The sequence below is a fragment of the Serratia sp. 14-2641 genome, from assembly GCF_001692375.1.
Taxonomy (GTDB): domain Bacteria; phylum Pseudomonadota; class Gammaproteobacteria; order Enterobacterales; family Enterobacteriaceae; genus Chania; species Chania fonticola_C.
The window spans coordinates 172,522-258,428 of record NZ_LXKR01000101.1 but is presented as its reverse complement, the minus strand read 5'-3'; the positions used below and the strand labels follow the sequence as shown (position 1 = coordinate 258,428).

The 85,907-nt window shown below is 54.7% G+C and carries 76 protein-coding genes (1 of these 76 running past the window's edge); 60 read left to right on the top strand and 16 right to left on the bottom strand.

From position 1 onward, the window contains the following. Window positions 1-53: 53 nt before the first annotated feature. Window positions 54-548, bottom strand: a complete 495-nt coding sequence (locus tag A6U95_RS29440; RefSeq protein ID WP_083196495.1) for an L-alanine exporter AlaE — start codon at window positions 546-548, stop codon at window positions 54-56. 896 nt (window positions 549-1,444) lie between these two features. On the opposite strand from A6U95_RS29440, the gene mraZ reads away from it, so the two are divergent. From mraZ to lpxC, 16 genes are all read left to right on the top strand, one after another. Continuing rightward, entirely contained in the window at window positions 1,445-1,903 is a 459-nt protein-coding gene (gene mraZ, locus A6U95_RS29435; RefSeq protein WP_024483534.1) for a division/cell wall cluster transcriptional repressor MraZ, read from the top strand. A gap of 2 nt (window positions 1,904-1,905) precedes the next feature. Next, window positions 1,906-2,847, top strand: a complete 942-nt coding sequence (gene rsmH, locus A6U95_RS29430; protein WP_024527176.1) for a 16S rRNA (cytosine(1402)-N(4))-methyltransferase RsmH — start codon at window positions 1,906-1,908, stop codon at window positions 2,845-2,847. Continuing rightward, window positions 2,844-3,164, top strand: a complete 321-nt coding sequence (ftsL, locus tag A6U95_RS29425; protein WP_021179318.1) for a cell division protein FtsL — start codon at window positions 2,844-2,846, stop codon at window positions 3,162-3,164. Before rsmH ends, ftsL begins: the two co-directional genes overlap by 4 nt. A 42-nt stretch (window positions 3,165-3,206) precedes the next feature. After that, window positions 3,207-4,973, top strand: a complete 1,767-nt coding sequence (locus A6U95_RS29420; RefSeq protein ID WP_065687094.1) for a peptidoglycan glycosyltransferase FtsI — start codon at window positions 3,207-3,209, stop codon at window positions 4,971-4,973. Beyond that, window positions 4,960-6,447 (top strand): UDP-N-acetylmuramoyl-L-alanyl-D-glutamate--2,6-diaminopimelate ligase, encoded by a 1,488-nt coding sequence (murE, locus tag A6U95_RS29415; RefSeq protein ID WP_065687093.1) that lies wholly within the window; start codon window positions 4,960-4,962, stop codon window positions 6,445-6,447. Before A6U95_RS29420 ends, murE begins: the two co-directional genes overlap by 14 nt. After that, window positions 6,444-7,805: a UDP-N-acetylmuramoyl-tripeptide--D-alanyl-D-alanine ligase gene (gene murF, locus A6U95_RS29410; RefSeq protein WP_065687092.1), complete on the top strand. Its 1,362-nt coding sequence runs from the start codon at window positions 6,444-6,446 to the stop codon at window positions 7,803-7,805. Before murE ends, murF begins: the two co-directional genes overlap by 4 nt. Then, a complete protein-coding gene (gene mraY / locus A6U95_RS29405; RefSeq protein ID WP_021179322.1) occupies window positions 7,799-8,881 on the top strand; it encodes a phospho-N-acetylmuramoyl-pentapeptide-transferase in 1,083 nt (360 codons plus the stop codon). Before murF ends, mraY begins: the two co-directional genes overlap by 7 nt. A 2-nt stretch (window positions 8,882-8,883) precedes the next feature. After that, window positions 8,884-10,203 carry a UDP-N-acetylmuramoyl-L-alanine--D-glutamate ligase gene (murD, locus tag A6U95_RS29400; RefSeq protein WP_065687091.1) on the top strand — a complete coding sequence of 440 codons (1,320 nt, stop codon included), beginning with the start codon at window positions 8,884-8,886 and terminating at the stop codon, window positions 10,201-10,203. Beyond that, on the top strand, window positions 10,200-11,402 hold the full coding sequence (gene ftsW, locus A6U95_RS29395) for a cell division protein FtsW (protein ID WP_021179324.1): 1,203 nt from the start codon (window positions 10,200-10,202) through the stop codon (window positions 11,400-11,402). The genes murD and ftsW overlap by 4 nt, the downstream gene beginning before the upstream one ends. A gap of 3 nt (window positions 11,403-11,405) precedes the next feature. Then, complete coding sequence (murG, locus tag A6U95_RS29390; protein ID WP_065687090.1) at window positions 11,406-12,470, top strand: undecaprenyldiphospho-muramoylpentapeptide beta-N-acetylglucosaminyltransferase; 1,065 nt, start codon at window positions 11,406-11,408, stop codon at window positions 12,468-12,470. A 54-nt stretch (window positions 12,471-12,524) separates the two neighbouring features. Beyond that, a complete protein-coding gene (gene murC, locus A6U95_RS29385; RefSeq protein ID WP_024527168.1) occupies window positions 12,525-14,000 on the top strand; it encodes a UDP-N-acetylmuramate--L-alanine ligase in 1,476 nt (491 codons plus the stop codon). Then, complete coding sequence (locus A6U95_RS29380) at window positions 13,993-14,913, top strand: D-alanine--D-alanine ligase (protein WP_065687089.1); 921 nt, start codon at window positions 13,993-13,995, stop codon at window positions 14,911-14,913. The genes murC and A6U95_RS29380 overlap by 8 nt, the downstream gene beginning before the upstream one ends. A 1-nt stretch (window position 14,914) precedes the next feature. Continuing rightward, a complete protein-coding gene (ftsQ, locus tag A6U95_RS29375) occupies window positions 14,915-15,769 on the top strand; it encodes a cell division protein FtsQ (protein ID WP_065687088.1) in 855 nt (284 codons plus the stop codon). Further along, window positions 15,766-17,022, top strand: coding sequence for a cell division protein FtsA (ftsA, locus tag A6U95_RS29370; RefSeq protein WP_004950148.1), 1,257 nt, complete (start codon window positions 15,766-15,768; stop codon window positions 17,020-17,022). Before ftsQ ends, ftsA begins: the two co-directional genes overlap by 4 nt. Window positions 17,023-17,096: 74 nt before the next feature. Then, the gene (gene ftsZ, locus A6U95_RS29365) at window positions 17,097-18,251 is read left to right on the top strand and encodes a cell division protein FtsZ (protein ID WP_024483522.1); all 1,155 of its coding nucleotides are present in this window, start codon (window positions 17,097-17,099) and stop codon (window positions 18,249-18,251) included. 103 nt (window positions 18,252-18,354) lie between these two features. After that, window positions 18,355-19,272: a UDP-3-O-acyl-N-acetylglucosamine deacetylase gene (gene lpxC / locus A6U95_RS29360; protein WP_021179330.1), complete on the top strand. Its 918-nt coding sequence runs from the start codon at window positions 18,355-18,357 to the stop codon at window positions 19,270-19,272. Window positions 19,273-19,288: 16 nt separating this feature from the next. Here the strand turns inward: lpxC and A6U95_RS29355 are convergent, their stop codons facing one another. Next, window positions 19,289-19,816 carry a DUF721 domain-containing protein gene (locus A6U95_RS29355; RefSeq protein ID WP_065687087.1) on the bottom strand — a complete coding sequence of 176 codons (528 nt, stop codon included), beginning with the start codon at window positions 19,814-19,816 and terminating at the stop codon, window positions 19,289-19,291. A gap of 26 nt (window positions 19,817-19,842) precedes the next feature. Between A6U95_RS29355 and secM the strand changes: the two genes are divergently transcribed. From secM to mutT, 3 genes are all read left to right on the top strand, one after another. Continuing rightward, on the top strand, window positions 19,843-20,376 hold the full coding sequence (secM, locus tag A6U95_RS29350) for a secA translation cis-regulator SecM (RefSeq protein WP_065687086.1): 534 nt from the start codon (window positions 19,843-19,845) through the stop codon (window positions 20,374-20,376). Between the two features lie 88 nt (window positions 20,377-20,464). After that, the gene (gene secA, locus A6U95_RS29345) at window positions 20,465-23,176 is read left to right on the top strand and encodes a preprotein translocase subunit SecA (RefSeq protein WP_065687085.1); all 2,712 of its coding nucleotides are present in this window, start codon (window positions 20,465-20,467) and stop codon (window positions 23,174-23,176) included. A gap of 79 nt (window positions 23,177-23,255) precedes the next feature. Beyond that, the gene (mutT, locus tag A6U95_RS29340) at window positions 23,256-23,657 is read left to right on the top strand and encodes an 8-oxo-dGTP diphosphatase MutT (protein ID WP_065687084.1); all 402 of its coding nucleotides are present in this window, start codon (window positions 23,256-23,258) and stop codon (window positions 23,655-23,657) included. Between the two features lie 40 nt (window positions 23,658-23,697). Here the strand turns inward: mutT and yacG are convergent, their stop codons facing one another. The 3 genes from yacG to coaE form a co-directional block, all read right to left on the bottom strand. After that, window positions 23,698-23,895 (bottom strand): DNA gyrase inhibitor YacG, encoded by a 198-nt coding sequence (gene yacG, locus A6U95_RS29335; protein ID WP_226906633.1) that lies wholly within the window; start codon window positions 23,893-23,895, stop codon window positions 23,698-23,700. 157 nt (window positions 23,896-24,052) lie between these two features. Further along, a complete protein-coding gene (zapD, locus tag A6U95_RS29330) occupies window positions 24,053-24,805 on the bottom strand; it encodes a cell division protein ZapD (protein WP_065687082.1) in 753 nt (250 codons plus the stop codon). Beyond that, a complete protein-coding gene (gene coaE / locus A6U95_RS29325) occupies window positions 24,802-25,425 on the bottom strand; it encodes a dephospho-CoA kinase (protein WP_024527160.1) in 624 nt (207 codons plus the stop codon). Before coaE ends, zapD begins: the two co-directional genes overlap by 4 nt. Window positions 25,426-25,788: 363 nt before the next feature. On the opposite strand from coaE, the gene A6U95_RS29320 reads away from it, so the two are divergent. Further along, complete coding sequence (locus tag A6U95_RS29320; protein WP_065687081.1) at window positions 25,789-26,832, top strand: GMP reductase; 1,044 nt, start codon at window positions 25,789-25,791, stop codon at window positions 26,830-26,832. A 61-nt stretch (window positions 26,833-26,893) separates the two neighbouring features. Here the strand turns inward: A6U95_RS29320 and hofC are convergent, their stop codons facing one another. The 3 genes from hofC to ppdD are packed head-to-tail and all read right to left on the bottom strand — an operon-like array spanning window position 26,894 to window position 29,976. After that, complete coding sequence (gene hofC, locus A6U95_RS29315) at window positions 26,894-28,093, bottom strand: protein transport protein HofC (RefSeq protein WP_065687080.1); 1,200 nt, start codon at window positions 28,091-28,093, stop codon at window positions 26,894-26,896. Beyond that, window positions 28,090-29,526: a type II secretion system protein GspE gene (gspE, locus tag A6U95_RS29310; protein ID WP_065687079.1), complete on the bottom strand. Its 1,437-nt coding sequence runs from the start codon at window positions 29,524-29,526 to the stop codon at window positions 28,090-28,092. The genes hofC and gspE overlap by 4 nt, the downstream gene beginning before the upstream one ends. A gap of 12 nt (window positions 29,527-29,538) precedes the next feature. Then, a complete protein-coding gene (ppdD, locus tag A6U95_RS29305; protein WP_065687078.1) occupies window positions 29,539-29,976 on the bottom strand; it encodes a prepilin peptidase-dependent pilin in 438 nt (145 codons plus the stop codon). A 609-nt stretch (window positions 29,977-30,585) separates the two neighbouring features. On the opposite strand from ppdD, the gene A6U95_RS30270 reads away from it, so the two are divergent. The 21 genes from A6U95_RS30270 to A6U95_RS29205 all read left to right on the top strand — a co-directional run bounded on the left by A6U95_RS30270 (window position 30,586) and on the right by A6U95_RS29205 (window position 52,662). Then, window positions 30,586-30,774, top strand: coding sequence for a DUF4762 family protein (locus A6U95_RS30270; protein ID WP_071784393.1), 189 nt, complete (start codon window positions 30,586-30,588; stop codon window positions 30,772-30,774). A 265-nt stretch (window positions 30,775-31,039) separates the two neighbouring features. Beyond that, window positions 31,040-31,714, top strand: a complete 675-nt coding sequence (locus A6U95_RS29300) for a DsbA family protein (RefSeq protein ID WP_065687077.1) — start codon at window positions 31,040-31,042, stop codon at window positions 31,712-31,714. Then, window positions 31,714-32,661, top strand: coding sequence for an ABC transporter (locus A6U95_RS29295; RefSeq protein ID WP_065687076.1), 948 nt, complete (start codon window positions 31,714-31,716; stop codon window positions 32,659-32,661). Before A6U95_RS29300 ends, A6U95_RS29295 begins: the two co-directional genes overlap by 1 nt. 24 nt (window positions 32,662-32,685) lie before the next feature. Then, window positions 32,686-34,821 (top strand): ATP-binding cassette domain-containing protein, encoded by a 2,136-nt coding sequence (locus tag A6U95_RS29290; protein ID WP_065687075.1) that lies wholly within the window; start codon window positions 32,686-32,688, stop codon window positions 34,819-34,821. After that, window positions 34,821-35,981 carry an efflux RND transporter periplasmic adaptor subunit gene (locus tag A6U95_RS29285; RefSeq protein WP_065687074.1) on the top strand — a complete coding sequence of 387 codons (1,161 nt, stop codon included), beginning with the start codon at window positions 34,821-34,823 and terminating at the stop codon, window positions 35,979-35,981. Before A6U95_RS29290 ends, A6U95_RS29285 begins: the two co-directional genes overlap by 1 nt. Then, entirely contained in the window at window positions 35,974-37,929 is a 1,956-nt protein-coding gene (locus A6U95_RS29280) for an ABC transporter permease (protein ID WP_065687073.1), read from the top strand. Before A6U95_RS29285 ends, A6U95_RS29280 begins: the two co-directional genes overlap by 8 nt. Beyond that, window positions 37,929-39,320, top strand: coding sequence for an efflux transporter outer membrane subunit (locus tag A6U95_RS29275; protein WP_065687106.1), 1,392 nt, complete (start codon window positions 37,929-37,931; stop codon window positions 39,318-39,320). Before A6U95_RS29280 ends, A6U95_RS29275 begins: the two co-directional genes overlap by 1 nt. A 4-nt stretch (window positions 39,321-39,324) precedes the next feature. Continuing rightward, entirely contained in the window at window positions 39,325-40,575 is a 1,251-nt protein-coding gene (locus A6U95_RS29270; RefSeq protein WP_065687072.1) for a beta-ketoacyl-[acyl-carrier-protein] synthase family protein, read from the top strand. Then, window positions 40,572-41,381, top strand: a complete 810-nt coding sequence (locus tag A6U95_RS29265) for a MaoC/PaaZ C-terminal domain-containing protein (protein WP_065687071.1) — start codon at window positions 40,572-40,574, stop codon at window positions 41,379-41,381. The genes A6U95_RS29270 and A6U95_RS29265 overlap by 4 nt, the downstream gene beginning before the upstream one ends. Window positions 41,382-41,397: 16 nt before the next feature. After that, window positions 41,398-41,646, top strand: coding sequence for an acyl carrier protein (locus A6U95_RS29260; RefSeq protein ID WP_065687070.1), 249 nt, complete (start codon window positions 41,398-41,400; stop codon window positions 41,644-41,646). A gap of 4 nt (window positions 41,647-41,650) precedes the next feature. Then, entirely contained in the window at window positions 41,651-42,385 is a 735-nt protein-coding gene (locus A6U95_RS29255) for an SDR family NAD(P)-dependent oxidoreductase (RefSeq protein WP_065687069.1), read from the top strand. A 352-nt stretch (window positions 42,386-42,737) separates the two neighbouring features. Continuing rightward, window positions 42,738-43,298 carry a tyrosine-type DNA invertase gene (locus A6U95_RS29250; RefSeq protein WP_024529774.1) on the top strand — a complete coding sequence of 187 codons (561 nt, stop codon included), beginning with the start codon at window positions 42,738-42,740 and terminating at the stop codon, window positions 43,296-43,298. 466 nt (window positions 43,299-43,764) lie between these two features. Continuing rightward, window positions 43,765-44,313: a tyrosine-type DNA invertase gene (locus A6U95_RS29245; protein WP_065687068.1), complete on the top strand. Its 549-nt coding sequence runs from the start codon at window positions 43,765-43,767 to the stop codon at window positions 44,311-44,313. A 500-nt stretch (window positions 44,314-44,813) separates the two neighbouring features. Further along, window positions 44,814-45,347 (top strand): fimbrial protein, encoded by a 534-nt coding sequence (locus A6U95_RS29240; RefSeq protein WP_065687067.1) that lies wholly within the window; start codon window positions 44,814-44,816, stop codon window positions 45,345-45,347. 93 nt (window positions 45,348-45,440) lie between these two features. Continuing rightward, window positions 45,441-46,118, top strand: a complete 678-nt coding sequence (locus A6U95_RS29235; RefSeq protein ID WP_065687066.1) for a molecular chaperone — start codon at window positions 45,441-45,443, stop codon at window positions 46,116-46,118. A gap of 164 nt (window positions 46,119-46,282) precedes the next feature. Beyond that, window positions 46,283-48,769: a fimbria/pilus outer membrane usher protein gene (locus A6U95_RS29230; protein ID WP_065687105.1), complete on the top strand. Its 2,487-nt coding sequence runs from the start codon at window positions 46,283-46,285 to the stop codon at window positions 48,767-48,769. Window positions 48,770-48,775: 6 nt separating this feature from the next. Further along, window positions 48,776-49,804, top strand: a complete 1,029-nt coding sequence (locus A6U95_RS29225; protein WP_083196492.1) for a fimbrial protein — start codon at window positions 48,776-48,778, stop codon at window positions 49,802-49,804. A 71-nt stretch (window positions 49,805-49,875) separates the two neighbouring features. Further along, window positions 49,876-50,403 carry a fimbrial protein gene (locus A6U95_RS29220; RefSeq protein ID WP_065687064.1) on the top strand — a complete coding sequence of 176 codons (528 nt, stop codon included), beginning with the start codon at window positions 49,876-49,878 and terminating at the stop codon, window positions 50,401-50,403. A gap of 175 nt (window positions 50,404-50,578) precedes the next feature. Continuing rightward, window positions 50,579-51,271 (top strand): response regulator transcription factor, encoded by a 693-nt coding sequence (locus A6U95_RS29215; RefSeq protein WP_080660661.1) that lies wholly within the window; start codon window positions 50,579-50,581, stop codon window positions 51,269-51,271. A gap of 9 nt (window positions 51,272-51,280) precedes the next feature. Next, window positions 51,281-51,982: a response regulator transcription factor gene (locus A6U95_RS29210; RefSeq protein ID WP_024529781.1), complete on the top strand. Its 702-nt coding sequence runs from the start codon at window positions 51,281-51,283 to the stop codon at window positions 51,980-51,982. Then, on the top strand, window positions 51,979-52,662 hold the full coding sequence (locus tag A6U95_RS29205) for a LuxR C-terminal-related transcriptional regulator (RefSeq protein WP_065687063.1): 684 nt from the start codon (window positions 51,979-51,981) through the stop codon (window positions 52,660-52,662). The genes A6U95_RS29210 and A6U95_RS29205 overlap by 4 nt, the downstream gene beginning before the upstream one ends. Window positions 52,663-52,771: 109 nt before the next feature. Here the strand turns inward: A6U95_RS29205 and nadC are convergent, their stop codons facing one another. Further along, complete coding sequence (nadC, locus tag A6U95_RS29200; RefSeq protein WP_065687062.1) at window positions 52,772-53,662, bottom strand: carboxylating nicotinate-nucleotide diphosphorylase; 891 nt, start codon at window positions 53,660-53,662, stop codon at window positions 52,772-52,774. A gap of 399 nt (window positions 53,663-54,061) precedes the next feature. On the opposite strand from nadC, the gene A6U95_RS29195 reads away from it, so the two are divergent. Continuing rightward, window positions 54,062-54,430, top strand: a complete 369-nt coding sequence (locus A6U95_RS29195; protein WP_065687061.1) for a hypothetical protein — start codon at window positions 54,062-54,064, stop codon at window positions 54,428-54,430. A 355-nt stretch (window positions 54,431-54,785) separates the two neighbouring features. Continuing rightward, window positions 54,786-55,640 (top strand): beta-lactamase regulator AmpE, encoded by an 855-nt coding sequence (ampE, locus tag A6U95_RS29190; RefSeq protein WP_065687060.1) that lies wholly within the window; start codon window positions 54,786-54,788, stop codon window positions 55,638-55,640. A 37-nt stretch (window positions 55,641-55,677) separates the two neighbouring features. Here ampE and hemL read toward each other — a convergent pair whose 3' ends face one another. Next, window positions 55,678-56,967, bottom strand: a complete 1,290-nt coding sequence (hemL, locus tag A6U95_RS29185) for a glutamate-1-semialdehyde 2,1-aminomutase (protein ID WP_024483481.1) — start codon at window positions 56,965-56,967, stop codon at window positions 55,678-55,680. Between the two features lie 177 nt (window positions 56,968-57,144). Between hemL and clcA the strand changes: the two genes are divergently transcribed. Further along, window positions 57,145-58,572, top strand: a complete 1,428-nt coding sequence (gene clcA / locus A6U95_RS29180) for a H(+)/Cl(-) exchange transporter ClcA (protein ID WP_065687059.1) — start codon at window positions 57,145-57,147, stop codon at window positions 58,570-58,572. A gap of 89 nt (window positions 58,573-58,661) precedes the next feature. Further along, on the top strand, window positions 58,662-59,006 hold the full coding sequence (gene erpA / locus A6U95_RS29175; RefSeq protein WP_021179368.1) for an iron-sulfur cluster insertion protein ErpA: 345 nt from the start codon (window positions 58,662-58,664) through the stop codon (window positions 59,004-59,006). 54 nt (window positions 59,007-59,060) lie between these two features. Here the strand turns inward: erpA and A6U95_RS29170 are convergent, their stop codons facing one another. The 4 genes from A6U95_RS29170 to mtnN all read right to left on the bottom strand — a co-directional run bounded on the left by A6U95_RS29170 (window position 59,061) and on the right by mtnN (window position 61,642). After that, window positions 59,061-59,297, bottom strand: coding sequence for a hypothetical protein (locus A6U95_RS29170; RefSeq protein WP_059199768.1), 237 nt, complete (start codon window positions 59,295-59,297; stop codon window positions 59,061-59,063). Between the two features lie 224 nt (window positions 59,298-59,521). Beyond that, window positions 59,522-60,136 (bottom strand): TRIC cation channel family protein, encoded by a 615-nt coding sequence (locus A6U95_RS29165; protein WP_024483478.1) that lies wholly within the window; start codon window positions 60,134-60,136, stop codon window positions 59,522-59,524. Beyond that, window positions 60,133-60,939 (bottom strand): vitamin B12 ABC transporter substrate-binding protein BtuF, encoded by an 807-nt coding sequence (gene btuF, locus A6U95_RS29160; RefSeq protein ID WP_065687058.1) that lies wholly within the window; start codon window positions 60,937-60,939, stop codon window positions 60,133-60,135. The genes A6U95_RS29165 and btuF overlap by 4 nt, the downstream gene beginning before the upstream one ends. Before the next feature lies 1 nt (window position 60,940). Beyond that, window positions 60,941-61,642 carry a 5'-methylthioadenosine/S-adenosylhomocysteine nucleosidase gene (mtnN, locus tag A6U95_RS29155; protein ID WP_065687057.1) on the bottom strand — a complete coding sequence of 234 codons (702 nt, stop codon included), beginning with the start codon at window positions 61,640-61,642 and terminating at the stop codon, window positions 60,941-60,943. 140 nt (window positions 61,643-61,782) lie between these two features. Here mtnN and dgt point away from each other — a divergent pair, with 140 nt between their 5' ends. The 3 genes from dgt to A6U95_RS29140 all read left to right on the top strand — a co-directional run bounded on the left by dgt (window position 61,783) and on the right by A6U95_RS29140 (window position 66,240). Next, entirely contained in the window at window positions 61,783-63,300 is a 1,518-nt protein-coding gene (dgt, locus tag A6U95_RS29150) for a dGTPase (RefSeq protein WP_065687056.1), read from the top strand. A 198-nt stretch (window positions 63,301-63,498) separates the two neighbouring features. After that, a complete protein-coding gene (gene degP, locus A6U95_RS29145) occupies window positions 63,499-64,905 on the top strand; it encodes a serine endoprotease DegP (protein WP_065687104.1) in 1,407 nt (468 codons plus the stop codon). 180 nt (window positions 64,906-65,085) lie between these two features. After that, the gene (locus A6U95_RS29140) at window positions 65,086-66,240 is read left to right on the top strand and encodes a CdaR family transcriptional regulator (RefSeq protein WP_065687055.1); all 1,155 of its coding nucleotides are present in this window, start codon (window positions 65,086-65,088) and stop codon (window positions 66,238-66,240) included. A 236-nt stretch (window positions 66,241-66,476) separates the two neighbouring features. Here the strand turns inward: A6U95_RS29140 and garD are convergent, their stop codons facing one another. Next, window positions 66,477-68,048 (bottom strand): galactarate dehydratase, encoded by a 1,572-nt coding sequence (gene garD, locus A6U95_RS29135; RefSeq protein ID WP_065687054.1) that lies wholly within the window; start codon window positions 68,046-68,048, stop codon window positions 66,477-66,479. A gap of 443 nt (window positions 68,049-68,491) precedes the next feature. Between garD and A6U95_RS29130 the strand changes: the two genes are divergently transcribed. Genes A6U95_RS29130 through garR form a run of 4 tightly spaced genes read left to right on the top strand, consistent with a single transcriptional unit; the run spans window position 68,492 to window position 72,920 of the window. Continuing rightward, window positions 68,492-69,850, top strand: a complete 1,359-nt coding sequence (locus tag A6U95_RS29130; RefSeq protein ID WP_024483471.1) for an MFS transporter — start codon at window positions 68,492-68,494, stop codon at window positions 69,848-69,850. Window positions 69,851-69,898: 48 nt separating this feature from the next. Beyond that, on the top strand, window positions 69,899-71,230 hold the full coding sequence (gene gudD, locus A6U95_RS29125; protein ID WP_065687053.1) for a glucarate dehydratase: 1,332 nt from the start codon (window positions 69,899-69,901) through the stop codon (window positions 71,228-71,230). 21 nt (window positions 71,231-71,251) lie between these two features. Continuing rightward, window positions 71,252-72,025, top strand: coding sequence for a 2-dehydro-3-deoxyglucarate aldolase (gene garL / locus A6U95_RS29120; protein WP_065687052.1), 774 nt, complete (start codon window positions 71,252-71,254; stop codon window positions 72,023-72,025). 10 nt (window positions 72,026-72,035) lie between these two features. Then, window positions 72,036-72,920, top strand: coding sequence for a 2-hydroxy-3-oxopropionate reductase (gene garR, locus A6U95_RS29115; protein WP_065687051.1), 885 nt, complete (start codon window positions 72,036-72,038; stop codon window positions 72,918-72,920). 82 nt (window positions 72,921-73,002) lie between these two features. Here garR and barA read toward each other — a convergent pair whose 3' ends face one another. Then, a complete protein-coding gene (gene barA / locus A6U95_RS29110) occupies window positions 73,003-75,735 on the bottom strand; it encodes a two-component sensor histidine kinase BarA (RefSeq protein ID WP_065687050.1) in 2,733 nt (910 codons plus the stop codon). A 67-nt stretch (window positions 75,736-75,802) separates the two neighbouring features. Here barA and rlmD point away from each other — a divergent pair, with 67 nt between their 5' ends. The 8 genes from rlmD to A6U95_RS29070 form a co-directional block, all read left to right on the top strand. Beyond that, complete coding sequence (rlmD, locus tag A6U95_RS29105; protein ID WP_065687049.1) at window positions 75,803-77,140, top strand: 23S rRNA (uracil(1939)-C(5))-methyltransferase RlmD; 1,338 nt, start codon at window positions 75,803-75,805, stop codon at window positions 77,138-77,140. A 9-nt stretch (window positions 77,141-77,149) separates the two neighbouring features. Further along, window positions 77,150-79,384, top strand: a complete 2,235-nt coding sequence (gene relA / locus A6U95_RS29100; RefSeq protein ID WP_065687048.1) for a GTP diphosphokinase — start codon at window positions 77,150-77,152, stop codon at window positions 79,382-79,384. Window positions 79,385-79,443: 59 nt separating this feature from the next. After that, window positions 79,444-80,238: a nucleoside triphosphate pyrophosphohydrolase gene (gene mazG / locus A6U95_RS29095; RefSeq protein WP_065687047.1), complete on the top strand. Its 795-nt coding sequence runs from the start codon at window positions 79,444-79,446 to the stop codon at window positions 80,236-80,238. 366 nt (window positions 80,239-80,604) lie between these two features. After that, window positions 80,605-82,242 (top strand): CTP synthase (glutamine hydrolyzing), encoded by a 1,638-nt coding sequence (pyrG, locus tag A6U95_RS29090; protein WP_024483442.1) that lies wholly within the window; start codon window positions 80,605-80,607, stop codon window positions 82,240-82,242. Window positions 82,243-82,322: 80 nt separating this feature from the next. Beyond that, the gene (gene eno / locus A6U95_RS29085; RefSeq protein WP_024483441.1) at window positions 82,323-83,618 is read left to right on the top strand and encodes a phosphopyruvate hydratase; all 1,296 of its coding nucleotides are present in this window, start codon (window positions 82,323-82,325) and stop codon (window positions 83,616-83,618) included. A 629-nt stretch (window positions 83,619-84,247) separates the two neighbouring features. After that, complete coding sequence (locus tag A6U95_RS29080; protein WP_065687046.1) at window positions 84,248-84,781, top strand: fimbrial protein; 534 nt, start codon at window positions 84,248-84,250, stop codon at window positions 84,779-84,781. 138 nt (window positions 84,782-84,919) lie between these two features. After that, window positions 84,920-85,648 (top strand): molecular chaperone, encoded by a 729-nt coding sequence (locus tag A6U95_RS29075; protein WP_065687045.1) that lies wholly within the window; start codon window positions 84,920-84,922, stop codon window positions 85,646-85,648. Between the two features lie 20 nt (window positions 85,649-85,668). After that, window positions 85,669-85,907, top strand: the beginning of a protein-coding gene (locus A6U95_RS29070; RefSeq protein WP_083196491.1) for a fimbria/pilus outer membrane usher protein. 2,326 nt of this gene lie beyond the right edge of the window; the window shows 239 of its 2,565 coding nt (coding positions 1-239); its start codon is at window positions 85,669-85,671; its stop codon lies off the right edge, out of view.

Genomic DNA, 85,907 nt, shown 5'->3' with positions numbered 1-85,907 from the left:
GATCGACCTGAGAAATAGGTCGATCATCATGGGTAAAGGATGTTAAAAAGTGTTCACCATGTCCTTGAACACCTGTCTACCATGTCCCCGGTCTGTACAGGAGAGGGGTGGGGTGAGGGGACCACGCGAAACAGCCTGCGGCAATATTCCAGAAAATAGCCGTACACCACGCCCATCGCCATTGAGATCACCGCATTGCTGGTCACCGCGGCCAGGATCTGCTGGCCGTCTGCACCCACGCTCCACAGAATGGCAGCGTAAACCGGCGATTGAAAACTGACGTAAGCCAACAGATCGGCCAGGTTCCGCAACAAAAATTGCCCGCGGGGGCTGCGGCGTGCGGTGGCGATAAAGAAATCGCGGTAGCGGCCATAGGGCCAGGCGATCAGGATATTGACGGGGATCGACACCACCCGGGAGGAGAGCGATTGGCTAAAGCTCATGCCCGAAATCAATATTTCAATCGCCATCCCGACGATAAAACAGTACACCACCAGCGCAAAAGTATCGGCGGCAGCGCTGCGCCATGGTGAAACGGCTCTAGACATGACACGATCCCTGAATTTATCGGTTAATATGTTGGTTATTAATGTTAATTAGGTGTTATTAACTGACCTTGCTGCTATTTAGTAGTCTACTTGACTAGATTGATTGTTATAAGTGGCTTAAAATTTTTATTTTTAACATTTGAGTGATTTTTATCCTGACAACAGGGGGGAAAGTGCGTAAAGCAGGAATTTAAAATTGCAGCTGTAGAAATTGTCATTATAAACAGTGCGTTATGATTATGTGGCGACGGTGAGATGACGGTTTTGCGGCTGATTTAGCGATAGGCTCACTAAATTTACGTATATTCCTAAAGTCGCAAAAAAAATCCAGATGAATTGTAAATAGGTGTTTTGAGAATAATCTTACCATTTTGATTTGAATCATAATTAGCGGCTTGAGCCAGTGCTTCGCCATTTATTTTATCTTTGGGTTGTTCTTTGACGGAATAATTGAAGTAAAATAGCGCGCCGTTGGCAGCGAAATACTCGCTGAGTGTTATTAACTCAAGGGCTTATCGCATTTCCCTGCTGGCAGGCGGCTTGCGGCCAAGCCTTGACCGATGCGGGATGCGGTGGGGTTGTCCCCGCCGAGAGCGATGTTGAAAAGTGAGACCTGGATTGCAGAAGGACATAATGAGTTATTTAATCGTCAATTTGTGTTTATTTTAATCACACTCTTTCCGCTTAGAAAATTCTCCTCTTTAATCATGATGTTAATTTATATTCATGCAATAAATAGAGTTCCTTTCGTGAGCCAGCCTCCAGAATATGCCTATAAATATTGCCAAACCGCTCTTGCTCTGGCTTGACAAGGTTTTCATACCCTCCGTAAACTCCCTTATGTGGGAATTTGTGGTGTAAAGTGGTGAAAAGGGTCACGAGGGGGTAGCTCAGGTATGTTTCGTGGGGCAACGATGGTCAACCTCGACAGTAAAGGACGGCTCGCCGTACCAACCCGTTATCGGGATTTACTGAATGAGGAATCGCAAGGCCAAATGGTTTGCACCATTGACCTCCATCAGCCCTGCCTGCTGCTTTATCCATTACCTCAATGGGAAATCATCGAGCAAAAGTTGTCCCGTCTGTCGAGCATGAATCCCGCCGAGCGCCGAGTCCAGCGCTTGCTGTTGGGCCATGCCAGCGAGTGTCAGATGGATAATGCCGGTCGGTTGCTGTTAGCCAATACGCTACGCCAACATGCCGGGCTTACTAAAGAAGTGATGCTGGTCGGGCAGTTTAACAAGTTTGAACTGTGGGATGAACAGACCTGGTATCAACAAGTCAAGGATGATATTGACGCGGAACAATCCACTCAGGAACCGTTGTCTGAGCGGCTACAGGACTTGTCACTATAAGCATGCTGGAAAATTATAAACATACGACCGTATTGCTGGATGAGGCCGTGAAGGGTCTCAATATTCGCAGTAACGGCATCTACATCGACGGTACTTTTGGTCGCGGTGGTCATTCTCGTCTGATCTTGTCCCAACTGGGGCCGGAAGGGCGCTTGTTGGCTATCGATCGCGATCCGCAGGCAATTGCCGCAGCTCAATCTATTGCAGACCCACGTTTTACTATCATCCACGGTCCGTTTTCCGATTTGGCTGACTATGTGCAGCAACGGGAACTGGTGGGCAAGATCGACGGCGTGTTGCTCGACTTAGGTGTTTCCTCCCCGCAACTGGATGACGCAGAACGCGGATTTTCCTTTATGCGTGACGGCCCGCTGGATATGCGTATGGATCCTTCAAGCGGCCAATCCGCCGCCGAATGGTTGATGAAAGCGGAAGCCGACGATATTGCCTGGGTGCTGAAAACCTTCGGTGAAGAACGCTTCGCCAAACGCATTGCCCGCGCCATCGTGGAAAGAAACCAAGTAGAGCCGATGACCCGTACCAAGGAACTGGCCGAGTTGATAGCCCATGCCAGCCCGTTCCGTGATAAGCATAAACACCCGGCAACCCGCAGCTTCCAGGCGATCCGTATCTACATCAACAGCGAGCTGGAAGAGATCGAACGCGCGCTGGACGGTGCATTAGCCGTGTTGGCACCAGAAGGCCGCCTGTCGATCATCAGCTTCCATTCGTTGGAAGACCGTATCGTCAAAAGCTTTATGCGTCACCACAGCCGTGGTGCCCAGGTTCCGGCAGGAATTCCGCTCACTGAAGCGCAGTTGCGTGAAATGGGCGGCCGCACGCTGAAAGCCTTGGGCAAAATGAAGCCAGGCGATGTTGAAGTGGCTGAAAACCCACGGGCGCGTAGTTCGGTACTGCGTATTGCCGAGAGGATGCCTGCGTGATTGGTAATGAGCGCCACGGTTTAGTTGGCGTCATTGGTGGCGATCTGCTGCGTAACGCCAAGATCCCGCTGATTTTGATGATTGCCGCGTTGGTTTCCGCCGTGTTTGTGGTGACCACCGCGCACCGTACCCGCCTGCTGACCGCCGAGCGCGAACAGCTGGTGCTGGAGAGAGATGCGCTGGATATCGAATGGCGCAACCTGATCCTGGAAGAGAATGCCCTTGGCGATCACAGCCGCGTAGAGCGTATCGCCACCGAAAAACTGCAGATGCAACACGTTGATCCATCGCAGGAAATTATCATTGTCAAGCCATGAGTGGTTTAGCCGAAGTCACGATACGGAGCAAATAGCTAACGCATGAAAGCAGTACGTCCCGGTAAGAAGTTGAAACGCCAGGAAGATCAGGCCAGCTTTGTCAGCTGGCGTTTTGCGTTGCTGTGCGGCTGTATTCTGTTGGCGCTGGTTGGGCTGATGCTGCGTGTGGCTTATTTGCAGGTGATCAATCCGGATCGGTTGGTGAAAGAAGGCGATATGCGTTCGCTACGTGTGCAGTCGGTTCCCACTGCTCGCGGCATGATCAGTGACCGCTCTGGCCGCCCGCTGGCGGTGAGCGTGCCGGTCAACGCCGTGTGGGCCGATCCGAAAGAGTTGAACGAACGCGGGGGTATTACGCTGGATTCGCGCTGGAAAGCGCTGTCCGACGCGTTGCAAATTCCGCTCGATCAGCTCTCCAATCGTATTAATGCCAATCCGAAGGGGCGCTTTGTCTATCTGGCCCGGCAGGTTAACCCGGCGATTGGTGATTACATCCACAAGCTGAGATTGCCTGGCATCTACCTGCGCCAGGAATCGCGCCGCTACTACCCGTCTGGCCAGGTTACTTCTCATATCATCGGCGTGACCAACATTGACGGCGAAGGGATCGAAGGGGTCGAAAAGAGCTTTGATCGCTGGCTGACCGGCCAACCGGGCGAAAGAACCGTACGTAAAGACCGCTATGGCCGAGTGATCGAGGACATCTCCTCGGTAGACAGCCAGGCGGCGCACAATCTGGCGTTGAGCATCGATGAACGCCTGCAGGCACTGGTTTATCGTGAGTTGAATAACGCCGTCGCCTTCAACAAGGCGGAGTCTGGTACCGCAGTGCTGGTGGACGTGAACACCGGCGAAGTGCTGGCGATGGCCAACAGCCCATCGTACAACCCGAACAATATGGCCGATACGCCGAAAGACACCATGCGTAACCGTGCCATCACCGATATTTTTGAACCTGGTTCTACCGTGAAACCGATGGTGGTAATGACGGCGTTGCAGCGCGGCGTAGTGAAAGAAAATAGCGTGCTCAATACCATTCCTTACCGCGTTAGCGGCCATGAAATCAAAGACGTGGCGCGCTATTCGGAACTGACTGTGACCGGGATCTTGCAGAAGTCGAGTAACGTCGGTGTTTCAAAGCTGGCGTTAGCGATGCCGTCCTCAGCGTTAGTAGATACTTACTCACGTTTTGGGCTGGGAAAAGCGACCAATTTGGGGCTGGTCGGAGAAAGCAGTGGCTTATACCCAAAAAAACAACGGTGGTCTGACATAGAGAGGGCCACCTTCTCTTTCGGCTATGGGCTAATGGTAACCCCGTTACAGTTAGCGCGAGTCTATGCCACGATCGGCAGCCTGGGCGTTTATCGCCCGCTGTCGATCACCAAGGTTGACCCTCCGGTTGCCGGCGAACGCGTCTTCCCTGAGGCTACCGTGCGTACGGTAGTGCACATGATGGAAAGCGTCGCCTTGCCGGGCGGTGGTGGGGTGAAAGCCGCCATCAAGGGTTATCGTATCGCCATTAAAACCGGTACCGCCAAAAAGGTCGGGCCTGATGGTAAATACGTCAACCGATATATCGCTTATACCGCGGGGGTGGCGCCAGCTAGCCAGCCTCGTTTTGCTCTGGTGGTGGTCATCAACGATCCACAGGGTGGGAAATACTACGGTGGTGCGATTTCCGCGCCGGTGTTTGGTGCCATCATGGGGGGCGCGCTGCGGATCATGAACGTTCAGCCAGATGCGTTGCCCACCGGTGACAAAAGCGAATTAGTGATTAATAACAAAGAGGGTTCAGGTGGCCGATCGTAATTTGCGCGATTTACTCGCTCCGTGGGTGCCAACGGCACCCGAGCGCGCGCTGCGGGAAATGATATTAGACAGCCGTATTGCGGCTGCCGGGGATCTGTTTGTCGCCGTAGTTGGCCATCAAACGGATGGACGCCGCTATATTCCGCAAGCCATCGCCCAAGGGGTTGCCGCCGTTATCGCTGAAGCGGAAGGCGAAGCTGAAGACGGTAAAATTTGCGAAATGCACGGCGTGCCGGTGATTTACCTGAGCCAACTTGGCCAGCGCCTGTCGGCGTTAGCCGGGCGTTTCTATCATCAGCCTGCCGAACGTCTGCGTCTGATTGGCGTGACGGGGACTAACGGTAAAACCACCACCACCCAACTGTTAGCCCAGTGGAGCCAACTGTTGGGCGAAACGGCCGCCGTGATGGGCACCGTGGGCAACGGGTTGTTAGGCCAGGTTTGCCCAACGGAAAATACCACCGGTTCTGCCGTCGACGTGCAGCACGTGCTTAACGATCTGGCGCAGCAAGGGGCCACCTTTGCCGCGATGGAAGTCTCCTCTCACGGTCTGGTGCAACACCGTGTGGCGGCTTTACCCTTTGCCGCAGCCGTTTTCACCAACCTGAGCCGCGATCACCTGGATTACCACGGTGACATGGCCAGCTACGAAGCGGCCAAATGGTCACTGTTTGCCAGCCACGACGTTGGGCAGGCGATCATTAATGCCGACGATGAAGTCGGGCAGCGTTGGCTGGCCAAATTGCCAGACGCGGTCGCCGTCACCATGCAGGACAATTTGCAGCCTGGCTGCCATGGCCGCTGGCTGAAAACCACGGCGGTGGACTATCACGACAACGGTGCCACCATCCACTTCAGCTCAAGCTGGGGCAACGGCGAGATCGAAAGCCGCCTGATGGGAGCATTTAACGTCAGTAACCTGATCCTGGCATTGGCGACGCTGCTGTCACTCGGTTACCCGTTTGAGAAATTGGTTAACACGGCCAATCAACTGCAGCCGGTCTGTGGCCGGATGGAAGTCTTCAATGCGCCAGGCAAGCCGACGGTGGTGGTGGATTATGCCCACACTCCGGATGCGCTGGAAAAAGCGCTGGAAGCCGCACGCCTGCATTGCCAAGGGCAACTGTGGTGCGTATTTGGCTGCGGTGGCGATCGTGATAGAGGTAAGCGCCCACTTATGGGTGGTATTGCCGAGCAGTTTGCCGACCGGGTGGTGGTAACGGATGACAATCCGCGCACCGAAGAACCGCAGGCGATCATCAAGGATATTCTGGCCGGGTTATTGGATGCCGGGCATGTACAGGTCATCCACGGGCGCGCCGAAGCCGTGACCAGCGCCATCATGCAGGCTAAAGAGCAGGATGTGGTACTGGTGGCGGGTAAAGGCCACGAGGATTACCAACTGGTGGGTAACCGTCGTCTGGATTACTCCGATCGCACCACCGTCGCACGTTTGTTGGGGGTGTTGGCATGATCCCGGTCTCCCTCCAGACGCTGGCGGCGGTATTGGATGCCGAGCTGATCGGCACCGACTGCATTATTACTGAAGTGACTAGAGATACTCGTCAGGTCACTGCGGGTTGTCTGTTTGTGGCCCTGAAAGGCGAGCGTTTCGATGCTCACGACTTTGCCGCCGATGCTGTCGCCGCTGGCGCAGGCGCTTTGCTGGTAAGTAAGCGCTTATTGGTGGAGGCTCCGCAACTGGTGGTGAAAGATACCAGTCTGGCACTGGGGCAGTTTGCTGCCTGGGTACGTCAGCAAGTACCAGCCAAAGTGGTAGCGCTGACCGGTTCATCGGGCAAAACCTCGGTGAAAGAGATGACCGCGGCCATTTTACGTGAATGTGGCGAAGTGCTGCATACCGCCGGGAATTACAATAACGAGATCGGCGTGCCGCTAACGCTGCTGCGTTTAGAGCCGCAGCATGATTTTGCGGTGATCGAACTGGGTGCCAACCATATCGGTGAGATTGCCTATACCACCGCCTTGGCGCAACCGCAGAGCGCGCTGGTGAATAATCTGGCCGCAGCCCATCTGGAAGGTTTTGGCTCACTGGCTGGCGTTGCGCAGGCCAAGGGTGAAATCTTTGCCGGTTTGCCGGCGGATGGCGTGGCGATCCTCAACGCCGATAGCAACGACTGGCCGCACTGGCAGGCGCAGTTACAGGGCAAGACGGTCTGGCGTTTCTCCCCCCAGGCTGCGGAATCTGTGGATTTCTTTGCCAGCGATATCCAGGTGAAAGGGAGCGTCACTCATTTCACCCTGCACAGCCCGTTCGGCACGGTAGCGATCGAGTTGCCATTACCAGGCCGCCATAACGTGGCCAATGCGTTAGCGGCAGCAGCACTGGCGATGTCGGTTGGCGCGTCGCTGGCCGCCGTGAGTGCAGGCTTGCAACAGCTTCAGGCAGTGCCGGGGCGTTTGTTCCCGATCGCCTTGGCGCAAGGCAAGCTGTTGCTCGATGACAGCTATAACGCCAACGTCGGTTCCATGACGGCAGCAGCGCAGGTGCTGGCAGAAATGCCGGGTTATCGCGTAATGGTCGTTGGTGATATGGCCGAGTTGGGCGCAGAGGCCGAAGAGTGTCATCGTCAGGTGGGTGAAGCTGCCCGTCTGGCCGGTATTGATAAAGTCATCAGCGTGGGTGGGCTGAGCCAGGTCTTGAGCTCCGCCGCCGGTAACGGTGAACATTATCAGGATAAAACAGCAGTGACCGCGCGCGTAGCGGAACTACTCTCAGCACATGCGGTAATTACCGTGTTAATCAAAGGTTCACGTAGTGCCGCAATGGAGCAGGTAGTACGCGCGTTACAGGAGAAAGCACCATGTTAGTTTGGCTGGCCGAACATTTGGTCAAGTATTACTCAGGCTTCAACGTCTTTTCTTATCTGACGTTCCGGGCCATTGTCAGCCTGCTGACCGCGCTGTTCCTTTCCCTGTGGATGGGGCCGAAGGTGATCAAACGCCTGCAGGAAATGTCCTTTGGTCAGGTAGTGCGTAACGACGGGCCAGAATCGCACTTTAGCAAGCGCGGCACGCCGACCATGGGCGGCATCATGATCCTGACCTCCATCACCATTTCGGTGCTGATGTGGGCCTATCCGTCCAACCCTTACGTGTGGTGCGTACTGTTCGTACTGGTGGGTTACGGCATCGTCGGCTTTGTCGATGACTATCGCAAAGTGGTGCGCAAAGATACTCGGGGATTGATCGCCCGTTGGAAATATTTCTGGCAATCGGTGATTGCCTTGGTCGTGGCTTTTGCCATGTATGCCGTAGGAAAAGACACGCCAGCCACCGAGCTGGTTGTGCCGTTCTTTAAGGACATCATGCCGCAGCTGGGCTTGCTGTACGTGGCGTTGGCCTACTTTGTGATTGTCGGCACCAGCAACGCGGTCAACCTGACCGATGGGTTGGATGGCCTGGCGATCATGCCAACCGTGTTTGTAGCGGCGGGCTTTGCGCTGGTGGCTTGGGCGACCGGTAACATGAACTTCGCCAACTACCTGCATATTCCGTATCTGCGTCATGCCGGTGAGTTGGTCATCGTCTGCACGGCGATCGTCGGAGCCGGTTTAGGTTTCTTATGGTTTAACACCTATCCGGCTCAGGTGTTTATGGGTGACGTTGGTTCACTGGCACTGGGCGGCGCGTTGGGTACCATCGCCGTGCTGCTGCGCCAGGAGTTCTTGTTGCTGATTATGGGCGGGGTGTTCGTGGTTGAAACGCTGTCGGTGATCCTGCAGGTGGGATCGTTCAAGCTGCGCGGGCAACGTATTTTCCGCATGGCGCCGATCCACCATCACTATGAATTGAAAGGCTGGCCAGAACCACGGGTGATCGTGCGCTTCTGGATTATTTCGCTGATGCTGGTGCTGATTGGCCTGGCGACGCTGAAGGTGCGCTGATTATGGTGGATTATCAGGGTAAAAAAGTGGTCATCATCGGGTTGGGCCTCACCGGCCTGTCCTGCGTTGATTTCTTTATGACCCGTGGCGTGACGCCGCGGGTTATGGATACCCGTATTTCGCCGCCGGGCCAGGATCAACTTCCCGAGAGCGTCGAACGTCATCTGGGCTCCCTGAATCAGGAATGGTTGCTGTCTGCGGATTTGATTGTGGCTAGCCCAGGCATGGCATTAGCGACTCCGGCTTTGAGTGCTGCCGCCGATGCCGGGGTTGAGATCGTCGGTGACGTTGAGCTGTTCTGCCGTGAAGCCCAGGCGCCAATTGTGGCGATCACCGGTTCCAACGGCAAGAGCACCGTCACCACGCTGGTGGGCGAAATGGCCAAGGCCGCCGGTTGGGCCGTGGGCGTCGGGGGCAATATCGGCCTGCCAGCGCTGAGCCTGCTGCGCCAGGAGTGCCAACTGTACGTGCTGGAGCTGTCGAGCTTCCAATTGGAAACCACTCACAGCCTGCATGCCGCAGCGGCCACCATTTTGAACGTGACCGAAGATCATATGGATCGTTATCCATTTGGCCTGCAGCAATACCGTGCCGCCAAATTGCGCGTCTATGAAAATGCCGAAGTCTGCGTAGTGAATGCGGACGACGCGCTGACCATGCCGGTGCGCGGTGCCGATGAGCGCTGTGTCAGCTTTGGTGCCGACGTGGGGGACTACCATCTCAACCGCCAGCAGGGTGAAATCTGGCTGCGGGTGAATGGTGAGAAAGTCCTCAATACCAACGAGATGAAACTCACCGGTCGCCATAACTTTACCAATGCGTTGGCTGCTCTGGCCCTGGCCGATGCCGTCAAGTTGCCGCGTGCGTCCAGCCTGAAAGCGCTGACGACCTTTACCGGCCTGGAGCACCGCTTCCAACTGGTGTGGGAACACAACGGCGTGCGCTGGATTAATGATTCCAAAGCCACCAACGTCGGCAGCACCGAGGCAGCGCTGAACGGCCTGCAGGTTAAGGGTACGCTGCATCTGCTGTTGGGCGGTGATGGCAAGTCTGCGGACTTCTCGCCGCTGGCGCGCTATCTGCAAGGTGACAACGTGCGTTTGTACTGCTTTGGCCGCGATGGCGCACAGCTGGCACAGCTGCGTCCGGAAGTCGCGACCCAGACAGAAACGATGGAGCAGGCGATGCAGGCCATTGCCCGCCAGGTGACATCAGGCGATATGGTGCTGTTGTCACCGGCCTGCGCCAGCCTGGATCAGTTCCGTAATTTTGAAGTGCGTGGCAACGAGTTTGCCCGTCTGGCACAGGAGCTGGGCGGATGAGACTACGGGTGCCGACGTTCGGCCTGACCAACAAGCTGAAAGACTGGGTGATGGGATCGCGTGAAAGCGATACGAGCAGCATGGTGCTGTATGACCGTACCTTGCTGTGGCTGACCTTTGGTCTGGCGATTGTTGGTTTTGTGATGGTGACGTCGGCCTCAATGCCTATCGGCCAGCGCCTGGCTGAGGATCCGTTCCTGTTTGCCAAGCGTGATGCACTTTACCTTGGCCTGGCGTTCGGCCTGTCGCTGGTGACACTGCGTATCCCGATGGCCGTTTGGCAGCGCTATAGCAACGTCATGCTGCTGTTATCGATAGTCTTGTTGCTGGTGGTGTTGGTGGTTGGCAGCTCGGTAAACGGGGCTTCACGCTGGATCTCACTGGGCCCGTTGCGTATTCAGCCCGCTGAGTTATCCAAGCTGTCGCTGTTTTGCTACCTGGCGAGCTATCTGGTGCGCAAGGTGGAGGAAGTCCGCAGCAACTTCTGGGGCTTCTGTAAGCCAATGGGCGTGATGGTGGTGCTGGCGGTGCTGCTGCTGGCCCAGCCGGATTTGGGGACGGTGGTGGTGCTGTTTATCACCACGCTGGCGATGTTGTTCCTGGCCGGGGCAAAGATGTGGCAGTTTCTGGCGATCATCGGTTCGGGCGTGTTTGCCGTGGGGCTGCTGATTATCGCGGAACCTTATCGTATGCGCCGTGTGACTTCGTTCTGGAACCCATGGGCCGACCCTTTTGGCAGTGGTTACCAGCTAACCCAGTCGCTGATGGCGTTTGGCCGTGGCGAGTTCTGGGGGCAAGGGCTGGGCAACTCGGTACAGAAACTCGAGTATTTACCCGAGGCACACACTGACTTTATCTTCTCCATTTTGGGCGAAGAACTGGGCTATATCGGTGTGGTTTTGGCCCTGTTAATGGTATTCTTCGTCGCTTTTCGCGCCATGTCTATCGGCCGCAGGGCGTTGGAGATAGACCAGCGATTTTCCGGTTTTCTGGCGTGTTCGATCGGTGTCTGGTTCAGTTTCCAGGCGTTGGTGAACGTCGGAGCGGCAGCGGGGATGTTGCCAACCAAAGGCTTGACCTTGCCACTGATAAGCTATGGTGGCTCGAGCCTGATCATTATGTCGACGGCGATCGTGCTATTGCTGCGAATTGATTATGAAACGCGCCTGACCAAAGCGCAGGCGTTTGTGAAGAGGTAGCGGATGAGCGGTAAAGCTAAGCGTTTAATGGTGATGGCAGGCGGTACCGGTGGACACGTGTTTCCGGGGCTGGCGGTCGCACATCATCTGATGGCGCAGGGCTGGCAGGTTCGCTGGCTCGGTACCGCAGACCGTATGGAAGCCGATCTGGTGCCAAAGCACGGGATCGAGATTGATTTTATCCGCATCTCCGGGTTGCGTGGCAAAGGGCTGAAGGCGCAGTTGACCGCCCCGCTGCGTATCTGGCAGGCGGTGCGTCAGGCGAAAGCGATTATGCGCAGCTATCAGCCGGACGTGGTGCTGGGGATGGGCGGTTACGTTTCTGGCCCTGGCGGTTTGGCTGCCTGGCAGTGTGGTATCCCGGTGGTGCTGCATGAGCAGAACGGCATTGCGGGCCTGACCAACCGCTGGCTCTCAAGGATCGCCAAGAAAGTGTTACAGGCGTTCCCAGGTGCGTTTCCGAATGCGGACGTCGTGGGTAACCCGGTGCGTACCGATGTGTTGGCGCTGCCACTGCCCGCCGAGCGACTGAACGGGCGTGAAGGGCCAATCCGCGTGCTGATTATCGGCGGTAGCCAAGGTGCGCGCGTGCTGAATCAGACAGTTCCTGAAGTCGCCGCGCTGCTGGGCGATAGAATAGTCCTCTGGCATCAGGTTGGTAAGGGCGCATTGCCAACGGTACTGCAAGACTACGAGAGGGTAGGGCAGACCGGGCACAAGGTGACCGAGTTTATTGATGACATGGCAGAGGCTTACGCCTGGGCGGATGTGGTGGTGTGCCGTTCTGGCGCGCTGACCGTCAGCGAAGTGGCGGCGGCGGGATTACCGGCCATTTTTGTGCCGTTCCAGCACAAAGATCGTCAGCAATACTGGAACGCGCGTCCTCTGGAAGAGGCCGGTGCGGCCAAAATTATCGAACAGCCGCAGTTTACCGCCGATGTCGTGGCGGAACTGCTGGCAAGCTGGGATCGCCCAACGCTGTTGAAGATGGCCGAAAAGGCCCGCGCGGTAGCGATCCCGGATGCAACAGAACGCGTGGCGGCAGAAATTATTCGTGCAGCCCTGTAAGGCCGTAGGGGTTACCCCTGTTGAGCTAAATCGAACCTGATAGATAGAGAAGTGATGAATACACAACAATTGGCGAAACTACGTACTTTCGTGCCCGAGATGCGACGCGTCCGGCACATTCACTTTGTTGGCATCGGTGGTGCCGGCATGGGTGGTATCGCCGAGGTGTTGGCCAACGAGGGTTATCAGATCAGCGGTTCCGACCTGGCGCCGAACCCGGTCACCCAGCAGTTGAGCGAGCTTGGGGCAACGATTTACTTCCATCACCGCCCGGAAAACGTGCTGGATGCCAGCGTGGTAGTGGTTTCGACCGCTATCCCGGCAGACAACCCGGAGATCGTCGCAGCCCGCGAGGCGCGCATTCCGGTGATCCAGCGGGCAGAAATGCTGGCCGAGCTGATGCGCTATCGCCATGGCATTGCCATCGCCGGTACGCACGGCAAAACTACCACCACGGCGATGGTGTCCAGCATTTACGCCGAAGCCGGTCTTGACCCAACGTTTGTTAACGGTGGGCTGGTGAAAGCGGCGGGTACCCACGCACGTTTGGGTTCTAGCCGTTACCTGATTGCGGAAGCGGATGAGAGCGACGCGTCGTTCCTGCATTTGCAACCGATGGTGGCGATTGTCACCAACATCGAAGCCGACCATATGGATACCTACCATGGCGACTTCGAGAATTTGAAGCAGACGTTTATCACCTTCCTGCATAACCTGCCGTTCTATGGCCGTGCGGTAATGTGCATTGACGATCCGGTCGTGCGTGAGTTGTTGCCGCGCGTGGGTCGCCATATCACCACCTACGGCTTTAGCGAGGATGCGGATGTGCGTATCGAGAGCTACAGCCAGATCGGGCCGCAGGGGCACTTTACCCTGAGCCGTCAGGATAAGCCGTTGATGACGGTGACCCTGAATGCACCGGGCCGCCATAACGCCTTGAACGCGGCGGCGGCGGTTGCCGTGGCGACGGAAGAAGGCATTGCCGACGAAGCCATTCTGCGTGCGCTGGCCGGTTTCCAGGGGACGGGGCGTCGCTTCGATTTCCTGGGCGAGTTCCCATTGGCGGCGGTGAACGAAAAACAGGGTAGTGCCATGTTGGTGGACGATTATGGCCACCACCCAACGGAAGTGGATGCGACCATCAAGGCCGCGCGTGCCGGTTGGCCAACCAAGCGGGTGGTGATGATCTTCCAGCCGCACCGCTATACCCGTACTCGCGATCTGTATGACGATTTCGCCAATGTGTTGTCGCAGGTTGACGTGTTGCTGATGCTGGATGTCTATCCGGCGGGTGAAGCTCCGATCCCTGGTGCTGATAGCCGTAGCCTGTGCCGTACCATTCGCAATCGCGGCAAATTGGATCCGATCCTGGTGTCCGATGCGGATACCGTGCCAACGCTGTTGGCGCAGTTGTTGCAGGGGGACGACCTGGTGCTGGTTCAAGGGGCTGGCAATGTCGGTAAAATCGCGCGCCGGCTGGCTGAACTAAAACTGCAACCGCAGATCAAAGAGGAGGATCATCATGGCTGATAAAGTCGCCGTATTGCTGGGTGGTACCTCCGCAGAACGTGAAGTTTCACTGCAATCTGGCGCGGCCGTGCTGGCCGGGTTGCGAGAGGCGGGCATTGATGCACATGGCATCGACACCCGTGACTTCCCTGTCACCGAGCTGAAAGCGCAGGGGTTCACCAAAGTGTTCATCGCGCTACACGGGCGGGGCGGTGAAGATGGTACATTGCAAGGTCTGCTGGAGTTTTTGCAGTTGCCTTATACCGGCAGCGGCGTGATGGCCTCGGCGCTGACCATGGATAAATGGCGCAGCAAAATGGTGTGGCAGTCGATGGGGCTGCCGGTGGCACCTTACGTGGCGCTGAGCCGCCGCCAGTATCTGGGCGACGATCGGCAAAGCCAACTGGCTGCCATTGACGCTCTGGGATTGCCGCTGATTGTGAAGCCAAGCCGCGAAGGTTCCAGCGTTGGCATGAGCAAAGTGACCGAACGCGCAGCCCTGGAAGGGGCGTTGGAAGAAGCTTTCCGTCATGATGAGGATGTACTGGTAGAGAAATGGCTCAGCGGTCCGGAATACACCGTGGCGATCCTGGGCGATAAGGTGCTGCCTTCCATCCGTATTCAGCCCGCTGGCGTGTTTTACGATTACCAGGCCAAATATATTTCCGACGATACGCAGTATTTTTGCCCGAGCGGCCTGGATACACAGCAGGAAGCCGCTATGGCTGCGCTGGCACTGCGGGCTTACCGTGGGCTGGATTGCAGCGGCTGGGGACGTGTTGATGTCATGCAAGACAGTGATGGCAGCTTCTACCTACTGGAAGCGAACACTTCACCAGGCATGACCAGCCACAGCCTGGTCCCGATGGCGGCCCGGCAGTCCGGATTAACTTTCTCGCAGTTGGTTGCGGGAATTCTGGCATTGGCTGACTGAGATGTCGCAAGCGGCTCTGAATGCACGCGAGCGCGAGGCGGATAACGGCCCACGCCGCAGCAATGGCACCCAACTGGCAGGGATGATTTTCCTGCTGATGGTGTTAGGCACCATCCTGTGGTGCGGCTGGGTAGTGGTGGGTTGGATGCAAGATGCCAGCCGTCTGCCGCTCTCAAGGCTGGTATTGACCGGTGAACGCCATTTCACCACTAACGACGATGTTCGCCAGGCGATCTTGGCTTTGGGAGCACCGGGCACCTTTATGACGCAGGATGTGGACATCATCCAGCAGCAGATCGAGCGTCTGCCGTGGGTCAAGCAGGCCAGCGTACGTAAACAGTGGCCGGATGAGCTGAAAATCCACCTGGTGGAGTATGTCCCGGTGGCGCATTGGAATGATTTGCACATGGTTGATGCCGAGGGCAAGTCGTTCAGCATTCCGGCGCAGCGTTTGGGCAATCAGAAATTACCGTTGCTCTATGGTCCGGAAGGCAGCGAACAGGATGTTCTGGAAGGTTACCGCGCGATGAACGGCGTGCTGGCAGCCAGCAAGTATCAGCTTAAGATGGCGTCCATGACGGCCCGCCATTCGTGGCAGTTGGCTTTGGATAACGATGTTCGGCTGGAACTGGGACGTGACGATCGCATGGGTCGCTTGCAACGCTTCATCGGGCTTTATCCGGTGCTGTTGCAGCAGGCGCAGGCGGAAAACAAGCGCGTCAGCTATGTCGATTTACGCTATGACTCCGGTGCCTCAGTCGGCTGGGCTCCGGCGTTTATCGACCCGCAGGCAGCCGTAGGCGATCGGCCAAACAGTAATCAGCAACAGAATCAGGCACAGGCAAAACAACAATGATCAAGTCGACGGACAGAAAACTGGTAGTTGGACTGGAGATCGGTACCGCAAAAGTCTCCGCATTGGTGGGGGAAGTTTTGCCCGATGGCATGGTCAACATTATCGGGGTGGGCAGTTGCCCGTCTCGCGGTATGGATAAGGGTGGCGTTAACGATCTGGAATCGGTAGTCAAGTGCGTACAGCGCGCTATCGATCAGGCCGAACTGATGGCGGATTGTCAGATTTCCTCGGTTTACCTGGCCTTGTCGGGTAAGCATATCAGCTGTCAGAACGAGATCGGGATGGTGCCGATCTCCGAAGAGGAAGTGACACAGGAAGACGTGGAGAACGTGGTACATACCGCCAAGTCGGTGCGTGTGCGCGACGAACACCGCATCCTGCACGTTATCCCTCAGGAATACGCCATCGACTATCAGGAAGGCATCAAAAACCCGGTTGGGTTATCCGGCGTGCGTATGCAGGCCAAGGTGCACCTGATCACCTGCCATAACGACATGGCCAAGAACATTGTCAAAGCAGTGGAACGTTGTGGTCTGAAAGTGGACCAACTGATTTTCGCCGGTCTGGCCGCCAGTTATGCGGTGCTGACCGAAGATGAGCGCGAGCTCGGCGTCTGTGTGGTAGATATCGGCGGGGGCACCATGGATATGGCGGTGTATACCGGCGGTGCTCTGCGCCACACCAAAGTGATCCCTTACGCCGGGAACGTGGTCACCAGCGATATCGCCTACGCCTTCGGCACGCCGCCGACCGACGCGGAAGCGATTAAAGTTCGACACGGTTGTGCACTTGGGTCGATTGTTAGCAAGGATGAAAGTGTTGAGGTTCCTAGCGTGGGGGGAAGGCCTCCTCGGAGTCTGCAAAGACAGACATTGGCTGAAGTGATTGAGCCGCGCTACACCGAACTGTTGAATCTGGTTAACGATGAAATATTGCAATTGCAGGAGCAACTGCGTCAGCAAGGGGTGAAGCATCATCTGGCAGCGGGTATTGTGCTGACCGGCGGTGCCGCCCAGATTGATGGCCTGGCAGCCTGTGCGCAACGGGTATTCCATACCCAGGTACGCATCGGCCAACCCTTGAACATCACGGGTCTGACGGATTACGCGCAAGAGCCTTACTATTCTACAGCGGTCGGGCTACTGCACTATGGAAAAGAGTCTCACCTGAGCGGTGAGGCAGAAGTAGAAAAACGCGCCTCGGTGGGCAATTGGTTTAAACGCATCAATAGCTGGCTGAGAAAAGAGTTTTAATGTTTAGACAAAGAGATCATGCTGAGTAATCTTTTTATGATCTCGCAGCGACAGGCACAAAACGGAGAGAAACTATGTTTGAACCAATGGAACTAACCAATGACGCGGTGATTAAAGTCATCGGCGTCGGCGGTGGCGGTGGCAATGCCGTTGAACACATGGTGCGCGAGCGCATCGAAGGTGTTGAATTCTTCGCCGTTAATACAGACGCTCAGGCGCTGCGTAAAACGGCAGTTGGCCAAACCATCCAGATTGGTAGCGGTATTACCAAAGGTCTGGGTGCAGGCGCGAACCCGGAAGTGGGTCGTAATTCAGCGGAAGAAGACCGTGAAGCCCTGCGCGCCGCTCTGGAAGGTGCAGACATGGTCTTCATCGCGGCCGGCATGGGTGGCGGTACCGGTACCGGTGCTGCGCCAGTGGTGGCAGAAGTCGCAAAAGATCTGGGTATTCTGACCGTGGCCGTAGTGACCAAGCCTTTCAACTTTGAAGGCAAGAAGCGCATGGCATTCGCGGAGCAGGGTATCGCCGAGCTGTCCAAGCACGTGGACTCGCTGATCACCATCCCGAACGACAAGTTGCTGAAAGTTCTGGGCCGCGGCATTTCTCTGCTGGACGCATTCGGCGCGGCTAACGACGTGCTGAAAGGCGCGGTGCAGGGTATTGCCGAACTGATCACCCGTCCAGGCCTGATGAACGTCGACTTTGCTGACGTTCGCACCGTGATGTCCGAAATGGGCTACGCGATGATGGGTTCTGGCGTTGCCTGTGGCGAAGACCGTGCCGAAGAAGCGGCGGAAATGGCGATCTCCAGCCCACTGCTGGAAGATATCGACCTGTCCGGCGCCCGTGGCGTGCTGGTCAACATCACCGCTGGCTTCGACCTGCGTCTGGATGAGTTCGAAACCGTGGGTAACACCATTCGTGCTTTCGCTTCCGACAATGCGACCGTGGTAATCGGTACCTCGCTGGATCCGGAAATGAACGACGAACTGCGCGTGACCGTAGTTGCGACCGGTATCGGTATGGACAAACGTCCTGAAATCACCCTGGTAACCAATAAACAGGCCAGCCAGCCAGTGATGGATCACCGTTACCAGCAGCATGGTATGTCACCGCTGCAGCAGGAAGTGAAACCTGCTGCCAAGGTGGTGAACGATCAGAGCGCGCAACCAAACAAAGAGCCTGATTATCTGGATATCCCGGCCTTCCTGCGTAAGCAGGCAGATTAGGAATAAGCTGATAATTTGGAATCTCCGCTCTTTGTGCTAAACTGTCCCACCGGCCTTGCTGTATGCTGGGCTGGTTGGATTGATAACATTGCGAGATAAAACGATGATCAAACAAAGGACATTAAAACGTATTGTTCAGGCGACTGGTGTCGGTTTACATACCGGCAAGAAAGTCACGCTGACAATGCGCCCAGCGTCGGCTAATACCGGGGTCATCTATCGTCGCACTGACTTGAATCCACCGGTTGATTTCCCGGCTGATGCAAAATCCGTGCGTGATACCATGCTCTGTACTTGCCTGGTGAATGAGTCAGACGTGCGTATTTCCACCGTTGAGCATCTTAATGCTGCGTTGGCGGGCTTGGGTATCGACAACATCATTATTGAAGTTGACGCTGCCGAAATCCCGATCATGGACGGTAGTGCCAGCCCGTTTGTCTATCTGTTGCTGGATGCCGGCATTGAAGAGCTGAACTCGGCGAAGAAATTCCTGCGTCTGAAAGACACTGTACGCGTTGAAGATGGCGACAAGTGGGCAGAGCTGTCCCCGCATAACGGGTTCCGCCTGGACTTCACCATCGACTTCAACCACCCGGCGATTGATGCCAGTACCCAACGCTATCGTCTGGATTTCTCAGCCGATTCGTTCGTACGCCAAATCAGCCGTGCGCGTACCTTCGGTTTCATGCGTGATATCGAGTATCTGCAGTCCCGTGGCCTGGCCCTGGGCGGCAGTTTCGATTGCGCGATTGTGGTGGATGACTATCGTGTCCTCAACGAAGACGGCCTGCGCTTCGAAGACGAATTCGTACGCCACAAAATGCTGGATGCCATCGGCGATCTGTTCATGTGCGGCCATAACATCATTGGCGCGTTCACCGCGTACAAATCAGGCCATGCGCTGAACAACAAGTTGCTGCAAGCCGTGCTGGCGAAACAGGAAGCTTGGGAATTCGTGACATTCCAGGATGAAGCCGAAATGCCGTTGGCATTCAAGGCTCCATCAACCGTACTGGCCTAAACTGCCAAGACGTCAATTACTTATCACGACCGGTCGCGTTGGCTCTCTCTCCTGCCAACGAGGCCAGTCGTTCTAATATCTTGCGCAATTTTTCTGGGCTCTGCGCCGCCAATCCCCGTAATGCATCCGCACTTTCCAGGCTCAAATGACGCATAGGTACCTCTGCTTGCTGGCCATTTTCCGTGCTTTTGCCGTGGTTTTGTACCTGGCTGCTGCCTTTTGCCATCAACGAAGGATTAATCCTGATGTCGATTGACGACAAAGATGGTAGAATTTGCGCTCGTAGTGCGGAGAGCAGGCTGGGTTGTTCATAGCGTAAGCGCATCATCCAACTGGCATTGGCGGTTTCCAGCACTAAAATACCCTGTCTGAAGTTGGCGACACGGCACCAAGGGTGCAACTGAGCGGGCAATAACCCCTTCACGGCACGATTGAGTTTCAGTAGCGCGGTAGCGCGTTGCTGAACGTTATGCAGCGGTCCTTTCTCTGTTGCAGACGCGTCGTCAAACAGGATATCTAATAATTGTGGACGGCTATCGCGCATAATGGGCTCCGGCGGATAATAAACACGTGATCGGTATTCTAAATCGTTGGCGACAATTTGGCAGACGTTATTTCTGGCCTCATCTCCTGTTGGGGATGGTAGCGGCTACGCTTGGCGTACCGCAAAATCTGTCCGGCACCGTCGATCAAAGCGCATTACCGAGCACCTCGTCCAGTCTTAACCGACAAAATTCCGCCAGTCACGCCTTCAACAGCCTGGCGTTACTGCAAGAAGTGCATCGTCGCCCAACGTTTAACGTTGATTACTGGCACCAGCATGCGCTTCGAACCGTCATCCGTCACCTCTCTTTTGCTTTGGCGCCTCAGGCCGTCTATGCCCGGGTGCAAGAAGCGGAGACCGTTGCGGTTGAACCTCCATTACAGGTGGCTCAGCTTGCTCTGCTCTCCACGCTCAATGCGCTACTGACGCACGAGCCAAAACCACCGACTATCATTCGTGATACCCATCACCCCATCGTTCCTTCTTTGGCGCAGCATCAGGCCGGCCTGTGGCTCGCTCAGGTGCAAGGTATTCGCGCCGGACCTGCAGCCCTCGGCTAATCTTTGCCCTCAGGGCAGTAAAAAACAAACAACACAACAGCTTGTTGACGGCCACTATGGTGTCGTCGCGTAAGAGATATAAAGAATCATGTTAATCAAACTATTGACCAAAGTTTTTGGTAGCAGCAACGATCGTACCCTGCGCCGCATGCGCAAAGCGGTTGAGATGATCAACCGTATGGAACCAGACATGGAAAAACTGTCTGATAGCGAACTGCAGGCCAAGACCGATGAATTCCGCGCGCGTCTGAAAAAGGGCGAAGTGCTGGAAAGCCTGATCCCGGAAGCCTTCGCCGTAGTGCGTGAGGCCAGTAAGCGAGTCTTCGGCATGCGTCACTTCGACGTACAGCTGCTGGGCGGGATGGTGCTCAACGACCGCTGTATCGCCGAGATGCGTACCGGTGAAGGTAAAACCCTGACCGCAACCCTGCCTGCCTATCTGAACGCCCTGAGCGGCCGTGGCGTGCACGTGGTTACCGTCAACGACTACCTGGCCCAGCGTGACGCCGAAAACAACCGTCCGCTGTTCGAGTTCCTGGGGTTGAGCGTGGGTATCAACCTGCCTGGCATGCCTGCTCCGGCCAAGCGTGAAGCCTATGCCGCTGATATTACTTACGGTACCAACAACGAATACGGCTTTGACTACCTGCGTGACAACATGGCGTTCAGCCCGGAAGAGCGCGTACAGCGTAAGCTGCACTATGCGCTGGTGGATGAGGTTGACTCCATCCTGATCGACGAAGCGCGTACGCCGCTGATCATCTCCGGCCCGGCCGAAGACAGCTCAGAGATGTATAAGCGTGTTAACAAGCTGATCCCACAGCTGATCCGCCAGGAAAAAGAAGACTCCGACACCTTCCAGGGGGAAGGGCACTTCTCAGTCGATGAAAAAGCGCGCCAGGTTCACCTGACCGAACGCGGCCTGATCATGATCGAAGAGATGCTGATGGAAGCGGGCATCATGGATGAAGGCGAATCGCTGTATTCACCAACCAACATCATGCTGATGCATCACGTCACCGCCGCGCTGCGTGCCCACGTGCTGTTCACCCGCGACGTTGACTATATCGTTAAAGACGGTGAAGTCATTATCGTTGACGAACACACCGGCCGTACCATGCAGGGCCGCCGCTGGTCCGATGGTCTGCACCAGGCGGTAGAAGCTAAAGAAGGCGTAGAGATCCAGAACGAAAACCAGACGCTGGCTTCGATCACCTTCCAAAACTACTTCCGTCTCTATGAGAAGCTGGCCGGTATGACCGGTACGGCGGACACCGAAGCTTTCGAATTCAGCTCCATCTACAAGCTCGATACCATCGTGGTGCCGACCAACCGCCCAATGATCCGTAAAGATATGCCGGATCTGGTCTACATGACCGAAAAAGAGAAGATCGCGGCGATCATCGAAGATATCCGTGAGCGTACCGCCAACGGCCAGCCGGTGCTGGTGGGGACCATCTCGATTGAGAAATCGGAAGTGGTTTCCCGTGAGCTGACCAAGGCAGGGATCGAACACAAGGTTCTGAACGCCAAATTCCACGCCATGGAAGCGGATATTGTGGCCAATGCGGGTCAGACTGCCGCAGTAACCATCGCCACCAACATGGCCGGTCGTGGTACCGATATCGTATTGGGCGGCAGTTGGCAGAGTGAAATCTCCCATCTGGAAGATCCGACTGAAGAGCAGATTGCCGAAATTAAAGCAGCCTGGAAAATTCGTCACGACGCCGTACTGGCCGCCGGTGGCTTGCACATTATCGGTACCGAACGTCACGAATCACGCCGTATCGACAACCAGCTGCGTGGCCGTTCCGGCCGTCAGGGTGATGCCGGTTCTTCCCGCTTCTACCTGTCAATGGAAGATGCGCTGATGCGTATTTTCGCCTCGGATCGTGTTTCTGGCATGATGCGTAAACTGGGTATGAAGGATGGCGAAGCTATCGAGCACCCGTGGGTCACCAAAGCCATTGCTAATGCGCAACGCAAGGTTGAAAGCCGTAACTTCGATATTCGTAAGCAACTGCTGGAATACGATGATGTGGCCAACGACCAGCGCCGTGCGATCTATAGCCAGCGTAACGAATTGCTCGATGTGTCTGACGTGAGCGAAACCATCAACAGCATCCGTGAAGACGTGTTCAAAACCACCATCGACAGCTACATTCCGCCGCAGTCGCTGGAAGAAATGTGGGACGTGAAAGGGCTGGAAGAACGCCTGAAAAACGACTTCGATCTGGATATGCCGATCGCCGAGTGGCTGGATAAAGAGCCTGAGCTGCACGAAGAAACGCTGCGTGAACGTATCATGGCGAAGGCGAAGGAAGATTACTTGCGCAAAGAAGAGGTTGTTGGCGCCGAAATGATGCGCAACTTCGAAAAAGGCGTGATGCTGCAGACGCTGGATTCCCTGTGGAAAGAGCACCTGGCGGCGATGGATTACCTGCGTCAGGGTATCCACCTGCGTGGCTATGCGCAAAAAGATCCGAAGCAGGAATACAAGCGTGAGTCCTTCAACATGTTTGCCACCATGCTGGAATCGCTGAAATATGAAGTGATCAGCGTGTTGAGCAAGGTTCAGGTACGCATGCCGGAAGAGGTTGAAGCCCTGGAGCTGCAACGTCGTGAAGAAGCCGAGCGTCTGGCACGCCAGCAACAGCTGAGCCACCAGGAAGAAAACGCCCTGGCGGTCACCGATCCGAACGCTCCGGCAGTCGCCGAACGTAAAGTAGGGCGTAACGATCCTTGCCCATGCGGTTCCGGTAAGAAATATAAGCAGTGCCACGGCCGCCTGCAAAAATAAGCCGAGTGCAGTGAACGGTTAATGGTAAGGGCTCAGCATGCTGAGCCCTTTTTTTAAGTGGTAACATCTGGAGGATGCGATGAAGCACCTGAACATCGCCGTAGGGATTATCCGTAACCCACAGCAGGAGATCTTCATCACACGCCGCGCTGCGGATTCGCACATGGCTGGTTTTTGGGAATTCCCTGGTGGCAAGATTGAGCAGGGCGAAACGCCAGAGCAGGCATTAGGCCGCGAATTGCTGGAAGAAACCGGGATCCACGCCAATCAGGCACGGCTGCTGGAGGTGCTGGAGCACCGCTTTACTGACCGGATCGTAACGCTGAATTTCTATCTGGTGGAAGATTGGGCGGGTGAACCCTATGGCCGTGAAGGCCAGCCGATGCGTTGGGTGAAACAGGCCGACCTGCGCGAGGAAGAGTTCCCCGAAGCCAACGTCAGTATCATCAAACTGTTGGTGGCGCAGGCCAGTGCCGCGTAGTGTATTTTAGGCCTGGGCTACCAGGCCTAATAACACCACTTTAAAGATCCTTATCCTCTTCACTCCAATCTTCGCTTTCATTCAGCTCATTATTGCTGGGAATGCGTTTCTCTTCATCGGCCCATTCACCGAGATCGATCAACTGGCAGCGTTTGCAGCAGAACGGGCGATACGGGCTGACTTCACCCCAAACCACGCCTTTGCCACAGGTTGGGCATTTTACTACGGTCATATTCATTCCTTTCTCCCTCATACCCGTCGCCTTTCAAGCTGCAGCGTTGTTACCTGCACTCACTCACCCCAGTCACTTACAAAAGTAAGCTCCTGGGGATCAGTGAGCTTGGTGCCTAGCTGCAACTTGAAATTCTTAGGGTATAAAAGGTTAATTTCATATGCTAGCAACAGGCCAGCTCAAAGGTAAGACGCTCTGGCACTGTGCCGTTTTCGCTGTCTAGCGGCAGGAAACGGATGGCATAGCGCGTCTTGTGGCCGGAAATCTGCGGGTAAAGCTGATAAGCCAGATTAATACGCAAGCGTAACAGATCTGCCCCTTCGGCGTTATCCTGGAAGAAGCCGTTGAGGCTGATCTGATTGCGAAACGGCCCGGCCTGGCGCACCAGATCCAACACGATGGTCAGCGCCTGATTCAAGGGTTCGAGGGTTTGCAACCAGTCTGCCACGTCGGCATCACGTTCATGCTGCGCTACGTGCATCCACATATGCAGCGTAGGTAAATCAAAGCTGCAACAGCCGCCAGGAATGCTCAGACGTTGGCGAACCAGGCTAATCAGCCGGTCTTCACGCAGCGCCTGGCCCATACGCGGGGCAGACATCAGCGCAGAGGCACAGCCCTTCAACTGGCTGCGTAGCTGATTGACCACTGAGATATCGACACCGGGCAATTCTGCCCACTGCAGTAATTTCTGCTGCTGGCGTTCCAGCTCTTTGAGCAGTTCGGTGCGTACTTCGCCACGTTCCAATACGTCCAGCAGGTCCGCAACGGTACGGAAAAAGGTCAGGGCGATAGCGGTTTCGCTCAGCGCTCTTTGGCCATGCAGTTGCTGTAATAAAAACTCGATCCGCAGCCAGGTGCGCATTTTTTCATTTAACGGGTGTTCAAAGAGAACGGTCGGGGAAGCGTCACTCATTCGGTGTGATCCTGTCGGGTCGCTGAGGTTGCCAGCTCAAGATAGTGTTGATGCAATGCGGCGACATGGGATTCAATTCCTTGTGCGCTACCGCTATTGTCAATTACGTCATCCGCCACGGCCAGACGTTGTTCGCGCGTGGCCTGTGCAGACAGAATATTCAGCGCCTGCTGACGGCTGATGCCATCGCGGGCCATGGTTCTGGCTAATTGTGTTTCGCTGTCGACATCCACCACTAAAACGCGGTCGGCACGATCCTGCAGGCCGTTTTCTACCAGCAAGGGGACTACCCATAGTACGTAACAACTCTGGGCGTTGGCTAGCTGACGCTGCGTTTCCCGCTGGATCTGCGGGTGCAGCAACTGGTTTAGCCAGCGCTTTTCGTCGGGATCGCTGAAGATCCTCTGACGCAAAGCCGCACGGTTGAGGGATCCATCCGCCAGCAACATTTCATTACCAAAATGTGCCGCAATGGCGTCCAATGCCGGGGTTCCAGGCTCAACAACCTGGCGAGCAATGATATCCGCATCCACAATGGCCACGCCAAAACGTGCAAAGGCGTTGGCAACAGTGGACTTGCCGCTGCCGATACCGCCGGTTAATGCCACTAGGTAGGCCATGGTCAAAGGGGATCCTGATATTCTCTAAAAATTATAAACGAATCATAAAGCGATCGCGCAGAAGTGCAAGCGGGTGCGTTTGACTTGCCCTGCGGTTGGCGTTTTGAGAAGGATAATTTGAACGGCAGGATCGAGAAAATGAGGCGGCAATCACATTGGGATGTCACAGGTAAATTTGTGGGATTGTACCGTAAATAAAGGCGAAATCGCAGTCTTGCCGAGCGATTATTAGTGCGTATGATAACACCACTGGAACTGGCAATAACAATACCCGCCGCCTTTCAAGGTAAAACTTGAAATTCATAGGGTAGTGGTTCGAAATCCCCTTGCGATCCGTCGCCAAAAACCAGGAAATCATAAGTCATGCGTATTGAAGAAGATTTGAAGTTAGGCTTTAAAGATGTGTTGATCCGCCCAAAGCGTTCCACGCTGAAAAGCCGCTCGGAAGTTGAACTGGAGCGCCAGTTTACCTTCAAACATTCAGGTTACAACTGGTCCGGTGTGCCGATTATTGCCGCCAATATGGATACGGTTGGCACCTTCCGCATGGCCGAGGCCCTGGCAACCTTCGACGTTCTTACCGCCGTTCATAAACACTACACCGTTGAGCAATGGGCCGAGTTTGTTCAGCGCTCGTCCGAATCTGTATTGCGTCATGTGATGGTGTCTACCGGCACTTCTGAAGCCGACTTCGTCAAGATGAAGCAGATCCTGGCACTTTCCCCGGCGCTGAAATTTATCTGCATCGACGTGGCCAACGGCTACTCCGAACACTTTGTTGCCTTCCTGAAAAAAGCCCGTGAAGCTTGTCCTAGCCATGTGATCTGCGCGGGTAACGTGGTTACCGGTGAAATGGTGGAAGAGCTGGTGCTGTCCGGTGCCGACATCGTCAAGGTTGGTATTGGTCCTGGTTCGGTCTGTACCACCCGTGTGAAAACCGGCGTGGGCTATCCGCAGCTTTCCGCGGTCATCGAATGTGCCGATGCCGCACACGGCCTGGGTGGGCAGATTGTCAGCGATGGCGGTTGTTCTGTTCCGGGTGATGTGGCGAAAGCCTTCGGCGGCGGCGCAGACTTTGTCATGCTGGGCGGGATGTTGGCCGGGCACGACGAATGTGAAGGCACCGTGGTGGAAGAAAACGGTGAGAAGTTCATGCTGTTCTACGGTATGAGCTCAGAGTCTGCCATGAAACGCCATGTGGGCGGTGTAGCCGGCTACCGTGCTGCGGAAGGTAAAACCGTCAAGCTGCCGCTGCGTGGTGAAGTCGAGTTTACCGTGCGCGATATCCTCGGTGGCCTGCGTTCTGCCTGTACTTATGTGGGTGCAGAACGTCTGAAAGAGCTGACCAAACGCACCACCTTTATCCGCGTGGCGGAGCAGGAAAACCGCGTTTTCGGCAGCAAGTAATTGCCTGACCTTGTACGGGCACAGTATGTGCCCGTATCACACAGCGCGAAAATAGAGAGCATTACCCCAGCACGTTTCCCAACTGGAATATCGGCAAATACATCGCGATCACCAACGTCCCCACAATTCCGCCAACCACTATCATCAGCAACGGCTCCAGCGTTTGCGCCAGCATATCGGCGAGTTCATAGGTCTGTTGTTCGTGCCAGACTGCCAGCTTGTCCAACAGAATATCCAACGTGCCGGACTCTTCTCCTACCCGCACTAATTGCTGGCACAAAGAAGGAAACAGCGGCTGTTGAGCTAGCGCGCTGTGGAAGGGATACCCTTGAGAGAGCTGCTGTTCGATCGCCGTCAGCGCCTGGCAATAAAACACAATATTCACCGATAACTTTGCCGCGCCTAGCCCTGCCACCAGCGTCAATCCGGCCTGCTGTGTCATGGCCAGAATACGGAACACCTGGCTCAGGCAATTACCCTTGACCAACGAGGCAATCAACGGGATACGTAGCAGCATTGCTTGCTCACGTTGCTGCCAATTTGCTAACGGATGCAACCTGCGCCAATAAAATCCTGCCAGCCCAGCCACTGTGAGCAATAGATAAGGCCCGGTAGCGATCAATGCGCCGGACAGTGCCAGTAGCCCTTGAGTAAACCAGGGCAACGGGGCGTCGAATGATTGATAAATCTTGGCAAACTCTGGCAGCACCATCACCAACATCAAAATGGTGACTGAAATGGCCACCAGGCAGATAAACAACGGGTAGCGCAGCGCCTTCAGCACTTTTTTCTGTAGCCTTTGCTGGGCTTCCTGTTGTTGTGCCAACTGCAGGCAGCAGCGATCCAGATTGCCCGTTAATTCGCCGATGGCGATCAGTTGGTGGTAAATTAGGGGGAATATGCGATGTTGTTCTGCAATCACTTCGGAAAAGGGCTGCCCCATCGCCACGCTATTGCTGATTTCCAGCAACAGACAGCGCCAGGCTGCCGACTGATGCTCCTGAGCCAGCAACTGTAGGCTGTTGACCAGCGGTAACCCTGCTTGCAACAAGGTAGCCAACTGGCGGGTGAATTGGATCATTGGTTCGCCACGCCATTGACGTGCAGAGACCCGTTTCCCCGCCCCCAGTTGGTAAGGCTGCAATCCTTGCTCCAGCAAATGCTGATAGACCTGATTTTTCTCCTCTGCCAGCAACTCGCCATGGCGAATTCCACCTTGGCTGTCGATGGCTTGCCAAACAAACAGACGGCGAGTTTTCATGGCGTGCTCTCACCCAGTGCTGTCACCCCGACCACGCGGTACAGTTCCTCCAGCGAGGTTATCCCCTGGGCGACCAACTCCAGGCCCGCTTGCAGCAGTGTTGTTTGACCCTGCTGCTGTGCGATATCGGCCAATTGGATCACCGAGGCATTTTGCATCAGGGCATGTTGGATTTCGGGCGTGATCTTCAGCAGTTCGTAAACGCCGATCCGGCCGTAATAACCGCCAAAGCAGTGCTCACAGCCGGCCGCACGCCACGGGATCAGAGGTTCCGGCCAAATGGTGGCCGGGAAGTGCAGGATCTCAACTTGTGGATAGCGGCAATGAGGGCACAAACGCCGCACCAGGCGTTGGGCGATCACCAGTTTCAGGCAGGCCGCCAGCAGGTAACCGGGAATGCCCATTTGGGTCAGGCGGGTCAGCGTTTCGCAGGTGGAATTGGTGTGCAGGGTCGACAGCACCAAATGCCCGGTTTGTGCCGCCTTGACGGCAATTTCTGCCGTTTCTTTATCGCGGATCTCGCCGATCATGATGACATCTGGATCCTGGCGCAGCAGAGCCCGTAACACGCGAGCGAAGTCCAGATCGGTTTTGCTGTTGATCTGCGTCTGGTTAATACCGAACACTGGGATCTCGATAGGATCTTCAACGCTGCACAGGTTGCTCTGTGCATCGTTCAACTGACGTAACCCGCTGTACAGCGTCACGGTTTTACCGCTGCCGGTCGGACCGGTCACCAGGATCATGCCTTGCGGATTGCAGAGGGCATTGGCATACCACCCAAGTGCTTCCAGGCTCATACCAAGCTGCTCGAGCGGCAATTCCTGGCGATCGGTTTGCAGGATCCTCAGTACCACCTTTTCCCCATGCAGCGTGGGTAAGGTGGATATCCGCATTGAGAAACTGGCATTATCCAGCTGCACGCTGAGTTGGCCGTCCTGTGGCAGGCGGCGCTCGGCGATATCCAGTTGCCCCATGATCTTCAACCTGGCAGTGATCCTGGCCGCCAGCGAAAAGGGGGGAGAGGCAATTGCCTGCAGCACTCCGTCAATCCTGAGTCTGACGCGGAATCGTTGCTGATAAGGTTCAAAATGCACGTCAGAGGCACGCCGTTGAATGGCGCTACGCAGCGTTTGGTTAATAAATTGCACCACCGGCGTGTCGCTGTCGTCGTTAAGCGAAGGGGGCCGCTCCTCGGTATTTTCCGGCGGTGGAACCAGAACGAGGGATTGCCGCTGGTTCTGTGCCTGTTCCAACCGGGCAACGGGCCATTGCTCAATCCCCACGCTTTTGCCGGTGGCGAAACGCAGAGCGTTCACCAGTGCCGCAGGGATTTCACCATGTAGAGCGATAGTCAGCCGCTGCTCGTCTTCGCTGATTGCCAGTGCCTGATAGCGTTGGCACAGCGCGTGGATTTCATCACTGATTTCCATACCGCCCCTCCTTTACTGCGCTGCATCATCAAAACGGAAAACTTCCTGGCAGGTTTCCTGCAGGCTGGTGTAACTACTGCTGCATTGGCGTGTCCAGCGCATGGGGCCGGTGGAGTCCATTGTGGGAGCCAGCGTCACCGTCAGGCCTTGCAGGCTCTGTGTGCCGACCAGGTTGATGGTTCCCCCGGTGACCTTGATATTGCTGACGTAACGTGTTGTCGCCCCAGCAGGGATCCCTTTGCTGCCCGCATCGCAGCCTGACGGGCCACCGCCTTCCAATGCGCACAATTCAACCGCCATTTTGTACGGCACCATGGCTTGCAACATATCGGTCATGGCGGCCTTCTGGATATAGCGCTGATAGGTAGGAATGCCAATGGCGCTGAGGATGGCGACGATGGCAATCACCACCATTAATTCGATCAGGGTAAAACCGCGTTGTGTTTCCATCTGTTGTTTCCTCCGTGTCATCAGGAGGCAACGTTAAAATGACCAACAGCGGGTGGCGAGGGCGGAATGTGGATTATGCGTGGCTGTTCCACCGCAATACGTCCGTGTTACGCGGCGTTGAAAAACAATGCGTAGTGCTTCACAACCGTGAGGAGATGATGCCTTTTTGATTATACCCCATCGGCTAGGGCCGTTGACTGAGTTGGGGTACGTCCATTTTTTCTCTAAAATTTTCCACCCATGGAATGTGATTATTCTTATCTAATAAGAATGATCCTGTATTTGGCTTTTTTTAACTAATGCGATAACTCTAGGGGTTGGTTCTGATTTTATGGGTAATCACCCTTGTTTTCATAAGAATAATCCTCCATCAATAATTCCGTAATATAATTCTTATATAATATTTATCAATAAAAATACCATTGATCTGTTTTAGAGATCACGGTATCTTTGCCCTCGCCGTAACAAAGAAGTTAATAAATATCATATATTCTGCGCTTTAATAAAGGCATGGGTTATCGTGCCTTTATATTGAGCGTAGATTTGTTCTATCGTTGATGATAGACATAACTAGGGCTATTTATTTCACTTTTATATAAGGATGATGTTGTGAAAAAATTAAACGTTTCTGAAGCTAGCACAATCGTTGGCGGCACTTGCAAAACCTGTAGCGTTGAGTATGTAAACCTGACTCCAACCACTTGTAATGCTGTTACCACTTGTGTAGACAAAGATGGCAAAGTTGTTAGCGTTGACAGCAAGCCAGTTGCGCTGAGCAGCTGCCCTGCGCAGCCATAATGTAAACGTTGGTTTCCTGTCTGACAGGAACTAATGCCAGTGCTGGTGCGGTAGGGTTTATCGCATCAGCCTGTTTGATTCTCGTGCATTTTTAATGGACAGGGATGTGACTGCTGCAAGGATTATTGCAGCCTGCCTGACTAAAACAATCAATATCCCTCCGTTATTAAGTGCTAATCGATTTACCCTTATACATAAAGGTTTGTGATTATTCACACGCAACCTTGAAAGATTTTGGGTATATGTAATTTAGGACGTAGCGCTCATGTTCAAGAAGCCCTTTTATCTTTTCGCCTATACCCTTTTGGTTATTATTATATCTTCGCTGATCACCACGGCTTATTTTCACTATTTTGTGCTGAATCAGAATGCCGGTCCTGAACAACAGGCTCTGACTATGGTCAGCGAGAGCGACGTTAAAACCAGCCCGATAAACACGGATAATACGATTGTCGAGATCTTCTCTTACGGCTGCCACTATTGCGCCTTGAACGAAGAGAATGTAGCCAAGATGGAAGCGCGGATGCCAGCCGGGACTCAACTGGTCCGTGTGCATATCGCCAACCTGAACAATGATGGTCTGGCGAGCTTTGCCCCGTTGTTTGCCACCCTGACGGTGATGGGCATTGAACCACAGCACCGTGAGAGCGCTTATGACGCCATTATCAAAGGTAAAATCGATCTGAGTAATCCAGTCAATCGCGATAAATGGTTAACGAAAAACGGTATCGATCTTGCTGCCTATAACAAGGCCAGCCAGACACCGCAGGTGGCAGAGCTACTGGACTATATGACCAAAGTATCCGGGCATTACAAAATCAAGGCGACCCCAACGTTTATCGTCAACAAAAAGTGGATGGCCGTGCAGGATCGCGATTTCCCTGAGTTTGCCGATCATCTGCTGTCACTGTTACAGCACGACAAACCGCTGGAGCAATAATGCGCTTATTTGCCGTGTGGGTGTATCTGGCGTGGAGAGAGGCGCTCACAACCCTGGCACGCGGTTCGTTGCCCTTGCGCAGAGCATACGGCAAGACGGTTTGTTGGCTGCTGCGCCACGGCAACTACCGTTGGTTCCTTGGGCTGGCGGCGCTGAGCCGCTGGCTGCGATTAAATGACCGGGGCGATCGTCGGCGTGCCTTTGTGGCCGAGGCGAATAAGCAATCCCTGCTCGGGGCCGACTACCAAGGGAATTTTGCCCGCACCAGTCAGCGCCGCCGTTTACTGGAGCTGGCCGCAACCTATGGTCAGAGCCCTCAGGTCGCAGCCCAACTGGCTCGCTGCCAGGCAGAGCTTAATGCGGTCGTCGAGCCTTTGCATCAGGCTGGGCACCCAGTGGTGCTGGCACCGCTGCATATGCTCTCTGACGTGCTGGCCGGTATGGTCGGTGCCGGGGTATTTCCGGGACAGGCAACGGCGATTGTCTCCGTGAGCGTGGAGGTGTATCACGCCAGGGCGCGGGAATTAGGGGGCGTTAACCTGTCCTATTGCTCGATCCATGATGATAACCGGGAAATTGCTGGCAATCTGATGGGCGCGATTATGGAAGCGGCCGATCATCAACGCAATATCATGATTTTCCCGGATATCTCGCCGGATTACACCGTCAATACCAATACGGCGCAAACGGCAAAGCTCGGTTGTCGTCTGTTTGATCGCCCGGCTAATCTGCACAGCGGCGTGATCCGCATTGCCCGAGCGCTGTCGGCGCAGGTGGTGTTTTATTACCTGTATTACGACAAAGAGATAAAAATCCACATTGAGCCGCCGATGCCAGCGCGCAGTGTGAAAGCCAGGCTACCGGAAATTGTTGAGAGTTCGATCGTCCGGCACCCCGAGGACTGGCTGTTATGGCACGCACATTCGTTATTTTTTATCAATGAATAAACCGGAAATTGAAGAAGTCAGATCATGGAAAAGATAATCCCGACGCTGGTCTTTCAAGGCGAAACTAACGAATGTGGGCTGGCCTGCATCGCCATGATGGCGGAAACCCAGGGGATTGATGTCTCGCTGGAAAGCCTGCGTGAACGCTATCCGGCCTCGCAGCATGGCACCTCGCTGGCCAGACTGTGCGATATCATGGGTGAAATGGCGATGCCCGCTTATCCCGTGGCTTTTGAGCATGACGAACTGGCAGAACTGCCGCTGCCCGCCATTTTGCATTATGGTGCCAGCCATTACGTGGTGCTGGCCTACCGTAAAGGCAACCATGTCTGCGTGATGAATCCGGGCATTGGTCAGCAACTGTTGCCGATTGATGCGCTGAAACTGGATATCAGCGGCTATGCGCTGGTGCTGGACAATGAAACCCAGCCCGATCCGCAGGCGCTGGCCAACGTGCAGCGTAGTAAACGCTTTCGCATGTTCGACACCATGAGTCTGAAAGAAACGGCACGTATCCCCGGCATTTACCGATTGATGATACTGGCGTTTCTGATCTCGTTAACCCTGTTTATCATGCCGACGATGGTCAGTAGCGCCATCAACCAGGTCTTTTCTTCTGCGGGAAAAACAGATTTCCCCTATTTTTACTTCCTGCTGGCGTTTGTCGTTTCGACCACGCTGGCCTTCGGCGTGCGTTGGATCACCGAGCGATTTATTAAACGTTTCGTGGTGGTCAACAGCGTGGCCGGTTTCTCGCGCTTGCTCAGTAATTCACTGAATTTCTTTGATAAACGTGCACCAGGTGACGTCTTTAGCCGTTTTGCCAGTTGGCAGATGGCCTCGGGCATTAAAATCGAGCTGGATAACGGCCTGCGTACCGACTGGATCATCGGTGCCATCGCGCTAGCGGTGATGTGCTACATGAGTCCGCTGCTGGCCATGGTGTCTGGCATCAGTGTCACCCTGATGGGGCTGGTTAGCGTCTGGGCCATTTATCGTGACCGCTATTTTACCCAGCAAATGCAGGTCAAAACGGCCGATCAGAGCGACTTTATCCTTGAGAGCATTCAAGGGTTCGCCACCATCAAGTCCGCCGGGCTCGATAGCCAACGCAAGGGCCTGTTTGCCAAATATGCCCTGGCGCTGTTTACCTGCCGCCAGCAGCAGAGAATGTACGAGCAGGTCAAAAGCAGCCTGTATCAGCTGATCGGCAGCCTGGAGATGGTGCTGTTTATGTTCCTGGCGCTGCCGTTGTTGAAAAACGAAACTATCACGCTGGGTGAGTTCTTTGCCTATAGCTTTGTGCGTGAAATCTTCACCTCTTACATCACCAAAATTTTCTATTCCATCCTGCAAAAGAATCAGCTGAATGTGATTGATACCCGCGCCCGGGATCTGTTTCCGTCACGTTCTGCACCGGCGCCAGGCAATGATGCGGTCCCTGCGCCCATCCCGTCGTTCACCTCGCAACTGCGTTATAACCATATCGCCTTTGCCTATGACGCCCAGCAACCGGTGCTGCACGATCTTTCGCTGTCGCTCAGGCCGGGGCAAAGCATTGCCATTGTCGGTGAGTCTGGCGCGGGTAAAAGTACCTTGCTGAAGGTGATGACCGGCCTGATGCCACCACAGCAAGGGGATGTAATGGTCGATGGCCAGCCGCTCGATTATCAGCAGGTGCACGCGCTGTTCTTCCTGCAAAGCCAGGAGGACATCTTGTTCAATGCCACGGTGCTGGAAAACATCACGCTGTTTGATGAGAACTTTAATGAACAAAAGCATCGGCAGATTGAGCGTTCGCTGGAGGGGCTGAATCTTGCTCCGGTGATCGAGAAATTGCCGGGCGGACTGAATGCCCTGATCCGTGAAAGCCATGCTGGGCTGTCTCTGGGGCAACGTCAACGCCTGTTGCTGGCACGTGCCATGTACAGCGATCGCCCGGTGCTGGTGTTGGATGAACCCACGGCCAACCTGGATGAGGAAACGGCGCATCAGGTGATGACCACCTTGCTGGCACATTGTCGCGAACGGCATAAAACGTTGATCACCGTAACGCACAGCGAGAGCGTATTACCGATGTTTGATCGGGTGTTCCGCGTGAGCAATGGCCATGTGGCCAGCGTCGAAACACCACCGACACTGACTACGGCGGTGTGCTGATGAAGCTGAAGATGTTTGGCGAGGCTCGCCGTCTGGTAATGCTCGCCTTGCTGTGCCTGGCGGCCTTGATCGGCGCGATCGTCTGGTACGTCTCGACACCAGCGCAGGATCATACCTATGACACCGAAGAGATCACCCGTGGCGATATCGAAAAAACCGTGCTGGCCACCGGCATTCTTAAACCGGCACTGCAGGTCAGCGTTGGTGCCCAGGTTAACGGGCAATTGCAAAAGCTGTATGTGAAGCAGGGCGATCGTGTCACTCGCGGGCAACTGCTGGCGGAAATCGACCCGACCTTGCAACAAAACGCACTGCGTAAATCTGAAGCTGCCCTGCAAAGTGCTGAAGCGCAAAAGCAAGTCACCCTGGCAACACTCAAGCAGTATCAACAGGAGCTGAAGCGTCAGCAAAAGCTGGATCGTGATGGTTCAGGGGTGAAAAGCGAATTGGAAAAGGCGCAGGCGCAGTTCCAAACCCAGGTTGCCCAGTTGAAGGTCAACGACGCGCAGATCGTCCAGGCGCAGATGGAGCTGGAAACGGCCAAGGCCAATCTGGGCTTTACCCGCATCGTTGCGCCGATCGACGGTGAAGTGCTGGGGATCGTCACCAAAGAAGGGCAGACCATCGTGTCGTCACAAACCGTCCCGACCATTCTGGTGCTGGCGGATGTGGATACCATGACGGTACACACCCGTATTTCGGAGACCGATATCCTGAAGGTGCGCGTGGGGCAACCGCTGTGGTTTTACGTGGTGGCCGATCCAAAACAGCGCTACGAAAGCGTGATGGGCTCGATCCAGGAAGCCCCCAATGAGGCTTTGCAGGAAGACAACGTATCAAGTTCCTCCAATCAGCAGGCTTCGGCGGTGTATTACAGCGGCGTATTTGCTATCGCCAACAGTAAGCGCTTGCTGCGAACTTCGATGACCGCCCAGGTCTTTATCATTACCGAGCAGGTGAAGAACGCCCTGCGTGTCCCGGTAGCCGCCTTTGGTGAACAACAGGGTAAAGATCGTTATCAGGTACAGGTGATGAACGGTAAACAGCTTGAGTCACGCTGGGTGCGCATCGGCCTGAACGACCGCCAGTTTGCCGAAGTAAAAGAAGGGCTGAAAGAGGGCGACCGCGTGGTATTGGCGGGGAGCGCTAGCAATGGTTAAGCCATCTTCTGCGTTGATCTCTCTGAGCGGTATCTCCCGGCATTTTGTTTCTGGGTTGCAGACCGTAGCGGTACTGAAAAATGTCTCCCTCTCCATCCAACCGGGCGAGATGGTGGCGATCGTTGGCGCATCCGGCTCGGGGAAATCCACGTTGATGAATATCATCGGCTGCCTGGATAAACCCACCGAAGGTGAGATGCAGATCAAAGGCATCTCCACCCAACTCGCCAGCAGTGAGCAGTTGGCCGAGTTACGCAGCCAGTACATCGGGTTTATCTTCCAGCGTTATCATCTGATGCCTTATCTGAGCGCCAGCGAAAACGTCGCCATTCCTGCCCTGTATACCGCGATGCCTGCGGCGGAACGCCAGACTCGGGCCGAATACCTGCTGACCCGGCTTGGGTTGCAACAGCGGATGAACTACAAACCGGCGCAGCTCTCCGGCGGGCAACAGCAGCGCGTCAGTATTGCCCGCGCGTTGATGAATGGGGCCGAAATCATTCTGGCCGATGAACCGACGGGGGCGCTCGATCGCGCCAGTGGGCAGGAGTTGATGGAAATTCTGCACTCTCTGCACCGCTCGGGGCACACCATCATTATCGTCACTCACGATCGGGATGTCGCCAATCAGGCGCAGCGCATTATCGAAATCAGCGACGGTGAAATTATTGACGATCGGCGCAATGAAGCGGTTGCGCCACTGGACACCCGTCCCGTATTGCCGGTGGTTGCTGCTACTGGGCGTAACCCGTTCTGGCAGAGTGTGCAAGAGGCGATCAAGATGGCCTGGCGTGCGCTGATGGGGCACCGTGCCAGAGCCTTCCTGTCGATGTTGGGCATCATTATCGGCGTCTCCTCCGTGGTGTCGTCGATGGCGGTGGGTGAGGGGGCAAGGCAAAATATTCTCAGGGAGATCGGCCAACTGGGCAACAGTACTCTGGAAATCCGCCCTGGTGAAGGGAGAGGGAAAGTGCGGCCTGACTTTGCGCGCGCATTGAAGGTTTCCGATGTAGAGCTGTTGGCTCGCCAACCTTATGTCGACAGTGTATCGCCAGTGGTCAGCACTGCGGTGACCGCGGTGCGCGGTGGCAAAGAGGTTACGGTGGCGATTTCCGGCATCAGCAATGCCTATTTCCGCGTGCAGGGCCTGCATTTTATCTCTGGTAACGGTTTTACCCAGCGCGATCTGGACGAGCGGGAACCGGTGGTGATTATTGATCCGGAATTACGCGATACGCTGTTTGAAACGGATGAAACACCAGAAGGGGAAATCATCCAGCTTGGCGGTACGCCTTACCGGGTGATCGGCGTTGCCGAGCGTAAAGGCGGCAAATTCAGCGGCATGATGCTGGGCGCCTGGATGCCCTATACCGCGCTGCTGGAGCGCATGTCTGGCGATATGCCGATCGAGTCTATGACCTTGCGTGTACGTGACGGGCTTTCACCGCATGAAGTACAGGGGCTCGTGGAAAAACTATTAGAACAGGCTCATGGCCAGCGTGACTTTTACACCCAGACCAACGATCAGATGACGCAGGCCATCCGCAAGGCATCGGACTCCATGAATCTGCTGATCACCGCCATTGCCGGGATTTCGCTGCTGGTGGGCGGGGTTGGCGTGATGAATATCATGCTGGTGTCGGTCACCGAACGCACCCACGAGATCGGCATCCGTCTTTCGGTCGGCGCACGGCCAGCGGACATCATGCGCCAGTTCCTGATTGAAGCGATGGTGATCTGCTCGCTGGGCGGGCTGATCGGCATTATTGGCTCCGGTTTGGCCGGGGTGATCTTCTCGTGGGTAACCAAAGAGTTCACCATGATCTTTACCTGGCCACCGTTGGTACTTGCCTGCGGGTTCTCTGCACTGATCGGCCTGGGTTTTGGCTTTTTCCCGGCGCGCAATGCGGCACGTCTTCATCCCACGGAGGCGCTGGCGCGCGAATGATGATGAACAAATTCTCTCTAGCCATCTTGTTGCCCCTGCTGCTGGGCGGTTGTGGTTCCTTGACGAAAAGCGATTATCAGCGGCCAATGCTGTCGGTGCCCGCCGAGTGGCGAGTGCAGGATACCGGTTCTGGCTATCTGCAACACACTGACCACTGGTGGGATAACTTTGAGGACCCACAGCTCTCGATGCTGATCGGACGAGCGCTGACCAGCAACAACGATCTGGCCATCGCGGGCATACAGCTCCAGCAGGCCCGATTGGCGGCCGGGTTAATCGATACCAATTTAACGCCTGATGTTTCAGTGACGGGTAGCGCCAACAACAGCAAAAACCTGCGGAATAATACTACTCCGACGGAGTCTTACAGCACGACGGTGTCGCTGAGCTATGAGCTGGATCTCTGGGGGAAATTGGCCCGAGCCAGAGAACAGGCGCAGTGGCAGGCTGAAGCCACGGAGCAGGATCGGCAAAACACCGCGCTGACGCTGATCGGCAATACGGCGCAATATTATTGGCAGATTGCCAACCTCAACCAGAAGATAAAACAGCAGCAAGCGGGGCTGGCAATTGGTCAGCAGACGCTGGCTCTGGTGCAGTCACGCTATGCTTCTGGTGCCGCCGGGCAGCTCGATCTGTTACAGGCGCAGCAATCGCTGATCAATCGTGAAAACACCTATCGCACGCTGCAACAGCAGCGGGAAGAGAACCGTAATGCGCTGGCGATCCTGTTTAACCGTTCGCCCACCGATCGTCAGGCTGAGCGCAGCTCGCTGGACATCAATCAGGATGTGCCGATCGCCAAGTTGTTGCCGGTTGAAGTCATTGCCCGTCGCCCAGACGTGAAGGCGGCGGAAGGGCGCCTGCGCGCAGCTCTGGCAGGTTCGGACGTGCAGCGTTTGAGCTTCTATCCATCGCTGTCACTGGCGGCCTCACTCGGTTCTGCCAGCAGCATTTTCTCTCAATGGTTCAGCGATCCGGTCAGGACGCTGGGAGCCAACGCTGCGTTGCCGTTTGTGCAATGGAACACGGTGCAATTGACCATTGAGAAGTCGGATTTGGACGTCAAACAGGCGGCGATCGTCTTTCGCAGCCAGGTCTACAACGCGCTTGCCGATGTGGATAACGCCATGTCGCAACGCCTTAGCTACCAGCAGCAAAAAATCAATCAGCAACAGAATCTGCAGCTTAGCCAGCAGCGCCTGGTATTGGCCAGAAGCCAGTACCAGGCGGGGGCCGTCTCATTCCAGAGCTTACTGGATGCTGAGGACGATCTGCTGACCATAGAAACCAATTTGTCAGATCTGCAGTACAACTACCTCAATGCCACTATGAAACTGTGGTTGGCGTTGGGCGGCGGTGTGGAAAAAGACAGTGATATAACAGGATGAGATCATGAATAAAGATACTTTGTCACGTCGCGTGGTGGTTACAGGCTTTGGTGCGGTCACGCCATTGGGGATGAATGCCGAGCAAAGCTGGGCGGCGATTATGGATTATCAGTTGGGCTACCGGTATTTCGATCGGTCCGCCGTGGGGATCCAGTCGCGTTTCTTCGGGGTGATCGACGATGAACCCAGCCTGAAAGGCGTTCCTGCAGCGATCCGTCGCCGCCTGCCACGTTTTGCCCGCCTGGCGTTGGGGGCGGCCCGCGAAGCGATGGAGATGGCCTTCCAAGGGGAGAGCCCGGCGGCCTATTACGATCTGCTTGAGTGCGGCACCATCATCGGCAGCGGCTGGGCGGGTCAGGATGAAACCCATATTAATTACGAAGGCTATCTGCGCACCGGGTTGGGTTCGCCGTTTGGCTGTTTCCTGTCCATGCCGAATGCCGCAACGGCGGCCTGTAGCCTGTTTTGGGGACTGCGCGGCTATCAGAATAGCCCGATTGCTGCTTGTGCTACCGGGACGATCGCTATCGGCGATGCGTTTGAGGTGATCCGCAGTGGCCGTGCTTCGATGATGCTGGCCGGGGCAGGTGAGTCGTTGTGTACCGATGCTGCCGTGTGGAACATCGATATCCTGCGCGCCTTGGCGAGTGAGCAGGATGATGCCAGCAAGGCCTGCTGCCCATTCAGCCTGGATCGCAACGGCTTTGTCCTTTCCGAAGGTGCTGCCGTGTTGTGCCTGGAAGAGCGAGAAGCCGCTCTGGCGCGTGGGGCAACCATCCTGGGGGAAATCAAGGGCTACGGCAATTACTCCGATGCCTTCGACTTTACCGCACCGGCGGAAGACAAGATTGCCCGGGTGAAAACCATCCAGCATGCCTTGCGCCAGGCCGGGGTAACGGCGGAGGAGATTGACTATATCAATGCGCATGGCACCTCTACGCCCCTCAACGATCTGAATGAAACCCAGGCGATCAAGCTGGCCTTCGGCGAGGCGGCCTACAGCACGCCGCTTTCCAGCACCAAGTCTTACTCCGGGCATCTGATTGCGGCGGCAGGTAGCTTTGAATCCATCATCTGTCTGCAAGCGTTGCAGCATCAACTGATGCCCGCTACCTGTCACCTGAAAAATGCCGATCCGGAGTGCGATCTGGACTATATCAGCGAAGGGCATCGCCCGGCCCGGTTACAGAACATCTTGAATCTGAGCTTTGGTTTCGGTGGCGCTAACGCGGCCTTGGTTATCGGGCAGGCATGAGCATGATCCTCAACTACACCCTGCGTGATGCTGAAGAGTGGGCCGCCTTTTCCGGCGACTACAACCCGATCCATTTTGATCTGCAGCACGTGCGCAAAATGGGGGCCGAACAGCTAAGTGTCCACGGGATGCGTGCGATGCTGGACATGAAACGTCATCTGAGTGAGGTGTTGCTTGCAACTCCGCTGGAGCATGACTTTTATGTTTTCAGCACCCGCATGCGCCGACCGGTGCTGTGCCAGACGCCGTATCACTTGCAGATTGTGGGCAATGGCAAGCAGATCACCGGCAAGATGCTGGACAGTGTCACGCAGGAAAGCTGTTTCAACAGCAAACTGGTCCCGGTTCAGCCGTTAACGCTGGCAGCTTCTGAACAGGAGCATGCACTGAGCATTAACGAGGTGATGGCACTCAGCCAGACATTCCCGGGGCAGGCATCGGATGCCACTCAAGCGTGGAGTTTCTTTGACGCCCTGCTGTTCCAACTGCTGGTGAAATCCCCGGAAACCTTGGCGGCGCTGACGACGGCGCTGCCGGAACTGCAGGTCGCTACGCTGATTGAGGTGTTTGCTCAGATCCCGGTGGTACAGACGCACCATGAGACCCACTTCAGCGCCCGATTATTCAACCCCGAAACGCTATTTGAACCCGAAGATCGGCTGTACTACCGCATTCAGCCGATGCTGGTTATCGGGGACCGAAGCAGCGGATTTGTGTTACGCGCGGTGATCGAGGCCAGAACGCAGCGGCAGCCTCTGCTCGTCACCTCGGTGACCTTAAAAACATGGCCATTGGCCGACAATTAACCACAGGGATATAACCATGGAAAACTACCAACAGGTTTACGACACCGTTACGGAAATGATTTGTGATGCCAAAGATCTCGAGATGGCCGATCTGGCGCCAGAGATGCCCCTGCAGCAGTTGAAGCTGGACAGCCTGGACTATGTGGAGCTGATGGTATTGGCCAAACGTGAGTTCGGAGTCACGCTCAACGCCGAAATGTTCATCAATCAGCCGAATATGACGCTGGGTGAACTCTGTCAAAACCTGGCCGACGCGCAAAAATAACCCTATGACTAAACAATGGGTATTAGTGACTGGCGGTAGCCGGGGGATTGGCCGCGCATTGGTGGAAGAACTGGCCAAGCAATGGAACGTGGTGTTCACCTGCCGTAGCGGCCAGTCGGCCAGCGCGGCGGTGATTGAAGCCTGCGCGGGTTTGCCGGGTTGGGTGGAAAGCTGCGTGTGTGACGGCAGTGACGAGCAGGCGGTGAACCTTGTGGCTCCGCAGTTGCTGGCCCGCCTCGGAGCGCCTTTTGCAGTGATCCACAACGCCGGGATCACGCTGGATGATTTGCATATCCAGCAAACCGGTGAGCGCTGGCGGCAGGTGATCGACACCAACCTTAACGCCATCTTCTACTGGAACCGCCACCTGCTGCCCGCCATGATGGCGCAGGGGGAAGGGGCGATGGTGCTGATGTCTTCGGTGACGGGTATCAAGGGCAACACCGGGCAAACGGCCTATGGGGCCAGTAAGGCGGCGATGATCGGCATGGGGAAATCTCTGGCGCTGGAAGTGGCCCGTTTTGGTATCCGTGTGAACTGCCTGTTGCCCGGGATTATCGAAAGCGAGATGACGCAGGCCATTCCGTCGGAGGCGCTGAAGGCGCTGCGCAAACAAATTCCTCTGCGCCGCCTGGGCAAAGCCAGCGAAGTGGCGCGTACCACCGCGTTTCTTATCGGTGATGACAGCCGTTATATGACGGGCCAAAGCCTGATCCTTGACGGGGGTTTGACCGTCTAAAGCAAGCCTGATTTATTCTTCTATTGGGGTATCTCTGCATACCCCAAGTACTTTCGATAACCCTCTATTGCCTCACCTCAGAGCATCCACGATCTCCCCCTCCTTCTATCAAATGGTGAGTTTAGCTTACGATCTGCGCGGTTAAATAAAGCACCGTTGTTAAAATTGACTGTTCAAAAAATAGACTATTCCACACGTTATTACCACGGGGTGAAATGAATAAATGGCACTAAATCCGCTGAAATTCGATTTATTCCACAAAGTTATGCTGAGCATCAGGTTGTAGCTTGACCAGAATTTTCTTATGTCGTTAAATCCAATATCTGGAAAAACGTGTATAGGGAAATACCGCATGTCGGCTAACACCAATCGTAAGTTTTTGAGCATGGATGAAGTACAGCGTTTACTTGATGCAATTCCTGATCATAAGAATACCGTCCGCGATAAATGTATGTTGCTGGTTTGCTTCATTCATGGATTGCGCGTCTCCGAACTCTGTAATCTGCGCTTGCAGGATCTGGATTTACTCAGCAAAAAATTGTATGTCAATCGCCTGAAAAATGGTTTTTCCGTCCAACATCCGATCCAGCCGCGTGAGCACTCTGCACTGGTCAGTTGGCTGGCCCTGCGCCCGCAATATCTTGAAGCAGACAGTGATTTTCTGTTTCTGTCACGCCAGGGGGGACGACTTTCTCGCCAGCAGATGCATCGCCTGTTCCGCGAGTATGGTGAACTTGCTGGACTGAATGTCCCCGTGCATCCGCATATGTTACGCCACGCCTGTGGTTATGCGCTGGCTGATGGCGGCATTGATACTCGCTTAATCCAAGATTATCTGGGCCATAAAAATATTCAGAATACGGTAATTTACACGGCCAGTAACGCGGGGCGTTTTCGCTCGATTAGAATATAATTAAAATCTGCTTGAAAAACAGTTTATTTAATTCATCTATAATGGTTAGACTCATCCAATCTTGGTTGAGTTTAACATTAGATATATAACTTCCCCTAATTTATTATGCACTCATGGATAAGGAACTCATGAAGGTATAATATATAAATACAATATTGGCTACTGCGCTCATTATTGATAAGGTATTTCATTGCATTGTGATTGAATTGTTTTTTCGGATTTGTCTCTCACTTAAGAAAGAATAATCCTTTAATTTATAGGGTATTGGATTTTCTATGGCATTTCTTTTTTTTTGTCGGATATCCTTAGCAATTCCATGGCTGTTGTCTTTTTTCCTCTCCGCTATACTGATCTGGGATAGGTTGAAGCTGTAGCAACCCTTGCATCAGCGATCCTATGAATCTTGTAGGTATGTAAAAGGATGAATAGCCCTGCACATTTTTTAGTAAAGTCACAGTGAGGCACTATGAATAATCGCAAGCATCTGACTCCTTCCGAAGTTGCGCGTCTGCTAGGAGCTACTCAGCATGGTAAACACGCTGAACGCGATTACTGTTTGATTTGGATGTGTTTTATCCACGGATGTCGCGTCAGTGAGATCAACCGCTGGCGCCTTTCCGATATCGATTTGGAGGGCAAAAGCATTTATATCCACCGCCTGAAAAACGGCTTTTCCACCATTCATCCTTTATATGCCAAAGAACATAAAGCGTTACGCGCCTGGTTAAAGGTCAGACGCACTTATCGAGGTGCCGACAGCGACTGGTTATTTCTTTCCGAGAAGGGAAACCATCTATCCCGCCAGCGTATCTACTGGTTAATGCGTAATTATAGCGAGTTGGCTGGTCTGGAGGTTAACGCTCATCCTCACATGCTGCGACATGGTTGTGGATTCGCGCTGGCAGACCGCGGGATAGATACTCGGTTGATTCAGGATTTTCTTGGGCATAAGAATATTCAGCACACCGTACTTTATACGGCCAGCAATGCGCGGAGATTTAAAGAAGTCTGGTAAACAAAATGTAATAATTTAATTCACCCGGTACACTTTGAACTAAACTGTCACGCACTCTAAGGATTATCTTTTTGCGAGTCAACAAATTTGTTATGGCAACATTCCTAATTTTTAAATAATGTTTAATATCAATGTGTTAAATTGATTTCTGGACAACTATTCATCATTGCGCTCTCCCCCATTAGTGGCTGTTCAAGCCCACTACTGATAGGTCTAAAAAATCCCCCTCGGCACTGTAGATAGTCTTAACGTTTCATGTTTGTTCGTTAATTGTTCACCGGTTGAAGTTTAATGCTGGTGGCTAGGAAATTTCAGCATAAATAATTGGACGGTACACTTTAGTTCAAAATGACTCGTCGGTTAGATAAGGCTTAACGGCTTGATGGGTTATTTAACGGGAGAGGTTCTCGCTTGGAGCTAAATAAACAGGGAACGACATAAGGCTATGTCAAATAATTTTGCTATGCACATGGGTGCATTACATTAAAGGAAAGTGTTGTATGAAAAAGAATCTGATTGCTGTTGCCGTATTGGCCTCCTCTGTGTTTGCCGTTACCGCTGCTGCCGCTGCTGATGGTCAAGTGGATTTCGTAGGTAAAATCACCGATGACGCTTGTGTTGTGACTAACAACCCAGGCAGCCCACTGCAAGTGAATCTGGGTGAAGTCGCTACCACTTCTTTCAACGTGGGTGGCGTTCCGACTGCGGGTGTTAAATCTTCTGCAACCAATTTCACCATCAAATTGACAGGTTGCCCGGCTGCGGCAACTCAAGCTTCAGTCAAATTTGACGGTATCGCTGTGTCTGGTGACAACACCGTTCTGGCACTGACTGCTGGTGGCGCAACAGGTGTTGGTATTCAGCTGAGCGATGACGCTAACGCTGTAGTTCCATTGTTTACCGCATCTAAATCATATCCACTGGTTGTGGGTAATAACGATCTGAACTTCGTTGCACGTTATATCTCTACCTCCTCCACCATCACTTCTGGTGTTGCGAACTCCACCGCTAGCTTCACCCTTAACTACAACTAAGACTTTACCAATTCGACGTAGAGATTAGTTGTTCTGATTTCAGGCCAGCGGCAGTTGAGCTGGCCTTTATGTCTCATTTCACGGGGTGTTTGTATGAAATTTATTCCTGCCACAGTGCTGACGAGCTTGCTGATGATGAGCTGTGTTGCTCAGGCCGGTGTGATTGTGGGCGGTACGCGTCTGATTTATGAAGGCGGTAAAAAGGAGTCTTCACTGAGCGTCAGTAACCCGGACAAGGGGCCGTACCTCATCCAGACCTGGGTAGAGACCACCGCAGGTGGCGCTGAGAAAGCCCCCTTTGTGGTGACCCCGCCGCTGTTCCGCCTGGATGGCGACCAGAAAAACGTCCTGCGCGTGGTGCGTGCAGGGGGCAATCTGTCCTCCGATAAAGAATCGTTGTATTGGATGAACATCAAGTCCATCCCCGCAGCCAGCAAAGCTGAAGTCCGCAATACGCTGCAAATTGCAGTGAAAACGCGCATCAAGCTGATTTACCGCCCGCAGGGCATCAAAGGTACGCCGGAGCAAGTCACAGAGAAACTGACCTGGCAACGCAGTGGTAATAACCTGCAGGTGACCAACCCGACGCCGTTTTATATGAATTTCTATGAAGTGAAGGTTGCAGGCAAGAAATTGAGCGATGTGACCTATGTGGCTCCGATGAGTACGGCAAGCTTTGCACTGCCAACCGGAGTGAGCGGCGGCCCGCTCAGTTGGAAAATTATCAATGATTACGGGGCGGTAAGCAAAGAGCAACTCGCGTCGTTATAGCGTTTAGAGAGCAGGGATCCCCACAGGCTGTGGGGCACAGGACACAGGGGTAGTTTCACCCTGTAGGCAATGGAGTCAAACGGATGAATAATTATAAAAGCCAGGCCGGGCACTCGCCGCGCGTCAGCAGGCTGGCGTATTTGATCGCTGCCCAGCTGGCATTGATGGGAACCCTATCCTTTAGCGTACAGGCGCGTGACTATTTTAACCCTGCACTGCTGCAAATGGATAACCCAAACCAGGGGGCGACAGATTTAACGGTTTTTGAGGAAGGCATAGGTCAGGCACCAGGCACCTATCGGGTCGATATCTATCTCAATAACGAACAGCAGGACACACGGGATGTGACGTTCAGTATGCAAAAAGGGGCTGATGGCAAAGAGCATCTGCAACCTTGTCTGAGCGTAGAGCAACTTAATGCCTTGGGGGTGAAAACTGATTTATTCCCAGGGCTCGGTGATGCCAAGTCACAATGCGCCAACATCAGTGCCATTCCCCAAGCCAGCGCCAAGTTCCGTTTCAGCGAACAGCAATTGCTGATCAGTATTCCTCAGGCAGCCCTCTCACAGAAAGCACGTGGTTACGTTCCTGAAAGCCAGTGGGATCAAGGTATCCCGGCATTGCTGCTCAACTATAGCATGAGCGGTGCCAACACTTATGCACGTAATGGTAATAGCCAAGACAGCAACAGCCAGTACGTCAACCTGCGGCCAGGTGTCAACCTCGGGGCGTGGCGGTTGCGTAATTACACGACCTGGAGCCGAAGCAGTGACGGCCAGGATAAATGGGACACCATCTATACCTATGCCCAGCGTGACATTATCGCGCTGAAAAGTCAGATGACGCTGGGGGATAGCAGTTCGCCTTCGGACGTGTTCGACAGCGTACCGTTCCGTGGTGGGCAGTTGGCCTCGGACGACGAAATGATACCGGACAGCCTGAAAGGCTATGCGCCAATGGTACGGGGTATTGCACGAACCAATGCGCAGGTGATTATCCGCCAGAACGGCTACGTGATTTACCAGACCTACGTGGCGCCAGGTGCGTTTGAAATCAACGATATGTTCCCTACCGGGGGCAGCGGTGACCTGCTGGTGACCATTAAGGAAGCCGACGGTAGCCAACAGCAGATAGTGGTGCCGTTTGCCTCGCTGCCCGTGCTGCAGCGTCAAGGTCGTTTGAAGTACTCGGTCACCAGTGGGCAGTACCGTTCTTATGACAACAGCATAGACAAGACCCTGTTTAGCCAGGGTACAGCGATTTATGGTCTGTCCAATGGCTTTACTGCCTACGGCGGTGGCCAGTTTGCCAGTAAGTACCAGTCTGTGGCCTTGGGGCTAGGCAAGAACATGGGTGACATCGGTGCCATATCGGCAGACGTGACCCAGGCATGGTCTACGATGCAAGACCAACCTAAAACCGATGGCCAATCATGGCGAGTTCGTTACAGCAAGAACCTCGTACAGACGGGTACCAACTTCTCGATTGCCGGATACCGTTACTCAACCGCGGGCTACTACAGTTTGCAGGAAGTATTGGACACCTACCGTGACGGTAGTAGTTACCGGCTCACCGACCGCAAGCGCAACCGCAGCGAGTTGACCATCAGCCAGAACCTGGGAGATGCGGCGGGAACCCTGTCATTAAACTGGGTCAGCGAAGATTACTGGAACAGCGATCGTACCTTACGCTCGATTGGTGCCGGCTATAACAACAGCTGGAACGGTATCAGCTACGGGTTGAGCTATAGCTATAACGAAAACTCGACGGCCAGTGGCAACAGCAGTGGCGCCGTTTATGACCGCGATCAGATCTTTGCGCTTAACGTCAGCATACCGCTGGATCGTTGGTTGAGCAGGACTTATGCCAGTTACAACCTGAACACCAGCCAGAAGGGGTCCACCAACAACTCCGTCGGCCTGAACGGCACGGCGTTAGCGGACAACAACCTGAGTTGGGGCGTACAACAAAGCTATGGCAACAAGGGCATCGGCAACGGAGGCAACCTGAATGCTGACTATCGCGGTACCTATGGGGAAGTGTTGGCGGGCTATGCCTACGATCGCAACAGTCAACGACTCAACTACGGCCTGCAGGGCGGCATTATAGCGCATCAGGACGGGGTGACCTTCGGCCAGCCGTTGGGGGAAACCATTGCGCTGGTGAAAGCACCAGGAGCCGGTGGCACGGGGGTTAACAACCAGACCGGGGTTAAAACCGACTGGCGTGGTTATGCCATCGTGCCGTACGTCAGCCCTTATCGCAAGAATCAGGTGCAGTTGAATACCGAGACTTTGGCGGATGACGTTGAGGTGGAGTTGACCTCTCAGAACGTGGTGCCAACCCGTGGTGCTGTAGTTCGAGCCAACTTCCAGGCCAACGTGGGCCAGCGAATACTGATGACGCTGTTACGCCAGGGCGGCGCACCGGTACCGTTCGGTGCCACGGTGAGCGATCCGGCACAGCAAACTGCACAGGGCTTTATCGTCGGGGACGGTGGCCAGGTTTATCTGACCGGGATGGCAGACAGCGGCATCCTGAATGTGAAGTGGGGCAGCGGTTCAGACCAACAGTGTCAGGTGAGTTACTCACTGACAAAACAGACAACGGAAAGTGCTGGCATTCAGATGCTGAATGCGCAGTGCCGGTAAGGAACGATGATGAAGTTAATCAGGTTAGTTAAATTAACATTGGGCGGCCTGCTGTGCCTGTTTTCCGTATCAAGCTTTGCTGCAACCGGGTGGTGTACCACGGTAGGCGGCACGAAGATATATAACTTCCCCTTTGTCAAACAGTACGACAATCCAGATGATAACAAGGCTGGCACATATTTTAAACAAACCTACCAGTGGAATTTAGCTGCGAATTACGCTGCCAACTGTGATTGTACCACCCCGGCCATGACCTACTATAGGGCAGTGGTACCTGGCAATCTGACAGCTACGCGGGACTATGATGGATTACATTTTTATTCACTAAATCAATATCTGGAAGTGGCTACTGAATTATGGGTTGGAGGGAACGTTGGCAAACACTTTGCCACCCCATTCAAGAACCAGGACAATAATTTTGTCAGCGCCTGTTCGGGTGTAACGAACTGGATATCCGGTGCTAATGGCTATGTGTCTTTATACTTTACCCGGCCATTTGTGGGGCAAGTCGTCATCCCAAGCACTAAGATCCTGGACCTTTATGGCACAAAAGTCAGTGATTCATATGGCGGGGTGCCGATGTCGTCTGTCTATATGAGCGGATCGGTAACGGTACCACAATCTTGTGAAATTAATGCCGGGCAGGTCATTAATGTCAAGTTTGGCAATATCATGTCAAATGACATCAAGAATCCCGGCGAAATTGCCAATGGGTTTACCCCCAAAGTCGTTGATATGACGCTGGCCTGTAACAATATTTCTAACGGTGTTGTCGTCAGCTTATCCTTTAGTGGTGAGCCATCGGGGGGGGACCCAACCGCATTGAAGACGGACAATAATGATATCGGGGTTCGGGTACGTGACGCGAACGGTAATATCGTGCCGCCGGTCAATGGAAATCTGCCTGTCACCTTCGACTATTCTTCACAAACTGGCACCAGCTCTATGAGTCTGGCACCGATGAACGTGACTGGCAATCCCCCGGCGATAGGGCAGTTTAATGCCGTGGCCACCATTAATGCCGAAATTAATTAAGTTTTTTTAACTCAAGGAAATCAGGCAGGAATTCCCTGCCTGAATACAGACGGGAACAGTAAGGAAACATCATGAAAAAACAAACTCAACGTACGCTGCTGGCCTTATTGGTTTTGGGGGCTGGTGTTCATCAGGTTGTGGCAGCTCCAACTCAAGTCAATATTACCGGCGTTGTGGTCGCTTCGCCCTGCACGGTAGATACCACCAACTCAGATTTGAACGTCAATCTGGGGACCAGTATTCAGGCGAAGGACCTGGCGACGGCAGGAAACACCTCCACGGCGGTGCCATTCAAGCTGGTAGTGAAGGACTGTCCGACGACAACCAGCAAAGTTACCGCCTCGTTTAGCGGTACGGCGGATACCGCGGCTGGCGGGCGTTACGCGACGACTAGCGGTACGGGGATGGCAGATAACGTGGCGGTAGAAGTGGCGCAAGATGTGTCCCCGTATACCTTGCAAAACCCGGGGTCTACCATGGAAACGACAGTGGTAGGAACCACGGCCACATTCGCATTGAGAGCCAGTGCTTATGCCAAAGGGGTGGTTACGCCGGGTAATATTGCTTCGGTAATGTCAGTCGACTTTACCTATAACTGATGAGCCAAGTCAGTTTTCGCGGCGGGTAAAACACGGTCAAGTTTAGACGGCCGGCGTTGGTTTCCCTGGCCGCTGTGTGTATTGGCGTAGCAAGCTTTAACATCGGCACCCAAGTCTATTTTGGGTGCCAGCACCTATCAGGACAAGCTGAGTCATTAATAACGGAACTATTATCATGATGACATCAACCGTATGGAACAACACACCCCTACCGAAAATGCAGACGGCATGCCGCATCGACCGGGTATTGCTCATGGACGCTTGCCCGATAACGCGTGCCGGGATCTGCTCTGCATTCCAGCCACCACAGTTTCAGGTCATGGATTGTGTGCACGTAGAAAAGGTGTGCGATCTGCCAGTGGCGATGCAGCAGGGCAAGGTGGATGTGGTGATCACCGAACTGTGTGGCGAAGGTGAGTCGGTATTGGAGGGGCTGCGAATGATTAGCCATTTACGCCAGTACTGGGCACGGGTGCCGCTTATCGTTGCCACCTCTTTGCAGGAACCGCACCTGCTTGCACAGTTGAGAACGTTGAGGGTCAGCGGTATCTACCTTAAACAGGATCCCCTGTCATCACTGACACAAGGCGTTCTCTGTGCGATGGCGGGGTTGTCCAGTCTTAGCCCGTCAGCGGTGAATCTGATTGGCAATGGCGCGCCGTCATTATCGCTAACCGGACGTGAGATGGACGTACTGGAGTGCCTGTTTGCTGGCAGAACCGTGACCGACACGGCGCGGGTGCTAGCTCGGGATGTACGCACCATCAGCACCCATAAACGCCGTGCCATGATTAAGCTCGGCTTCCATAGTGATAGCGATCTCTATACCCGTGGAGATTATCTGGCGCGTAATGGATTACTGATCTAGGAGTCGCTCATGAATACGCCTTTATCGGTTGTCAAACTGGCCGTTGTTGCCCCTATCCCCTTGCTTCAGGCAGGGATGGCACATTTTATTCAGAACCTTGATCCCCCTATGCATCTGGTGGTGATGGTCTCTTCGCTTGAGCAATTGCTGGCGCAATGGGCACCGCCACAAATTGACCTGTTGGCGGTGGTGCTCAGTGGCTCGCCGCAGGAGATTGCCCGCGACACGCAACAGTTGCTGATGCTCTCTGAACGTGCGCCCGCGCTGCGTATCGTGGTGTGCACCTATTGCCGGGACATTGCGTTGTTGACGCGTTTGAATCTCCGGCCGCACATCAGCCTGCTTGCCCGCCAGGAGTCGCAGGAGCAGACTCGCCGTGATATGGCACAGGCGTTGACCGGTGCCAAGGTTTGTAGCCCCAGTATGGCAATGTACCTGCTGCACAGTGCCACTCCTGCGCAAGTGCAGGACAGCTTGGTGGTGTTGACGCAGGCGGAACATAAGGTACTGGAGTACTTGCAGCAAGGAATGAGCGTTTCTGACGTGGCTGATTTACTGCATCGCAGTGTCAAAACCATCAGCGCACATAAGTGCAATAGCATGCGCAAGTTGGGGGTTCGCAATGATGCGGAACTGTTCCAGCATTTACGCAGTCAGGTCACCGACACGCCCTACAACACGCCGAATTCCCCCTGGTATGTAACGACATGATTAACCAGAAGCGGTACCGGGTGGCAGTAGTTTCACCGTGCCGTTTCTTTCAGGCTGGGATCTGGGCGTTGCTCAACACCCATTCGCTATTGCGGGTCTGGCACTGCCAGAAAGCCGCTGAAGCACAATGGTATCTGGATGCACAGCCGGTGGATGTGCTGGTTATGTCATTGCACGTTGGGCAACAGGCAGACTTATTGCTAGCCTTGCGCTTTATTCAGCAGGTGCGTATCTCTTTTCCCGGCGTCGCGCTGATGGTTATTCTGGATGACCCCATTCCTTATCTGGTGACTCGGTTGCGCCGTCTGGGGGTGAGACATATCGTGGATCTGGGGCAACCGTTAGTCATGTGGCATGCGCAATTGCGTCAGATTCTGTTGGGAGAGGATAGCCGGGCTGGCTGCACTTTACCGGGGTGTGATGAGGAAACGTTGTCTATGGGTGAGCGGCAGGTGGTCGAGTACCTGATACAGGGGATGACTCCCGCCGAAATTGCCGCGCTGACGAGGCGCAGTATCAAAACCATCTCCACACAGAAGGGCATAGCCATGCACAAGCTGGGGATCCGCCACTATGCCCAACTGATCGCGATACAAAGCGTCTTTACCGACAGTTGGCTGCCCCATGATGGAGTCCAGATGGTCGGGGAGCTGACCCCAAGCCTTTGGTATTATTGCTGAATTTATCAACGTGTTCGCTTAAATCCGCATTGGTAGATAGGGAGATGCTGTGTGAGTGGCTCTCACATAAGGAACAACGCCCCAGGAAGAGGCGTTGCCAATAACCGGATCAGTGAAAACGCATTGACAGATCGAGCGCCGTAACGTGTTTGGTCAGCGCCCCGACAGAGATATAATCCACCCCGGTTTCGGCAAACTCGCGCAGGGTTTGATCGGTGACGTTACCGGAAACTTCCAACTGCGTGCGTCCCTGGGCCAGGGCAACGGCATCACGCATCATCTCGACGCTGAAATTATCCAGCATCACAATATCGGCACCGGCATCCAGCGCCTGTTGCAGTTCATCCAACGATTCGACCTCCACTTCTACCGGCACGTCGGCGTGCAGCCAGAAGGCTTTCTCTACCGCGTTTTTGATCGAGCCAGAAGCAATGATGTGGTTTTCCTTGATCAGGAAAGCATCCGAGAGACCTAGACGGTGATTGCTGCCACCGCCGCACAGCACGGCATATTTCAGTGCGGTGCGCAAGCCGGGCAGTGTCTTGCGGGTGTCCAGCAGCCGGGTTTGTGTACCTTGCAGCAACGCTACATAGCGGCTTACCGCCGTGGCTACGCCGGAGAGCGTTTGCACAAAGTTCAGCGCGGTACGTTCGCCCGTCAGCAGTATACGCGCCGAGCCACTCAGGTGGCATAGCGGCTGGTTGGGTACCAGCTTATCGCCATCTTCCACCAACCACTCGATCTTCACTTGCCCACCCAGTTGGATAAACACCTCTTCCAGCCAGCGGCGGCCACAGAAAACGCCGGGTTCACGGGTGATCACCGTGGCATTGGCCTGTTTATCGGCGGGTAGTAGTTGTGCGGTGATATCGCGCTCGGCATCCACGGTTCCCCCTAGATCTTCGCTCAGCGCCTGGGCGACGGTGGCAGGGACATCATTGGCAATACGTTCGAGAAGCGCGGTACGGCGGCTGTCGGCACTGTAGCGACGGGTCGGCATGGCAAACTCCGGAAATGGACGATAGGTCGGTGGATCCACATGCTACTCTGTTTTATAGCCCCGTGCCAGCCGCTAGTTTTACATAATATCAATAGGTTAGTGATGCTGTAATCCCCCTCACCCTAACCCTCTCCCACAGGGAGAGGGGACTGAATGTGCCACAATTTTACTCCCACATCTGACCTTAACACGGGCGCGACAATGCAACGCCCCTTCGGCGTGCCACCTTAGCCATGCTGCAAGTTGTGCTACCGCCAACACAACCGCATTGAATATCTCAACCTTTCATTATTTGGCATACTGTTTATCCAGACAATATTATGCTGGGTAAATAAAACCATCAATAGAATTTTGCAATAACTTATAACTTACACCACAGGTGTATTACGAGGATTTAATATGAAAAAATTACCATTAAATGTTCTCTATCGACTGTATAAAGCCGAAGTTGGCGATACCATTGATAATACTTATGTTCGTCTAACAGGCGGTTGGATGACCAATGATGATCGTAGTGTCGATAATAATGGGTTGCTCCAGATAGGTCCTATCTACCAGTTCGCATTTAAGGATTTATCTGATGGGCAATACTATCAGACAAGTCAAGCTGCCAAAGACGTTATCGTTCCCGATTCCTTCGGTTATTCTGTGGTAAGGTATAAAGAGCCATTCAGTGATCCCTCGAATTACCCTCTTTCCGTGAATACTTGCCAATACTCAACAATTGCAGTGAGCGTGGCTGAATATACGGAAGCACTGGAGCCTTAATATTATTGAGGGCCAATGGTGACGAACGTATTTTTTAACCTATAACGTTTTCATCATGGGGTAATCAGGCCTATACTCAGTATTAATAAGATGCTGGATATAGGTCATTCACCGCGTTATTTTAGGACTACGTTTGGGCAACTGAAAATAGTGTCCGTCAAGATGATTTTTTGTACTGACTGACATCAACAGGCCACGACTGCCGGGTACCGTGCTTGATGTGGCAGTACAGGAAACTAATCTATTTATTATCAACGCATTAAATTCACTTCTCGGAAACATGCTACTCTGCTGCTGGCACTCGTACCACCGCAAGCATTATGCTGGGGAACAGACAGAAGGAGAGGATTAGCTAATGACGCTGTTTACGCTGTTACTGGTTTTGGCGTGGGAACGCCTGTTTAAACTGGGTGAGCATTGGCAGTTGGACCATCGTTTAGAAGTGGTGTTTCAGCGGCTGCATCGGTTTTCTTTGGCACAAACATTGGCAATGACCCTGGTCTGGATGTTTATCGTCTGGGGCATCCTGTGGCTGGCCCAGGGCCTGTTCTTCGGCGTTGTGGCGCTACTGCTGTGGATTGTGATTGGTCTGCTGTGCGTTGGGGCCGGGATCACACGCAAACATTATCGGGCCTATTTGCAGGCCGCGCGGCAGGGCGATACCCACGCCAGCGATCAGATGGCGGAAGAGCTAGCGCTGATCCACGGTTTACCGGTGCAGTGCAGCGAGGCAGAGCGCTTGCGTGAACTGCAAAATGCCCTGTTGTGGATTAACTATCGCTACTATCTGGCACCGCTGTTCTGGTTTGCGGTGTGTGGGCCATATGGGCCGCTCGCTCTTGCAGGCTATGCTTTTCTGCGGGCCTACCAAACCTGGCTGGCACGACATCATTCACCGCTGCAACGCTCGCAAACAGGGATCGATTTCCTGCTGCATGTGTTGGACTGGATCCCGGTTCGTCTGGCAGGGGTGGCGTATGCGCTGATTGGGCATGGTGAAAGGGCGCTGCCTGCGTGGTTTGCTTCGCTGGGGGATCGTCATACTCCGCAGTATCAGGTGTTGACGCGTTTGGCGCAGTTCTCTTTGGCCCGTGAACCGCATATGGACCCGGTTCAGACGCCGCGCGCCGCGGTAACGTTAGCGCGTAAAGTGACCCTGATTGTGCTGGTGGTCGTGGCGATATTGACGATTTACGGTACCTTGCTCTGAAGGTAACGGCGGGCGCCGAGTGGCGCCCGCCAGAAGATTACAGCTTGGCGAAGCAGCGGCGCGCGGCATCGACGGTGCGCTGAATATCTTCGTCGCTGTGTGCGACAGACATAAAGCCAGCCTCGAACGCCGACGGGGCCAGATAAACCCCCTCATCCAACATCAGATGGAAGAAGCGCTTGAAGCGCTCGACATCGCAACCCATCACGTCCTGATAGCAGGTGACCGTTGGCGCATCGGTAAAGAACAACCCGAACATGCCGCCTACATGGTTGACGACAAAAGGAATATTCTCTGCCTTGGCCGCCGCTAATAGGCCTTCTGCCAGCTTGTTGGTCAGTTCGGTCAAGGTCTGGTGAATGCCAACCTGGGAAACCTCGGTCAGGCAGGCGAAACCGGCGGCCATGGCAATCGGGTTGCCAGACAGCGTACCAGCCTGATACACCGGCCCGGTAGGCGCCAGAGCGGCCATCACTTCACGGCGGCCACCGAAGGCTCCCACCGGCATACCGCCACCGATAATTTTGCCCAGGCAGGTCAGGTCTGGCACCACATCGTAATAAGACTGAGCACCGGCCAGCGCGACGCGGAAACCGGTCATCACTTCATCAATGATCAACAGTGCGCCATACTTGTCACACAGGGCGCGAAGCCCCGGCAGGAAGTCTGGCAGCGGTGGAATGCAGTTCATGTTGCCTGCCACCGGCTCAACGATGATACAGGCGATCTCTGAAGGGTACTGCTCGAATGCGGTACGCACGGAGTCGAGATCGTTATAGGTACAGGTTAGCGTGTGCTTGGCGAAGTCTGCCGGCACGCCCGGTGAGTTCGGCTGCCCCAGCGTCAGTGCGCCGGAACCGGCTTTCACCAGCAGGCAGTCGGCGTGGCCGTGGTAGCAGCCTTCAAACTTGATGATCTTGTCGCGGTTGGTATAGCCACGCGCCAGACGAATGGCGCTCATGGTGGCTTCGGTACCGGAGTTCACCATACGTACCATATCCATAGTTGGCACCAGATTGGTCACCAACTCGGCCATTTTCACTTCCATCTCGGTAGGGGCGCCGAAGCTCAGGCCGCGCTGTGCCGCCTCGATCACCGCATTGCGGATCGCCGGATGGTTATGGCCCAGTACCATCGGGCCCCAGGAACCGACATAATCGATATAGGCTTTACCATCGGCATCAAACAGATAGGCACCGTCGGCACGTTCGATAAACAGCGGGGTACCGCCTACACCGGTGAATGCACGCACTGGGGAGTTGACTCCGCCTGGGATCAGCTGTTGCGCCTGGGCGTACAGACTTTCGGACTTACTGTGTAAGCTCATAAACCGGCTCCTGGGTTTGCTTTTGAATGATTTGACCGCGCTATTCTAGTGGAGAGTACGGAGTTATGAAACGATCATAGACCGATACCTATTTTGAGGGGGCGGTAAGGCAACGACTGAGCTAGAATAGCTTACATCGCTATTAGTCTGATTTTTCAATTCAATAATGAACTCACTATGACTGAATTACAGCAACAGCCTCCTGCGGCTTCAGGCGTACGCCTGACTCGCAACCATAGAGTCCGTCAGTTTCTTCGCCAGGATAAAACGCCGGTTGCCATCCTGATCATGGCGGCGGTGGTAGGGACGTTGGCGGGATTGTTGGGCGTCGCCTTTGATAAAGCGGTGGAGTGGGTGCAACAGCAACGGCTGTCGGGCCTGGCCTCTGTCGCCAACTCCTGGTTCCTGGTGTGGCCGCTGGCGTTTATTTTGTCTGCCGTGCTGGCCGCTTTTGGCTTTTATCTGGTCAAACGTTTTGCGCCAGAGGCGGGGGGGTCAGGGATCCCAGAGATTGAAGGGGCGCTGGAAGAGTTACGCCCGGTGCGCTGGTGGCGGGTGATCCCGGTGAAATTTATCGGCGGTATGGGGACGCTCGGCGCTGGCATGGTGCTAGGGCGTGAAGGGCCGACGGTACAGATGGGGGCTAATGCTGGGCGAATGGTGCTGGATATTTTCCGTATGCGCAGTGCGGAAGCGCGCCACTCCATGCTGGCTACCGGTGCCGCAGCCGGTCTCTCCGCCGCGTTTAACGCCCCTCTGGCAGGGATCTTGTTCGTTATTGAAGAGATGCGGCCGCAGTTTCGTTACAACCTGATTTCCATCAAGGCGGTGTTTATCGGCGTGATTATGTCGAGCATTGTCTTTCGCATTTTTAATGGTGAGAGTCCGCTGATCGAAGTGGGTAAACTCGCTTCGGCACCCCTCAATACGCTGTGGTTGTACCTGGTGTTGGGGACGGTGTTTGGCGCGGTAGGGGTGATGTTTAACGCACTGGTGTTTCGTACGCAGGATATGTTTGCCCGTTTCCATGGTGGCAAGATGAGCAAGTTCCTGCTGATTGGTGCCCTGCTAGGGGGCGTTTGTGGCGTGCTTGGGCTGATCGAGCCAGCAGCCGCGGGTGGCGGTTCGTCCTTGATCCCGATCGCGGCGGCGGGTAACTACAGCGTTGGCATGCTGTTGTTTATCTTTATCGCACGGGTGATCACCACGGTGCTCTGCTTCGGTTCAGGCGCACCGGGCGGTATTTTTGCACCGATGCTCGCTCTGGGGACGCTGCTAGGCACCGCTTTTGGCCTTTTTGGCGCTCACCTGTTCCCAGAGTATGGGCTTGAGGCTGGCACCTTTGCTATTGCGGGCATGGGGGCGTTGTTTGCCGCGACCGTGCGTGCCCCGTTAACCGGTATTGTGCTGGTATTGGAAATGACCGATAACTATCAGCTGATTTTGCCGATGATTATCACCTGCCTCGGCGCGACCCTGGTGGCGCAGTTTCTGGGCGGTAAGCCATTGTATTCCGCCATTTTAGCCCGCACCTTACAAAGGCAGCAGCAGGAATTGGCCGAGAAAACAGGTAAAGAAAATACAACAAATGCGGTGAATACTTGAACGCAACACTCAGGTATTAGATAATCAGCACCATTAATCAGGTTACCGTCGTCGTCGCCTGATGTGAAACACTGTTGGGAGTAACGAGTATGAGTGATGAAACAGCACTGCCCCTGCAATTTACCGAGGCAGCAGCAAGCAAGGTGAAATTCCTGATTGCTGACGAAGAGAATCCAAACCTGAAGTTGCGGGTTTACATTACCGGTGGCGGCTGCAGTGGATTCCAGTACGGCTTCACGTTTGATGACAAGATCAACGACGGCGATATGACCATCGAGAAACAGGGCGTTGCGCTGGTGGTTGATCCGATGAGCCTGCAATATCTGGTTGGCGGCGCGGTGGATTACACCGAAGGGTTGGAAGGTTCACGCTTTATCGTGACTAACCCGAATGCCAAAACCACCTGTGGCTGCGGTTCTTCATTCAGTATCTGATCCGCCGCCGTTAAAAAACCCGCCTGCCTGTACGGTGCGCGGGTTTTTTTGTGCCTACCATTCCACGGTGATCAGTTCGCTTTCCCGATCGTCTACTATCCGTTTGCTATGGCTCATCTTCGGCTGCAAGACTGTGCCATTGCCGCATTCCACCTGTGGCGTGTTGCCGGTCGTGGTTACGCTGCAGGTGGGCACAATCGTCAGGCTGATACCCATCTTGCCGCTGGTGTTTTCGGCCAGCACACTGCTGCTCAACAACAGTGTGCTGGCGATCAAAAGATTTTTCTTCATGCGTAAACTCAAAACAATACCTATCCGCAGGCCACAGCAATAGGACCTATCGGCAAAAGTGAACGGAACTTAACGGCGCGGGATAATTTTTAACGAAGACTTAACTAGATGATTACATTATTCAAGCGCATTTTAATAGCGCAAAATAATAGCACATTGCTTATATAGTAGTCGAATATACTACTTGGCAGGAAAGCCTCCGCCGAAGCTGGCGGAGGCAAGAATTACTGTTCGAGGATAAAGGCCGGTAGTTTCAGATGCCAACGAATGGCGGCCAGGCGGATCCCCAGCGTGATGATCATTCCCAGCATCATGGCATGCTGTAGCGGCATGCCAAAGGTGTAGAACGCCGTGACGTGCACCGTGCCACCAACGATGCAGGCTGTGGCGTAGACTTCGGTTCGCAGGATCATCGGGATCTCGCGGGCCAGCACGTCGCGGATAATCCCGCCGCCGACGCCGGTGATCACTCCCATGCAGACGGCCACCAGCGGCCCACTGCCAGCGGCGAACGCCTTATTGACGCCGATCCCCACGAACACCGCCAGCCCGATGGCATCCAGCACCGGCAGGATCCATTTCGGTAAGCGACGTGGCTGGCGCACCAGCAGCAGCGTCAGCACACAGGTGATCATCGCCACCACCAGATCGGTGGGATCCTTTACCCAGAATACCGGGCCGTTGGCGAGCGCCATATCACGGATCGTCCCGCCACCGACTGCGGTCACTACCCCCAGTACCAATACGCCAAAGGGATCCATCCGTAATTTGCCCGCCAGCAACACGCCGGAAATGGCAAACACCGCCGTACCAAGAATATCCAGCCAAAATACCATCAATGGATCTCCGCCAATTGACCGCATAGTGATTGTGCCGCCAGCATGATGCGTGGCCCGGCACGGTTAAACCAATCTTCCTCAAGGGCAATCACCGGCACGTCCAGCTGTGGGCCCCAGAAGGCTTTCACATTGGCGATCTGCTGGGGACTCCCGCTGATCACGATAGCCTGCGGTTTACGCACCAGCACCTGCTCACGGCTTACCTGCGGCCAAGGCACGGGGCTATCGGCAAAGATATTCTCTGCGCCGCACAAGGACAGCACCTGACTTTGCAACGTGGCCGCCGAACTGGTGAACAGCGGTTGGGTGCCAAACTGTAACAGCACTGGTCTTGGCGAATTGCTGGCATAGCGCGTTTTCAGCTCCTCTACCTGTTGGCGGAGGCTGGCTGCGGCCTGATGTGCCTGTTCCGGATGAGGGCTGTATTGCGCCAACGCATCCAGAGATTGGGCGATCTCGTCAATATTTTTGGCATCTGCATAAAAAATCGGGATGCCGAAGGAGGCGAGCTGATCCAATACCCGCTGGGGGTTACCGCCACGCCAGGCGAGAACCAGATCGGGTTTCAACGCCAGGATCCGCTCTAGGTTGATCCCTTGCCAGGAGGCGACCTGTTCCAGCTGCTTGGCGGCAGGGGGATAATCGGAGTAAGCGCTGACGGCCAGCAGGGTATCCCCCATACCGGCCGCGTAGGCAAGCTCCGTGGTGCTCGGTGCCAGGCTGATCACCCGTTGGGCGGCGCTGGCAGGCAACAGCATCCCCAGGATCAGCCAGCTCAGCAGGGCGCACAGACGCAGCTTCACATTAACCGCGCTTGGCCAGGGCTTGCAGCATGGCATTGACCATCAGCGAGGACTGCTTGGCGGCCACTGCCAGGAATTCGTCGAAGCTCATGTGGGATTCACTGTCGGCGACGTCGGAAATCGCGCGTACCACCACGAATGGCGTGCCGAACTGATGGCAAACGTGGCCAACGGCGGCGGCTTCCATCTCAACGGCGGCAACGGTTGGGAAGGTGCTGCGGATGCGGGCCAGAGGCTCGGCACCGTTAATGAAGGCGTCACCGCTGCAAATCAGGCCGCGTACCGCGTTCAGGTTAAGCTGTTTGATGCAGTTTTCCGCTAGCTCGATCAACGCGGGATCGGCAACGAACGCTGGTGGGCAACCGGCCATCTGGCCCGGTTCATAGCCAAAGGCGGTCACGTCGGCGTCGTGGTAGCGCACTTCTTCAGATACCACGATATCGCCCACGTTCAGCGTAGCGGCCAGGCCACCGGCGGAACCCGTATTGATCACCACATCGGGTTGGCACTGTTCCAGCAGCAGGGTGGTACCCAGAGCCGCTGCCACTTTGCCGATGCCCGACTTGAGCAGGGCGACTTCCACGCCGTTGATTTGGCCGGTATAGATCTCACAGCCCGCACGTTGCAGGGTCTGGCGGTTCGCAATTTGCTCGCGCAGCAGGGTAACTTCTTCTTCCATTGCGCCGATGATGCCTACTTTCATATAAATAATACTCGCTGATAGGGTATGGAAATTGCGCCATAGTCTATCATGGCTCTGTGAGAGAGATAATCCGCAATACCGTTGCATCCGCCGCCGGGAATTGTTATCACGGAGGGAATGCGCAACGGGAGGAGAAACAGATGTCCGGGATCGACTTTAAGCAGAAGATCAGCTTTCAGCGGCCTTTTAGCAAGCCGATTGAAGCCGAGGAAGAGTACGACATCATTCGCCAGTTCGAGAGCGATCGCGGTCGCATCGTCAATTCTGCGGCGATACGTCGTTTGCAGCAGAAAACGCAGGTGTTTCCGCTGGAGCGTAACGCGGCGGTACGCAGCCGTCTGACCCACTCGATGGAAGTACAGCAGGTGGGGCGGCATATTGCCAAAGAGATCCTCAACCGCTTCAAACAGGAAAAGCGTATTGATGCGCTCGGCCTGAGCAAGCTGCTCGATCCTTTCGAGAGCATTGTCGAAATGGCCTGCCTGATGCACGACATAGGTAATCCGCCATTCGGCCATTTCGGCGAATCTGCCATCAACGACTGGTTCCGCCAGCGGCTCGATCCCGCCAGCTGTGGCAGTGAACCGGGTAGCCACGATCGTTGCCTGGTAGAGGTGTTACGCCTGCATGAAGGGGAGAGCGATCTTAACCGGCTGCGCAGCCGTATTCGCCACGACCTCAGCCACTTTGAGGGCAATGCTCAGGCGATCCGTCTGGTCTACACGTTGCTGAAATTGAACCTGACCTATGCGCAGGTTGGCTGCATCCTGAAATATACCCGCCCGGCCTATTGGGCGAGCGATATTCCCGCCAGCCACAGCTATCTGATGAAGAAGCCGGGGTTTTATCTGGCGGAAGAAGCCTTTGTCGATCGCTTGCGGCGCGAATTACATATGGGAGAGTTCGATCGTTTTCCTCTCACCTATATTATGGAGGCCGCCGATGATATTTCTTATTGCGTGGCCGATCTGGAAGACGCGGTAGAAAAGAACATCTTTACCGTGGAACAGCTGTATCAGCATTTAACCCAGGAATGGGGCGAGATTGCTCCAGGGGATCTGTTTGATAAGACCGTGGCCAGTGCGTTTCGTAAAATCGAGCGTAGCGCAGCCCGCCGCAGTTCAGAAGATCAGTTCTTTATGTACCTGCGGGTATTTACCGTTGCCAAATTGGTTCCCCATGCGGCCCAGCGGTTTATCGATAACCTGGACGCGGTGTATCACGGCCACTTTAACGGAGCCTTGTTGGAGGATGCCAGCCCGGCTTGCCGCCTGCTCGCTATCTTCAAGAACGTTGCGTTCAAACACGTGTTCAACCACCCGGAAGTGGAGCAGTTGGAACTACAGGGCTACCGGGTGATCAACGGCCTGCTGGACATTTATAGCCCGCTGCTGGCCATGTCGCTGGCCGATTTCAGCCAGTTGGTGCGGGAAGACAGCCACCGGGCGTTTCCGATTGAAACGCGGCTGTTTCACAAGCTTTCTACCAAACATCGCCTGGCCTATGTCGAGGCGGTGGAAGGTTTGCAGCATCTTTCGGCCGAGCAGCAGGCTATTAGGGAATATTATTTCCGGGCGCGGTTGTTACAGGATTATATCAGCGGCATGACCGACCTTTATGCCTATGATGAATATCGTCGTTTAATGGCGGCGGAATAAATTCATGAGATAATTCTCGCTTATTTTAGCGAGATAACTCTCAGGCTGGAACATTATTTCGAGTTTTGTAAAGACCGACAATATTTGTTTACTATTAGCCAGCCGCACCAGGGGAACTTCAGCTAATCAGCAGGCTCTTACTAAGCACCAAGACCCGGTATTCCTTTTGAACGACTTTTAAGAGACACACAGATGAAGATGAAAAAAACAGCACTGGTTTTAAGCGCCCTGGCTTTGAGTATTGGTTTGGCAATGGGTCCGGTAACTACCGCCAACGCCGCAGAAACGGCTTCTGCCTCCACTAGCGCCCAACCGTTGCCAAGCCTGGCACCGATGTTGGAAAAAGTGATGCCTTCAGTGGTAAGCATTAACGTGGAAGGAAGTGCCGCGGTGAATGCGAAAACGGTACAGCAAATGTCGCCGTTCTGCCAGGATGGTTCACCCTTCCAGGGTTCCCCAATGTGCCAAGGTGGCGCACCGGGTGGGCCAACTACCCAGGAAGCCTTTAAAGCCCTGGGTTCAGGCGTTATCATCAACGCGGAAAAAGGCTATGTGGTCACCAACAACCACGTGGTAGACAATGCCAGCAAGATCACGGTGCAATTGAGCGATGGCCGTCGCTTTGAAGCCAAGGTGATCGGCAAGGATCCGCGTTCTGATATCGCGTTGATCCAGCTGAAAGACGCCAAAAACCTGTCAGCGATCAAAATGGCCGATTCCGAGCAACTGCGCGTGGGTGATTACACCGTGGCGATCGGTAACCCGTATGGCTTGGGTGAAACCGTGACCTCCGGGATCGTTTCTGCCTTGGGGCGTAGCGGTCTGAACATTGAAAACTACGAAAACTTTATCCAGACCGATGCGGCGATCAACCGGGGTAACTCCGGCGGTGCGTTGGTTAACCTGAACGGTGAGTTGGTTGGCATTAACACCGCGATCCTGGCGCCGGACGGCGGTAACATCGGTATCGGCTTCGCTATTCCAAGCAACATGGTGAAAAACCTGACTTCGCAAATGGTGGAGTATGGCCAGGTGAAACGTGGTGAGCTGGGCATTATGGGTACCGAGCTGAACTCCGAGCTGGCGCAAGCGATGAAAGTAGACGCCCAGCGTGGCGCATTCGTCAGCCAGGTTATGCCGAAATCCTCCGCTGCCAAGGCCGGTATCAAGGCCGGTGACGTGATTGTCACTCTGAACGGTAAAGCCATCTCCAGCTTTGCGTCGTTCCGTGCCGAGATCGGCAGCTTGCCGGTGGGCACCAAGATGGCGCTGGGCATTATCCGCGACGGCAAGCCGGTAACCATTGACGTAACGCTTGAGCAAAGCAGCCAGGAGCAGGTTGATTCCAGCAATATTTACACCGGTATTGAAGGTGCAGAACTGAGCAACAGCACCGACAAAGTGAAAGGTGTGAAGATTGAGAAGGTGAAACCTGGCAGTGCCGCTGCGCGCATCGGGCTGAAAAAAGGCGACGTGATCATGGGTGTGAACCAGCAGCCGATCAATAACCTGGGTGAACTGCGTAAGGTGCTCGACAGCAAGCCTGCGGTACTGGCGTTGAACATCCAACGTGGCGACTCAACGCTGTATCTGCTGATGCAGTAATGTTGTTCCATTGTTCTACAGAGGCACGCTGCGGCGTGCCTTTTTTTATGGCTTAAAAACTGTGAGTTTGAGCACAAACTCGTGCCCGGATAAAACGTATTTGGGCATCTGCACAATGTGCCCGTAGAGGCGCGTCGGTATGCTGAACGTTGGTTTATCATCCGACGGGGATAAGACGCAATGGCGGAGTATCATCTTGATGCCAAGCTAGCCAGGGAAATTGTCGCTCGCACCATGAAAATTATTGATAGCAATATCAACGTGATGGACAACCGGGGCCGGATTATTGGCAGTGGCGACCCTGAGCGGCTGGGGGAACTGCATGAGGGGGCATTGCTGGTGTTGTCTCAGGCCAGGGTGGTCGCTATTGACGATGCCGTTGCCCGTCATTTGCACGGCGTTCGGCCCGGTATTAATCTGCCGTTGCACGTTGACGGGAATATCGTTGGGGTCATCGGCCTGACCGGCGATCCGGTGCAACTGCGGCAGTACGGTGAACTGGTCTGCATGACCGCTGAAATGATGCTGGAGCAGGCGCGTTTGTTGAGTTTGTTGGCCCAGGACAGCCGCTTTCGTGAAGAGTTTGTGTTGAACCTGATCCGTACGGAGGAGTTGTCACCGGCCTTGATGGAATGGGCGCACCGCCTGGGGATAGATCCCAACCAGCCCCGTGTCGCGGCGGTAGTAGAGGTGGATAGCGGCCAGTTGGGGGTCGACAGCGCCATGGCCGAGTTGCAGCAGTTACAGGAGCTGCTGACGCTACCCGAACGTGACAACCTGATCGCCATTGTTTCTCTCAGTGAGATGGTGGTACTTAAACCGGCGCTGAATCACCACGGGCGTTGGGATGCCGAGGCCCACCGGCGGCGAGTGGAGAATCTGCTGGTGCGCATCAATGAAAGCAGCCGTTTGCGAGTGCGTATTGCGCTCGGCAACTATTTCATTGGCCCAGGCAGCCTGGTGCGTTCCTACCGTACTGCGCGTACCACCATGGCCGTTGGCAAGCAGCGCATGCCTGGGCGCTGGGCCTATTATTATCAGGATCTGATGCTGCCGGTGTTGCTGGGCAGCCTGCGGAGTGGTTGGCAGGCGGATGAGCTGGCTCGGCCTTTGGAGCGTTTGAAAGCCATGGACGGTAATGGTTTGCTGCTGCGTACCTTAAATGCCTGGTTCCTGAATAATGTGCAGCCCACCGCGACCGCCAAGGCACTCTATATTCACCGCAATACGCTGGAATATCGCCTCAATCGCATTTCGGAACTCACCGGGTTGAACCTGGCTAATTTCGATGCTCGCCTGTTGCTGTATGTGGGGTTACAGCTTGATGAAGACTAGCCTAGCTGTACGCAATAGCGTTGCTGGTGGGAGTCATACAGAACGCCGACACGCCGTGAACCCGTCCATGGGGGCTCGCAATCGCGCATCCGTGCGCTCAACGGTCGGCTAACCTGCATGACTCCCGCCAGCCTCAAGCTTCAGTGTCGCGGTATTTAAACCCCAGCTAATACGGAGTCGGGAGGCTAAATAGTTGCACGATCGGTTCCCTCTCCTTGGGGAGAGGGGCGTTGCACTCAAGTAATTGGTGCCGGGTTAAATACCGCCAACGCGTTGAACAAACCCCATCGATCTGACCAGGTTTGCTTGCGGCCGCTGGCGATATCCAGGATCAGTTCAAACAGTTGCCAACCCACCTGCTCAATGCTCGCCTCCCCGGTGGCGATAGTTCCGGCGTTGATATCGATCAGATCGTGCCAGCGTTCAGCCAGCGCGCTGCGCGTCGCCATTTTGATCACCGGCACGGCGGTCAGGCCGTAAGGGGTTCCCCGGCCGGTAGTGAACACTTGCACCGTAATGCCGGAAGCCAACTGCTGCGTGCCGCAAACAAAGTCGCTGGCAGGGGTGGCGGCATAAATCAGCCCACGCTTGCTGGGTCGTTGACCAGGGGAGAGCACTTCGACAATCGCGCTACTGCCAGATTTGGCTATTGAGCCCAATGCCTTTTCCACCACGTTAGCCAAACCGCCTTTCTTATTGCCGGGTGAAGGGTTGGCGCTGCGATCGGTTTGCCCTTGGTTGAGGTAGTCGTCATACCACGCCATCTCCTCCAGTAAGCGCTTGCCAACTTGTTGATCGGCGACCCGTGGGGTTAACAGGTGGATGGCATCACGTACTTCGGTAACTTCAGAAAACATCACGGTTGCCCCGCAGCGTACCAGCAGGTCGGAAGCAAAACCCACCGCCGGGTTGGCCGTCACCCCGGAAAAGGCATCGCTACCACCACATTGCATCCCCACCACCAGCTCTGAGGCTGGCACGGTTTCCCGCTGGCGACGGTTCAGGCGTTGCAGGTGCTGCTCTGCAACGGCCAGAATATCGGCCACCATGGCCTGGAACCCAACATGCTTCTCATCTTGTAGGCGAACAATCCGGCTTTCATCCACGGTAATGGGTTGGACATCTGGGGTGCCCTGCAGCAGACGTTCCGGCTGCAACTTCTCGCAGCCTAGTCCCACAACCATCACTTCGCCGCCAAAGTTCGGGTTGAGCGCCAGATTGTGTAGGGTGCGGATAGGGACCACCGCTGCGGGAGCGTTGATGGCGACGCCGCAGCCATAGAGATGATTCAGCCCCACCACGCCGTCGACGTTGGGGTATTTCGCCAGCAGGTCGCACTCAATCATTTTCACCACATAATCCACCACACCGGCCACGCAGTGCACGCTGGTGGTGATAGCCAACAGGTTCTTGCTGCCAACGCTACCGTCGGCATTACGGTAGCCTTCAAAGGTATAACCTTCCAGGGGCGGTAATGCTTGGGGTACATTGTTGGCGAGTGGCAGGCTGGCCAACTCGGGAGCCGGGGGAAGCAGCACCAGCGATTCATCAATCCAGCTGCCACGGCGAATATCCCGTGCGGCAAAGCCAATCACTTCGCCATAGCGCAAAATAGTGCCGTCTTGAGGAATATCTTGCAGCGCAACTTTATGCCCTTGGGGAATATGCTCCAATAATGTCAGACCGCAAGGGAAGCTTGCCCCTTTAGGCAGACCATGGTCATTAACCACAATGGCGACGTTGTCTTGCCGATGAACCTGAATATAGTGCGGTAATGCTGTAATACTGCCAACTGCATATTCGGACATAGTGAAACCTCACGTACTCTGATTTATGTACGCCGTGGGTAATAATCGAAAGACTGGCTCAGCAAAAAGCATAACATTCGCTATTGTGTCGGGCATTATGCAAATGACCTAGATTTGGCGTTTTCCAGAGGTCAATCTTTGGCATTGTGCTAATCCGCTGTGAGATGGCTCACGCAACCGCGGGAACCGTGAACCAGCCCGCGCCCGATTGGGCATACGCCATAAATAAGCCGCCATCTTAGCCCTGTTATTGGGTTATTTGCCCGATGAGTCCCGGCAGTGGGTTCCCTATACTTTTCTCCACCAAGCGTTAATGCGTTTAAAAATTGCCGATGCCGTATTAATCGAACTGCTCAAAAAAGGCTGCAATTTAATTTAAACCTTTCGTTCTGAGATATTTTTAGCAGTTTTTCAGGATGAATATAGTAATGCAGGAGAGCACCATGTCTACTATCAGCGCTGCCAACAGTGCCATCAAGCGAACCAATAAACGTTACTGGATCGTGGTAATGCTGTTTATCGTCACCTCATTTAACTATGGCGATCGTGCCACGCTTTCCATTGCCGGTACTGCAATGGCTCAGGATATTGGCCTCGATCCGGTTGGAATGGGTTATATCTTTTCGGCGTTTTCGTGGGCCTATGTGATTGGCCAGATCCCCGGTGGCTGGTTATTGGATCGCTTCGGCTCCAAGCGGGTCTACTTCTGGAGCATCTTCATCTGGTCGCTATTTACCTTGCTGCAAGGCTTCGTAGATATCTTCAGCGGTTTTGGCATCGTCATAGCGCTGTTTGCGCTGCGCTTCCTGGTCGGCCTGGCAGAAGCACCGTCATTCCCCGGTAACAGCCGGATTGTCGCCGCCTGGTTCCCTGCCCATGAACGTGGCACGGCAGTATCGATCTTCAACTCGGCCCAATACTTTGCCACGGTGATCTTCGCACCGATCATGGGCTGGCTGACGCATGCCGTTGGCTGGTCGCACGTGTTCTTCTTTATGGGCGGGCTGGGCATCATCCTGAGTTTTGTCTGGCTTAAGGTGCTGCACAATCCCAAAGACCACCCCAGCATCAACCAGGCCGAGCTGGACTATATCGAAGCCGGCGGTGCCTTGATCAATATGGATCAGAAACAGGCCACACAGGTGAAGGTCAAAGGCGAGAAGTGGTTCCAGATCAAGCAGCTGCTGCAATCACGCATGATGATTGGGGTCTATATCGGCCAGTACTGCATCAACGCACTGACCTATTTCTTTATCACCTGGTTCCCGGTGTATCTGGTGCAGGCGCGGGGTATGTCGATCCTCAAGGCCGGCTTTGTCGCCTCGGTTCCTGCCATTTGTGGTTTTGTCGGTGGGGTGCTCGGCGGCGTGATTTCCGACTACCTGATGCGCCGTACCCAGTCGCTGACCTTCGCCCGTAAAACGCCGATCGTGCTGGGCATGCTGTTGTCGATGTCGATGATCTTCTGCAACTACGTTGAAACCGAGTGGATGGTGGTGGGCATCATGGCCGCCGCGTTCTTCGGTAAGGGACTGGGCGCGCTGGGGTGGGCAGTGATGGCAGATACCGCCCCCAAAGAGATCAGCGGCCTGAGCGGTGGCCTGTTCAATATGTTCGGCAATATCTCCGGTATCGTCACGCCGATCGCTATCGGCTACATCATTGGTACCACCGGATCGTTTAACGGCGCGTTGGTCTACGTCGGGATCCATGCGCTGTTGGCGGTGGCCAGCTACCTGTTCATCGTGGGGGATATCAAGCGTATCGAACTGAAACCGATGGCGAAGGCCAGCAGGCAATGACACGGCGGCAAGTTTGGCAATTGAACCCAAAATTTTGAGGACATCTCTATGACTACAGCACCAAAGATTACTGCCATGCAGGTTGTACCGGTGGCCGGTTACGACAGCATGCTGCTCAATCTCAGCGGCGCTCACGCCCCATTCTTCACCCGTAATATCGTGATCTTGCAGGATAACGCCGGTAACACTGGGTTAGGGGAGATCCCAGGGGGCGAGAAAATCCGCCAGACCCTGGAAGAGGCTCAGTCTCTGGTGGTTGGCAAAACCCTGGGGGAATACAAGAACGTGATGAACCGGGTTCGTGAACGCTTTGCCGATCTGGATGCCAGCGGGCGCGGCCTGCAAACCTTCGATTTGCGTACCACCATCCACGTGGTGACCGGCATTGAAGCGGCGATGCTGGACCTGCTGGGGCAGTTCCTTGATGTGCCGGTAGCCGCCCTGTTGGGGGATGGGCAGCAGCGTGACTCGGTGGAAATGCTCGGTTATCTGTTTTATATCGGCGATCGCAACAAAACGCCGCTGCCTTACCAGAGCCAGCCAAGTGAAGCCTGCGACTGGTATCGCCTGCGTCATGAACAAGCGCTGACACCGCAAAGCATAGTGCGCCTGGCGGAGGCGGCTTTTGATAAGTATGGCTTCAACGATTTCAAGCTAAAGGGCGGCGTATTGGCGGGTAGCGAAGAGGCCGAAGCCGTCACGGCGCTGGCGCAGCGTTTCCCTCAGGCGCGCATTACGCTCGATCCCAACGGCGCCTGGTCGCTGAAGGAGGCGATCGTGCTAGGCAAACAGCTGCGTAACGTGCTGGCCTATGCCGAAGATCCTTGTGGGGCAGAGCAGGGCTTCTCTGGGCGGGAAGTGATGGCCGAGTTCCGCCGCGCCACTGGCCTGCCTACCGCGACCAACATGATTGCCACGGACTGGCGGCAGATGGGGCATACGTTGCAGTTGCAGTCGGTAGATATCCCATTGGCGGATCCTCATTTCTGGACCATGCAGGGATCGGTGCGCGTCGCCCAGATGTGTCATGAGTTCGGCCTGACCTGGGGCTCACATTCCAATAACCACTTCGATATCTCGTTGGCGATGTTCACCCATGTGGCCGCAGCGGCGCCGGGCAACATTGCGGCGATCGACACCCATTGGATCTGGCAGGAGGGCAACCAACGGCTGACGCGGGAACCGCTGCAGATTATTGGTGGCCGCGTACAGGTTCCACAACGGCCAGGATTAGGGATCGAGCTGGATCGGGATCGTTTAATGCAGGGTCATGAGCTTTACCAGAAACACGGGCTTGGGGCACGCGACGATGCGCAGGGTATGCAGTATCTGATCCCTGGCTGGATCTTTGATAACAAACGCCCGTGCCTAGTGCGTTAATCCGTCTACAGAGGAAATTTCATGAAGAGCTGCCATAACCCTTTTCGCCAATCGTTGCTCGCGGGTGAAACCCTGATCGGCTGCTGGTCTGCGCTTGCCAACCCGATCTCCACCGAAGTCTTGGGGCTGGCCGGTTTCGACTGGCTGGTGCTGGATGGTGAGCATGCGCCGAATGACATTGGCACTTTCGTACCGCAACTGATGGCGCTGAAGGGCAGCCCTAGCGCCGCAGTGGTACGCCCACCCTGCAACGAACCGGTGATTATCAAACGCTTGCTGGATATCGGTTTTTACAACTTTCTGATCCCATTTGTGGAAAGTGCTGAGCAGGCACAGTTGGCGGTAGCGTCGACGCGTTATCCCCCTGCGGGGATCCGTGGGGTCTCTGTGTCGCACCGCAGCAACGGTTACGGCACCGTGCCGGACTATTTCGCCCAGATCAACCAGCAGATAGCGGTGATGGTACAGATCGAAAGCCAGCAGGGGGTCGATAACCTGGACGCGATAGCTGGCGTTGAGGGCGTTGACGGCATCTTTGTCGGACCGGGGGATCTTTCCGCCGCTTTGGGGTATCTCGGCCAGCCAAATCACCCGGAGGTGCAGGCGGTGATCCGTCATATTTTCGAGCGTGCTAGCGCGAACGGTAAAGCTAGCGGCATCTTGGCACCGGCGGAGGCTGATGCTCGCCGTTATCTGGAATGGGGAGCCAGGTTCGTGGCCGTCGGCAGCGATCTTGGCGTATTCCGCACGGCCACGCAGGCTTTGTGCGATCGGTTTAAACAGGGTGTTGAATAAGGAGAGCGGGATGAAAATTGGCTTTATTGGTTTGGGAATTATGGGGAAACCCATGAGCAAAAACCTGCTGCAGGCGGGTTATTCGCTGGTGGTGATGGATCGCAATGCCCAAGCGGTGGCTGAACTGGCCGCACTGGGTGCCGATGTTGCCGCCACGCCAAAGGCGGTGGCCGCACTGAGTGATATCGTGATCACCATGCTGCCCAACTCGCCGCAGGTGCGGGAGGTGGCATTGGGAGAAAATGGCCTGATTGAGGGGGCCAAGGCAGGCTCCGTGCTGATCGACATGAGTTCTATTGCTCCACTGGCAAGCCGTGAAATCAGCGAAGCACTGGCTGCCAAACAGATTGCCATGCTTGATGCTCCGGTGAGCGGCGGTGAGCCTAAAGCGATAGATGCCACATTGTCGGTGATGGTGGGCGGCGATAAAGAGGTATTTGATCGCTGTTTTGACGTGATGAAAACCATGGCCGGTTCGGTGGTGCATACCGGCGATATTGGTGCAGGCAACGTCACCAAGCTGGCGAATCAGGTGATCGTGGCGCTGAATATAGCGGCCATGTCCGAGGCGTTGGTGCTGGCCACCAAGGCCGGGGTCAACCCAGACCTGGTTTTCCAGGCAATCCGTGGCGGGCTGGCGGGCAGCACGGTGTTGGAAGCCAAGGCTCCGATGGTGATGGATCGCAATTTCAAACCGGGTTTCCGCATTGACTTGCACATCAAGGATCTAGCCAATGCGCTGGATACCTCCCATGGTGTGGGGGCGCAGCTACCGCTTACTGCTGCGGTGATGGAAATGATGCAGGCACTGCGCGCCGATGGTCTGGGCAATGCCGATCACAGCGCACTGGCGTGTTATTACGAAAAGTTGGCCAAGGCAGAAGTCACCCGATAAGGGCAGCGACCTGGCGGAACGCTGGTTAACCCCCTCACGCCAACCCTCTCCCACAGGAGGGTTAGCGTGAGGGGCATCAGGCTTATCCCAACTGGAACTTCGCTTCCGTCTCCACCAGCTCAATCTCATCCAACAGCTCCAGCCATTCCGGTTCTAAATCACCGTTGCTCACACCCTGACGCAGTTGCTGCTCAAGATAGAAACACAGTTGCTTAAGGCGCGGAACGCCGCTGTAGCTGCAACTGCCGTGCAGCTTGTGGATCAGATCGAGAATGGTGTCGTCCTCTTCTCCTTCCAGCACGGCTTTTACCCGATCGCTGACCTGTGGCAGGAACTCGATCAGCATCTGCAACAGATCGCGCGCCAGATCCTCTTTATTGGCGGCTTGGCGCAATGCCAACGGCCAATCCAGCGATAACGGTGGTTCGGCCGGGCTACGCGGCTGGGCTGCTTCTGGTTCAAGCTCGACGGTGTGATATCGGGAGAGCACCCGTGTCAGCATGGCTTCGTCAATCGGCTTGGCCAGATAGTCATCCATGCCAGCCTGCAACAGGTGTTCGCGTTCGCCGCTCACCGCATGGGCGGTAACCGCAACGATCGGTGTGGAGTTGTGATGCGGCATCTGGCGGATCAGCTCACTGGCGCGGATGCCGTCAATGTTCGGCATCTGAATATCCATCAGGATCATATCCAGCACGTTATCACGTGCCAGCACGATGGCCTCCTCACCGCTTTCACACAGCAGCGTTTTTTCCACCTGTTCTGCCAGCAAGGCACCGATCAGCTTCAGGTTGGCCGGGTTATCATCGACTGCCATCACCGTCAGCGGTAAGCGTCTATGTACCTTTGGCGCATTCTGACGCAGCGGGGCCTCCAGACGCAGTAGCGGATACAGGCGATTACTGCTGATCGGTTTGGTCAGGCAGCCGATAGCGCCTAGCTTTTTCATTTCTTCGGCATCGATCTGCGACTGGCTAGGCACCGCCAGGATCACCCGCTCGGCAAGACGCAGTGACTCCAGCAGCTTGTCTCGATGCTGGCCGATACCGTCCCGATAAGGGATCGGTACGCCTGCCAACAGGAAGTCATAATGATTTTTCGGCAATTGCCCCAGAGTTGGCGAATGGGTCACCACCAGATGGGTAGCGCTCAACATATTCAGCGTGGCCTGAGCCGCCGTTGGGTTGGCTTCGATATAGGCCAGGGTTTTACCGCGCAGATCCGGCAGGCTAGGTGGCAGCGACAACATGCCTTCGTTGAGATCGAGAGTGATGTGGAACCAGAAGGTTGAGCCGCGATTGAGCTGGCTGTGGAAGTTGATATCACCTCCCATCTCTTTCACCAGCTTCTGGGTGATCACCAGGCCCAGCCCAGTACCGCCGTGGCGGCGCGAGATGCTGGCATCTGCCTGGCGGAAAGCCTGGAACAACTGCGATTGCTGACGTTCAGAAATCCCGATGCCGGTATCGTGGATCTGCACTTCCAGCTCCACCTGGCGTTCCAGTTGGTTACGAAGCTCGACGCGGATATCGATATTGCCGGTTTCGGTGAACTTCACCGCATTGCCGAGCAGATTGGTGATCACCTGCTGTAGGCGCAGTGAATCGCCAATCACCTGCTCTGGCACATCGTTTTGCACATCCAGGGTCAGCTCCAGCCCTTTGTCGTGTGCGCTAGGGGCCAGCAATACCAGCACCTCATCCAGCGTTTCACGCAGCGAGAACGGAATGTGTTCCAGGATCAGCTTGCCAGCCTCCAGCTTGGAGAAGTCCAGCACGTCGTTGATGATAGTCAGCAGGTTGTTGGCCGAGCGTTCGATAGTTTGCAGATAGTCGGTCTGGGTGGCGCTCAGGTCGGTTTTCAGCGTCTGGCGGGTAAAGCCGATCACCCCGTTGAGCGGGGTACGCAGCTCATGGGACATATTGGCCAGGAATTCCGATTTGATACGGGCGGCTTCCTGCGCGCGCTTCTTCGCCAGATCCAGCTCAACGTTCTGGATCTCCATTTGCTCCAGCGTTTCACGCAGATCGGAGGTGGCTTGGTCGATGTTCTGCTGCATCTCCTCATGATAGGCGGTCAGCGACATCGCCATCGAGTTGATACCGTTTTTCAGCATTTGCAACTCGCCGAGCATAAAGCCTTCTACCCGGCTATCCAACTGGCCGCGGCGGATACGGTCAACGGTGTTGACCATATTGCGGATTGGGCCGGTGACGTCGCGCATCAGACGGTAGGCAAACAGAATGGCAATACACATACACAACAGCAGCAGCAGGGTAGAAACGAACACCTCTTTATATTGCTGCAGGCGTACCGATTGCAGATCCAGCTCGATCGCTACGTAGCCGAGGTTGCTGTCGGGATGTGCCTCCTCGCCGCTGTTCTCGTCCGGGAACTGTGATTCCGACAGGATTGGCGTGCGCAGGATCAGTGAATCGCCGCGCCGGGTCAGCATCATATCGGTGGGCACCGGCACACCTTTGGGCAACTGCAACTGGGTATAATTGTGATGATAGTTGGAGGTGACAAACAGGTTGTTCTGCGCATCAAACACGGTGATCGCCCGGACGATATCCGAATGGCGGCGATGTAGCAGGCTGACCAGTTGCCGCACCGACTCACGGCTGCGGAAGGTCATGCCATATTCGCTGGCGACGGCCAGAGGTTCGATGATGCTGGCACCGGCATCGACCAATTGCTCCTGCAACTCGTTGTAGCGGTGCACTACAAAGAAGGTGCTGAGCAGCAGACCGATCAATAAAGTCGGTGCCAGGATCAGGATCATCATGCGCGCGCGCAAGCTGTATTTGGTCATGGGATTCCAATGTGGGAGAATTGGAGGCTAATCTTAAGCTGAATTAACCAACACACAATCAATAATTATGGCGCAATTCTACTCTCCGAAACGCCGCGTGACGACCCGGCAAGCTTCACAAATATTCACGGTAACGGTAACGGACCTCGATCCATTTGGCCAGGGAGTGGCGCGCCATGAAGGCAAAGCGGTATTTGTCCCCGGCGTTTTGCCGGGTGAACAGGCCGAAATCCAGTTGACGCAGGACAAACGACAGTTCGCCAAAGGTCAGCTCAGGCAACTGTTAAATTGCAGCATACAACGTGTTGAGCCGCGCTGCCCACACTTTGGTGTGTGCGGAGGGTGCCAGCAGCAGCATGTCTCCGAGGCGCTGCAACAGCAAAGCAAGGCGGCGGCGCTGGGGCGCTTGATCTGCCGCGAAACCGGGGTGACGCCGCAACAGGAACCGGTGATTGCCGGGCCACAATATGGCTACCGTCGACGGGCGCGGCTGGGGTTACAGTGGCAACCCCAGCAGCATCGTTTGCTAATGGGTTTTCACCAGACCGCTTCGTCCGATCTGGTGGCGGTGAAGCAGTGCCCGGTATTGGCACCGGAACTGGAACGGCTGCTGGTGCCGTTGTATCAATGCCTGAGCAGCTTGAAGGCCGTGCAGCGTCTGGGCCATGCGGAGCTGGTGTTGGCAGATAACGGACCGGTGCTGGTGTTGCGCCACCTGGATGCGCTCAAGCAGGGCGATCGTCAGGCTTTGCAGCAGTTTGCCCAGCAAAATGGCACCGCCGTTTATTTGGCACCGGATAGCGATCGGCTGGAAAAACTGTGCGGTGAAGCGCCGTATTATCAGGTTGACGGGCTACGCTTAGACTTCAATCCGCGCGATTTTATTCAGGTAAATGATGCGGTAAATCAGCAAATGGTGGCTCAGGCCCTTGAATGGCTCGAGATTGAGCCCAATGATCGCATATTGGATCTGTTTTGTGGCATGGGCAACTTTACCCTGCCGCTGGCCAAGCGGGCCAAGGCAGTGGTCGGGATTGAAGGTGTTGCCACGCTGGTAGCGAATGGGCAATATAATGCCGATAGGAATAGGCTCAGTAATGTCTCCTTTTTCCATGAAAATCTGGAAGATGACGTTGCGCGACAACCATGGGCAGCACAGGGATTTGATAAAGTGATGCTGGATCCAGCCCGCGCAGGCGCGGCTGGGGTGATGTCACATATTGTAAAACTGGCGCCAGAGCGCGTGGTGTATATATCCTGTAACCCCACGACATTGGCACGCGACAGCAAAGTGTTGCTGGACGCCGGTTATCGTCTTGCGCGTGTGCGGATGTTGGATATGTTCCCGCACACGGGGCATCTTGAATCCATGGCGCTGTTTATCCACGGGTCGCGGAAAAAGTAGGGAGAAGTTATGGTCGCGGTAAGAACTGCACATCTGAATACGGCGGGTGAATTCGCGCTTGATGACTGGATAGCCAGCCTGGGGTTGCCCAACCCGCAGTCAGGTGAGCGATTAGCCGCAACCTGGCGTTACTGTGAACAGCAGACGAAAGACCATCCCGATGCGCCGTTGCTGCTATGGCGTGGCCTGGAGATGGTGGAGATCCTCTCGACCCTCAGCATGGATAACGACAGTATGCGCGCGGCGCTGCTGTTCCCGTTGGTGGACGCGGCGATCGTTCCTGAAGCCACCCTGACCGAAGAGTTCGGTGCCGGCATTACCTCCCTGGTGCACGGCGTACGCGATATGGACGCCATCCGCCAACTGAAAGCCACCCACAACGACTCGATGGGCTCCGAGCAGGTCGATAACGTGCGCCGCATGTTGCTGGCAATGGTGGAAGATTTCCGCTGCGTGGTGATCAAGCTGGCAGAGCGCATTGCCCACCTGCGCGAAGTGAAGGATGCGCCGGAAGACGAACGCGTGCTGGCGGCGAAAGAGTGTTCCAATATCTACGCCCCGCTGGCCAACCGTCTGGGTATCGGCCAGTTGAAGTGGGAACTGGAAGATTTCTGCTTCCGCTATCTGCATCCCGATGAATATAAACGCATTGCCAAGCTGCTACATGAACGCCGTATCGATCGCGAGCAGTTTATTGATGACTTCGTGGCTTCATTGCATAGCGCGATGGAGATCGAAGGCATCAAGGCGGACATTTATGGCCGCCCGAAACACATTTACAGCATCTGGCGCAAGATGCAGAAAAAATCGCTGGCGTTCGACGAGCTGTTCGACGTGCGTGCAGTGCGCGTAGTGGTGGAGCGCCTGCAGGATTGCTATGCGGCATTGGGCATCGTCCATACCCATTTCCGCCATCTGCCGGATGAGTTTGACGACTACGTCGCCAACCCGAAACCGAACGGCTATCAATCGATCCATACCGTGGTGCTCGGGCCGCGTGGCAAAACGCTGGAGATCCAGATCCGCACCCGCCAGATGCACGAAGATGCCGAGTTGGGCGTTGCGGCGCACTGGAAATACAAAGAAGGCGCGGTGGTTACGGCGCGTTCCGGCTACGAAGAACGTATTGCCTGGCTGCGTAAGCTGATCGCCTGGCAGGAAGAGATGGCGGACTCGGGCGAAATGCTCGACGAAGTGCGCAGCCAGGTGTTCGACGATCGCGTCTACGTGTTTACGCCGAAGGGCGATGTGGTGGATCTGCCAGCCGGCTCCACGCCGCTGGACTTTGCCTACCATATCCACAGCGACGTCGGCCACCGTTGTATCGGTGCCAAGATCGGCGGCCGTATCGTGCCGTTTACCTACCAGTTGCAGATGGGCGATCAGATTGAAATCATCACTCAGAAGCAGCCGAACCCGAGCCGCGACTGGCTGAACCCGAACCTGGGCTATGTCACCACCAGCCGTGGACGCTCCAAAATCCACAACTGGTTCCGCAAGCAGGATCGCGATAAAAACATCCTGGCCGGGCGGCAGATGCTGGACAACGAGCTGGAACACCTCGGTATCAGCCTGCGGGAAGCCGAAAAGCTGCTGATCCCACGCTATAACGTCAACTCGTTGGATGAAGTATTGGCGAGCATTGGCGGCGGTGATATCCGTCTGAACCAGATGGTGAACTTCCTGCAGGGCAAGCTCAACAAGCCCAGCGCCGAGGAGCAGGATCGCGAAGCGTTGCGCCAACTGACCCAGCAGAAAGCCCCGGCAACCTCGGCCCGCAGCAAAGATAACGGTCGGGTGGTGGTCGAAGGCGTCGGCAATCTGATGCACCACATTGCCCGCTGCTGCCAGCCGATCCCGGGTGACGACATTGTCGGCTTTATCACCCAGGGGCGCGGGATCTCGATCCACCGTGCGGATTGCGATCAACTGGCGGAGCTACAGTCTCACGCGCCGGAACGTATCGTGGATGCGGTCTGGGGGGAAAGCTACTCCAGCGGTTATTCGCTGGTGGTGCGCGTCGTGGCCAACGATCGCAGCGGTTTGCTGCGTGATATCACCACTATCCTGGCCAACGAGAAGGTCAACGTATTGGGCGTCGCCAGCCGCAGCGACACCAAAAAGCAGCTGGCCACCATCGATATGGACATCGAAATCTATAACCAGGTGGTGCTGGGGCGCGTGTTGGCCAAACTCAATCAACTGCCCGACGTCATCGATGCCAAACGCCTGCACGGCGCTTGATTTTTCTTTTTTGCTTAAGGGCTCAGCATGCTGGGCCCTTAATTATTCAGAGACTCAACATGATCCAACCAACACCACTGCAACGCCTGCTGACCATTATGAAAACCCTGCGCGATCCGCAGGTGGGTTGCCCGTGGGATCGTAAGCAGACCTTCGCCACCATCGCGCCTTACACCCTGGAAGAAACCTACGAAGTGCTGGACGCCATTGAGCGCCAGGACTATGCCGAGCTGCGTGATGAACTGGGCGATCTGCTGTTCCAGGTGGTGTTTTATGCCCAGATGGGGCAGGAGCAGGGGCTGTTTGACTTCGATCAGGTGTGTAACGCCATCAGCGACAAGCTGGAACGCCGTCACCCGCATATCTTCGGTGAGGCAGAGGCAGCAGACAGCGCGGCGGTTTCCGCCCGCTGGGAGCAGTTGAAGGCGGGAGAACGGGCAGAGAAAGCGCTGCACTCGGCGCTGGATGATATTCCCAACGCCTTACCGGCGCTGATGAAGGCTCATAAAATCCAAAAGCGCTGTGCCGCGGTCGGCTTCGACTGGAACACCTTGGGGCCCGTCGTAGGCAAAGTGTATGAAGAGCTGGATGAAGTGATGCACGAAGCTCAGCAAGCGGTGGTGGACGAACAGAAGCTGGAAGAGGAAATTGGCGATCTGCTGTTTGCCACGGTCAATCTTTCCCGCCATCTGGGGCATAAAGCGGAAAAGGCGTTGCAGGTGGCCAACCGCAAGTTTGAACGCCGCTTCCGCCAGGTTGAGGAGATCGTGCAAAGCCGCGGTCTGACAATGCAGGAAGCTACGTTGGAGCAGATGGAAGAGGCCTGGCAGCAGGTAAAACGCCTGGAAAACTAATTGCTCATCGCGTTGTCCTAACTGTGTCGCTTGTTTGATCGGCGACAATATTTACTCAAGCTGAAACGGTTAAGCTCGGGGTTGTGGATTGCTGAATCTGGTTTAACCGGCAGAAAAGCTCAACAAACTGAAATCTAAGGTGTTTTATTGCATCCAAAGTCGGTTTGTACGCGGTTTTTTACGCTAACCCATTGTTTCTAAAAGGCTCTAAAACGGGGGCCGAACGATTAAACCGGGATGAACTCACGAGGGTGGTTGAGATGATGGCAGGTAAAACGATCGTTTGTAGGTCAAGAGAGGTTCGGGTATACTACTTTCCCGTCTTGGTTCTTCCATCGTCTTTAAACCTAAACTCTCAGGTTCAGCATGACAACTAACTATATTTTTGTAACCGGCGGGGTCGTATCCTCTCTGGGTAAAGGCATTGCCGCAGCCTCCTTGGCGGCTATTCTTGAAGCCCGTGGCCTCAACGTTACCATCATGAAACTGGACCCGTACATCAACGTGGATCCGGGCACCATGAGCCCGATTCAGCATGGGGAAGTTTTCGTCACCGAAGACGGGGCAGAAACCGATCTGGATCTGGGTCACTACGAGCGCTTCATCCGTACCAAAATGACGCGTCGTAACAACTTCACCACCGGGCGTATCTACTCCGATGTGCTGCGCAAAGAGCGCCGTGGCGACTACTTGGGTGCCACCGTACAGGTGATCCCACATATCACCAACGCCATTAAAGAACGCATTATCGAAGGCGGCGAAGGCCACGATGTGGTGCTGGTCGAAATCGGCGGCACCGTCGGCGATATCGAATCCCTGCCGTTCCTGGAAGCCATTCGTCAGATGGCCGTCGAAGTGGGCCGTGAGCACACTCTGTACATGCATTTGACGCTGGTGCCATACCTGGCTGCCGCGGGTGAAGTGAAAACCAAACCTACCCAGCATTCGGTAAAAGAGCTGCTTTCCATCGGTATTCAGCCAGATGTGCTGATCTGCCGTTCCGATCGCGCAGTTCCTGCTAATGAACGCGCTAAAATCGCCCTTTTCTGTAACGTACCGGAAAAAGCGGTTATCTCCCTGAAAGACGTTGATTCCATTTATAAAATCCCAGGCCTCTTGAAATCTCAGGGCTTGGATGATTATATTTGTAAACGATTCAGCCTGACACCGCCGGAAGCTAATCTGGGCGAGTGGGAGCAGGTGATCTACGAAGAAGCCAATCCAGGCGGCGAAGTGACCATCGGGATGGTCGGCAAATATGTCGAACTGCCAGATGCTTACAAGTCGGTGATCGAAGCGCTCAAGCACGGTGGCTTGAAAAACCGTCTGACCGTCAACATCAAGCTGATCGATTCGCAGGATGTTGAAACCCGCGGCGTTGAAGTGCTGAAAGATCTGGATGCAATCCTGATCCCTGGCGGCTTTGGCTATCGTGGCGTGGAAGGCAAGGTGATGACCGCACGCTACGCGCGTGAAAACAAAATTCCTTATCTGGGCATTTGCCTGGGTATGCAGGTGGCGTTGATGGAGTTTGCGCGCAACGTGGCGGGTATGGAAAATGCTAACTCCACCGAATTTGTGCCAGACTGTAAGTACCCGGTTGTTGCATTGATCACCGAGTGGCGTGACGAAGACGGCAACGTCGAAGTCCGTACCGAAGAAAGCGATCTGGGCGGCACGATGCGCGTCGGTGGCCAGCAATGCCACCTGACCGACAACAGCCTGGTGCGCAAGATGTACGGCGAGCCAACCATCGTGGAACGTCACCGTCACCGTTACGAAGTCAACAACATGCTGTTGAAGCCGATCGAAGCCGCGGGTATGCGTGTGGCAGGTCGTTCTGCGGATAACAAGCTGGTTGAGATTATTGAATTGCCTGATCATCCGTGGTTTGTGGCCTGTCAGTTCCATCCGGAATTTACGTCGACGCCGCGTGATGGACATCCGTTGTTCGCTGGCTTTGTCAAGGCGGCTGGTGAGCACCAGAAGCGTCAGGTGAAATAAGAGTTTTAGTAAGCAACGCGCGGCCAAAACCGCGCGTTGTTTGTCTGGAGTTTTAGTTTAACTTGTCTGAGGAAAACCTAATGTCCAAAATCATTAAAGTCATCGGTCGTGAAATCATCGACTCACGCGGCAACCCAACTGTTGAAGCCGAAGTTCATCTGGAAGGCGGTTTCGTCGGTCTGGCTGCAGCGCCGTCAGGTGCTTCTACCGGTTCCCGTGAAGCACTGGAACTGCGTGACGGTGACAAGTCTCGTTTCCTGGGTAAAGGCGTACTGAAAGCCGTTGCCGCAGTAAATGGCCCAATCGCTCAGGCGGTTGTGGGTAAAGATGCCAAAGACCAGGCTAACATCGACAAGATCATGATCGATCTGGACGGTACCGAGAACAAATCCCAGTTTGGTGCTAACGCCATCCTGGCTGTCTCTCTGGCTGCTGCCAAGGCCGCCGCTGCCTCTAAAGGTATGCCGCTGTATGAGCACATCGCTGAACTGAACGGCACTCCAGGCAAATTCTCTATGCCATTGCCTATGATGAACATCATCAACGGTGGTGAGCACGCAGACAACAACGTCGACATTCAAGAGTTCATGATCCAGCCTGTTGGCGCTAAAACTCTGAAAGAAGCCGTGCGTATGGGTTCTGAAGTGTTCCACACCCTGGCTAAAGTGCTGAAGTCTAAAGGCATGGGCACTTCTGTTGGTGACGAAGGTGGCTACGCGCCAAACCTGGGTTCTAACGCCGAAGCGCTGGCTGTTATCGCTGAAGCGGTAAAAGCGGCAGGCTATGAGCTGGGTAAAGACATTACTCTGGCGATGGACTGTGCAGCGTCTGAATTCTACAAAGACGGCAAATATGTTCTGGCCGGCGAAGGCAACAAAGCCTTCACTTCTGAAGAGTTCACTCACTTCCTGGAAGACCTGACCAAGCAATACCCAATCGTGTCTATCGAAGACGGCCTGGACGAATCTGACTGGGATGGTTTCGCATACCAGACCAAAGTGCTGGGCGACAAAATCCAGCTGGTGGGCGACGACCTGTTCGTGACCAACACCAAGATCCTGAAAGAAGGCATCGAGAAAGGCATCGCTAACTCCATCCTGATCAAATTCAACCAGATCGGTTCTCTGACCGAAACTCTGGCTGCAATCAAGATGGCGAAAGACGCGGGCTACACTGCGGTGATCTCTCACCGTTCAGGTGAAACCGAAGATGCTACCATCGCTGACTTGGCGGTAGGTACTGCGGCTGGCCAGATCAAAACCGGTTCTATGAGCCGTTCTGACCGCGTTGCTAAATACAACCAACTGATCCGTATCGAAGAAGCGCTGGGCAACCGCGCACCGTTCAATGGCCTGAAAGAAGTTAAAGGTCAGTAATATTACGGTTTGATTCGTTACCGAATCAGTAAGCAAACGGAGAGTGCCGTAAAGGTACTCTCCGTTTTTTTATGCCTGTGTGAAATGGATTCACCAATCTGCACCCTAACGCAATAATGGATTTAAGATTTTACTTGGGCTGCAAAAGAAATTATTTCAGGGTTAATAGTCCTGTTTGGGGAGATATTTTTCTGCCCGCTGACGCAAGTTTTGATATCGGACTGGTTACTTAGTAATCAATAATGACCTGGTCAATGATATTAAATTATTAAAATGTTAGGAATAATCCTAACTATGGATAATACCCCTAAAAAGACCCATATGTTTCAAAATATTTCATATAATGACAAGGTAATTCAGTTGCGTTTTTAACTTGTTGATATTTATTGATTTAATTTTGCAATAACGCCGGTTTAATAAGTGTAACTAAATGTAAGTTCAATCTATTGTCTACTCTCGCTACGAAAAAATAGTTGTTAAGAAAAATCTTGGTTTGCTAGAATAATCTCACATGTCCACAGGGCGTCTGAGAAAGATAGTGTGACATGTTTATTTTTAGTGAGTTTAAGCCAGTAAATAATTACTGCCAGGACTGCTTTATTGGAAAAAGTAAATTAAAAGGATTTCTTATGAAAATCAAAATGATCTCTCTCGCTTTAATTGCATTCTCAAGCACCTCCATGGCAGATTCAGCCAATACAGTGCAATTCAAGGGTGAAGTTAGTACCCAAACCTGCTCGGTTAATATTAACGGCAATGAAGCCAACCCTGTGGTGTTACTGCAGACGGTTGCGGCCAACTCGCTCGCTACCAAAGGTGCCACCGCTGGGGAAACGACCTTTACCGTTAACGTAACCGGTTGTACTACCGCAGCCAGCGACACCTCCATCAAAACGGTATTTGTGGGGAATAACACGACCACCAATGGCAACCTGGGTAACACTGGTGATGCAACCAAGGTTTCCATTCAACTGTTGGATAGTGATGCCACCACGCCATTGAGCTTTGCTACGGGTTCAACGGCCACCACCAGCGCAATGACGCTGGCAACCGGCGCGACATCAACGTCGCAGGAACTGGTTGCCCGTTATTATGCCGAAGAGGCTGGGGTGACTGCAGGTTCAGTGATCGCCACGGCACAATATGCGATTACGTATAAATAACACTCTGCCGCTCTAGGTTGTTTCCGCCACCGGGCTCAAGCCTGATGGTGGGAAATAACCTGTTACCCATAATAACGCCAGCACTGCCCTAAACGCTAAGGGGTGCTGGGTTATTAGTCTTGTTGACTGGTCTCTCTTATGGCGTATACCACACGTACCTTTTCTTGTTGGGCGGCATTGCTGTTCAGCCTGACATTGTTGATTGTCGATAGCGCAGCTGCCAGCGTCACCATGCTGGGCAACCGGGTGATCTACCCCGCTCAGGCGCGCGAAAAGACGCTGCAGTTTACCAACGATGATGCTGCTCCGGCGCTGATCCAGGTCTGGCTTGATATTGATAATGACAAGTCGACGCCGGAAACGGCCGATGCCCCCTTTATCGCATCGCCACAGATTTTCCGGATGAATGCCCATAGCGGGCAAATGGTAAGGCTGATGTACACCGGGAAAGGCTTACCGACTGACCGCGAATCCCTGTTTCACCTTAACTTCCTCCAGGTGCCAGCCGTCAAACAAAGCGAAACGGATAAAAACAAGTTGGTGCTGTTGGTCAGCAATCGGCTGAAGGTGTTCTATCGGCCCGAAGGGCTGCCGGGAGAGGGTAATCAGGCGGGCAAACAGTTGCGTATCCAGCGTAATGGCAATGCACTCCAGGTCAGTAATCCCACGCCTTATTACGTCAGCATCAGCTATGCCAAAAGCGGCAATAAAAACCTGCATATTGAACCGGCCGATATGGTCGCGCCTTTTTCGCAGGTGAGTTGGCCGCTAGGTTCGGCGTTCCCTAAAGGGAAGCTGAAAGTGGTGCTCGGCGTTATGAATGACTATGGGGTAGAGGTTCCCGTAACGCTAGAGACGCCGCACTAAAAAAGGACAGGGAGGTCCTGATGTCGTTGAAAAACTATCCCACATTTCCGTCTCTGCTATCAACGTGCTGCCACTATGGCCTCTTTTTGCTCTCTCTGGGCGGGATCTCCCTGGCACAAGGCGCGACGGACGACTACGCCTTCGACGCCGATTTACTGCGTGGCAGCGTTTTCAGCAGCACGCAACTCGAACAGTTCAACCAACAGGATCTGGTAACGCCGGGCAATTATGAGGTCGAGCTGTTTACCAACGGTGTATT

Coding starts and splice junctions, on each gene's coding strand:
- A6U95_RS29440 (WP_083196495.1), bottom strand. CDS start 548: ATGTCTAGAGCCGTTTCACCATGGCGCAGCGCTGCCGCCGATACTTTT.
- mraZ (WP_024483534.1), top strand. CDS start 1,445: ATGTTTCGTGGGGCAACGATGGTCAACCTCGACAGTAAAGGACGGCTC.
- rsmH (WP_024527176.1), top strand. CDS start 1,906: ATGCTGGAAAATTATAAACATACGACCGTATTGCTGGATGAGGCCGTG.
- A6U95_RS29420 (WP_065687094.1), top strand. CDS start 3,207: ATGAAAGCAGTACGTCCCGGTAAGAAGTTGAAACGCCAGGAAGATCAG.
- murF (WP_065687092.1), top strand. CDS start 6,444: ATGATCCCGGTCTCCCTCCAGACGCTGGCGGCGGTATTGGATGCCGAG.
- mraY (WP_021179322.1), top strand. CDS start 7,799: ATGTTAGTTTGGCTGGCCGAACATTTGGTCAAGTATTACTCAGGCTTC.
- murD (WP_065687091.1), top strand. CDS start 8,884: ATGGTGGATTATCAGGGTAAAAAAGTGGTCATCATCGGGTTGGGCCTC.
- ftsW (WP_021179324.1), top strand. CDS start 10,200: ATGAGACTACGGGTGCCGACGTTCGGCCTGACCAACAAGCTGAAAGAC.
- murG (WP_065687090.1), top strand. CDS start 11,406: ATGAGCGGTAAAGCTAAGCGTTTAATGGTGATGGCAGGCGGTACCGGT.
- murC (WP_024527168.1), top strand. CDS start 12,525: ATGAATACACAACAATTGGCGAAACTACGTACTTTCGTGCCCGAGATG.
- A6U95_RS29380 (WP_065687089.1), top strand. CDS start 13,993: ATGGCTGATAAAGTCGCCGTATTGCTGGGTGGTACCTCCGCAGAACGT.
- ftsQ (WP_065687088.1), top strand. CDS start 14,915: ATGTCGCAAGCGGCTCTGAATGCACGCGAGCGCGAGGCGGATAACGGC.
- ftsA (WP_004950148.1), top strand. CDS start 15,766: ATGATCAAGTCGACGGACAGAAAACTGGTAGTTGGACTGGAGATCGGT.
- ftsZ (WP_024483522.1), top strand. CDS start 17,097: ATGTTTGAACCAATGGAACTAACCAATGACGCGGTGATTAAAGTCATC.
- lpxC (WP_021179330.1), top strand. CDS start 18,355: ATGATCAAACAAAGGACATTAAAACGTATTGTTCAGGCGACTGGTGTC.
- A6U95_RS29355 (WP_065687087.1), bottom strand. CDS start 19,816: ATGCGCGATAGCCGTCCACAATTATTAGATATCCTGTTTGACGACGCG.
- secA (WP_065687085.1), top strand. CDS start 20,465: ATGTTAATCAAACTATTGACCAAAGTTTTTGGTAGCAGCAACGATCGT.
- mutT (WP_065687084.1), top strand. CDS start 23,256: ATGAAGCACCTGAACATCGCCGTAGGGATTATCCGTAACCCACAGCAG.
- yacG (WP_226906633.1), bottom strand. CDS start 23,895: ATGAATATGACCGTAGTAAAATGCCCAACCTGTGGCAAAGGCGTGGTT.
- zapD (WP_065687082.1), bottom strand. CDS start 24,805: ATGAGTGACGCTTCCCCGACCGTTCTCTTTGAACACCCGTTAAATGAA.
- coaE (WP_024527160.1), bottom strand. CDS start 25,425: ATGGCCTACCTAGTGGCATTAACCGGCGGTATCGGCAGCGGCAAGTCC.
- A6U95_RS29320 (WP_065687081.1), top strand. CDS start 25,789: ATGCGTATTGAAGAAGATTTGAAGTTAGGCTTTAAAGATGTGTTGATC.
- hofC (WP_065687080.1), bottom strand. CDS start 28,093: ATGAAAACTCGCCGTCTGTTTGTTTGGCAAGCCATCGACAGCCAAGGT.
- gspE (WP_065687079.1), bottom strand. CDS start 29,526: ATGGAAATCAGTGATGAAATCCACGCGCTGTGCCAACGCTATCAGGCA.
- ppdD (WP_065687078.1), bottom strand. CDS start 29,976: ATGGAAACACAACGCGGTTTTACCCTGATCGAATTAATGGTGGTGATT.
- A6U95_RS29300 (WP_065687077.1), top strand. CDS start 31,040: ATGTTCAAGAAGCCCTTTTATCTTTTCGCCTATACCCTTTTGGTTATT.
- A6U95_RS29295 (WP_065687076.1), top strand. CDS start 31,714: ATGCGCTTATTTGCCGTGTGGGTGTATCTGGCGTGGAGAGAGGCGCTC.
- A6U95_RS29290 (WP_065687075.1), top strand. CDS start 32,686: ATGGAAAAGATAATCCCGACGCTGGTCTTTCAAGGCGAAACTAACGAA.
- A6U95_RS29285 (WP_065687074.1), top strand. CDS start 34,821: ATGAAGCTGAAGATGTTTGGCGAGGCTCGCCGTCTGGTAATGCTCGCC.
- A6U95_RS29280 (WP_065687073.1), top strand. CDS start 35,974: ATGGTTAAGCCATCTTCTGCGTTGATCTCTCTGAGCGGTATCTCCCGG.
- A6U95_RS29275 (WP_065687106.1), top strand. CDS start 37,929: ATGATGAACAAATTCTCTCTAGCCATCTTGTTGCCCCTGCTGCTGGGC.
- A6U95_RS29270 (WP_065687072.1), top strand. CDS start 39,325: ATGAATAAAGATACTTTGTCACGTCGCGTGGTGGTTACAGGCTTTGGT.
- A6U95_RS29265 (WP_065687071.1), top strand. CDS start 40,572: ATGAGCATGATCCTCAACTACACCCTGCGTGATGCTGAAGAGTGGGCC.
- A6U95_RS29260 (WP_065687070.1), top strand. CDS start 41,398: ATGGAAAACTACCAACAGGTTTACGACACCGTTACGGAAATGATTTGT.
- A6U95_RS29255 (WP_065687069.1), top strand. CDS start 41,651: ATGACTAAACAATGGGTATTAGTGACTGGCGGTAGCCGGGGGATTGGC.
- A6U95_RS29250 (WP_024529774.1), top strand. CDS start 42,738: ATGTCGGCTAACACCAATCGTAAGTTTTTGAGCATGGATGAAGTACAG.
- A6U95_RS29245 (WP_065687068.1), top strand. CDS start 43,765: ATGAATAATCGCAAGCATCTGACTCCTTCCGAAGTTGCGCGTCTGCTA.
- A6U95_RS29240 (WP_065687067.1), top strand. CDS start 44,814: ATGAAAAAGAATCTGATTGCTGTTGCCGTATTGGCCTCCTCTGTGTTT.
- A6U95_RS29235 (WP_065687066.1), top strand. CDS start 45,441: ATGAAATTTATTCCTGCCACAGTGCTGACGAGCTTGCTGATGATGAGC.
- A6U95_RS29230 (WP_065687105.1), top strand. CDS start 46,283: ATGGGAACCCTATCCTTTAGCGTACAGGCGCGTGACTATTTTAACCCT.
- A6U95_RS29225 (WP_083196492.1), top strand. CDS start 48,776: ATGATGAAGTTAATCAGGTTAGTTAAATTAACATTGGGCGGCCTGCTG.
- A6U95_RS29220 (WP_065687064.1), top strand. CDS start 49,876: ATGAAAAAACAAACTCAACGTACGCTGCTGGCCTTATTGGTTTTGGGG.
- A6U95_RS29215 (WP_080660661.1), top strand. CDS start 50,579: ATGATGACATCAACCGTATGGAACAACACACCCCTACCGAAAATGCAG.
- A6U95_RS29210 (WP_024529781.1), top strand. CDS start 51,281: ATGAATACGCCTTTATCGGTTGTCAAACTGGCCGTTGTTGCCCCTATC.
- A6U95_RS29205 (WP_065687063.1), top strand. CDS start 51,979: ATGATTAACCAGAAGCGGTACCGGGTGGCAGTAGTTTCACCGTGCCGT.
- nadC (WP_065687062.1), bottom strand. CDS start 53,662: ATGCCGACCCGTCGCTACAGTGCCGACAGCCGCCGTACCGCGCTTCTC.
- A6U95_RS29195 (WP_065687061.1), top strand. CDS start 54,062: ATGAAAAAATTACCATTAAATGTTCTCTATCGACTGTATAAAGCCGAA.
- ampE (WP_065687060.1), top strand. CDS start 54,786: ATGACGCTGTTTACGCTGTTACTGGTTTTGGCGTGGGAACGCCTGTTT.
- hemL (WP_024483481.1), bottom strand. CDS start 56,967: ATGAGCTTACACAGTAAGTCCGAAAGTCTGTACGCCCAGGCGCAACAG.
- clcA (WP_065687059.1), top strand. CDS start 57,145: ATGACTGAATTACAGCAACAGCCTCCTGCGGCTTCAGGCGTACGCCTG.
- erpA (WP_021179368.1), top strand. CDS start 58,662: ATGAGTGATGAAACAGCACTGCCCCTGCAATTTACCGAGGCAGCAGCA.
- A6U95_RS29170 (WP_059199768.1), bottom strand. CDS start 59,297: ATGAAGAAAAATCTTTTGATCGCCAGCACACTGTTGTTGAGCAGCAGT.
- mtnN (WP_065687057.1), bottom strand. CDS start 61,642: ATGAAAGTAGGCATCATCGGCGCAATGGAAGAAGAAGTTACCCTGCTG.
- dgt (WP_065687056.1), top strand. CDS start 61,783: ATGTCCGGGATCGACTTTAAGCAGAAGATCAGCTTTCAGCGGCCTTTT.
- degP (WP_065687104.1), top strand. CDS start 63,499: ATGAAAAAAACAGCACTGGTTTTAAGCGCCCTGGCTTTGAGTATTGGT.
- A6U95_RS29140 (WP_065687055.1), top strand. CDS start 65,086: ATGGCGGAGTATCATCTTGATGCCAAGCTAGCCAGGGAAATTGTCGCT.
- garD (WP_065687054.1), bottom strand. CDS start 68,048: ATGTCCGAATATGCAGTTGGCAGTATTACAGCATTACCGCACTATATT.
- A6U95_RS29130 (WP_024483471.1), top strand. CDS start 68,492: ATGTCTACTATCAGCGCTGCCAACAGTGCCATCAAGCGAACCAATAAA.
- gudD (WP_065687053.1), top strand. CDS start 69,899: ATGACTACAGCACCAAAGATTACTGCCATGCAGGTTGTACCGGTGGCC.
- garL (WP_065687052.1), top strand. CDS start 71,252: ATGAAGAGCTGCCATAACCCTTTTCGCCAATCGTTGCTCGCGGGTGAA.
- garR (WP_065687051.1), top strand. CDS start 72,036: ATGAAAATTGGCTTTATTGGTTTGGGAATTATGGGGAAACCCATGAGC.
- barA (WP_065687050.1), bottom strand. CDS start 75,735: ATGACCAAATACAGCTTGCGCGCGCGCATGATGATCCTGATCCTGGCA.
- rlmD (WP_065687049.1), top strand. CDS start 75,803: ATGGCGCAATTCTACTCTCCGAAACGCCGCGTGACGACCCGGCAAGCT.
- relA (WP_065687048.1), top strand. CDS start 77,150: ATGGTCGCGGTAAGAACTGCACATCTGAATACGGCGGGTGAATTCGCG.
- mazG (WP_065687047.1), top strand. CDS start 79,444: ATGATCCAACCAACACCACTGCAACGCCTGCTGACCATTATGAAAACC.
- pyrG (WP_024483442.1), top strand. CDS start 80,605: ATGACAACTAACTATATTTTTGTAACCGGCGGGGTCGTATCCTCTCTG.
- eno (WP_024483441.1), top strand. CDS start 82,323: ATGTCCAAAATCATTAAAGTCATCGGTCGTGAAATCATCGACTCACGC.
- A6U95_RS29080 (WP_065687046.1), top strand. CDS start 84,248: ATGAAAATCAAAATGATCTCTCTCGCTTTAATTGCATTCTCAAGCACC.
- A6U95_RS29075 (WP_065687045.1), top strand. CDS start 84,920: ATGGCGTATACCACACGTACCTTTTCTTGTTGGGCGGCATTGCTGTTC.